Consider the following 115343-nt stretch of genomic DNA (forward strand, 5'->3'; position numbering starts at 1 on the left):
TATCTTCTTGAAGCAGTAGTCTACTTAAAGTATCTTCAATTTGTAGATTAAAAACCTTCATTATACCACAACTTGTTTTTTAGACATTCTATCGATAAGTAATACAAAAACTATTAATAATCCCATTGGAATTAGTAAAAAGTAAAACGCATTGGCACCACCAACACTTTCAAATAATTCACCCACAATTCTTGAACCTATTGTACCGCCTAAAGCCGAAAAAATAATAATTAAACCAGACATAGGCGAATGTAAACTTTTTGGCAAAGAACTTAATACCGTTGAGTTTAATAATGGATAAATGGGCGCAATAAACAACCCGATTAAGGGTAATATAAAACCAAGAGTTGGCACATCTGATAAGCTAGTAATTTCCCCAATGGCTTCAACGTCGCCTTGCAGTTGCGGTAAAATATAAATTAATATGCCACCAGAAATTACAACGCAAACTACAACTAAAACCACCCAATTTATATACTTGGTTAGAAACCCTGCTATGAATCTGCCAAGTGCCAAAGTAAGTGCTAAGATACTAGCCATTTGAACACTTAAAACAGAATTAAAATTGAATATTTTTTTATTAAATGTCGGCAACCAAGTCATGATTCCTTGTTCTATCATTACGAACAAAAACGCTGAAATAATAAATACCAAAACCAAAGGCACAATTATCAATTTTATTGATTCCATTAAGTCGTCCTTCAAACTATTACCTATTGCTTCAACTTCATATTCAACCTTAGAAAAAAGCAGAAAAACAAAAGAGATTGTAATAAGTCCACATAAAAGGTAGTAGACATTTAACCAAGAATTTTCATCTTCAGAGTAAAAAGCAGGAAATAAAAAATATGCCAATGCAATGCCAACCATAAAAAACCCTTCTATGGAACTCATTAAAGATGCGTGCTCTTTTTTTGATGATGTTAATATGCCTATAAGTGAATACACTGATAATTTTATCAATGCAAAACTTACACCTATAGTTAGAAACAGCACTTTAGTATAGAAAAATGAATTACCAAATATCATTTGCAAACAACCAAAAAACACAATAGCTAAAGCCACTAACATTGCTTTTTTATACCCTAATCGTGGTAAAAACGACGCAATTAAGAAAGATACAAAAGCAATTGGCAAATCCTTAAACGCCTCTAAAACAGATGCTTGAGATTCGGTTACCTTATAAACATCAATAGATTTCTCTATAACAATACCTACACTATTTAATAAAATAGCAAACACAAAGTAATTGAGATAGATGGAAATCTTAATACCTAAATTTTTCATAATTTATTGTATTAAAATTACTCGTTTATCTCCGACTTCGGTTCGTTTAAACGAAACGCTAATAAGGCGGCAACAATAAAGAAAACACCAGCAAACAGGATAGCATTAATAGCATTTCCACCTAAAAGATACTTATATATTGGTCCAAAAGTTAGTGTTTCAATACCCATAGGTATAACTATCATCATATTTAAAATACCCATATAAACCCCTCTTCTATCTTGAGGTACAGCTTTAGAGACCATAGTATAAGGTATTCCCATCATAGCTGCCCAACCAATTCCGAATAAAACCATTGGAGCTAAAACCAATGTCATATTTTCTATGAATGGAATTGAAAATAATGCTACTGCAGTACCTATTAAACTAAAAGCATACACTTTCTTACCTCCAAATTTTAAAGTTAGAGGTACTAAAGCAAGTGCTACCACCATTGTTACAATATTATAAGTCAAACTCATTTGAGCTGATTGTGAAGCGGCATCAGAAATGCCATAACCCATGGTTTTCATAAACAAAGGAGTGATATACTGCCAATAAACAAATAACGCGTACCATTGAAATAAGTATACAGCACTTATTTTCCACATAAATTTTGGCATTTCTTTTATGGCTATACCAATTTCATTAAATGGTTGCCAAACCCGTTCCATAAATGGTTTACTCTTGGCTGCATTAATCTCTGATAATTCCTCTTCTGAAGGCGGTATTTCAGGAGTTTTAAGAACAGACCATAATACTGTTGAAATTGATAATATGCCTCCTAAAGAAAAAGAATAATACATCCAAGTAGGAATCACACCATCATCAGAAACTGCCTCTGCACCAAATATTTTTTGAAACAATACAATTGAACCCATGGCAAGTAAAATACCTGCTCCAACAAAAAGACTTTGCATCTGATACCCTAAACTCAATTGTTTTTCAGGAAGTTTATCGCCTACAAAAGCTCTGTAAGGTTCCATTGCCATATTGTTACCTACGTCTAAAATCCATAAAAGTCCTACCGCAAACCATAAGACTGGACTTGTAGGGAAGGCAAATAAACAAATACTGCCAATAATGGCACCTATTAAAAAATATGGCTTTCTTCTTCCCCAACGAGGAGACCAAGTTTTATCGGACATAGCACCAATAATAGGTTGCACTATTAAACCCGTAACAGGTCCAGCAATATTAAGTATTGGTAACATATCTTCAGGAGCACCCAGATATAGAAAAATTGGATTTATGGCCGTTTGTTGCAATCCAAAGCTATATTGAATTCCAAGAAATCCAACATTCATATTAAAGATTTGCCAAAACGATAATCTTGGTTTAGTTAGTTTCATATCTTAATGTTATTAGTTAGTTTAGTCTTTATTATCCTTTAATCTTGAATAATACTTATTGCAAATCCTCCTCCAGAAGCCAATTTTATGTCAATTGTTGACTCTTTTGTTACTTCCATTTCTTTTATTTCATAAACTTGCGGATTATTATCCCAATGTGCATTTGGCGCGTCTCTATAAATAATAGCTTTATACGTTTTATCTGTCTCAAGAAAATCAAAAGCCACAGTTTGGGTTCTTTCATTCTCATCTGTAACACCTCCAACAAACCAATTTCCAGTAACACGTTCTTGACGAGCAATAGTAACATAATCTCCTATTTCACCATCTAAAACTTTTGATTGTTGCCAATCTACACCTACATCTGAAATAAATTTAAATGCAGGATGTACTTTCCCGTCAACCATATAATGCTCTGGCAAATCGCAAGCCATTTGTATCGGGCTATAAATTACAACATATAAGGCAAGTTGATGTGCTAACGTAGTATTTACTTGATTGCTTTTTTTATATTCATCAAACTTAATATTGAAAACACCCGGTGTAAAGTCTATGGGACCAGATAACATTCTAGTAAAAGCAACAATAGAAATGTGGTTAGGTGGATTCCCTCCATCTGTAGCCCAAGCATTAAATTCCTGACCCCTTAACCCTTCTCTAGAAATAGCATTAGGATAAGTTCTACGTTTTCCTGTAGCTTTTATAGGTTCGTGAGCATTAACAGCAATTTTCATTTTAGCTGCCTCTTCTAAAACCTTATGATAATGATTAACCATCCATTGCCCATGATGATATTCTCCTTTCGGAATAATTTCACCAACATAACCTGTTTTAACGGAATTAATACCATTGTCCTTCATGAATTTATAAGCCTCATCCATTTGTTTTTCGTAGGTAAGTGGTGCCGCCGAAGTTTCGTGATGCATAATAATCTCTACACCTTTTTCTTCGGCGTAATCCATAACCTCATCAAAATTATAATCGGCATAAGGTGTCATAAAATCAAAAAGACCTTCTCGCGCATCAGCATCCGAAAGCCATTTGTCCCAACCAGTATTCCAACCTTCCACCAATAATCCTTTGATGCCATTTTGTGAAGCAAAATCTATATATTTTTTAGCGTTCTCAGTGGTCGCTCCATGCTTAGACGTAGCCGATTTTCCTTCAGTCCAGGTATTCATATCCTGACTTCCTTCCATATCCCAAGTCGATTTTCCAATATGCATTTCCCACCAAATACCGACATATTTCATAGGTGTAAAATAGCTAACATCACCAATTTCGTTAGGGTCATTAAGATTTAAAACCATTTTGGATTCAATTAAATCTCCTGCTTTTTCTGCAATTTGAATAGTACGCCAAGGCGTATTAAACGGTAAAGTTACTTTCGCTTTTCCACCTAGTCTATCCGAACCAACCAACTCACTAACCATTTTTAAATTTTCATGGTCAACTTTTAATGTCATGCCTGCATAATTAGTTAAATCGGCTTCATGAAAACTCAAATACAACCCATCTGCAGTTTTCATTGTAACCGGGGTATTTACCGCATTTTCTGGAATGTAAGTTGCTGCTAAATTCTCATGATTTCGTTTTGATAAAGCATCAATTTCAGAAAATTTAGTTTCGTTATATAAATGTTCGTAAATATCCCAATCTCCAGGGATCCACCATACCTTATGATCATCTGTTAAGTTAAACTCTGTGTTTTCATCGGTAATTAAAATTTCCTTTAAGTGTTCTTGCTCTGGAAACTCATATCTAAAACCAACACCGTCGTTGTAGACTTTAAAGTGAATATTTACAAGCCTTTTCACTTCAGATTGTTCTTCTAAATTTACAACCAATTCATTGTAATTGTTGTTTACAGTTAGTTGCTCACCCCAAGGCATATCCCAATCTTCATTTACCGTGTTAGAACTTGTACTAACAATTTTAAAATTATCCTTTAAAGCTGGTAAATCTTTAAAATCGAAACTCATAAAAGAGGTATCAATCACTGTTTTGCTTTTATGATTAACCATGTATAATGGTTGACCATCTTTTGATAGTGTAAACTCAACTGAAATATTTGAGTCGGGTGAAGAAATATTAAAACTCGTTTCTTTTTTGTTACATGCTGCAAAAAGAAATGCAACTGCAACTATGCAGTAATAAAACTTATTTTTTTTCATTTTGATTATTTTAAATGAGTACTTTGATAAGCAATCCTTACCAATTTCCTTAATTTTTCAATACAAATTATAATTTCAAGCTCAAAAACAGCCTATGCCAACCGAAATCGTTTTCGGCTTTTAACAAACAAGCTTATCTCTCCACAAAAACCCTTAAAACTGAAAGTGTTTTAAGGTTTTAGATTAGATAAAGTTAAATTCTAAATCCTATGTGTTATACTTCTTAAAAAAGCATTTAAGAATTAAGTTCCTAAAGATTTAGTTTATCAGCTGCAAAATGTCCCAAATTCTTTCCTTGTTTTAACCCATTGTCTATAGCCGCTCTATAATGGATACCTCCATAAAGACGACTTAAAGCAGCTTCAGTTGAGGCATCATAAAACGATTTGAAACTGCGAATAGGTAATCCAAAAGGGATTTCAGTATCATCTTCAAAATAAAAATTATCACCAAAAATTTCAGTTAATACCACAGAAGCCGCACCTGAAACCACCGAATGACCACTTGAGTATTCGGGAAATGGTGGCGTTTGTAAAATAGGCAACCAATCTGGATCAATATGTTGATTTATAACCGTTTCTGGTCTTATTAAATTACTACGGTACTTTTCATCCCAACAACTAATAAAAGCATCAGCAATTGCTAAGGATGTTTTTGTGTAAGCATTAACAGTTTCTTCGACATTTGAATTTGTTTTTCTGGATGCAATTTTAGTAATCCCTATCCAATGGGCGCCTGGAGATATTTTTTTGGTTGCAAACATAAAATGACCTCTGGTAACTGACACAAATGGATTACAATCCCAAAATCTAGCTATCTGCACTGGTTCAGATTCGTCTCCTTCTTCTGTAACATTTTGACTTACATTATACACTTCCATTAATTCTTCATAAAATTTAGAATCCTTGTCTAGTGAAAATTCTGGATGCGGTTCTGGTTTAAATTGTTGAGCAGAATCTAGTAAAAAAGGTCTTATTTTATTCCAATGCGGCTCAATACCATCCATATATGATGGTGGTGTTGGTTGCCATCTAGTAGGGTCGTCGGTATCAACCGTAAACTTAGCCATGGTTCTGGTTTGATTGTAATTATCAGTACTCATATACTGCTTAATGTGATTTACCACATCAAAGGCATACGCTTTTGATGCATCAAACTCTACTTTGTTAGCCTGCTCCCAAACGTTGTATAAGCTATCCTGAAGCACTTCCATTTTCTCCTCAGAAAAAATAAGGCTCTTACTAACCTCCATATGTGCAATTAAAGCTGATAATTCCAGATTTACTTGTTGCGTTGAATCAACTTTGGGAATTGCTGTTAATTCATTTACTGTTCCAACAAGTGATTTAAATTTTGAACTTTTTTGCGCCAAAATCTCATAGGCAGCAATATTTGGATATACAAAAATCCTACTAGCTACTGGTGGTGAAAAAATATCATGAATTTGAATTTCCATGACCTTATCTACAGATTTATGGAATAATTCTGGTGATACTTGAATAGATTCAGCTGGTTTGCTACAACTGGCTAAAATAGCCATTATTAGAAATGAATAAATTCCAAATTTTAAATGTTTCATTGTATACGTATTCTAATTTTTTAATTTACTAAATATGATTTTCCGTTATTTCCAATAACTAAATACTGTCCTTCTTTTAATTTTACAATTTTTCTACCGCTAAAATCTTTAGGTAAATGTAATGATTTCACAATTTCGAAATTATCTTTCACTGATGAAGATATAACACCACCTGGATTAGAAGAACTCTGTCCTAACTCAGTAGTAAAGCCATAATAATTTCCCGTGAAAATAATTTGATTATTATCAACCAAAACATCTTCAATTGTACTTAATTGGGCTTGTTTTGGCAATGGTTGAGGCTTGAAATTTGTTCCATTATTCAAATAAATCATAGAACGCAACTCGTAAATATATTTGGTTTCTAAAATATCTGCTTCATTTTTTTGGGTTAAATCAAAAACTGTTTCAACCTTAGAAAAGGTGTTATAGTTTAAAAACTTCTTCTTTAATGATGGTATTTGTTGTACTAATTTATCCTTTGAAGCAAAGGGGACATAGGTTCCAAAAAAATCATAAAAAATAAGTTGATCTAATTGTTCATTCTTATCAAAATCGTCTAAATAAATTTTTACAGGCTTTTCAACTGAGGCTTTCCATTTAAAATTAAGTCCTGTATTACCGGCAATAATATCTAGTTTTCCGTCCTCATTAATATCGGCAACATTAATCACATTCCACATACCATACGTTTTATCCAACCCAAACTGCTGCGTTTTATTATCAAATTTACCGGTGCTTTTGTTATAAGAAAATATAAGAATAGGCATCCAGTCGCCTGCAATAATCAACTCAATATTACCGTCGTTATCAAGGTCTGCCCATTTGCTATCAGTTAACATTCCGAAACGTCTTTTTAAAACAATTTCAAAACTGTTTTGTCCTTTATTTTTCAAAATAAAGCTAAAAGGAGACAATCCGTAAGCACCTGGAATAGACCTGTTTCCTATAAACAAATCTTGCAACCCATCGTTATCAAAATCGAAATTAGACACTGTTCCTCCGTTTGTTGCCAAAAGATTCGAATTAAGCTTAGTAAAATTGCCATTACCATCATTTATGTATACTCTATCTTCAAGCATAGGATCTCCTTCCTTATGGTCATTACCGGCACTTAACGCATAAATATCTAAGTCGTTATCAGCATCAATATCAAAAGCAATGGCATCTACATCTTCATAAATATTATCTAAATGAAAAGCTGGAATGTCTTTTATTGAATAGGTTCCATTTTTATTTTGCATGTATAAAACTGGAGCTTGATTTCTGGCTCCTCCAATAAATAAATCTTGTAAACCATCTGCATTAAAATCTGCTTGAACAACCGAAGGGCCTTCAATAGATAAATTTTCTGGTATGAGCGCTTCTCTTTCATAATCTAGGAAGCTATTTTCTTTATGCTCATAATTAAAAACATTGAAAGGAATTTCCTTTTTGGATTCGTAATTATAATTTGTAGTTTCTCCCTTGTTAACATTAACAATGGTATTTAGCTTTAAATCTGTTAACAAAGATTGAGTTCTATCTTTCCAAATAACTCTCAATGAATCTACTTTTGTGATGTTACCTAAACCAAAATGAACTTGTCTTGTTGAACTGGATAAAAATCCTTTTATGGTTGACTGCTCTTTAAAAAATTGTTTGCCATCGGCATATACATATATTTTTGCGCCGGTTGTATTTAGACTTTTATTAGATTCAAAAAGATTAATAGACAGATAATTATTATCCGTTGATTGGGATGTTTTGTTTTCGAGTACCGATGCTTTTGCATTTATATTATTAACAACAATATCTAAATCTCCATCTAAATCTAAATCAGAAAAAGCGGCACCGTTTGAATAGGTGCTAGTATTATTTTCGTCTACCAGCGTTCTTTCAAAAGCTAAATCTCCTTTGTTTTTTAGCAAAGCATTTGGAAGATTCAGCATAGGCATCGTATTTATAAGTTTTAGCTCCAATGAATCTTGGGTAGTTTCGGCATATTTTGCAAAATCAAAATTGCTTAAATAATTAATATAGTCTAAATCATTCGGTCTTTTATAAATTCCGTTTGTAATGTAAAGGTCATTTAAACCATCATTATTATAATCAAAAATTAATGGCGACCAACTCCAGTCTGTTGCATAGGTATCAGTAATCAACGAAGCGTCCACAAAGTGATTTCCTTTATTTAATTGCAAATGGTTTCTAGCATATTGTTGCTGAAACCCAAACGACTTTTTTATTTGATTTACTTTATCCGAATCCTCACCACCAGATTTTAAAAATATATCTGATTTATACGGCATCATATCTAAAGTAACTATATCTAAATTGCCATCATTTGTAATATCGGCAATATCAACACCCATTGTAAATCTTGATGTGTGGTTAAAATATTTATCGCTCGATTCTGTAAATGTTTTGTTGCCATTATTTATATACAAGTAATCATTTTCATGAAAATCGTTACCTATATAAACATCCATAAATCCATCATTATTAATATCGGCAGTTGCAATTGCTAAACCGTAACCAATAGCACTATTATAAATACCCGTTTGTTTTGTAACGTCAACAAATTTGGTTTGGTTATTTTCAGAAATATTTTCGTAAAAAACATCTCCTGCAAGTGCATCGGATTTAGATCTTAACTCAGCGTTTCCATAAGAATAAGGCGAATGAACCGAATGATTCATTAAATACATATCTAGATCACCATCGTTATCATAATCAAAAAACGCCGATTGTGTTGAAAAGCCAGAAAAATCAACCCCATAGGCTTTGGCTTCTTCCTTAAAAGTATTATCGCCATTATTAATATACAACTCATTGGTAGCTTTTAAACCTTTATAATTACCTACTTTACACACGTAAATATCTAAAAATCCATCATTGTTTACATCGGCCATAGCAACTCCGGTGGACCAAGTAGCATCTTGACTAATACCACTACTAACTGAAATATCTTTGAACTTTAAATTACCTAAGTTTAAATATAATTTATCTGGTTTTTCGTTAGCAGAAAGGTAAATATCATCTAAACCATCATTATTGATATCACCCACAGCGACACCACCACCATTGTAATAATATAAATATTCAATAATATTTAGTTGGCCGTTAGATTGCAAATCGTTTGAAAAATCTATTCCTGTTAGGTCTGAACTTACATTAATAAATGTAGCATCTTCAACATTATTTTCAACGTCTACCTTATCACTTTTGTCTTTCGAACAACTTACAATAATTAAAAAAATAAAGACTATTCTTTTTATCATATTAATATTTATAAACCTCTAGTGAGTCGTTATTTTTAGCAATGAATATTTCATTATTAATTATTTTTACATCTCTTATTTGTCCATTTACTTTTAAACCTTTTCCAGTTTGGTGATATTTAAAATTTCCACCACCTATATTTTCTAAATAATTTCCAAAAGACGCATCATACCTACCAAATTCAGGCATTACACCATTTAAATTACCTCCTAAAAGTATGTCTTGGTCACCATCATTATCAAAATCTGCAGTGGTTATAGCGTAAATTGGCGAGAACTGTGTTTCGTTAGGTAATGCCTTTACTTCAAAATTAAAATCACCTTGGTTTAATAAAACAACTGAACTAAGTATATTAACTTCTAAAACTAAACTACTATCTAGTTGCTCCTTTGTAAAAATATCTTGGATTGTGGCGTCTTTAAATGATTCATAATCCGGATACTTTTTACTTAAATACTTTAGTTGGTCTACCAAATTATGTCTTAAAGCGTATGGGTACTCCTTTCCATTATTCGCTGTAAAGGCTAATATAGGATCTGAATAGCTATTCCCATCATAATCGTTTGCATATAGTTTTATTGGAGAACTCTCCGTAGCTTTAAACCTACTATTTAACCCATGATTCCCAACTATTAAATCCATATCCCCATCACCATCTAAATCACTTTGTTCAATGGTATTCCACCACCCTTTTAAGTTTGATAACTGATTATTTTTTGATTCTGTAAAACGTCCATTTTGATTTTCGAAAACTCGAATCCCCATAAACTCACCAACAACAACTAGATCTTTAAACCCGTTTTTATTAATATCTATAAACAATGCATCCGTTATCATTCCTAAATCTTTAAATCTAGGGGCAAGTTCATTCGATTTCTCTTCAAAATTACCTTTACCATCATTAACTAGTAAGAATCCTGAACCTGCCATTCCATAGGCGTTCGGTATGGTTCTTTCTCCTACAAATAAATCAATATCCCCATCATTATCAATATCAGCTGCTGTTACAGTACTACTGCTATGATAACCTATTGGTGTTGGCAATATTTGATTTGAAACGGTAAAATCTCCGTTTCCATTATTGATATATAGCTTGTCTAAATAATTAGGGCTGAATTTTGAAAACTCTACACCTCCACTACACACGTAAAGATCTAAATCCCCGTCACCATCAGCATCAAAAAACACACTCTCGGTATCTTCAGCAGTTTTATTCTTTTCAAAAACTTTAGAAGAGCTTGGTATAAAACGATTGTTCTTTTGAATAAATAACTTTGACTCATTACTTTTTGAACCTCCAATAAAAATATCTTGTTGACCATCATTATTAACATCACCTATCGACATTTTCGGCCCTTCTGCACTTCGCATAAAGGGTAATAAGCGCTCAACATTAAAATCGATATAGTTACTTTCTTTATGAACAAAGTCTAAGATATTTTCTGCTTTTGTAAAAAGATTCTCAGTTTCAGTTTTATTTAAAGAAGAATCCATAGTCAAATTAGCATCTTTTTCTTCTAAAATAATTATTTTATTAGCCTCAACATTTTGCAACATCGACACTTTCCCTGAAGGCCAAATAACCGTTAATGTTAAGCTGTCTTTATCTTTAAAGCCAAAGTTTGGTCTGTTATCCATAGAAGACTGAAAACCTCTTACTGGCTGCTGTTCTAAATAATAAGTGTTTGATTTATTGCTCAATTTTAATTTAGCACCAACTGCATTTTTATTTAGACCTTCTCCTTTTAAAACAACTTTTAAATAATGCGCTTCGGGGTCATTTAAATTATTTTGATAAACAAATAATGGCATGTTTACATTATTGACAATCAAATCCATATCACCATCATTATCTAAATCGCCATAAGCGGCGCCATTTGAAAAGCCTTTAGTATTTAATCCGTTTTCTTGACGTTCAAATTTCAAATTGCCCGAGTTTACATAGGCATGATTTTTCACTTTATTTGAAGGAATAATATCAATCAGTTTTTTGTAATCCACTTGATTGTTATTTACAACAGACTCAATCACTTCTTGATTCGAAATATATTTTAAATAATCCTGATTGGTCAAGTCTTTGTATATGCCATTGGCAATAAATAAGTCTTTTAATCCATCATTATTCATATCAAAAAATAAGGCTCCCCAACTCCAATCAGATGCTTCCACACCACTAAATCTTCCTATTTCACTGAAAGTTAAATTGTTATTATTTAGTTGTAATGTATTTCTTGTAAACTGGTGGTAGTAATCGTTCTTTAGGTTGTATTGATACTTATTCCAGTCTTCAAAAGTTGTAACAGTTTTTAATCTATCATATTCACTGGGAAGCATTTCGGTTATAAAAATATCGTTATAACCATCATTATTAATATCTGCAGCATCGGCTCCCATAGAAGCGCCACTTATTGAGTTTATCGAACTTGTTAAACACTCTTTAAACGTTCCATCTTTTTGATTGATGTATAAATAGTCGCGTTCAAAAAAATCATTTGAAACGTAAATATCTTGCCAATTATCGTTATTCATATCGCCCACGGTAACGCCTAAACCAAAACCAATAACACTTCCATAAATACCCGCTTTTTCACTAACGTCAATAAACTTTCCGTCTTTATTTTCAAAAAGTTTATCACCTCCCAAAACATCTCTTTTTGGGCGTTCATTTTTAGTAAGGTTAAAACTCCCTATGGCCTGATATGAATTATTTAGAAGGTAAACATCTAAATCCCCATCTTGGTCATAATCAAAAAAGGAAGCATGTGTAGAATACCCTTTATCATCTAACCCTAATTCTTCAGCACGTTCAGTAAAAGTTAAATCACCATTATTTATAAAAAATTCGTTTTGTTTATTGTCGCCCTTAACATCACCGGAATTACAAACATAAATATCCAAAAAACCATCAGCATTAATATCAACCATTGAAACTCCTGTAGACCAAGCTTTTGTTCCAGCAGTTCCTGATTTTTCGGTAATGTCTTCAAATTGAAAATTTCCTTTATTCAAATACAATTTGTTTTCGTTCATATTAGAAGTTAAGTAAACATCTTCTAATCCATCGTTATTAATATCGCCAATGGCAACACCGCCACCATTGTAGAAATTTCTGTATCGATATACATTAAACTCATCAGTAGATTCCAAATCATTACTAAAATTAATCCCCGTTATTTCTGGAGGCAATAATTCAAATTGAGGCTTTATTTCCTTTTGAGCTTCGTCTTTTTTATTGCAAGAAAACGCTATAAGAAGTAAACAATATATATATATATGTTTCATTTTTTAAATTTTACTTTTTCAAATGATTAAGCTTGTATTTTAAATCTTCAATCAATACAGAAACGTCTCTATCTGTTTCTGTTTTCAATTGAATTTGTCTATTTCCATCAACTTTCACCAAAGTATTCTTAACTTTCATGAATGCGTTCCCAGGGTACCATTTCATTAAAGAATCCTGTATTACAGGCAAAAGATCATCAGATTCTAAATCTTTGTTCCATGGCGCCCACGCTACATAAGAAAATGTTACGTCCATTGCTGTTATAATATCTTCAGGATTAAATTTTGCGTAAAACAGCATTTTAATTTTTTTTGTTGTTTGGGTGCTGTCTTTTGGATATAAAATAGTTTGCACATTTTCATTTTTTCCTCCATGAGTCGCAATACCTTGTTTGTTTAGATTCCAACAAATTTCATAAAACTCCTTTCTAGTTTGACCAAATTCCAAACCATGAAAAACACTATTGTATGTCTTACCACTAGCTAATTCCCTTTTAACAAGTTTTGTATATTCTGATTGGCAAGAACACACCAAAATTATTACTAAAAAAATTCCTAACTTTTTTAAACTATTTAATTTCATAAACTTTTAAACTATCGTTATTAATCGTAGTTAATAAATAATTTCTATCATTTATTTTACCAATATTAAAATCTCTAATCTGTCCTTTAATATTTAATGGAATAACATTATTAAATTGATGTTTATCATCTCCATATAATAGCCACCCACGGGAGGCATCTTGTCTTCCAAATTGAGGTTTAACCAAATATTGGTTGCCACCAAAAATAACATCTAAATTACCATCGCTATTTACATCAAAAACAACTATAGCTTCAACGTTTGAATATTGAATTTCCACTGGTAAATCTTGGGCTTTAAATGTATTATTTTTATTTATAAATAATGTCGTTTTTGTTGTATTTATATCGAGAATAATGGCTTTATCTAGTTGCTCTTTGCTAAAAATAGTTTGTATGGTTGCATTTGAAAAATCTTTATAAAATAGTAGTTTTTGTTTTAAACTAGCTATTTGCGAAATCAGCTCATCTCTGTCCAAAATAGGGTAATAATTATTGCCCCTTTTATAGCAAATAATTTGCTCAACCGTACCATTATTATCAAAATCTGAAACATACATTCTTATACCTTCATTGAAAAAAGAATTTGTTCCTTTATTGCCAGCGAGTATATCTAAACTTCCATCTTTATTAACATCAACTAATTTGAGTGTTTTCCAATAACCTGAAGTGTTTTCTAAACCAAATGATTTTGTTTCGTTGGTTAAGACACCCTTTTTATTTATGAAAATTGAAACAGGCATCCACTCGCCAACCACAATTAAATCTTTAACGCCGTCATTATTTAAATCTGCCCATTGAGAATCTGTAATTAAACCAATATTACTTAATGATTGCTGTTTTGAGAATTCAAATTTATTACCTCCTTTATTTTCTAAAATATAACCACTGGTTGGAATTCCATAGGTTTCCACTTGAAAACGTTCTCCTATAAAAATATCAACATCTCCATCTTGGTCGAAATCATAAACAGAAACTGTAGAAGAGCTTATTGGAGATTTGAATGGTAAAGCGTTTGAACTTAAGCTGAAATTACTATTACCATCGTTAATATAAAGTCTGTCATTTAAAGAAAAGTCAAATTTTGAAAAAGACTTACCTCCACTACATACGTATAAATCTAAATCTCCATCATTATCACTATCAAAAAATATGGCATCAGTATCTTCGGATTTTGAATTTAATTCAAATGGTGCTTTAATTTCTTTATAACTTTTATCGGGTTGTGATAAAAACAAACTTCCAGAATATCCTTTAGCGCCTCCTATATAAAAATCAGGATTTCCATCATTATTGATATCTTCACTTGCAATATTAGGTCCTTCATTATTAAACATCTCGGGTAGCAATTGCTCTCTGTTAAAATCTACAGCATTATTTTCGTTATGCTTAAAATTTATCAACTTATCAGTGAGTTGCAATGGATTATTTGAATTCTGATTACCAAAATTCTGTTTTATCAAAGTATCCAATGACGGCTGCGTATAATTATAAACCTGATTAGTCTTTAAATTTTGATGTTTACTTTTTGTTCCGTTAGGCCAACTAATAATTAAACTATCAACGGTTTTACTAGCACCTGTACCAAATAACAAATCGGGTGAAACCGAACTTTGAAACCCTCTAGATGGAAAATTTTCTAAAATACTATATGAATTATCAAAGTATATTTCCGCTTTAGCGCCTATGGCAAATGTGTTTTGAAAATCGCCTTTTAGCTTTAATGTAATACTACTTTGCAACGTAGTATCTGATTGGTTTTCGTAAATAAAAGCTAACATATTTACATTGTTTACTACTAAATCTAAATCGCCATCATTATCAAGATCACCATATGCACTTCCATTACTAAAACTTGGAGTGTCTAAACCCCAATTTATAGATTCATCCGTGAATTCAAAATTGCCATGATTCTTAAATGCCACATTTGGAACTGGTTGCGATGGCATAAGGTTGATTAGTTTTTTCATGACCTGCTTGTCATTTTTAATCATATCACGTATTTGATCTTCATTTGCCATATAGACTAAGTAATCCCTGTCAAGCAAGTCTTTAGCAATACCATTACTAACAAAAATATCCTTTAAACCATCATTATCGGCGTCAAACAAAAGAGATGCCCAACTCCATTCAGAAGCGGCTACATTAGAAAACCTGCTTACTTCAAAAAAAGTATCATCGCCCATATTTCTATGCAATGCATTTCGCGAAAACTGATAGTGATACCCATTTTTAACCTCCATATCATATTTATTCCATGACTCAAAAAGCGTTTTGGTGCGCTGTCTTTCTAAGGTTTTTGGCAGCATTTCTGTTACCATAATATCGATTCTGGAATCGTTATTTAAATCAGCTGCATCGGCACCCATAGAACCCATCGAAATAGATTCAAATTGATTTTCTAAATGATCTTTAAACGTGCCGTCTTGTTGATTTACATAAAAATAATCCCGCTCAAAAAAGTCGTTTGAAATAAAAATATCTGGCCAACTGTCGTTATTATAATCACTTACCGTTATGCCCAATCCAAAACCAATGGCGCTAGAATAAATATTGGCTTCTTGTGTAATATCAACAAAAAATCCATTATTGTTTCTTAAAAACTTATTACCAGTAGTTGTGGGTTTATTACGCTGGTCTTTTATCAAATCATAATTCCCAACAGCTCTTATAGAGTTGCTTAATAAATAACAGTCTAAGTCTCCATCTTTATCATAATCAAAAAAATTAGCCTGTACAGATAAACCAACTATATCTAAACCATATTTTTTTGATTGCTCTGAAAATGTTAAATCACCATTATTAATAAATAATTCGTTATGCCGATTAGATTGATTACTTGGTGGTCCCGCTTTACAAACATAAATATCTAGCAAACCATCGTGGTTTATATCAACAAATGTTACACCTGAAGACCAAACATTGTCACAGGCTACTCCAGCTTTTTCGGTTATGTTTTCAAAAAGCCAATTACCCTTATTTAAATACAATTGATTGTTGACTAAATTCCCTGTAAAATAAATATCTAATAGTCCATCGTTATTAATATCGCCTAGAGCAACTCCACCGCCGTTATAAAAATTTTTATAGGTATATGGGTTTAGCTCTTCAGTTTCTACTAAGGTGTTTTCAAAATTAATATGAGTGCTCTTAATTTTGAAAAGTGTACTAGTTTTATCCTTCGCTTTAGTACAGGAGAACGTCACTAATAAAATTAGTATGTAATAAAATAACTTCAATTTATCAGGAAATAAATTCATAAAAAAACGGGTTATCAAATATAGCTGATAACCCGTTTATATTAAAACAAAAACTCTAATTAATAACCAGGGTTTTGTGTTAAAGTTCCTCCACTTGCATCAATTTGCTCTTGTGGAATTGGGAATACATTTCTGAATGCTGCAGAAGCAGGTTTTTCCCACCATGCATCATTATATTTACCAAAGCGAATTAAGTCTTGACGACGTGTTACTTCCATAAACATTTCACGACCTCTTTCTGCTAAAAAGTCATCAGCAGTTAAAGAACCTAAAGCAGAAACACCTGCTCTTGCTCTGATTGTGTTTACATCTGTTAAAGCAACGTTCCAGTCACCTGCAACTCTCGCATCAGCTTCACCACGGATTAAATACATATCACCTAAACGAATGATTGGCATATCGTTATCCATGTTATCTCTTTGTCCTTGACGGAAACTAAATTTACCTAAACGCGCACCACCTTGTCTCGAAGCATTAGGCTCTAATTCATTAATATCAGTTGTATAAACTAATGATATATCAGCTTCTGTACTAGCATAATCTAAAATGGCAGAACCTTCGTAATCAGCTTGTGGTCCTACAATAAAGTTTGCTGTCTTACGCTTATCAGCCGCATCATAAGAATTGTAAAAATCTTCTAATGCAGAATATCCATTCCATGGTTGATTTTGTAAATTCCACGTAAACTGACTTGAATAGTGTAACGTCATTTGTGCGAAATTCATATTCGTACCAGAAACATTGTCGTAAGCAATAGCCCAAACAATTTCAGGATTCGTATTGTTATTAGGTGCAAAAACCGCTGCATACCCTTCTAAGGTATCTGGATCAGAAGCTACACTAGGTCTTTTAGCTGGATTAGGTACTGAACAACCTGTATCACATAAAGTATATCCGCCATTGTCAATTACATAACCTGCAGCAACAGACGCTTCAGCATATCTAGGAGTGCCTGTATAAACTCCAGCATTTAAATATAATTTAGCAAGTAATCCTAAAGCCGCAAAACGATTAATTCTGTAACGTGTTTGAGACGCACTTAATGGACTAGATGATAAATCCATTCCAATTACACTTGCAATTCCTAAAGACGCTAATAACTCGCTTTCTACAAAATTAAAAACTTGTGCTCTTGTAGATTGTGGAGCATCCGTACCAGGTGTTGTTACTAATTTTACTCTTCCGTAAAGGTCAAGTAATCTATAGTAGAAAAATGCACGTAATGCTCTTACTTGAGCGGTTTGATTTGCATCTAGGTTTCCGGCAGCTAAAGCTGTATTACAAGCTCCAATTGCAGAATATTGCTGACCCCATGTCCCGTTTACAGGACCGTTTGTTGGTCCGTAAGTATGTCTGTGCATATCAATCCAGATACCACCATCATACCAGTCACCACCTTTTTGGGTAATTGCTGCCTCATCAGATGATACTGTTTGAACTGACCAATATCCACCATGGTTCGCAGAACCTGATTCTCTTAATTGGTTATATGCAGACGATACTGCATCCGATGGTCCTGAACCACCGCCATCAAAAGTACCAAAGGTTGGTTCTTCACCATTAAATGGTTCGCTTACTTCACCAACAAGTACTTCGTCTAAATCTGTACATGCACCTGCAAAAATAAGTGCACTACTCATTAAAATTAATTTAAAAATGTTTTTCATAGTTTTTTTTATTAAAAGTTAACATTTACACCTAAGGTAATTGTTCTGGATGCAAAATAATTATATCTTCTATCTATACCTGGAGTTAAAGGATCAGCATTAAAGCCTAAGAATCCTCCATTATCAACCGAACCTCTATCTGTTAAAGCCGGCTCAGGGTCAGCACCTGTATATCCTGTAATGGTAAACAAGTTTTGAGCACTTAATGACACTCTTAAGTTTTTAATGTATTTGTTATCATCAGAAATATCAAAATTATAACCTACTGATATGTTATCTAACTTAACAAAATCTGCTTTCTCTACATACAAAGAACTGAATTTCGCATTTGTGATAGCTGGATCAGCATACTTTGTATTAATAAGGTTGTAAGATCCTTGACTTCCAACTCTAGGCTCATAAAATACTCTAAAGTTATTTACTAAACTGTGTCCGAAAGCACCTCTAAAAAACGCATTAACATCCCAGTTTTTATACGTTAATGTATGAGACCATCCTAATTCGAAATCTGGAATACCTTTACCTAATTTAGCTAAATCTCCATCTCTTACACCATCTTCATTCGCGTCAATAATATTACCTATCAACTGTTCTGCTTGGATTGTACCATCACCATTAACATCAACAAAGTTCTGGCTACCATTAGTAACTGTACCATCCCAAATTGGACCCCAAATTTCACCAATTGCTTCACCTGGAGCAACTAAAATCACTGCTGTATCATTTTGCCCAGGAGCACCTAAGTTTCCTCTTAATGTTGTAGCGTCAAAAGAATCTAAGGTTGTTTTGTAACTAGATAATACGATTCCCGAGTTATATGTTAAATCCTCCTTTTTAATAATATCATAATTTAATGCTAATTCAAAACCATTGGTAGATAAGTCTCCACCATTTTCAACTCTTTGTCCAGTTGGGTAAACGGCTACATCAACAGCTCTTTGTAAGATGAAATCTTTTACTTGACGCGTATATAAATCTAAAGTAGCTGATAAGCGTCCTGCATTAAACTCAATACCAAAGTTAGTCTCCGCTTTTTGCTCCCATTTTAAATCTGGGTTAGCATCTGTAACTTGATTAGTACTTAATAAATCAGCCGTAGGACTAAATCTTGCATTCGCTAAACCGTAGTCAGAAGGTAAAGAACCTGTAACACCGTATCCTAAACGTACTTTAAATAAATCTACATTATTAAAGTCTACATATTTGTTTAAGTCTACACCTAAACCAAATGCTGGAAATGTACCCCATTTATTGTTTTCACCTAATTTAGTTGAACCTTCTCTACGTAAAGATGCATTAAAATAAATAGCATCATCAAAAGTAGCATTAGCTCTTGCAAAGAATGCAATAATTCTTTGCTCCGGCGATCTGTTACTGTTAATAGATATTTGTCCTGCATTAATTTGATCTTGAGACCACTCTAAAGCATCTAAATAAGCTAAATCATCATTTGGAAAATCTCCAGCAGATAAGAAATAATCATTAAATGTTTCTTCTTGCCAAGAGTAACCTCCTGTAAACTTTAAGTTTAATTTCTCAGATGGGTCAATACTAATATCGCCATATAATTCAAATAACTTAAATCTATCGTCTCTAGTGTAAAGTCTAGCTAAACCTTTTCTAAACGGGCTACTAGCACCTCCTCTAAACAATGATGTTGTTCTATAGTACTCACCATTGGTTAATTTTTTAAATTGCTCAGAATACGTACCGTTTAAAGTAATATTTTGTGTAACCGAATATTTAAAATTAGCACCATAAGTAAATTCATTACGACTACCATTATTAGTATTCTGATTTACAATAGACACTGGGTTAAAACTGTCGAATAAACCAAGTGTTTCAAAATACCCTCCATAAGGATCCGGGTTATAAGGATATGGTGAATCTACACCTAAAACTGGCGCTGTTGGATTATAAAGCACTGCGTAACGTAACGCCTCGTTAAATCCAAATTCTGAATCTCTTTTTGTATAAGATGCATTAAAATCAATCTTTAATTTATCGTCTAAGATAACTGTAGAAGCTTGAAGTCTCGTGTTAAATTGCTTAAAACCAGAATTTTCTAAAATACCTTGAGCATCTCTAAAGTTTGTTGAAACTCTAAAGCTAGTTTGATCGTATCCTCCAGAAATCGCCACATTGTGAATATTTGACACAGCATCTCTAGTCACTAAATCCATCCAATCTGTTCTACTACCTAAATCAGTACCACCAGCTGCGGCAAATTCATCACCACTCATATTCTCTACTTGATTCGCAATAGATGCAATTGCAACAGAACCATTATAATCTACTGAAGTCGTTCCTGCCCTACCTCTTTTAGTAGTAACAATAATTACACCACTAGAACCACGTGATCCATAAATTGCAGCTGCAGAACCATCTTTAAGCACCGTCATACTGTCAATATCACTCGGGTCAATGTTGTTTAATGACGCTCCAATGATACCATCAATTACAATTAATGGCGATGAGTTTGAACCTACTGTTGAAATACCTCTTAAACGAATAACAGCATCCTCATTCGGGCTACCACCTTTGTTATAGATACTTAAACCCGCTACTTTACCTTGAAGTAACTCAGACGGGTTGTTAATTGTACCACGGTTAAATTCTTCTTCGCCTACTTTCGTTACAGCAGAAGTAATTTCCTTTTTTGTAGTACTACCATACCCAACAACTACAACCTCATCAAGTTGAGCTGCATCTTCAGCAAGCGTTACATTTACTGTAGTACCTGAAACAACTACTTCTTGAGTTAAATAACCAATGTAAGAAAACACTAAAGTATCTCCATCATTAGCATTAATTTGGAAGTTCCCATCAAAATCTGTTACAGTTCCTACCGATGTCCCTTTTACCAAAACGTTTACTCCTGGTAGAGGCCCTGATGCATCAGAAACAGTACCTGTTACTGATTGCGCATAGATAAAGCTTCCAAATAGCATGACCATAGGAAGCAAAAGCTTTTTTAGTAATTTGTTTTTCATATTGAGTTTAGTTAATAATTAATTGTTTGTTAGTTTCTAAATTAATGTGATAGGTAAAAATAAATAATCAATACCTTTTACCTGTTTATTTTTATTCACTGAAAGAATTTGAACAAAATGTTAAAGTTTCCATAAAATTTATAAAAACAAATTTTGCATTTTTAAAAGTAATAATTAAAAAAAAATTAAAAAAAGGCATTTTTTTTAACCGAAAACGTTTTCGGTCGTTGCGAATATAGTAATAATAGGGCTTCCCAATTCATTTTTATTAAATTTCTATGGTATTTTTTTATAGAGTAAATAAATTTAAAAGTCTTAATTTACAAATTTATCAATAGAACCCAAAAAAATGTATGGTTTTAACAGTAAAAAATAATGAATTGTAGGTGTTTTGAGATGAAATAAATTTGTTTCATGAAATATTTTTAAATTATCTTTAGTTTCAAGTTAAATCAATAACGTTAATAGCAAAATATGCCAAAGGTTACTTTAAAAGTACTTGCAAATAAACTTGGGCTTTCAACCTCCACAGTTTCTAAAGCTTTAAAAGATTACTCTGATATAAATGAAGAAACAAAATTAAAAGTACAAGAGTTAGCTAAAAGTTTAAATTATACACCTAATGCTTTTGCTCAAGGTTTAAGAAATCAAGAGTCTAAAATTGTAGGTGTTATAATCCCTTCTATGGTTCATTATTTTTTTTCAAATATTATTGATGGCATTTTAAAAGAAGCCGAGGAAAGAAACTATATGGTTGTGTTAATGCAATCTAATGAAGATTATGATCTTGAGAAAAAGCAAGTTGATGTACTTTTAAGCAAAGGTGTTGATGGTATTATTATTTCTTTAGCAAATAAAACCAGAGATTTTAGCCATTTAGCAAAAATTATAGATTATAATATTCCTCTCATTCTGGTTGATAAAATCGCTAAAACGATTAATTGTTCTAAAGTTTTAATAGATGATAGAAAAGCCTCGTATGATGCTGTTAACTATCTTATACAAAAAGGTTACAAACGGATTGCTCATTTTAGAGGTGATTTAAACCCTCAAAATTCTATTGACCGTTTTTTGGGTTATAAAAAGGCTTTATTAGACAATAATATTGAGTTCGATCCTTCCTTGGTTTATGTATGTGATAACAATTCTGATTTTTCAGATGGATATGAAAATGCTGAAAAGCTTATAGCAGACCATGGAAATAATGTTGATGCCCTTTTTACGGTAAACGATCTTTTAGCAATAGGTGCCATCAATTATTTTAATGAAAATAATATAAAGATTCCTGAGCGAATTGCTGTGTTTGGTTTTAGCAATTGGTTTATGTCATCAGTTATCTCGCCTTCTCTATCTTCGATTGAACAAAATGGGACTAAAATGGGTGAAAAATCAGCACAAATATTATTTCAAGAAATTGAAAGTAAACACAAACAAAAACCAATTGAATTTCAAAAAGTTATAATTGACACCGAATTAATTATTAGAAAATCCTGTTAGTTATAAAATTATTTAAACTTAAATTCTTGAATTTTCAGATTCTCAATTTTAAAGGTTTTATCATCTGAATGAATCGAAAACGTATCTAAAGGTTGGTTTGGAAAAAACAATTCGGTCATAACAGTTTCTCCGTTATTATAAAAAACCTCAATGGATGTTTTATCCAAAAGTATTTGTACTTTAAGATTTTGCAGTTTTTCGGATACTTTAACTTTTGAAACGTGAGGTGCAAATTTTTCAGAAAAATTTACTTTTCCTGACTTTGTTCTATCCAAATAAAATTCATTATTCTCATTATCCAATCCTAAGGCAAGTGTATCTCCTTCTTTGTTACTTAATATGAAGCTATAATTTGCATCTTTCAAATTTTTTAAATCAAATTGAAGATTTAGTTTTGCCATATTAATTTTGGCAGTATTAAATAGTGCTGAAAGTTCAGTTGGATTAACAGAATCCTTTTCAATCTCCTTTTCAACGTAATTATAAACCTCATTTACAGGTAAACTCTGCACATAATAAGACTGATTACTCTCTATAAGTTTAAGCTCTCTCGCAACAGTCATACTACTACGCCATTTAAATGTTGGAACATCTCTAGCATAATCCCAATTAGACATCCAACCTATAAATAATCGTCTACCGTCTGACTCAGGAATGTTTGACCAAGTTACACCTGCATAGTTATCTCTACCATAATCTAACCAAATAGCTTTATGATGTTGTAACTGATTTAAAAATTTCTCATTAGGAGTAAATGATTTACCATCAAAATCTCCAACAAAATATTGTGCAGCACTACCACCGTTTGGTCCTGCAGGATTAATACTTACTATTAACACCCATTTTGTTTCATCGCTTCCCTCAACTTTCATTGGGAACAAATCCGGACATTCCCAAACACCTCCATGCGCTCCTAATTGTTCACCAAATTCAGATTCAAATTTCCAATCTTTTAAATTTAATGAGCTATAAAACATAATTTTATTACCAGCGGCTAAAGACATAATCCATTTATTACTAGAATCGTCCCAAATAACTTTAGGGTCTCTAAAATCTTTAATTCCTGGATTTGGAATGACTGGATTCTTATCATACTTTGTCCAAGTCATCCCTTCATCTAAGGAATATGCAATGGCTTGCGTTTGAAAATCTAGTCTGCCATCCTTTTCACCTTGCATATTATGATAGGTATATATGGCGACTATTGGTGTAATACCATCTTTTCCAAAACCAGAGGTGTTATTTTTATCAACTACAGCACTACCGGAAAAAATCAATCCTATTTCATCAGGGTAAAGCGCAATAGGTTGTTCTTCCCATGTAACCATATCTTTACTAATAGCATGTCCCCAATGCATGGGACCCCAAACATTTCCATCAGGATAATACTGAAAATATAAGTGGTATTTTCCATTTAAATAAAACATCCCATTAGGGTCGTTCATCCAATTTGCTTTAGGTGTAAAATGGAAATTAGGTCTGTAAAGCTTTTCTACGATACTATCTAAATTTGAAGTCGTTAAAGCATCTTTAGTATTGCTCTTATTTTCTTTTTTACAACTTATTGTTGTAATTAATAAGGCAAAAATTAAAACTAAGAATAGTGCATTAGTATATTTTTTATTTCTCATCTCTTATAAGTTTTTTACTTAATTCTTCTAACGAAATACCTTTGGTTTCTACCATCATAAAAATCACAAACAACAACTGAAAAACCATCATAATAGCAAATATCATAAACACCACGCCGGCTCCTATAGTTGAAAAAAGTACTGGAACTAATGATGGAATTATAGCTGCCAATATCCAATGGGTTGATGTACCGAAAGATTGTCCACTTGCCCTTAAGTGATTTGGGAATATCTCAGAAATATAAACCCAGATTATCGCACCTTGCCCTATAGCATGTGAGGCTATAAACATGAATAAAAAGATAGGAACCGCCATTCCTTCCCAATCTAAAAAGAATGCCATAGAAACCAATCCTAAAGATATGATATAACCAATGGAACCAATGTACATTAACACCTTTCTACCCAAACGGTCAATTAAAAAAACACCAAATAGTGTAAATATTAAATTAGTAACGCCAATACCAATACTACTTAATAAAGCGGTGCTTTCTCCTAAACCGGCTTCTTCAAAAATTCTTGGAGCGTAATACAAAAAGGCATTTATTCCAGAAAACTGATTGAACATAGCTATTAAAAAAGCAAGCATCAAGGGAAAACGGTATTTTTTCATAAAGATATTTTCACCAGAAGTATGGCTTTCACTTTCAATTTTAATCTCTTGCATTAAGGCCTCTGCATCACCTTCAGGATTTATAATTTCTAAAACCTGTTTAGCCTCCTCATTTCTCCCTTTAGAAATTAGCCATCTCGGGCTTTTGGGCACTGTAAAAACCAAAACTGTATAAATAATAGCAGGAAATGCCTCAACACCAATCATCCATCTCCATGCATTTTCGCCCACATTTCTTAATAAATAATTTGATAAAAATGCTATTAAAATTCCAAGAACAATATTAAACTGATACAACGCTACTAAACGCCCTCTGTCCTTTGCTGGAGAAATTTCAGAAACATACGCCGGAGCTGCAATGGTAGATGCTCCTACACCTACTCCACCTAAAAATCTGAAAAAGGCAAATGTGTAAGGATCATTTACTAAGGCAGACCCTACCGCAGAAATAAAATAAAATAATCCAATCCAAATTAAAGTTGTTTTTCTACCTAATCTATTGGTTGGAATGCCTCCAAACAACGCGCCAAAAACCGTTCCCCATAAAGCCATCGCCATGACAACCGACCCATGAAAAGCATCGGACGAACCCCATAGGGCTTGCAATTTTTTGTCGGCACCAGAAATTACCACAGTATCAAACCCGAAAAGGAAACCAGCTAAAGCAGCGGTAATGGACCAGATTAAAATTTTATTATTCATAATTAGTTTAGTTAGTTTAAATTGGTCTGTTAAATTAATCAATCTTCTTAAGAAACTTCAGTTAATAGTTTATAATTGATGTTTAATAGCTCGAAATCGATTTCGATTTATATTATAAATTCAAAATTTTTTAGCAATTTCAATGATTTAAAAATTGCCTATAATCTTCAGGAGTGTCAATATCTATTAAAATTTGAGACGATTTTAATTCAAGCGATACAATGTTTTTGTCAGCATTATTTAACAAGAATTTTGCACCTTTATCTCCTTTAAGCTTTAAAAGATTCTTAAAATACATCGAAGGAAAAATAGCTGGTACGCCATTTACGTTTCCGTAATTAGAAGCAACAATTTTAGCCTCACTTTTATATAGTTTAATGAGTTTGTTTATATAATGCGAATCAACATTGGGTTGATCTGCAAGAAGAAATAAAATGGCATTGGTTGATGTGTTTAAGCTTTGAATATGTTTAACTCCTGCTTTAATGCTAGAACTTAAGCCTTCTTTCCAATTTGAGTTAATTACAAAAGCAACCTCTTCACTTTGTATTTTGTTAATAATTGTTTTAGCATTTGCCCCTAACACACAAAACACTTTATCTACATTAGAATCCAGAGCATTTTTAATGACAGCCTGTAAAAGCGTTTCGTTTTTAAAAGGTAATAATTGTTTGACACTTCCCATTCTAGAAGCACTTCCTGCTGCCAATATTATAACCGAAATATGTTTCAATTTTGAGCACGAATTTTTCCAGAGATGGTTTTTAAATGTATGGGCTTTTTATTTCTAACCATAGCCAAAATTTCTGATAAAATAGACAAAGCTATTTCCTCTGGTGTAATAGCACCTATATTTAATCCTGCGGGACTGTGAATTGTATCTAAAAATGTTTCGGCTAATTCAGACGTATATTCAAACAATTCGTTTTGTAATTGCTCGCGTCTTCTGGCTGAACCTAAAATACCTATATAAGGTAATTTGCAGTCTTTTAATTTTAAAAGATATCTTAAATCTTGCGCATAATTATGAGTCATTAATACTACCGCGCATTGATTATCCAAACTACTTGTAATGAAAGCTTCGGGTGTATTAGCGGTTACCGTTTTTGCCCCAGGAAAATCATTAAGTTGTTTTGGGTCTTTTATTGATGTTACCACATCGACTTCCCAACCTAAAAGCGCAGCCATTTTACATAACTTTACGGCGTCATGCTCGCCTCCAATTATTAAGAGTTTAAAACAAGGTGGAAATATTTGCTTAAATTCTTTTACACTACCTTTTTTATCTAGTTGAATAGAATGATTTGGATGAAAAATGAAGGATTCATTATTTTCAAATGTAATTCTTGAGAAGAAATCTCCAATACATTCGTCTTCTTTTTTGTAATTAGATGTTATGGTAAATGTACGTCTGTTTTCTAATTCGTAAAACAATATTTTTTCTAATTCCTTTGAAACTTCAAAGGGTTCCAATAAAATATACAAAACACCTTCACAACCTAAACGGTAACGACCATCATAAGTCATGATTTTTGAAACACCTGTTTTAAAAACTGACTGCGCTCTTCGTAACACTTCCTTTTCAACACAACCGCCACTCACAGCTCCAACCATATCACCATCACTTGACAATAACATACGAACTCCTGGATGTCTGTACGATGAGCCATCTAAGTCAACAACTGTGGCTAATACACTTTTTATATTGGAAGCTTGATTTAAAATCGCAGCTTCTACTATTTGTTTAAACTCATGTGTCATTCAACTAAGGTAGCAAAAATCATTATTAAAATAGTTTCTGTATAAATTAAAAAGCCCATGTAATTATAATTTACATGGGCTTTTTATATCTGATGAACAAATTTAGCTTACTTTTTGCTTTTCCTTCATTTTTTCTAAAAGCATTAACTCTCTTTGTATTTCTTCTTTTCTTTTGTTGAAAGCCATAACACGCTCGTCAACAATTTTTTGATTTTCAAGTCGTCTTTGGCGTCTTAACTCTTCTTTTTCTAATTGTTTTTTCTGCTCTCTTTTCTGAACCATTTTTTCTCGAAAAACTGATAAATAAGAATAGCCATACATGCTTAAGAATAACAATGCAATAATTCCTAATATAATATAACCGTTGTCCATACTTTTTTAAATGAAGGGTTAAAGGATTAACATAAAAAATTTTGTTTAAAGTACTTAATTTTTAATTTATTTACAATTAAAAGCTAAATATTTATGTAAAGGTATAAAAATTGACATCTTTAACTTCAATAAAAAAGGTGAAGTACTTAAAAAAAAGATGAATGTTTAACTTAAAACACAACAGCCTAGTCTTTATACCGTTCGTCTAATGGCAACGTATTTTTTAATGCTATATAAAAGTTAAAAAGCTTTTATCTTTTGTATTCAGATAAAAGCTTTTTAAAATAATTTAGGTTAAGTGAATTCTATTTATAAATAGATATTATTTACCACTCATATGAGCGTTATAAGACCAGATTTCGTCCCATGAATTAGTGAATAAATTATCTCCCATATCTAAAAAACTTTGCCATTTATCTTTTCCAATAGTTTTATTAAAAGTATCCATAAATGAAATCGAATCATCATCAAACTCGGTCCAATTTTTATAAAAACTTACCGAAGCTACATGTCTACCTAAATTTCCTTGTCTGAATTCATTATAATATAATCCCCAAGGATTATCTCCTTCCATAGCTTTAACGGTATTCCCCACCATGGTAAAAAATGGTTCGATGGCGTATCCAGCATCCTCATTTATTTCTCCATATCTAACAAAAATCAGTGGATATTTAGCATTATCACCATCCATCATATCCATATTAGATATTTTAGTATCCATTCTCCAGTATTCACTAGTATTAATCTTTTTAATATAAGGCATTACATTATCTCTCCAATCTTCATCATGACCTCCTGCCGAAGGACGAGAGTCTAAATGGGTATAAGTTACTGGCCCCATCATCCACACGATTTTCCCAGTATTTGGCCCTGTTGAAATATTATACACTGCCGCCTTGTAAGGTCCATCTTTATGGTATTTAGCATTGTGCTTTCTCATATTTTCTCCCAGAACAGCCAGTTTTGTGTAATCGGGAGTAAGCATAATAGACTCAAGCATAACATAACTTTTAGAATCATCTTGAGCATTTAAATTAGTGTTAGCGCATAAAAATACAAGCGCCAATAGTTGTGAAAAAATCAATTTTTTAAACATAATTAAAATTGTTTAGTTGGTTAGTAAACCGCATAACTTTTATACAGTTGCTATTAAAAAATGTTTAGGGGAAATTAAAATTACTTACTATCGCAAAAGGGTTCGCGATTTAGTTGAGAGATCAAAACCTGAAGCACATAAATATACAAGTTTTAATCGAAAAAAAATAGAAAAGTGAATGTTTTTATAACAAAACTCTTTAAATAAGAGTGTGTTGTTTATTTAGAGTAAAAAAATAATTACCCTACTAAGAGCATAAGCACGTTGAATTATCTTAATAACTTAAGACGTATTAAATCAAGATTAAAAAGACGTATTAAATCAAGATTAAAATATTTGAATTTCTTTATAAATCAGTTACATCACCAGTCCATTGCAACATACCGCCTTCGAGGTTATAGGCGTTTTCAAAACCTAATTCCTCCATAATTTTACATGCTTGCCCGCTTCTATTTCCAGAGCGACAATACACATAGTAGCTTTTACTTTTATCTAAAGCTTCAATTTCATTAATAAACTCCTGACCTTTATAAATATCGATATGAATGGCATTAGGGATGATCCCTTCGGCAACTTCATCATCTGTTCTTACATCTAAAATCACAGCATTATCATCATTTGCTAATTGCTCTTTCCATTCATCTTGAGATAAATCTTCCATGTTGTTTTTATAATAATTTAGAAATACAAACTTACTATTTATTACATTATAGATGAAAAAAAATCCGAAGTTTTGCACTTCGGATTTTCATATTTTTTAGTAGTAATTAATTCACGCTACTTGTTGCTTTGGCTACTTTTATTGAGCAACCTATCGCTTTAGTTTCTTTTTCTTTGATTTCCTCACCTGCAAGTAACGCATCTACAGCTTCTTCAACGTATTTTGTTGTTACAGCCGATGCATCTTTATAATTGTCATCAATAGCACCAATATACTTCACCACATTTCCTTTTTTTGTTTTTTTAAGCACAAACATATGAGGTGTTTTTGTTGCTCCGTACTTAGGGAATACTGTTTGCTCTTTGTCAATTAAATAAGGAAAAGTAAAACCTTTTTCTTTGGCTCTTTTTTTCATCGCATCTAAATCATCATCTGGCTTTATATTAGTATCGTTTGGCATAATAGCTATTACAGGGTAACCTTTAGGTGCATATTTTTTATCTAAAGCTATTATGCGGTCTTCATACATCACAGCATATGGGCATGTATTACAAGTAAATGTAACGATATAACCCTTAGCGTCTTTATAATCTGCTAAGGAAACCATGTTTCCATCGATATTTTTAAGTGAAAAATCTTCAGCTATATCACCAATTTTATAGCCTCCACTGCCACCCGTTTTACTAATGGTAAACGCGCTAATTAGCAACACCATACATGCAGCTGAAATTAATTTGATTGTTTTTTTCATAATAACTTAATTTAAAAATTGTTTTAATTCTGTTTCTAATTCATCATATGTGAATGATTGTTCGAAAAACTTTTTGTTACTGTTTTTATATATAATAGTAGCCGGAATGGATCCAGACCAGGTTTTGTCGACTTTAGGAATCCAAGAATTCATATCAACATCGTCTAAAGCAATTACTTTTGATGCTAGTTTTTTATCCTTTATAAAAGGTTTTAACTTAGTTTCATATAAATGCGGAAAATCCAAACTCACTAAAATAACCTCAACACCTTTGTTCTTATAGTTTTTATTTAGCTTTTCAAAATAGGGTAACTCTTTAACACAAGGGGCGCACCAAGTAGCCCAAAAGTTTACAATATAAATTTTATCGTCTTTTTTGTTTAAGAATTTTTCAAATCCATTAAAATCATAAATTTCTAAATCGTTGCCACTTAAAACAATATCTTTATTCATCACCTCCTTCAAATTATCTGCAACCTGATTTGATTTGTTATCCTGTTTACAACTCACCATTGCAAATAATACAATAAATAGTACTTTTAATTTCATAACGTTAAATTTAATTAATAGTTTGCTTTGTTTCTTATAGTTTAACAAACTTTTAAATAAAAAATGTTTTAAACTTTTGGGTTATATTATTTTCATTTCTATATTTGAACCAATAAAATAAAAAAATGGTAACAATTTTAAATAATACTTGGTGGTGGTGCTTTCGAAACTAACGTTCGTGAAGTAAAACCCTAGTATATTTAAAACTTAAAAATATCCAAAAGGCTTGTCATTCACGACAAGCCTTTTTCTTTGTTCTGAACTTGTTTCAGAATCTAAACGAAAATGAGAAACGAAAAATGAAAAAATTCAGCCTTTATACACATCATAAAAGAATCTTGACGGATACCATTACACCCGTTACAGTTTATTATAAAATACGCGACAAGTATCCTAATAGTATTTTGTTAGAAAGTGGTGATTATCATAGAAGTCATAAAAACTTCTCGTACATCTGTTTTAACCCTATTGCTACTATCAAAGTTGAAAACGAAGTAATTTCTCAAACGTTTCCAGATGGAAGCACTTCATCTTTAAATATTACAGAAGATGTTAATGTAGTTGATGAGATTTACAATTTCACCAAACGCTTTGATACCAAATCTGAAGAAAACTTCAAGTTTATAAATAACGGTATTTTTGGTTATACCGCTTATGATGCTGTTAGATATTTTGAAGATATTGAAATTGGCAAGAAAGACAATTCAGTTGTTATTCCAGATATGTATTATGCAGTTTATCAAAACATTATAGCTATTAATCATTTTAAAAATGAGGCCTATATTTTTGCACACTGTTTCGATGGCGCACCAAATAATATTGATGATATTGATAAGCTCATTAATGTTCAAAATTTTGCCTCTTACAATTTCAATGCTAAAGGCGATATTAAATCCAACTTAACAGATGATGAGTTTAGGGAGCACGTTGAAGTCGCAAGAAAACATTGCCAACGTGGAGATGTTTTTCAATTGGTTTTGTCAAGACGTTTTTCTCAAGAATTTACCGGCGATGATTTTAATATTTATCGCGCTTTAAGAAGCATTAACCCTTCTCCTTATTTATTTTATTTTGATTACGGCGATTTTAAAATCTTTGGAAGTTCGCCAGAAGCGCAGCTTATTGTTGATGACGGTTTAGCTGAAATTCACCCCATTGCAGGAACTTTTAAACGTACTGGAGATGAGCATAAGGACGAAATTTTAGCGGAAAAACTCAAGAAAGACGATAAAGAAAATGCAGAACATGTAATGCTTGTAGATTTAGCCCGAAACGATTTAAGTCGTCATGGAAGCGATGTAAAAGTAGTTACCTATCGCGAAGTTCAATTTTTCTCGCATGTTATTCACTTGGTTAGTAAAGTTACAGGGCAAAAACACAAAAGTACCTCAACCATGCAAGTCGTTGCAGATACGTTTCCTGCAGGAACTTTAAGTGGCGCACCAAAACATATGGCCATGCAGCTTATTGAAAAATACGAAAAAACAAGTAGAGGATATTACGGTGGTGCTATTGGGTTTATGGATTTTGATGGTAATTTTAACCACGCCATTATGATTCGAACCTTTTTGAGTAAAGATTACAAACTTAATTGGCAAGCTGGTGCAGGATTGGTTTCAAAATCGAACCAAGAAAACGAGCTGCAAGAGGTTTACAATAAATTAGGAGCATTGACGAAAGCAATTAAATTAGCAGAAGATATTTAAGATGAAAAAAGTATTAGTTATAGACAACTACGACAGTTTTACTTACAATTTAGTACACTATTTAGAAGACTTAAATTGTGATGTTACTGTAGTGAGAAACGATAAATTAGCTTTGGAAGATGTAGAGCCATTTGATAAAATTGTCTTATCTCCGGGTCCTGGAATACCAGATGAAGCTGGTTTGCTAAAAGCAATAATTAAAAAATATGCAGCTACAAAAAGCATTTTAGGTGTATGTTTAGGACAACAAGCCATTGGTGAAGTTTTTGGTGGTTCATTAATAAATCTCGATGACGTTTATCACGGTGTTGCTACTAACGTAACAATTTGTGTTGAAGACGAATATATTTTTAAAGGTTTAGATAAAAACATTGAAGTAGGTCGATATCACTCATGGGTTGTCAACCCAGAATTACCAGATAGCTTAGAAGCGACTTCATTTGATGCTAACGGACAAGTCATGTCTTTAAGACACAAAACTTATGATGTAAGAGGTGTACAATACCATCCAGAATCTGTATTAACTCCTGAAGGAAAAACGATTTTAGAAAACTGGGTAAATAACTAGAACAAGTAATGAAAGACATTTTAAATAGACTTATAAACCACGAAACCCTTACAACCGAAGAGGCAAAACAGGTTATAGTTAACATATCAAACAATATGTATAACCCTAGCCAAATTACTTGTTTCCTTTCGGTTTATATGATGCGTAGTATTACTATTGAGGAATTAAGAGGATTTAGAGATGCGCTTTTAGAATTATGTATTCCAATAAATCTTAGCGACTATAACGCCATTGATATTGTTGGTACAGGAGGCGATGGCAAAAATACCTTCAATATTTCAACTTTATCGGCTTTCATTACAGCTGGTGCTGGAGTTCATGTTTCTAAACACGGTAATTATGGCGTATCATCTACTTCAGGTTCATCAAATGTCATGGAATCTCTAGGTGTAAAATTCTCTAATGATGAAGGTTTTTTAAAGAAGTGCTTAGATCAAGCAGGCATTTGTATTTTACATGCGCCATTATTTCATCCCGCTATGAAAAACGTTGCACCTATAAGAAGGGAATTAGGCGTTAAAACGTTTTTTAATATGTTGGGGCCATTAGTTAATCCTTCATTTCCAAAAAATCATGTACTTGGTGTTTTTAATTTAGAAGTTTTAAGACTTTATAGTTTTTTGCATCAAAATTCTAGGCATAATTACAATATAGTTTACGCCTTAGATGGTTATGATGAAATTTCATTAACCGGGAAAGCTAAAATCGTTTCTAATCATTCCGAAAAATTATTTTCTCCAGAAGATTTAGGACTAAAAACAATAAAACAAGAAGCTATTTTTGGCGGAGATAGCGTTAAAGATGCAGCTAATATCTTCGTTGATATTATTAAAGGTAAAGGAACAGACGCACAAAACAATGTGGTATGTGCCAATGCAGGATTAGCAATTGCCACTAGCAAACAAATTTCTCATGAAGAGGGGTTTGAAATCGCTAAAGAATCTTTGTTTTCTGGTAAAGCAAAGCAAAGTTTAGATACTTTAATAGGTTTAAGCAAATGAACATTTTAGATAAAATAGTAATCGATAAACGTAAAGAAGTTGATCTTAGAAAAGGATTGATTCCAGTGTCTCAACTTGAAAATTCAGTATTATTCAATAGAAAAACTGTTTCATTGACTTATAAATTACGACACAGCAAATCTGGCATAATTGCAGAACACAAACGACGCTCACCCTCAAAATCGGTTATCAACAATAATTTAAATGTTCAAGATGTGGCATTTGGTTACGAAAATGCAGGTGTTTGTGGTATGTCGGTTTTAACTGATGGAAAATATTTTGGTGGCTCGTTAGATGATTTACTTACTGCAAGAGCTAGTTGCAATCTGCCTTTATTACGCAAAGAATTTATTATTGACGAATATCAAATGCTTGAAGCTAAAGCTTACGGTGCCGATGTTATTTTATTAATTGCAGCGATTTTAACTAGAAACGAAATCAAGAAATTTTCAGAGTTTGCCAAAAGCTTGAAATTGGATGTGCTTTTAGAAGTTCATAACGAAGAAGAGTTACAAAAATCCATAATGCCTTCATTAGATATGCTAGGAGTGAACAACAGGAATTTAAAAACCTTCGATGTGAGCTTAGAAACTAGTAAAAGTTTAAGCAGTAAGATTCCTGATGACTTTGTAAAAGTATCAGAAAGTGGTATAAGTAATATTGAAGCGATAAAAGAATTACTACCTTATGGATATCAAGGTTTTTTAATAGGTGAAAACTTTATGAAAACTGATAATCCAGGGGCAAGCGCCACAGAATTCATAAAAACTTTAGAAGGATGAAACTAAAAGTTTGCGGTATGAAATATCAAGATAACATTAATCAAGTTGCGGCATTGCAACCTGATTATCTTGGATTTATATTTTATGAAAAATCTGCACGTAACTTTGATTCTGAGAGTATTCCTCAATTACCGAAATCCATAAAAAAAACAGGTGTTTTTGTTGATGCCGATCTCGATTTGGTTGTTGATAAAATTAAAAAACACGATTTACAAGCTGTACAATTACACGGAAACGAATCGACAGAATATTGTAAAAAAATTAAATCTGAAGGCATTGAAGTAATAAAAGTATTTTCAATTAAAGATGAATTTGATTTTAGTATTTTAAATCCTTATGAAGGGAGTGTTGATTATTTTTTATTCGACACTAAAGGAAAATTACCAGGAGGTAATGGTTATACTTTTGATTGGAATGTATTAAATAACTATCCTTCCTCTAAGCCATTCTTTTTAAGTGGTGGCATCGGGTTAAATGAAGTTGAAGACATTAAAAAATTTGCAAAGAGTAAAGCTTCAAAATATTGCTATGCTTTAGATGTAAATAGTAAATTTGAAATAGAACCTGGATTAAAAAATATTGAAGAACTAAAAATATTTAAACAAAGTTTGTCATTCTGAACAAAGTGAATAATCTCATGAAAAGATACTTCGACTGCGCTCAGTATGACATAAAAAAAATAATATGAATTACAACGTAAACGAAAAAGGCTATTATGGAGAATTTGGAGGTGCTTTTATTCCAGAAATGCTGTACCCAAATGTTGAGGAGTTACGCCAAAAATATTTAAAGGTAATGGCTGAACCTGAATTTCAAAAGGAATTCAATCAGCTTTTAAAAGATTATGTTGGTCGTCCTTCTCCACTCTATTTTGCTAAGCGTCTTTCGGAAAAATACAACACTAAAATTTACCTAAAGCGTGAAGATTTAAACCACACAGGCGCACACAAAATAAATAATACTATTGGTCAGATTTTGATGGCTAAACGTTTAGGTAAAACTAGAATCATTGCTGAAACGGGCGCAGGACAGCACGGTGTTGCCACCGCTACCGTATGCGCATTAATGGGATTGGAATGTATTGTATACATGGGCGAAATTGATATTGCAAGACAAGCACCGAACGTTGCCAGAATGAAAATGTTGGGCGCTAAAGTTGTTCCTGCACTATCAGGAAGTCGCACGCTAAAAGATGCCACAAATGAAGCCATTCGCGATTGGATTAACAACCCCGTAAATACACATTACATTATTGGTTCTGCTATTGGTCCGCACCCGTATCCAGATATGGTAACCCGTTTTCAAGCGGTAATCTCGGAAGAAATTAAATGGCAATTAAAGGAACAAGAAGGTCGTGAAAACCCCGATTACGTTGTAGCTTGTATTGGTGGTGGAAGTAACGCAGCCGGAACATATTATCATTATTTACATAATCCTGATGTTGGTATTATTGCGGTTGAAGCTGCAGGATTAGGTGTAGATTCTGGTGAAAGTGCAGCCACATCGGTTTTAGGAAAAGAAGGTATTATTCATGGTTGCAAAACCTTATTGATGCAAACTAAAGACGGACAAATTACCGAACCTTATTCTATTTCGGCTGGATTGGATTATCCTGGTGTTGGCCCCATGCATGCACATTTAGCTAAAACGAGGCGTGCAGAGTTTATGGCCATTACTGATGAGGATGCTATGAATGCAGGTTTAGAACTTTGTAAGTTAGAAGGTATTATTCCAGCTATTGAAAGCTCGCATGCCTTGGCCATTTTTGAACAGAGAACCTTTAAACAAGACGATGTTATTGTTGTCAGTTTATCTGGTAGAGGTGATAAGGATTTACAGAATTATATTGAGTATTTTAAAATCTAAATTGTGAACAGAATAAAACAAAAACTAAACGAAGATAAAAAGCTCTTATCTATATATTTTACTGCGGGTTACCCAAAAATTAACGACACGGTTTCAATCATTCAAGATTTAGAAAAAAACGGCGTTGATATGATTGAAATTGGTTTGCCGTTTAGCGACCCATTGGCCGATGGACCTACTATTCAAGATAGTTCTACCAAGGCTTTAAAAAATGGAATGACAACGGAGGTGCTTTTTAATCAGTTGAAAGATATCCGTAAAACTGTGGAAATTCCGTTGATTATTATGGGCTATTTTAATCCCATGTTTCAGTATGGTGTTGAAGCTTTTTGCAAAAAATGTAAAGAAATAGGGATTGACGGACTGATAATTCCTGATTTACCTGTTGATGTGTATCATGAGGAATATCAAACTATTTTTGAAAAATACGGATTGATAAATGTTTTTTTAATTACACCACAAACGAGTGATGAGCGTATTAGATATATAGATTCCATCTCTACTGGATTTATATACATGGTAAGCAGTGCAAGTACCACGGGTGCACAATCTGGTTTTGGTAACGAACAAACTGCCTATTTTGAGCGCATTGCAAAAATGAATCTTAAAAATCCTCAAATTATTGGATTTGGAATTAGTAATAACGAAACCTTTACACAAGCAACTCAATATGCAAAAGGTGCCATTATAGGAAGTGCATTTGTAAAGCACCTTACAAAAAGTGGTGTAAATACAATTGAAAAATTTATTCATGCCATACTAAAAAACTAAAAAAAGGATTATGCAAAAGCATAATCCTTTTAAGGTATAATTTACCATTTTCACTATTTTACCAAGGAGATGCTAAGTATGGAAATGAGCCTAAAAACTCTTTATCATTCTTATCTACATTATCGTCAGAAAATTGTGGAAATTCAGGATTGGTCAATCCTTCTTCTCCCCCAAAAATCAAAATCAGTTCTACTGTAATTACATCGTCTGCAAGCGCTCTTCCTGTTAGCACGTTTGTACCATCAAAAAAAGTAGTTGCACCAACCATAGATACCGTTAGGACATCTGTAGCTAAAGCTGTTGTAAATTGTTCAGCTGTAAAACCTAATGCATTTGTATCTGTTGGATTATTAAATGCTGGACTCAACGCCATTAAATTAGATTGAAACATGGACTGAAATAAAGCACCTTGTTCAGAAGGGATAGTTACATTAAAGTCATCTTTACTGCCCGTAGATACTAAAACCGTATTAATGGCTGGTCTACCCATTTGATCTTCTTGCACCCATGTTGTATTAATAAACGGATTGTCTTTATTATTTTTAAACTGATATGATTTGTTTACAGTTAACAAACTGGCCTCATCATCATTATAATTTTCGTTTTCGCAACTTAGAAATAGTGTAGCCACTGCTACTATTCCTAAAATATATTTCAATGTTTTCATAATTATTCTTTTTAGTTGATTATTGTTTTCTTTTTGACTCTACCCATGCATTTATTGAGCTCGAATTACCTAATAAATGTTTAGGCACTTCTACAACAACTGATAATACATTTGTTCCTGCAAAAGTATCTACACCCTCTTCTAGAAAACCGTCAGCATTACCAGCAAGAATAGCAGAATATTGAGCAAAATCGAAAAAGAAAGGATCGTCTCTTGGTCCTGCAAAATATTTTATACCATCTGATGAAGATTCAATTCGAGGGTTTTGATTGTAATTGGTTATTTTTACAGAATTAACTTCTTGATTTGAATTTGAAGTGCTTACTAAACCTGTTTGATTAGGAGCAATTGGCCCTAAAAAATACATTCGTTTATTTTTTGGAGCTGCTTGAATCACTAAATCTTCAATAGCGTCACCATTGGTGTCAATATTAAACTCAATCATAATGTTTTCATCAAATTGAGCTTTTTTAGTCGCTGAGGGACTTAACAATCCTTGAACATTGGCAACAAACACAATATTATCTGTGTTTTCACCTTGAAAGGCATAAAAGTCTGTGATGTCACTCTCACTGCCTGCTACTGCTGGAGCATCAATATGATCTGCAGCAATAAAAAAAAGGATGGTAGCAACAAGTGCACCAACCTTTACATACGTTTTTAAATTTTTCATTGGATTAATTTTAAGTTATTAAGTAATATTACTTGTAGATGCTTACGTAATTTTTAACAGTACGGTTTTATATTTTTTAAATTCCCTATTTTTTCGTTAAAAACTTAGGTTTTATTCAATGAGAACTTGTAGTTAAAGAATTTTTTATTTACAAAACTTAGAACTTACTAATTTTAAAAGTTGAATATCCCAGTAATTTAATTATATTTAGTTAACCAAATTGGTTAACCAGATTAACAAATGCTATGAAAACAAAATACTTTTTAGTTGCTTTACTATGCTCAGTATCTCAAATTAATGCTCAAATTACGCTTGATGCTGATGGTTCTGGTGGTATGCAAACCTATGATTTAATAAATTCGGTTTTAGCTCCTGGATACGACGCTGTGGAAGAGCCTGATTGTAGTCATACGCCAATTTTTCAGCATATTGACGAACCTTTTGATGCCACTTTAGGCATAGATGTTTTTAGATTTTACATACATGTTGCGACAGATACTGATAGATGTAATGGCTCTACAGATCGTCAACGTAACGAAATAAAAACATACGACAAGTCACCAGACGAACTAAAAGGTGTTGAAGGAGAAACCGTTATTTACAAATGGAAGTTTAAGTTAGATACTGGTTTTCAAGTATCTTCAAGTTTTACTCATTTGCACCAGTTAAAATCTGTTGGTGGTCTTTACGAAAGTATGCCTATGTATACGCTTACAGCGCGGAAATCGTCACCAGATAGACTAGAATTAAGGTATGCTGAAACTAATTCACAATCTACTTTAACACAAGTTCCCTTATCCAACTTTAAAGGTGTTTGGGTTGAAGCCACCGAAACCATAAAATATGGAAATAATTCGAGTCCAGATTCAGGAACTTATTCCATAGAAATTAAAAGAGTCAGTGATTCAGCGGTATTATTAAGTTATACTAACAATGCTATTAAAAATTGGCAAACTAATGCCGACTTTGTTCGCCCTAAATGGGGTATTTACAGAAGTTTAAATAGTCCTTCCGATTTAAGAGATGAAGAAGTCTTATTTGCTAATTTTAGTATTGAAGAAACAGGCACATTATCTTCAACCGATGTAACTCTAAACGAAAAAAAGATACTCATTTCACCACATCCAGCAGGTGATATTTTGACAATTAAAAATTTAGCTCTGGGTTTAAATGAGATTGACATATTCAGTTTAGACGGAAGAAAAATATTAAATAATTCTAACGAAAGCCAAAAAACTGAAAGTTCCATAGATGTTTCATCATTATCAAATGGATCATATATACTGAGCGTTTTAAATGAAAATCGACATAGGCAATCTCAAATGCTAATTATTTCACGTTAAAAAAGGATTATTATGAAACCCATAACTAGAAGGGAGTTTACCAAAAAATCTGCATTAGCTATGGGATTAATTCCTTTAATGAACTTTTCATCTAATTTATTCCAATCGAATAATTTAAACGATACACTCTCCATAAATATTTTCTCAAAGCATTTACAGTTTTTAGATTATTACCAATTGGGTGAAAAAGTAGCTGAAATGGGTTTTCAGGGTGTAGATTTAACGGTACGACCAAAAGGACATGTATTGCCGGAGCATGTTATCAATGATTTACCAAAAGCAATAGAAAATATTAAAAAAGGTGGTTCTCAATGTAATATGATAACCACTGCAATTTCCTCGGCTGAAAATAAAACAGATGTAAATATCCTTAAAACTGCCGCTGAAAATGGCATTAAATATTACCGAACAGATTGGTTTAAGTATTCTGAAAGTCAATCGATGAACGATGATATTCTTCATTATCAACAACAAATAAAAAATTTAAGTTTACTTAACAAACAATTCGGAATTATTGGATGTTATCAAAATCATGCGGGAAGATCTATTGGAGCTTCCATTTGGGAAGTTAAAATGCTATTGGAACTCGCAGAAACCAATTATTTTGGTACTCAATATGACATTCGTCATGCCATGGTAGAAGGTGGGCTTTCTTGGGAAAACGGATTAAAACTTATAAAAGATTCAATAAAATCAATTGTTTTGAAAGATTATAAATGGGAGAAAGTTAACGGACAGTGGTTGCCTATTAATATGCCCATTGGAGAAGGTATGGTAGATTTTAAAAAATACTTTTCTCTGTTAAAAAAATATCAAATTAATGTACCAGTAAGTCTTCATTTAGAGTATGATTTAGGAGGTGCTGAAAAGGGAAATAGAACGTTGACCATCGATAAAAACATAGTTTACAATGCTATGAAAAAAGATTTAAATACCGTTCAACGTCTTTGGCTAGAAAGTTAAAATTGTATCTTCGTTAATTCACAATTTATTCAAACCGAATAAAATAATATTATACTAACAAGCATGCCATTAAATATTGTTTTGATAGAGCCCGAAATACCAAATAATACTGGTAATATAGGTCGTTTAGCATTGGCTTCTGGCTCAAACTTACATTTAGTTAAACCATTTGGTTTTGAGATAGTTGATTCAAAACTAAAACGCGCAGGTTTAGATTATTGGCAACATCTTCAAGTAACCTATTACAATAATATTGAAGACTTTTTTAAAAAAAATAAAGATGAGAAATTAGTGTTCTTATCTAGTCATGGCACAAAAACTCATTGGGATATTCCGTTTGAAGATAATATGTTTTTAATTTTTGGAAAAGAATCTGTTGGTCTACCAAAATCTATTACTGAAAACAATACTTCCGTCTATAAAATTCCTCTATACAGCGAATATGTAAGAAGTTTAAACCTTGCTAATGCTGTTAGTATTGTAGTTTACGAAGGACTGAACAAACTTAGATAACACCTTTAACGTCAAAACCTTACACATTATCTAAAACTTTATTCTTATTTACTATAAAGTTTGAATTATTTAGTTATTTAATTAAATTTGGTTAACCACTTTGGTTTACCAATTATACAGCTATTAAACTAAATTATTATGAAAAAAATTACTCAAAGTCAACATCCTAAATCAAAAAAATTACAAACAGCATTTCTCACTTTAATAGTATTTATATGTGGTTTTAGTGTGACAGCTCAAACAACTTATAATATCAATAATCCTGAAGAATTAGAGGATCAAGCTTATGTAGCAGGAGATATTATTATACTAGCAGATGGTACTTACAACTCTGATTCAACGATCGATTTTATTGGAAATGGAACTGCTAACGACCCAATTACTTTTAGAGCAGAAACCCCTGGAGGTGTTAAATTTACAGGAGGTTTACAACTTAATATTGGTGGTGATTACGTTGTTGTTGATGGTTTTTATTGGCAAGGTGGCTACGGATCTAGTAGTGTGATTGAATTTCGAAATGGCACCGATTATGCTAACCATAGTACCATTCAAAATTGTGTGATGGATGGATTAATAGTTCATCCTGATGATGTCGTAGCTGGAACCAGTGAAAAACATAACTGGATTATGTTATACGGAACTTATAACACCGTAATTAATTGTTCATTTATGAATAAATCAACATCTGGAAATATGGTTCTAGTAGAGCTAGCCTATAATTTTTCAAATGACCCATGTGCCATAGTTGGTCATACTATTAGTAATAATTATTTTTATAAGTATGATAAAATTGATGATAATTTAACTAATGCAGGAGACAGCGAGACGATACGTATTGGTACAAGTTCATATCAACAAGTAGATAGTAGCTGTACGGTTTCTAATAATTATTTTGTTGAAGCCGATGGCGAAAATGAAATTATCACTAACAAAAGTAAAAACAACATCTATACCAATAATACTTTTAGAAGAAGTAGAGGTTCTTTAGTACTTCGTCATGGTTCAAACGCTACAGTTGATGGGAATTATTTTTTAGGTGAAAATGTTGATGGTACTGGTGGTATTAGAATCGTTGATAGCGACCATACCATTACAAATAATTATATTCAAGATTGTATTACTGTTGTTGATCAAGCAAAGTGGAATAATGGGATTACTTTTTTAGGTGGTGGCGCCAATAATTCGGTTCTTTGTTCTGCAACAAATGTTTCAAGCGATTATCAAAAAGTTGAAAACATTTCTGTTTCTAATAACACCATTATAAACACGAACGCTCCTTTGTATTATAATATAGATAAAGGATCAACAGATCCAACAGGTACTGTTTCGAATAACTTAATCTATTTTGCTCCTTCCAACCCAAATATTTCAGACGTTATTTCAGGGGATACACCAACATCTTATGCTAATCTTGGTACAGCGTTAACTTACTCTGGAAACGTTTACACTGGAACTAGTTTGGGTGCAACAAACGCAGGTTTTTCTGAAGAAACTGGAATAACAGCTACTCCTGATGGTGAAATTTTCACATTCTCGGGTACTGGTTCTGCAGGTAAAGGTGCTGATATGGGAGCCTATACACCAACAACAGATGATATGGTTGGTTACGGTATTGGAGCTTGCTTTTTAGATTATTTAGGTAATTCTATTACTGATGGTGATTGTACTATAGTAGTTGGCGATTTTTTAACCGTTAGCAGTTTGCCTGCACTTCCTGCGGCGGCGTCTAGCAACAATGTAACTGTTAATTCAAACGTAAGTTGGACTGCCGTATCAAATGACGCTTGGATAAGTATTGATATTAGTTCTGGAACTGGTAATGCAACGGTTTCTGTTACAGTTACTGAAAATACAGATACAAATAGTAGAACAGGTTCTGTAACTTTTACACAAGATGCTGGAGGTGATGATATTGTAAGAACTTTAAATGTAATGCAAGATGGTGCGGATTTAACCGACTTATACGACCTAATTAATACAGGTTTACCAGGTGACCCTGTTACCATACATTCTTTTTCAAAAGAAGAAGCAAATGGCGTTGACAAGTTTAATTATGCATCAAATACTCTTGACAAAGATACTGGCACCAATTGGACGGCAGATGATGGCGCTATTCTATCAGGAGATTACAAAGGTGATGGTGAGTATGTTATTTACGATTTAGGTGAAGAATACGAACTTGATTTAATACAAATTGCTACAGATGACAAAGCTGACCCTTATGGCTTGCAAGTATTGGTATCTACTACAGGAACAGATCCTTCAGATTTTTCTTTGGTGCTACCAACAACAGGTGATTTATTAATTACGACAACTACAGGAACACGTGATGCTTTTGATCAGTATGAAATCACCACTAACGCGCGTTATGTAAAGTTAATGGGTTACGGAAGGTTTAATACTGCTGGAGATACACGAAAAAGTGTATGGACTAACATTACCGAAATTGAGTTTTTTGGTCAATCAAGTGCGCTTTCAGTGGATGAAAATGATTTGAGAAACAAAGTTATTATGTACCCCGTTCCGGTGAAAGATATTTTGACGTTCAAAAACTTACAAGGTGATGTAAAGAGTATTCAAATCTATACTTTAGAAGGTAGAAAAGTACTAGAGCAATTTATTGATAACTCAGTTACTGAAACGACGGTCAATTTAGCTGCCCTTTCAAACGGTGCTTATCTTGTTAATATTAATAATGGCAATCTTTCGCAACAATCAAAAATGATTCTTGTGTCGCACTAAATATAATTACTGATTAATACTACCCAAAAGTTGTCTAAAAACGAAACACAACTTTTGGGTATTTTTTTAACTATTTATTGTTCTTTTTAAGTATTTCCAAATACATTTTCTCAACTTTAGTTCGTGCCCAAGGAGTTCTTCTTAAAAATTTCAAACTTGATTTAACTGAAGGATTGTGTGTGAAGCAACGAATATTAATTGTGTAACCCATATATTCCCACCCGTAATGCGCCACTAAATCCATTATAATTTGTTCTAGCTTAATGCCATGTAAAGGATTATTAGGTTGAGATTCCATACAAATTAACGCCTTCTATCGTTTCTGCGTCTATCATTGTTACGCTTAGGACGTCGTGATGCATTTTCTTTATTAGAACTTCGGGCGTTGTTATTCCGACGTTGTCCACCTTGTTGCCTTTTCTCCGGCTGTGTGGAAGCATTTGGGTCTGGTTCATAGCCTTCAACAATTTCTACAGGTATTTTTATACCTACTAGCTTTTCGATATCCCGTAAATAAGTAGTTTCATCTGCACTTACAAGAGATAGTGCTTCACCACTTGCTCCTGCTCTACCCGTTCTACCAATACGATGTACATAATCTTCAGAAATGTTAGGTAATTCAAAATTAATAACGTGTGGTAATAATGGAATATCTAACCCACGAGCTGCAATATCAGTAGCCACTAAAACGCGTACACTTCCATTTTTAAAACCCGCTAAAGCCTTTGTTCTGGCACCTTGACTTTTATTACCATGTATAGCTGATGTCGAAATTCCTGCGCTTACCATTTTTTTACATAGTTTGTTTGCGCCATGTTTTGTTCTGGTAAAAACCAAAACTTGCTTCCAGTTGCCCTCAGAAATTAACTTTATTATAAGCCCTGTTTTTAACCCTTTAGCAACACGATATACTTTTTGACTTATCGCATCAACTGTGGTGTTTTCTGGTGTCGCTTCAACCTGTGAAGGGTGATTTAAAATACCATGTGCTAATTTTTTTATCTCCTTTGAAAAAGTAGCAGAAAACATTAAGTTTTGCCGCTTATCGGGCATCATATTTATAACCCGTTCAATATCTCTTAAAAAACCCATATCAAGCATTCTATCGGCTTCATCTAAAACAAATATTTCAATCCGCTTTAGTGATAACAATCCTTGATTTTGTAAATCTAACAAACGCCCTGGTGTCGCAATTAAAACATCAACACCTTGACGAATGGTGGCTACTTGAGGTTTTTGTTTAACACCACCAAAAATAACGGCGCTACGTATATTTAAAAACTCGCTATAAGCTTTAACATTGTTATGCACCTGTGCTGCTAACTCGCGAGTAGGCGTTAAAATTAAGGCGCGAATGGGTCTGAATTTTTGATTTGGATTATCTGAAAGTATCTGCAATAGAGGCAATGTAAAACCTGCTGTTTTACCGGTTCCTGTTTGTGCAGATGCTAGTATATCTTTCCCTTCTAAAATTAAAGGAATGGCTTTTTGTTGAATTGGTGAAGGGGTTGTGTAACCTTGTTTACTGACTGCTTTTAATAAAGCATCAGATAAACCTAATGAGTTAAATGACATAAAAATTATTTGGGCCTATTATGGGCATTTGAAATGACCATCTAATTTTTAGCGTCATTCTTTTATAAGTTGCAAAGTTACATCTAATTAATTGATAAGCTTTATTTAATATTTTTAAATCTAGATATAAACTGAAATCGTCATAAATAACATGGTAACTAGCGTAAGTATTATAACTAAAGGCATAATAAATTTCAACCATTTGTTAAAACCAACTTTCACAATCGCTAAAGAAGCCAAAATTAAACCTGTAGGACTTATAAAATAAAATAACCCTAAACCATATTGATAAGCATTTACAACCACTTCTCTACCTACACCTACACCATCTGCTAAAGGCGACATTATAGGCATTGTAAGTACCGCCATCCCCGAAGATGAGGGAATAAAAAACGATAACCCTGCATAAATAAATGTCATAACATTTACAAACAAGCCTTTGTTCATGCCTTCTGTTACGTTGCTTGAATAATACAATAGAGTATCACTAATTAAACCATCTTCCATTAAAATAGTTACACCTCTTGCAATTCCAATAATAATAGCAACCCCTAATAATTCTCCAGCTCCTTTAACAAAAGTATCAATCAATTTTGTTTCATTCATATTTACAATAATCCCAATAATAACAGCTCCCACAAAAAAAGTAGCTGTCATTTCTGCAAACCACCAATCTAACATAGAAACTCCATAAATCATTACGATAAAGCAAAGTGAAAACACCATTAAAACTAATTTTAAGTTGCTAGTTAATACTACCTTATTGCTTGTATTTAACATGGGAAACATGCTTTCAATCTCTTTTTTCTGGTCATAAATTATTGATTTTGAAGGGTCCTTTTTTACTTTTTGTGCATACCTAATGATATAAATAATACAGATAGTTGTACAAACACCAAACATTAAAAAACGGCCGTAAATTCCTGTTGTCCAATTAATTCCTGCTGCATCAGAAGCTATAATTACGCTAAATGGATTGATGGTTGAAGCCATACTCCCAACAGCGGACCCTACAAAAATTGCCGCTACCCCAACCAAAGCATCATATTTTGCTGCAATAAATATGGGAATAAGGATAGGGAAAAATGCAATCGTTTCTTCAGCGAGTCCAAAGGTTGTACCACCCACAGCTATCAGAAGAGTAACCATAATTATCAAAAGAAATTCTCGTCCTTCCAAGGCCACCGATAACCACGAAATACCACCTTCGAAAGCGCCAGTAGTATTTACAATTCCTATCAAACCTCCTATAAAAAGCACTAAAAAAATGATATCCGCAGCTTGAATAATTCCCTTTATTGGCGACATTATAAACGCAGCCATACCCTGTGGGTTAGCTTTGACCTCTTTGTACGTATTAGGAATATTAATAGGTTTCCAAATATCGCCATTGGTAAATTTCTCCAATGGTATTTTTATTTGAAGCTGGTTTAAAGATTCCTGAGTTGCTTTAATCACCTTACTACTTTCTTCACTTTTAATAGTAAAAGTATTAGCCTCTTTATCATACGCTAGGGTATCAAACTTACCCGAAGGTATTATCCAAGTAAGTAAAGCTACCATGGCAGCAATCAATATTAAAATAGTTTGGGCTGAAGGAAATTTTATTTTGCTCATTTTTTATTATTAAAAATTTTATCTAAAAACTCAAAAACTAGGGTGTAATTTTCTTCGGTATGAAATTCAGATCCACCATGTCCTCCTCCATCAATTACCTTAAAAGACACCTCTGAATCATGTTCTTTATAGCTATTTTCTAACTCGTATGATTGTTTAATTGGAACCTGAAAATCCTTATTTCCGTGCATTATTAAAAGCGGTGGATCGGTATTGTCAACATGAAAAACAGGACTTGCTAACTTTGATAATTCAGGTTTGTTGGCTGGTAAATCACCCAGTAATCTTACCAATATATTTTGACGAGACATAAGGCTGTTTGGTTCTGATTGATGCAAAATCGTCATAAAATTTGTTGGTCCATAAAAATCAATTATTCCTTGTACTTCTGAAGATTCGTTTAAAAAATTACCAACGGTTCCTTCCAATTCTTCATGGTTACTGGTTACTCCTACTAAGGCTGCTAAATGCCCACCAGCCGATGACCCAGCAAGCACAATTTTTTTAGCATCTATATTGTATTCTGAAGCATTTGCCCGTAAAAATCGAATAGCCGCTTTAACATCATGAACTTGGGCGGGAAACTGTGCTACTCCCGTTAATCGGTAATTAATACTGACTAGTGCATACCCTTTTTCAACAAACACCTTAGGCACATTTTTCTTATCACCACTTACCCAACCGCCACCATGAATCCAAACAACCAAATTAGGATTTTTAACACCTTCAGGTGCGAAAATATCGAGTAATAATTCGGTTTCATTTACACGAGCATATTCTACATCAATAAAAGTATTAACTCGAATTGGTGAACTACAACTCACAAATAAAATAGAAAGGGTGAAAAGAATAAAATGCCTCATTAAAAAACAATAGTTTTCTAAATTATGAATTTAAATGACATCTTTAGATTATTATTAAAGATAATCCCTATTTTTAGATACTGATAATAACACTAAAATGAAATTCAAACTCAGTTTTTTACTACTCGCTATGCTATTTATTTCTTGCCAAGAAAAACATAAATCACCTCATGTTGAAAATTCCAAAACCGCCATTGAAACTAACTTATGGTTGGATTACAGCAAAGCATCAACCACCTTTAAATTATGGTCTCCTACGGCGGAACTGGTAAAACTCAACCTATATAAAAATGGTTTTGAAGGCGAGCCTTTTGAAACGCATGAGTTAACGCCATCAATGAATGAGGTATGGACAAAAAAAATAAGTAAAGATTTAGCAGGTACGTATTACACCTACCAAATTATGCTTAACAATAAATGGCTTGAAGAAACGCCTGGTATTTATGCACAAGCCGTTGGTGTAAATGGCAAACGTGCTATGGTTATTGATTTAGAAACCACCAATCCGAGTGATTGGAATAAGGATAAACAACTAGAATTAAAATCACCAAATGATGCTATAATTTATGAGTTACATATAAGAGATATGACAATTCACCCACAATCTGGTTCTAGCATTCCTGGAACCTATTTGGGATTGGTAGAAACTGGTACAAAAGGCCCTAATGAAGTGGCAACAGGTATAGACCATTTAAGAGCATTAGGCATTACGCATGTGCATTTATTACCTACCTACGACCATTATTCAATTGATGAAACCAAACTGGATAAACCACAATTTAATTGGGGCTATGATCCGCAAAACTACAATGTTCCTGAAGGTTCTTTTTCTACAAACCCTTACGATGCGGAAATACGGATAAAAGAATTTAAAACTATGGTAAAAGCGTTTCATGATCACGGTATTGGCGTTATTTTAGATGTAGTTTACAACCATACTGGTAGAACCGAAACCTCTAATTTTAATTTAGAAGCCCCTAATTACTATTATCGTTTTTGGGAAGATGGTAAACCTTCTGATGCCTCGGCATGCGGTAATGAAACAGCCTCAGAAAAAGCTATGATGCGTAAATTTATTATCGAATCGGTTTCTTATTGGGCAAAAGAGTATCATCTGGATGGTTTTCGTTTTGATTTAATGGGAATCCACGATATCACAACCATGAACGCCGTTTCAGAAACCCTGAAAAAAATAAACCCCAATATTTTTGTTTATGGCGAAGGATGGACTGCTGGCGATTCGCCATTACCAATGGAAGAGCGTGCATTAAAAAAACATATTACTAAAATGCCTCAAATAACAGCCTTTAGTGATGATATAAGAGACGGACTAAAAGGCTCTGTTTTTGATGACAAAAGCTCGGGGTTTGTTAGTGGTGCAAAAAACACTGAAGAATCTGTAAAATTTGGTGTGGTGGGTGCCATTCAACACCCACAAATAGATTATCAAGTGGTTAACTACTCCAATGAAGCGTGGGCTAACCATCCTTGGCAATCCATATCGTATGTGTCTTGTCATGACAACCATACGCTTTTTGACAAATTAAAAGTCTCTCGAGAAGATGCTGATAACACAACCTTAATAGCTATGGATAAACTTGCCAATGCCGTGGTTATGACCTCGCAAGGTATCGCGTTTATGCATGCTGGAGCTGAAATGTTACGAACCAAAAAAGGTGAGCATAACTCTTATAATTTACCCGATAGCATCAACCAAATAGATTGGAACTGGAAAGTAAAAAACGCCCATGTAGTAGACTATTACAAAAACCTCATCGCTTTGCGAAAAGCACATCCTGCATTTAGAATGACCTCAGCAAACGAGGTTAGAAAAAACTTGGAGTTTAAAACGGTTAAAGATGGTTTAGTAAGTTACCAAATAGGAAATTATGCTAATGGCGACACTTGGAAAGATATTTTAGTGATTTATAATGCTAACACGAAAGTTTATGATTATGCATTGGATGATGCGTGGCAACTAGCTGTTATTGGAGATAATTTTACTTTAGATGATGGGAAAGCAATAAGCAACATGATTAAAGTACCGGCTATATCTATGCTCATTGCCTATCGAAAATAATTTAAAAAGAGAATGGCGGAATTAAAAAACTAATCTCAACAACGTGTATATTAATAGCTAAACTTACTAACAAACCACTAAAAAAACTCGCTATACTGCATCACTCTAAAATCGAAGGTATTGAAATTAGGGTTTTTAGCTTTTAATTGTTTGTACAATGGTATTTTGCTAATTGAAATATTAGCAGCACCAGAACCTGAGGTTAAGGATACCGTTTTTATAGTTCGACTTGATGGTTTGTATTGCTTTGTGGTACTAGCCAAAACGAATTGATGAATTCTGGGTATCTCGTTGGAAACCAACTCTAACTTTAAACCATAATCTTTAATGTGCTTTCTAAAGAAATATTCTGGTCCGTTTTTACTATTTCCACCCATAAACAACAAGGTATCAATCTTTGGATATTGTTTTAAATAGCCTACTACGTCACGAAGTTTAATGTTTTGCATTCCTAAATCGGATGCATCTATTTTATCACGTTCGGCACTTTCAACTATATCGCAAACCCCTATTTTTTGTTTTATTAAAAACTGTTTACGTTGGGCTACAGCTTCTTGAGAATTGTCGTATCTCAAATTTAGATTATGAATTTTATCAATAAATAACCACAGCGAATTGTAATAACTGCCATAGCAAAAATCGACATCTTTTTCTAAAAGATCTCCAGTTGTAAACCTTGGAGGTGGTAGCGTACCAACAATTAATTTTGTGGTGTTGTTTTGTATAAACGGTTGGTATGGATGTTGATGTTTAAACACTAAAAACTTGACTTACAATTTTAAATTTTGTAACTTATTTCCACAAAAGTAACCTAAATAATTATGGGAAAAGGCGATAAAAAAACTAAACGAGGTAAAATAAACAGAGGTACATTTGGAGCTAGACGACCCAGAATTAAAAAGAAACCTTCTGTTGAAACTAAAATAGGTATTGGTAATAAGGCTAAACCTAAATAGAAATATTGAGTTCTTTTAGCAGTTTTTCAATTTCTAAAATGGTTGCCCTATAAATGCGTTTATTGGGCTTGGTCATGTGTTGCGATTCTTTATAAACCTCTTTTAAAATCTCAACAGCTTCTTCATCTTTTTTTATGCTTAATAAAAACTTTGCCAGAATTAATCGCTCCTCATAATAGGAATATCGTATATCTATTTGCCTTAAATTAGTTTCGGCTTCTTCTATATTGCCAATGCGCTCTAAGGCTAATCCGTATAAAAACTGCGTTCGGGATTTTTTAAACTCTGGATGGTCTTTTATTTTTTCAGCATAATCAATTACCTTATCACAATCTTCTATATTAAAATAAGCTTCAATTAACTGGGTTGTAGCATAAAAGTTGTTTTGGGAGGTGTCTTTTAGAGCCTCTAGATAATGGGGAATAGCATTGTTATAATCTTTTATTTCTAAATAGGCATCTGCTAAATTCAGTCTGTTTTGATAGGTTTCGGCAAATTCTAATCGCTTTTCTAAATCTCTAACCTTTTTTGTTGGATTGATAATGCTGGTAATTTCAGAGGTTATTTTTTCAGCATCACGCTTATTATAAACCTGAGTAATTAAATATATTACACAACCAATTAGCGGTAAAAACAAAATAAGAAATACCCAATAGTATGGATTTCTATTTTTGTACATATGATATATGCAATACCCTTGAAGCGCTAGAATAAGATAATAATACATAGACTATCTTATAAAAACCAAGTCGGTCTCCGTTGACATGGGTTCGCTAAAGTTGTAACCTTCGTAATTAAATCCTTTAATATCATCAATAGAATCAGCATTCGTATCGATAATATATCGTGCCATATAGCCTCGTGCAAGTTTAGCAAAAGTCATAATGGTTTTATACTCGCCGTTTTTTAAATCTTTAAACGTAACATTCACTACGGGTACTTTTAAAGCTTTTGTATCGATAGCTTTAAAATATTCGTTACTAGCAAGGTTTAAGAACAACTCGTCATCTTCAAGTTCTTCATTCAAGGCTGTTGTAATATCTTTTTTCCAGAACTCGTAAAGGTTTTTTTTAACCCCAACTGCCATTTTAGTACCCATTTCTAAACGATAGGGCTGAATTAAATCGGTTGGTTTAAGTAAACCATACAAACCTGATAAAATACGAACCGTACTTTGTAATTTCTCAATTTTATCTTTTGGAATGGTGTAGGCATCAAAACCTCTATAAACATCGCCACTAAACGCATAAATAGCTGGTCTGGAATTATCAGTTGTAAAAGGTAATTGCCACGATTGATTACGTTCGTAATTTAATTGACCTAAAGCATCAGAAATACTCATAAGTTTCGATAAACTTCTAGCAGATTTCTTTTTAAGCAACTTATTTAAACGCTCCGATTGAGATAAAAACTGAGCTTCGGTATGTTGTTTTACTGGTAAAGGTGTTTCAAAATCTAAAGACTTTGCTGGTGATAAAACGAGTTTCATTTGTTTTCTTTTTTGCAATTCAAATTTACAATTACTAATCTACGTTAAAAACCTTTAACTACAAATATTTGTAATAGTCTTATAAACCGAATCTATATTCTTAATTCTCGCTTTATACTAATGAATAAAAAGAATTCTACTGTTTTTTAAGCTCCAATTTTTCGGCAAAATAATCGCAAAAATCTTTCATGGTAGCGCTCATTTTTTCATCTTGAGTGGCTCGGTAAAACGTATCGCTCATCGCCACTAATGTTTGGTGGAAAAAGACTTTCATCTCATCAACAGGCATTTCCTTTGTCCATAAATCTATCCGAAGTGTTTCCTGTGTTTGAGAGTCCCACACAGCAAGCATCATTGCTTTGGCTTCCTCATTGGTTATTCCGCCATCTTGTGCTGTCCAAAACAGTTTTTCTGGCACTCTATTTTCGTCCAATTCAACATTAAGCTCTATTTTCGAAGTGATTGTATTTGCCATTATTTGCGTGGTTTAAACTTTGAGTTATTGAAAATATCTTCGGTACTTTTTGTTAACATATCTCTTAATGTTATGTCGTTTTGTTGCATGTACGCGCGTACTATTTGCCAACCAATATATTGTCCTAATCGCCCTGGTGAATTAGCATCTATGTCTTCTAAATAAAACTTAGTAAAAGGCGCATCAACAATAAATCTACCTGGTAATTTTGAGTCGGTGCTAAACAGTAATTCGCGATCCACAAAATAGCGCCAAATGTAAGATTCATTCGCTATTGCCCAATCCAGTTGATCTTGGTTATAACCTATGCGTTCTGCCTCTGTTTTAAATGGTATCACAACATCTTTAAAATAAAGTAGTTTCCCAAAATAAATCATTTCATCAAGCAATGTTTTACGTGCTGGATGATAGGTATATTTTTCTGCATAAGCTTCAGCTAAATCAACCACAAGTTGTTCTTTATTAAAATGCGCTCTGATGTATTTAGGAATCCCACCATAAAACTCATGCTCACTACCTAAATAGGTATCTAAAGCAATTACAGAAATAGTGTCCGTTACAATTACCTTGTTTCTGTAATCAACATCATTTGTGGTTGTAATAATTCTTGGAGGATGAAACTCTGGAAAATAATATTTTAAATGATTGAATAAAGATTCAATCTCCATTTCAATTTCATTAAAATTAGCAAAAGCTTTATCAACTTCCTTAAATAACTGAATTTGTAAGGTATCATTCTTTTTAGCTAACCAAAATGAATCTTTATATTTTTCAGAAAACATAAACGGGTAAGCTTGCTTTAATTCTGGTAAACTTTCTGCATCAACTTTTGAAAATAGGGTATCAAAGCGTTCTACCTCAATATCCGTATTTATTTTAGCAATTTCATCATTCACTTGATTTTCTTGCTTACATGAAAAAACGAAAATCAAAATTAGAATGAAACTTAATTTAGGGCGCATATAAAACTTAAACAGCATAAATTTTTATTAATTGAGCGTATGGTTTATTTTTGTTAGCAAAGGTACTATTCTTAGATTTAAATTTATAAAAAATGCAGACAGAAAAAGTTGTAGATTATATTGTTAATTGGCTAAAAGACTATGCTACGAAAGCAGGTGTAAAAGGTTTTGTAATTGGAGTTTCAGGAGGTATAGATTCGGCAGTAACATCAACACTTTGTGCCAAAACGGGATTACCACTTTTGTGTATTGAAATGCCTATTCATCAGGCTGAAAGTCATGTAACTCGGGCTCAAACACATATAAATCAATTAATGAAACGCTTTGAAAACGTAAGTCAGACCAGAGCCGATTTAACTCCTGTTTTTGAATCCTTTAAAAAAGAAGTCTCTTCTGATAGAGACCAAGCAACGGTTGATATGGCACTAGCAAATACACGAGCGCGTTTACGAATGACAACCCTTTACTACTATGCTGGCTTATATAAATTATTAGTCGCTGGTACAGGTAATAAAGTTGAAGACTTTGGAGTTGGTTTTTATACAAAATATGGCGATGGTGGCGTAGATTTAAGCCCTATTGCCGATTTATTGAAATCGGAAGTTTATAAATTAGGTGAATTTTTAAAAGTACCAGAGTCTATTATGAAAGCAGCGCCTAGTGATGGTTTATTTGGCGATGCGCGAAGTGATGAAGATCAAATTGGGGCTTCTTACCCAGAACTTGAATGGGCTATGAAAATGGATGACGAAGGCAAAACAATGAGTGATTTTTCAGGAAGACAGCAAGAAGTTTTTAAAATCTATAAACGCTTTAACACAGCAAATAAACACAAAATGATTCCTATTCCTATTTGCGAAATCCCTAAATCCTTTATGTAACCAATAATTATTGTAATTAAGTAAAAAATTATTACTTTTACGTACAGCTTATTCTCTCAACTCAATTATTTCTTTTAATAATTGTTTAAAAAAGCTTTCAATTATGATAAAATTATTAATAGCAGACAACCACCCAATCACAAGAAAGGGACTAGAAGTCCTGTTTTCCGCTTCCTCTGATATAAAAATTGTTGGAAGTGTTGATGATGGCAATGCCATCTTAGAATTTATTAAGAAAAACCCTGTTGACATTATTTTAATGGAAACAGATTTTCCAAACCTTAACGGATTAACCGTATTGAGGTATTTAAAAAATGACTTTCCAGACATTAAAACCATTATTTTTAGCGCACAACCTGAAGAGGTTTACGCCCTTAATGCCATTAAAGCTGGAGCTTCGGGTTATTTAAACAAATCTGTAAATGTTATTACAATTAATGAAGCCATTTTAAAAGTACATGATGGTGGCATTTATTTAAGTAACGATTTAACACAACAGTTAGCTTTCGGAAATAGAGTTAGCAATAAAACTGGAACTTTTTACAAAAAGCTCTCAACTAGAGAAGCCGAAGTTTTAAAGCTTTTAACTGTTGGTAAAAAGAATAAAGAAATCTCGAAAGAGTTAGACATCAACGAAAAAACAGTTAGTACTTACAAAGCGCGTTTAATGCGAAAACTTAAAGTTACTAATTTAGTTGATTTAGTTAACCAAGCTAAACTTAGCCAACAGCTATAAAACTCTATTTAGTTTTCTAGACAACAACATTTTAAGACCCGAATAGTCTTTTACTTCTTCGAGTATATTTCTATTCGTGTCTTTTTTATTTTGAATGGTTTCTCCTTGAAATTCCTTTACTTTTTGATCTATTAAAAACACACGTAAGCTTAAAATGGTTTCGCTCACTAATTGTGCAACGCTATGTGTTTTTTCCTTTGGAAAAATATTCATCCGATTCCAATTATCTAAGGCATAACGCTCGTCTTCCATTAAAATAGTTGTAATCTCATTAGCAATTTCAGTATCTACAACATTCACAAAGTTTTTGAGTTCAAAATCTGGATTTTGATTTAGCTTATCAATTATGGTGTAATACAAGGTTTTAAACTGCGAATTTGTAAACTCCATTTCATCATCTTGTAAATCTAAAAACACTTTTTCAAAAACTTTTGCTTTATGAATTACAGGTTCTAAAATAAGCTCACCTTTATCGTTTTCTTTTAAAACTAAATCTTCAAAATCTTCGGTTCTGTTTCCATATAGTAGTAAAACCTCAATAATTTTTCGTTCTAAAACATATTGAATATCGACCTTTTTAACGGGTTGCTGGTGTTTTATAACTTCAAAAGCTTTTTGCTCTTTTTGATACTGCTTGTTTTCTTCTTGAAACTCCTTTTTATTTATTTGAGCCAAGGTACTAAACAACACCTCTTCGCTAATATCCATGATTCTAGCGCACTCTTGTACGTAGATTTCTTTTTTAATACGATCGGGAATTTTCGAAATACTATTTACAATATCTCTAACGGTTTCCGCTTTTTTTATCGGGTCGTTTTTTGATTCTTCAAATAAAACCGACGCTTTAAACTGAATAAAATCCTTAGCATTACCTTCTAAGTACAATGACAATTCTTCAAGCGTGTTTTGTTTCGCAAAACTATCAGGATCTTCGCCTTCTGGAAAAGTGCAAACTTTTACGTTCATTCCTTGTTCCAAAATCAAATCAATTCCACGTAGCGATGCTCTCATACCTGCGGCATCGCCATCAAAAAGTACAGTTATGTTTTTAGTAAGCCTATTAATAAGCCTTATTTGCTCTGAAGTTAACGCAGTACCCGATGAAGACACTACATTTTTTATACCCGTTTGATGAAACTGAATTACATCGGTATAACCTTCAACCAAATAGCAATTATCTTCTTTGGCAATACTTTGCTTTGCATGGTAAATGCCATATAGCACTTTACTTTTGTGGTATATATCACTTTCGGGCGAGTTTACATATTTAGCCGCTTTTTTATCGTTGATTAGTATGCGTCCGCCAAAACCTAAAACCCGACCACTCATGCTTTTTATGGGAAACATAACACGACCTTTAAATCTATCAAAACGTTTGTCGTCTTTTATAATAGTAAGCCCTGTTTTTTCTAAATAATCGATGTTGTACCCTTGTTTTAAGGCTTCATCGGTAAAAGCTTGCCATTCGTTTAGCGAATATCCTAAATCGAATTTTTTTATGGTTTCAATGGTAAACCCGCGCTCTTTAAAATAACTGAGTCCTATTGACTTTCCTTGGTCGGTTTTATGAAGTATATTCTGAAAATATTTATTAGCAAACTCACTCACTAAATACAGGCTTTCGCGCTCATTGGCTCTTTCCTTTTGCTCGTTAGATTGCTCGGTTTCTTCAACTTCAATATTGTACTTTTTAGCTAGATATTTAATAGCTTCAGGATAGGTAAAATGCTCATGCTCCATTAAAAAAGCCACGACATTACCACCCTTTCCACTTGAAAAATCCTTCCAGATTTGCTTCACAGGCGATACCATAAAACTAGGAGAACGCTCGTCGCTAAAAGGACTTAATCCTTTAAAATTGCTTCCAGCTTTTTTTAGCTGAACAAAATCGCCAATAACCTCCTCTACACGAGCAGTTTCAAACACTTGGTCTATGGTTGATGGTGATATCAATGCAAAATTTTTGTGGATTGTAAATGTAATATAAACTATTGATTTTTGAAATTAAAGAATATTTAATCTTGATTTTGTAAAAAAATTCAACTAACTTCGTTTAACTGCTGATATAAGTCATTAAAACGACATCATATCAAAACATTAGGCACAATTTAAAACAGATATGAAATTTATTAGGTACTTAATTTTTATTATTTTCTTTTTTGGATTAGGCGATGAATGTTTAGCCCAAGTTAAAAAAGATACCCTGAGTGTTTTATTTGTTGGAAACAGCTACACATACTATTCCAATATGCCTCATCTTGTATCACTGATTTCAGACAGTACTAAAGTCAAATTAATAACCTCTAAAAGCACTGCTGGTGGAGCTAAATTGAGCGACCATTGGAATGGCAACAAAGGACTTAAATCAAAAGAAGCAATAAGCAGTGGAAAATACGATATTGTTGTATTACAAGGACAAAGTAAGGAAGCTGTTAAGGAAAAGGAAGAATTTCTTATGTATTCTAAAAAGCTATCTGACCTAGTCAAAGCGTCTGGTGCAAAACCGTACTTATATGTCACTTGGGCTCCACAAAAAATTCCACAATATCAAGAAACAATAACAGAAACGTTTCAACAAGCATCAAAAGTAAGTGATTGCGGACTTGTTATGGTCGGAGAAGCTTGGAAATTGGCTAAAACATTAAGACCGGATATACAATTGTTTTTACCAGATGGTAGTCATCCAACAGATTTAGGAGCGTTTTTAACGGCTTGTACCTTTGTGAACACTTTTTCAAAAGAACTGCCTAAAAATCTACCTGACAGGTTTTTTATAACTGATTCCGATGGAAAGGAAGTTATGATTTTTAGGGAAGATTCTTTAGAAATTACCTTTTGTCTAAAGGTGGTTCAAAGTTTATAAAAAAACAGTGCCTAACAACGTGTATAATTAATTGCGGTCGGAATTTCAAACTGGAAATTCCTGCAATTAACTATCTTCGGTACAAGCGGACATTTTCCGTTTTTGGCCAGCGCGCCAACTCGCCCGCTGCTTACGCAGACGGCGTGCCACTAATCATATACAAACACGTTAAACGAAACTTTTAAAAAATCTTATTCTAAACTCGCTAAACTTGCTTTAAGGGTTTCAATTTTAGCTAAAGCATCGGCTTCCTTTTTCTTTTCAGCAGCTACTACTTGTTCTGGTGCGCCAGCCACAAAACGTTCGTTTGATAATTTTTTCTGAACCGATTTTAAAAAGCCCTCGGTATAATTTAATTCTTCAGTCAGTTTATTTATTTCTGCTTCAACATCAATACTTCCTGCCATAGGAATAAAATACTCGTTAGATTTAACCCTAAATGTTAAGGCACCTTCAATAGCCTCAGAAACATACGTTACTGCCTCTAAATTCCCTAATTTAGCAATGGTGCTATCAAAGGTTTTGCTGGTATTTTCGTTATTTATCACAGAAAAACCAATAGCATCTTTAAACGCTATATTTTTTTGCTTTCTGATGTTTCTAATCCCCGATATAACCTCTGATGCAAAATCAAATTCCTTTATAAGCGTTTTGTTAATAGGCTTCGATTCTGGCCATTTTGAAACGATTAACGCTTCTTGTGGTGTTCTTTCAGAAATATAATGCCAAATATCTTCCGTTAAAAACGGCATAAACGGATGTAAAATCTTTAAATTATTCTCAAACGCTTCAATTAATGCCTTATAGGTTTTAACATCTACCGGCTTTTGATACGCTGGTTTTACTATTTCTAACAACCAAGACGAAAAATCGTCCATAATCAGCTTGTAAGTTGCCATTAAACCATCACTTAAACGGTATTTACTAAAATGGTCTTCAATCTCTTTTAGTGCCTTTTGAAATTTAGACTCGTACCATTCCAAAGCAATTTTACTCGATGCTGGTTGCTCAATAGTTTCATCAATGTCCCAACCGTCAATTAAACGATACGCATTCCAAATTTTATTTCCAAACCCTTTTCCTTGTTGGCAAAGTGCTTCATCGAACATTAAATCGTTTCCTGCAGCAGAACTCAACAATAAACCAACACGAACACCATCGGCACTGTAATCGTCAATAAGTTTTAAAGCATCAGGAGAATTTCCTAACGATTTACTCATTTTACGACGTTGCTTATCACGTACCAGTCCGGTTAGATACACATTGTTGAATGGTTTTTCATTTTTATACTCATAGCCAGCAACAATCATACGCGCTACCCAAAAGAAAAGAATATCGGGTCCAGTAACTAAATCATTGGTTGGGTAATAGTAATTTATATCCTCATTTTCAGGGTTTCGAATACCGTCAAACACACTTATAGGCCATAACCATGAAGAGAACCAGGTATCAAGCACATCGTTATCTTGTTTTAAGTCTGAAATTTGAAGCTTGGTATTTGACGTTTTTTCTTGTACTAGTTTTAAGGCTTCATCAATAGTTTCAGCAACTACAAAATCCTCTTTTCCATCACCGTAATAATAGGCCGGTATTTGCTGACCCCACATAAGCTGACGTGAAATATTCCAATCGCGGATATTTTCCATCCAATGGCGATAGGTGTTTTCAAACTTTTTAGGAAATAAATTTATGTCTGGATTATCTCCTAAAACTGACTTGATGGCAGGTTTTACTAAATCGTCCATTTTTAAAAACCATTGATCACTTAATCGAGGTTCAATAACCGCTTTAGTTCTTTCAGATGTTCCTACTTTATTTAAATGGCTTTCAGTTTTAACTAAAATACCTTTGTCTTTTAATTCTTCTACAATGGCTTTACGAGCTTCAAATCGGTCTTTTCCCTGATAATGCAACCCAAAACTATTTAAAGATGCATCTTCATTAAATATATCGACAACCTCTAAATTATGTTTATCGCCAAGGTTTTTATCATTTTCATCATGTGCAGGCGTTACTTTTAAACAACCTGTACCAAACTCCATATCTACATATTCATCTTCAATTATTGGGATAACACGATCACAAATCGGTACAATAGCCTTTTTTCCTCGTAAATGTGTAAAACGTTCATCGTTTGGGTTAATACATATGGCTGTATCTCCAAAAATAGTTTCAGGGCGTGTGGTTGCAATAGTTAACGTATCTTTTGAACCTTCAATTTTATATTCTAAATAATAAAGATTCCCTTGGCGTTCTTCATAAATTACTTCTTCATCAGACAAAGTGGTTTTAGCCTCGGGGTCCCAATTCACCATGCGATACCCTCTGTAAATTTGTCCTTTTTTATATAAATCAACAAAAACTTTAATAACCGCTTCACTCATATCATCATCCATCGTGAATTTGGTTCTATTCCAATCGCAAGAACAACCTAGTTTTTTAAGTTGCTGAAGTATAACACCACCATATTCATGCGTCCAATCCCAAGCATGTTTTAAAAACTCATCGCGCGATAAGTCGTTCTTATCAATACCTTGCTCTTTTAATTTTGCAACTACTTTAGCCTCAGTAGCAATAGAAGCATGGTCTGTTCCTGGTACCCAGCATGCATTTTTACCTAATAATCGTGCACGACGAATTAACACATCCTGAATGGTGTTATTAAGCATATGACCCATGTGCAACACACCCGTAACATTTGGTGGTGGGATTACAATAGTGTAAGGCTCTCTTTCATCTGGTGTTGAATGAAAATAGTTATGTTTCATCCAGTAGTCATACCACTTACTTTCTACCTGACTTGCATCATATTTTGATGGAATTTGCATGCTTTGGAATAGTTTTTGAATAATGATTTGCAAAAGTACTTATATTTCTTTTTCTGTGAAAGCCTGTTGAAAATGATTATCCTCAAATTTATCAGACTATACATAGAATTAGAGAATGTAGTACGTACTTTTAACTAAGTTAAATATGTTAATAAACCTGTAATACGTCTATTATTTTTGTAGTTTATAGAAAAAGTAACTATGTTTGACTTGATAATAAGATTAAAACTATAAGTATTCGCCCAAATTAAATAAATATACAGAATGCTTAAAATGAAGAATAAAAAAATAAAATCATGAAACAATTAATTACTATTTTATTTATCGGACTAATCAGTTTTTCTGTAAATGCACAAGCAAAAATAGAGTTTAAAACTGATACAATTGACTATGGAACTATTGAAAAAGGTTCGAATGGTGTGAGAGTTTTTGAATTTACAAACACCGGTAATGAGCCTCTTATCATATCTAAAGTATCTTCTAGTTGCGGATGTACTATCCCAAAAAAGCCAGAAGAGCCTATTTTACCTGGTAAAACTGGTCAAATTGAAGTAAAATATGATACTAATAGAGTTATGCCTATTAGAAAAACAATTACGGTTATTTCTAATGCCGAAACTCCAACGGTTGCTTTGAAAATTAAAGGTGAAGTAATTGATCCAAGTAAAGTAAGTTTACTTGAAAAGAAGGATAAAAGTATTGTACAGCAATAAAATATATTAAACCCTAAAACAAAAACCCAAGCAAGTGCTTGGGTTTTTGTTTTAAAAAGGGTCTCTCAAGTTAAAAGTGTAACTTAAGGTCTCCCCTTTCCTATCTACTCTTAAACGTATTTTCCTCCCAGCTTCATCATAAAACATTTGAACAATTTGCTGCAACGAATAGTTATAAGAAGCCTTACTATTTATATTTAGAATAACATCGCCTACCATCAAACCTGCTTCATGAGCGGGAGAACCTTCTCTTAACTCTACAATTGCGTATGCAGGTTTAAGGGAAAACTGATACTGTGTATTGATAACAATTTTATTACTATTCACGGCTTCGCTATTCTCTATACCTCCGTTTGTGGGGCTACTATTTAAAACTCTATTTTCAATTTCTCTCACTAGCCTAACACCATCATGTGCCAATTCTATTCCACTTCTATTATAATTAAAATCATCATTAAAATGTGAATTTCGTTTTAACGTTATTAAAGCTCTTCTGTAATCAAAAATCACATTAAATCGTTTTAAAATATTACCAGCTAAACTACCGTTTCTCCCTTTAAAATTTCTAGCAAAAGAAATGGAACTTGAGTCTGGATAGGCCACATTAGCGTTGCGTAACTCAAAGCCTTTTAAATAAAACGCATCTACCTTTGTTCTTTTACCATAAACGCTTCCGCTTAATCCGTGACCTAGAAAATCATTAAAATATTTATCACTAGATTTTATTCCTAAAGAGTCATCTTCAAACAACCACAAAGCATCACTTCCTCCAGAATCTATCAACAATTTGACAGGAATTTTTTTGTCATTAATTTTTACCTCGGAGTTTACATAAGGTTTATTATTATAAAATTCTAAATTTAATCTTTCGCATTTCCTACATTCCTTATATGTATATTTCTCAGGATTTGATAATCTTATAAATCTGTTTGAATAATTTACTTCAACTATGAGATCTTTTAATAAATCATACCCAATAATACCATATATTGGTACGCCTAACCTAGGAGCAAAATTTAAATTATCATCATAAACTGCATATATATCTTGATTTAATTTTATAGCATCTCCAATTTTTATGATGTTATTTCTTGATTTTAAGGCCTTTACCGTTTCTCCTTCTCCCAATCCTCTTAAAAAAATTGTTTCTGTCTCTTTAATATTTAAAGAATCTGTGATATTTAAAAAATTGAAAATTATAGGTTTGCTTACGCCACTATCCAATAAAAATGATAAGCTAACGCCGTTAATTTCAACAGGCAGCACAATTAAATTGTTTATTAATTTGAATGAAATTTTGTCGGTTTGTCTCTTATTTTGAATGGTAAACTTACTTTGAGAAAAAACAAGGTTATTCAAAAAGAAAATAAAAACAATCAATATTAAACGCCTATCCATAAAGAGACTTTAGTTTGTTACATCAATTTACAAATCTTTAAACTAGAAAATCTATTTAAAGCTGTTTTTTAAAAAAACTTTAAGATAATTTTCTCAACTTTGCTCTTTAACTATATAAAAATGCCGTCAATATCTAAAAAAGGGCAATTAATGCCTCAATCTCCAATACGCAAACTAGCTCCTTTTGCTGAACAAGCTGCCAAAGAAGGTAAAACTATTTATTACTTAAATATTGGGCAACCAGACATAAAGACACCTCAAGTAGCTTTAGATGCTGTAAAAATTCACTCGTTAGAAATTTTAGCATATACCAGGTCTGAAGGTTCTGAAGATTATAGAAGAAAAATTGCTGATTATTACCTAAAAAACGACATTAAAGTTAATCACGACGACATTATTGTAACTACTGGTGGTAGTGAAGCCCTTCTTTTTGCATTTGGAAGTGTTATGGATGTTGATGATGAAATTATTATTCCAGAGCCTTTTTATGCCAATTATAATGGATTTTCAACAGCTTCTGGGGTAAAAGTAGTGCCCGTAATTTCAAAAATTGAAGATAATTTTGCTTTACCTCCAATTGAAGAATTTGAAAAACTAATTACCCCAAAAACCAAAGCTATTTTAATTTGTAATCCCGGAAACCCAACGGGCTATTTATATTCCAAAGAAGAGATTAAAAAGCTGGCTGCAATTGTAAAAAAACATGATTTGTTTTTAATTGCGGACGAAGTTTATAGAGAATTTGTTTATGATGGAGACACGCATTACTCTGTTATGCAAGAACTAGGTTTGGAAGACCATGCTATTATGATTGATTCGGTATCGAAACGTTATAGTATGTGTGGTGCTAGAATAGGATGTTTAGTCTCTAAGAATAAAAGCGTTATACAAACCGCATTAAAGTTTGCCCAGGCGCGTTTAAGTCCTCCTACCCTAGCTCAAATAGCAAGTGAGGCAGCTCTTGCAACACCACAACGTTATTTTGATAATGTTATTAAAGAATATGTTGATAGACGAAATACATTGATTACCGAATTGCAAAAAATAGATGGTGTTAAGGTTGCAAAACCAAAAGGAGCGTTTTATTGTATTGCTGAATTACCAGTAAAAAATTCTGATGATTTTGCACAATGGCTTCTTGAACATTTTGATGTTGATGGAGAAACTATCATGGTAGCTCCTGCAGGCGGTTTTTACTCTACACCTGGTGTTGGTTTAAACCAAGTTAGAATTGCTTACGTACTTAAAAAAGAAAGCTTAATAAAAGCGGTAAACATTCTTAAAGAAGCTCTAAAAGTTTATAAAGACTAGTGCAAATTCTTCAAAACATATCTTTAAAGCCTTATAATACATTTGGTATTGATGTTATAGCGAAACATTTTGTTTCGACAACAAACATTAACGACTTAAAGCATGTTTTGTCACTAAAAGAATACAGTAGGAGACTTATTTTAGGTGGTGGTAGCAATATATTATTAACCAAGAATTTTGATGGATTAGTTGTTCATATTGATTTAAAGGGCATTGAAATTATTAGTGAAGATGAAGATTTTGTTTATGTCAAAGCTAATGCAGGTGAAAACTGGCATCAATTTGTACTTTGGTGCATTAGCAATAATTTTGGTGGTGTTGAAAACTTATCACTAATCCCAGGTAATGTAGGCACTGCTCCTATTCAAAATATTGGAGCTTATGGAGTTGAACTTAAAGATGTTTTTGAATCTTGTGAGGTAATTTCATTAGAAAACAAAGAGCTACAAACATTTAATAAGGCTGAATGCGATTTTGACTATAGAAATTCCATTTTTAAACAACAAGCAAAAGGGAAATTTATAATTACAAGTGTTGTTTTTAAACTTACAAAACACAGCCATAAATTAAACATTAACTACGGTACTATTGCATCTGAGCTTGATGCGATGCAAATAAAAAACCCAACCATTCAAGATATTTCAAAAGCTGTAATAACTATTAGAGAAAGCAAATTACCAAACCCAAAAGATATTGGTAACAGCGGTAGTTTCTTTAAAAATCCTGTTATTTCAAAAAAGCATTATAAAAAGTTATTAGAGAATTTTGAAAACATCCCAAGTTATCCTGTAAACGATACTGAAGTTAAAGTTCCCGCGGGCTGGTTAATAGAGCATGCAGGGTTTAAAGGGAAATGTTTTGGTAATTATGGTGTGCATAAAAAACAAGCACTAGTACTCGTTAATTATGGTGGTGCCAAAGGTTCAGATATTTTAAAACTGTCAAAATTAATTCAAAAAACTATCAAACGCCTTTTTGACATTTCAATAGAAGCCGAAGTAAACATATTATAATCTAAAAAGAAATTTCTAACTTTGATATTAACAAATGGTATTAACCTATTAAACTAAACCAACTTAACTTGATTTCATCGATAGAAAAGGAAATAGTGTCGTTATTGCAGAAAGGCGATAAAAAAGCTATTAGTTTATTATATGAAAACTATGCGGATACTTTGTACGGTGTAGTGAAAAAAATAATAAAGGATGACGATACAGCACAAGATGTTCTTCAAGAAAGTTTTGTAAAAATTTGGCGCTACTCAAAAAAATACGACGCAAGTAAAGCAAAACTTTTTACATGGTTATATCGAATTGCCTACAATACAGCTATTGATAAAGTTAGATCACAAAAAAATAGAAATGGTAACGAAGTCCAAATTGAGACTTCATCCGTATATAAAATAACATCGAATGAGTTAAATCAAGACGTGTTAGATATAAAAAAACATCTAAGTAGTTTAGATGAAAAATATCAAATTGTGTTAAATGCGCTCTTTTTTGAGGGTATGACACAGCAGGAAGCTAGTGATGAACTAGATATTCCATTAGGAACAATAAAATCGAGATTAAAAATTGGATTACGTGAATTAAAGAAAATTTACGATCCTTAACTAAAAAAAGTCATGAATGCGAAAATAACTACTTTTCTAAATTCTGGCCTATTAGAAAAATATCTATTAGGTGAAACTACTTCTGCTGAAACAGAAATGGTGGAGTCTTACATTTCAAAATATCCAGAAGTACAGAATACATATAACACATTACAATACAACCTTGAAGTGGTTGCAAAAAGTAATGCTGTTGAAGCCCCTAAAAGCATCTTAAATAATATTTTAGATGAACTTGATGAAGAAACGCCGGTAATTAAGCTTAATGCTCAGAGAAAATATAAAAAATGGTATAAGTTTAGTGTAGCAGCAAGTGTTGCCGCTTTACTTTTTGCAGGAACTTCATATATTTTTTACAATCAAAACCAAAAGTTATCGGAGGAAAATCAGGTAGTTGTTGATGAAATATTTGATTTACGCGGTGATATTGCAAAAAATAATCAAATGCTTGATAATGTCATGCGTCAGCTTTTAAAGCTTAATAATCCTGAGACTGAAAAATACATTATCACAGGGAACGAAAGAGCTAAGGATTTAAAAACTGTAGCATACATCAACCCAAAAGAAAAAACATCAATGATTGATGTGGTCTCTTTACCAAAATTACCAGAAGAACAATGCTACCAAATTTGGGCAGAGTTACAAGGTAAAATGGTGAGTTTAGGTATTCTAAGTGAAGCTGATAGAAAGCTAAGAAATATTCCATACATGGAAGATGCACTTGCTTTAAGCATTACTATTGAGCCTAAAGGAGGCAATACTGTTGCTTCGGTTAAGAATTCCGTAGCGCAAATTAGTTTACAATAAGATTAATAGCACAAAATAAAAAGCCTCATTATAAATATAAAATGAGGCTTTTTTAGTTATACGTATTTTTAAAACTGCTAAAATTATTACCTTTGTAAAAAATAAACTCTCATGAAACTTCTTTTAATAACCATCATTTTACTAGGCTTAGGAATTGCAGGAATAGCTATAAAAATTTGGGCAAAAAAGGATGGTAAATTTGCAGGTACATGTGCAAGTCAGAATCCAATGCTTAATAAAGATGGTGATGCCTGTGGGTTTTGTGGCAAAACACCCGATCAATTTAGTGAATGTAACGAACCTCAACATTCATAATACTACATGGGGTTTCTTGATGCTATTTTCTACGCATTTATTGTAGTTGTTTTAATTCAGGTTATTTTTTACATTTTTTTCTTTGGAAGGTTTGCATTTGTTGAACACATAGGTCAAACTTCAAAGAGCAAAATCCCAGTATCCGTAATCATTTGCGCTAAAAACGAAGCTAAAAATTTAAAAGTATTTTTACCTTCTATTATTAATCAAGATTACCCAAATTTTGAAATAGTCTTAATAAATGATGCTTCCCATGACAAAACTCTAAAAGTTATGCAAAGTTTTCAAAAACTTCATAAAAACATCAAAATAGTGGATGTGAAAGGTATTGAAGCTTTTTGGGGTAACAAAAAATATGCTCTAACCTTGGGTATAAAAGCGTCGACCAACGATTTTTTATTGTTTACAGATGCAGACTGCAAACCTCTATCAAAACATTGGATAAGTGAGATGGTTTCATACTTTAATAGTGAAAAAACAATTGTTTTAGGCTATGGAGCTTATTCAAAAATTAAAAAGTCTTTTTTAAATAAGCTTATTCGTTTTGAAACTTTAGTAACTGCAATACATTATTTTTCATTTGCAAAATTAGGGTTAGCCTATATGGGTGTTGGTAGAAATTTAGCATATACTAAGCAAGAATTTTTTAATGCGAATGGGTTTATAAACCATATTCAGGTGCGCTCAGGAGATGACGATTTATTTGTAAATCAGGTAGCAACCAATGTAAATACGGCTATTTGTCTTTCTGAAAATAGTTTTACTGAATCTACTCCAAAAACTACCTTTAAAGATTGGTTTAAGCAAAAAAGACGCCATGTTTCGACTGCCAGCTATTATAAATTTAAGCATAAAGCCTTATTAACTTTAATTTATAGCTCTCAATTTTTGTTTTGGATTTTTGCTTTAATTCTTCTTATATCTTCTTTTAAATGGCTTATAGTTTGCAGTTTAATGTTGCTATTACTTACCGTAAAATATATTGTATTTTGGTTTTCATCAAAAAAATTGAGAGAGTTCGACTTGTTATTGTTTGTGCCTTTTTTAGAAATCTTTTTAATTTTTACACAATTAACTATCTTTATAAACAATCTTATTTCAAAACCTAACCATTGGAAATAGAGGAAGCTATTAAGCGCGCTAAAAAGAACGACCAAAAAGCATTTAATTTTTTATTGGATACATTTTGGGATGATGTTTATGGGTTTCAATTAAAGCGAACCGAAAACGAAAATGACGCCGAGGATATTACCATACAAACCTTTTCAAAAGCATTTGACAGAATTGAAACTTTTGATGAATCATTCAAGTTTAAAACTTGGTTAATTACCATTTCAAAGAATATTCATATTGATTTACTTCGAAAGAAAAAAAATTCCATTTCTCAAGTAATTTCTAAAAATGATAGAGAAGCATTTCAAATTTTAGACGAATCGCCTTCACCTGAAGATAATCTTATAACCGAGCAACATTTAGCTAAATTACTTCGTGATATAAAAAAGCTTAAACCTCATTACCAAGAAGTGATTAATCTCCGCTACTTTCAAGAACTTAGCTATAAGGAAATATCTATAGAACTTAACGAGCCTATTAATAACGTGAAAGTTAAGTTGCTTCGTGCTAAAAAGTTACTAGCCGAAATTATTAGAGAAAAATAAATGGTAAAAAAGCTAAAAAACTTAGGTCCAGGATTATTGTTTGCTGGTGCAGCAATAGGTGTCTCTCATTTAGTACAATCCACTAGAGCAGGTGCCGATTTTGGTTTAGGTTTAATTTGGGCATTGCTTTTGGTTCATTTATTCAAATATCCCTTTTTTCAATTTGGTCCACGATATGCCACAGCAACTGGCGAAAGCTTATTAGATGGCTACAAAAAACTCGGTAAAGGTGTTTTAATTGCTTACTTCATACTAAGTTTAGCAACGATGTTTACCATCCAAACAGCTGTAACCATTGTAACGGCGGGTTTAGCTTCTAGCCTTTTTGGAGGTCTTATAAGCATTAAATTATGGACGGTTATTATTCTTTTAATATGTTTATCATTATTAATTTTTGGTAAGTATAAACTGCTAGACAAATTGATGAAAATTATCATCATAACCTTATCAATAAGCACTATAGCCGCCGTTGTTTTCGCTTTTTATAATAATACTAATCCTGTTTCATTAAAACAGGTTTTCCCAGAAAACAGTTTAGAAATCGCATTCTTAATTGCTTTTATGGGATGGATGCCTGCTCCTTTAGATATTTCGGTTTGGCAATCGTTATGGGCTATTGAAAAAAACAAAGAACCTGAAAAATATTCTACAAAATCTGCTATTTTCGATTTCAACGTAGGATATGTAAGTACCATAGCTTTAGGCGTTGGGTTTGTTCTTTTAGGCACTTTGGTTATGTTTAATAGTGGAGAAGCATTTAGCACCTCGGCCAGTGTTTTCTCAGGTCAGTTAATTAATATGTATACCATGAGTCTAGGGAAATGGGCTTACGTAATTATTGGAATTGCGGCGTTTACAACTATGTTTAGCACTACTCTTACTACCTTGGATGCTTCACCAAGAGCCATGGCAAAAACTACTCAGTTGCTTTTTAATAAAAACTCCAAATTGAACTATATGTTTTGGATAATTTTGTTATCCGTTGGTACTGTGGCTATTTTTATATTTTTAGCCTCAGAAATGGGATTATTGGTGGAAATTGCTACTATTTTATCTTTTATAACAGCTCCTTTTTATGCTATAATTAATTACAAATTAATTTCAAGCAAACACACTCCAAAAGCTTGGAGACCCTCTAAATATCTACATATTTTAAGTTGGTTAGGCATTACTTTTTTGATTGGTTTTAGCATTTGGTATCTCACTACTTTATAGGATTATTTAAAAGAATACTTCGTATCTTTGTGGCTTTATGTTATTGATATGAATACCGAAACAGCTTCAAATATATTACCAGAACGAACACCTAAACCAAAATGGCTTCGCGTTAAGCTCCCTACAGGAAAAAAATATACCGAATTAAGAGGTCTAGTTGATAAGTATAAATTAAATACTATTTGTACTTCTGGAAGCTGTCCGAATATGGGTGAATGTTGGGGAGAAGGTACTGCAACCTTTATGATATTAGGTAATATTTGCACTCGTTCTTGTGGATTTTGCGGGGTAAAAACTGGACGTCCTGAAACTGTAGATTGGGATGAACCTGAAAAAGTAGCACGTTCCATAAAAATCATGAAAATTAAGCACGCGGTTTTAACCAGTGTAGATAGAGATGATTTAAAGGATATGGGCAGCATTATGTGGGCCGAAACAGTAAAAGCTGTTAGAAGGATGAACCCTGAAACCACACTTGAAACTCTAATTCCTGATTTTCAAGGTATTGAGCAACATATTGATAGAATAATTGATGTAGCTCCTGAAGTGGTATCTCACAATATAGAAACTGTGCGTCGCTTAACTCGTGAAGTAAGAATTCAAGCACAATATGACAGAAGTTTAGGCGTTTTAAAATACTTAAAACAACAAGGGCAAAGAAGAACAAAATCTGGAATTATGCTTGGTTTGGGTGAAACTCGTGAAGAAGTTATTCAAACCCTTAACGATTTAAAAGCTAACGATGTTGATGTTGTTACTATTGGGCAATATCTACAACCTAGCAAAAAACACTTACCAGTAAAACAATTTATAAATCCAGACCAATTTAAAGAGTATGAAGAAATTGGTTTAGAATTAGGGTTTCGTCATGTAGAGAGTAGTGCTTTGGTAAGATCTTCTTACAGAGCTCAAAAACATATTCATTAATTTATGATTCGAGTTGCTATCAATGGTTTTGGTAGAATTGGTAGACGTGTTTTTAGGTTATTACAAGACTCTAAAAACATACAGGTAGTTGCTATAAATGATTTGGCAGATGCAAAAACCTTAAGTCATTTATTAAAATATGATAGCGTCCACGGAATTTTTAAAGGTCAGGTTTCGCATACTGAAAATCAACTAATAATAAATAATAAGGAGATTCCTCTATTAAATCATAAACATCCAAAAGAGATAAATTGGAAACCATATAATGTCGATTTTGTTATTGAATCAACTGGAAAATTCAAAACGACGACAGAGCTAAATTATCATATAAAAAATGGTGCAAAACAAGTTGTTTTAAGCGTACCTCCTATTGAAGACGATATAAAAACTATTGTTTTAGGCGTTAATGATGATTGTATTGATGGGACAGAAACTATTATTTCCAACGCATCTTGTACCACCAATAATGCTGCCCCAATGATTGATATCATTAATAAACTTTGTGGTATTAACCAAGCATATATTACTACGGTGCACTCTTACACGACTGACCAAAGCTTACACGATCAACCTCATAGAGATCTTAGACGATCACGAGCAGCGAGTCAATCGATTGTACCAACAACAACCGGAGCTGCAAAAGCACTCACAAAAATTTTCCCAAATCTTTCCGATGTTATTGGAGGTTGTGGTATTAGAGTACCTGTTATTAACGGATCGCTCACTGATATTACATTCAATGTAAAAAAAACAGTCACTATTGATGATATTAATATGGCTTTTAAGAAAGCCTCAAACAATTATTTTAAAGGTATATTAGAATATACAGAAGACCCTATAGTTTCGATTGATATTGTTGGAAACACACATTCTTGCGTGTTTGACGCTCAAATGACTTCAGTTATTGGTAACATGGTAAAAATTATTGGTTGGTATGATAACGAAACAGGATATTCGCAACGAATTATTGACTTAATATGTAATTTATCGGAAAAAAAATGCGTTTTATCGATAAAATAATTATATTTGTCGATATTAATTAATAATATGTCCCATTTAAAAAATCACATATTCGTTATATTAATGCTGCTCAGCATTAGTATTTTTGCGCAAAAAACTATTGATGATGACCCTGAAATAGCGCAAAATAATATTAATTACCGCATAGCACAATCCATCACCGAATTAGAAAACTATAATTATTTTAATTCACAAAAGAATTTAGATGATGCTTTAGAACTTGCTGAAAAAGTAGATAATAAAAAGAGTTTAGGTATTATTTATGCCTTAAAAGGTAGGCTACAACTTATTTTTGAAGAATATGATTTAGCTATAAAATCTTTAAATAAAGCCGTTGAAGTACAGCGTATTATAAACGACAACGAAAATTTAGGAAAATCATATAAAATATTTGGTGATGTTTATTTAGCCAAAAAAGACTATTACCAAGCGCTAGATTCTTACACAGCTGCCAAATCTAAATTTCAGGAAGAAAACTTAAATGCAGACTTAGCCGAAACCCTACTAAATGAAGGTAAAACATATAAATTTCTAAAAAATTACAGAAAATCTCGAGATATTATAGAACAGGCATTAGCTATCGCAAAAAAAGATAATTTATTAAAAATACAAAGTGAAGCATTAATTAATCAAGCATTAATTAATAGTAAATTAGATAATGATGAAAAAGCGTTGTCTTTAGCAAACGAAGGTATTCAAATAGCAAAAAATAATGGTTTTATTGGTATCCTTAATGAAGGTTACTTTATCATTAGTGGTATATATGAAAAAACCGAAAACTTTAAGTTATCTAGGGATTATTTAAGTCAACACTTAGTTATTTCAGACTCCATAAAAACATTAACAAGAATCAATTCGCCTAAAGAACAAGAAACACAATATTTGTTAAATGACGCCATTGAAAAAAATAAAGAGGTTGTTCAAAAACTTGAAAAAGCTGAAGATGATAAAAACTTAGGTACCTTAATCTCTATTTTAAGTGTTGCCTTAATTACTATTTTATCGCTTTTAACGTTATCATTATACAAAAATAATAACATAAGATTAAAAACTAATAATATGCTTCACAAAAAAAATGCGGAGCTTATTGTAGCAAAAGAAAAAGCAGAATTAGCGTCAAAAACAAAAGCAAATTTCCTTTCAACGGTAACCCATGAGCTAAGAACCCCTTTGTATGCTGTGACGGGGTTAAGTAATATGTTGCTGGAAGAAAACCCAAAACCTGAGCAAATTCAGCATTTAAAATCTTTAAAATTCTCTGGAGATTATCTACTTACTTTTATTAATGACATCCTTCAAATAAATAAAATTGAAGCCAATAAAGTTGATATTGAACCAGAACCTTTCAACTTAAAAAAGAAAATCAACAATATCATTTTAGCATTAAATAATTCGGCTAACGAAAACAATGTTAAAATTCATTTTGAGTATGACAAAGATTTACCTGAAAATTACGTAGCCGACCAACTCAAAATATCGCAAATACTTATAAACCTTATTGGTAACTCCATTAAGTTTACAAAAGACGGTGATATTTGGATAAGGGTTTATAAAATTGAAGAAAAAGATAAAATGTACACCTTGCGTTTTGAGGTTGAAGATAATGGTATTGGTATTAGCCAAGAAAAACAAGACCATATGTTTGAAAGCTTCTCACAAGGCTCTATACAAATTAACCGAAAATACGGAGGTACTGGTTTAGGTTTATCCATCGTTAAAGGTTTAATTGATATTTTAAAAGGTAAAATTTATGTAAAAAGCGAACTTGATGTTGGAACTACTTTTTATTTTGAAATTCCTTTAGAATATACTAGTTCTAAAAAATCGTTAAAGAATAAAGTTTCTTATTTTGATGGTAATAAAGACGATATAGACATTAAGAACGTTAAAATTTTGGTAGTTGAAGACAACAAAATAAACCAAATGATTACCAAGAAAATTTTAACAAAAATGGAGCTTTATTGCGAAATTGTTGATAATGGTGAAGATGCCGTAGAAAAAGTAAAGGCTAATAAATACGATATTATTTTAATGGATATTCATATGCCTGGAATTAGTGGTATAGAAGCTACCAAAATTATTAGATCGTTTGACAAAGCGCTTACTATATTTGCTCTTACTGCTGTAACCATTGAAGACAAAATGCATGAATTTGAAGAAGCTGGTTTTACGGATATTATTCCAAAACCATTCAAGCAAGAAGAATTCGAAAAGAAACTTTACAATGCTTTAGCCAGTAAAAAAGACCAGTCGGCTAGTGCTTAACAAAATTTTCAATTAGCTTATCAAACTTTTCAGCTTCGTTTATTACTACTGTAATAGGTAAGTAAAATAACTTGGTTTTTAAAAACTCATAATGCTGAAGTCGCATAAAATCTTTTTCAGTAGTAACAATTATTTCTTTAGACTTTAATACTTCCAAATCACTCTGTGTGAAGTTATGATGATCTTTAAAGTTTAAGTGTTCAAACTTTAAACCCTTATCCTTTAAAAAGTCTACCAATGGTGTCGCATTTGCTAAACCTGTAACTAAGGTAAACCTTTGTAAAGCATCAATATTTTTGATTGAGTTTTGAGAAATTACTTTATCAGCATATCTAATAGAACTAAAAAAAATATACTGATTACTTCTAGGTTTTATTTTTTCTAAAAAAGCTGATTTCTCGCCTTCAGTTAGAGTGTTTGGGCATTTCGTAACCACAATTATATCAGCACGCTTGCTTCCACTTCTAGGTTCCCTTAAATTTCCAGTTGGTAAAACAATATCATTAAAATACGGGGTGTTATAAGTTGTCAATAAAATATTAAAACCTGCCTTTACTTTTCTGTGTTGAAACGCATCATCTAACAAGATAATACTTGGAGAATTCTCTAGGCTACTTAATTGTTTAATTCCATTTCGTCTGTCAGTATCAACAGCTACAAGAATATCATTTTTAAATTTGCTATAAAATTGAAATGGTTCATCACCAATCGAATCAGCATTTGAAGCTTTATTAGCCAACTGAAATCCCGTTGTCTTTCTTTTATAACCTCTACTTAATGTTGCTACCTTATAATCATTTTTTAAAAGTTCAACTAAGTACTCAATCATAGGGGTTTTACCAGTGCCACCAACGCTTAAATTTCCAACACAAATAACTGGAAAATTATATGAAACACTTTTCTTAATATCCCAATCATATAATTTGTTTCGCATCCAAGTCACGAAATAATAAATAGGTACAAAAGGAAATAATATATATCGCAAAATTTTCATTACAACGAAATCAATTTGATTGAATAGTTATCAAACGTGAAATATAATAATTATCAAATCAATGAAGATTACACAAGTCCATTAAAATAATTTATTCCTTGTGAAAATATAATATTTATATTTGTTTCAAACCCATACCCGAAAATAATAATGATTGTTCAAGACGTTATAAACCACTTAGAAGAACTAGCACCTTTAGCTTATGCTGAAGATTTTGATAATGTTGGACTTTTGGTAGGAAACAAAAACACCAAAGTTATGGGTGTGTTAGTAACTCTAGATACGCTTGAGGCAGTTGTAGATGAAGCAATAGCCGAAAACTGCAATCTTATAGTAAGTTTTCATCCTATTATATTTAAAGGTTTAAAAAAACTTACTGGCAATAGTTATGTAGAACGTGTGGTTATGAAAGCTATTAAGCATGAAATTGCTATTTATGCTATTCATACGGCTTTAGACAATGCTTTGCAAGGTGTAAACGATATGATTTGCAATCAACTTGAATTAACAAACAAACAAATTTTAATCCCGCAAACGGAAACCATAAAGAAGTTAACTACTTATGTACCTAAAAACGAAGCGGAGCAATTAAGGACTGCTTTATTTAATATTGGTGCTGGTAGTATTGGTAATTATAACAACTGTAGTTTTAATGTAGAAGGCTACGGAACGTTTCAAGGGAATGAAAAATCTAACCCAACTAAGGGAGAAAAAGGGATTACACACAAAGAAGAAGAAACTAAAATTACTATTACATATTCAAAACATTTAGAGTCTCAAGTCCTTAAAACACTTTTTAAAACCCATTCGTATGAAGAGGTAGCATATGAGGTAACCACTTTGGAAAACAAAAATCAGCACATTGGCATGGGAATGATTGGTGAATTAAAAGAAGGTATGGAGCAATCAGACTTTCTAACTTATTTAAAATCTAAAATGAACACTCCATGTATAAGGCATTCTTCATTCTTGAATAAAAAAATTAAAAAAGTAGCTGTTTTAGGAGGCTCAGGCAGTTTTGCCATACAAGCTGCTAAAGCCTCTGGAGCTGATGCATTTATAACTGCCGATTTAAAGTATCATGACTTTTTTTCAGCAGAAAATAACATTCTATTAGCTGATATTGGACATTATGAAAGCGAACAATTCACAAAAAATCTTTTAGTAGGGTATCTTACAAAAAAAATTACTAATTTTGCAATCATTTTATCAAAAACAAATACCAATCCTGTTAAGTATTTTTAAAGTATGGCTAATAAGAAAGAAGCAACTGTAGAAGAGCGTTTAAGAGCGCTTTACGATTTACAACTCATCGATTCTCGTATAGATGAAATAAGAAATGTACGTGGAGAACTTCCTTTAGAAGTGCGCGATTTAGAAGATGAGGTAGCTGGATTAAATATAAGATTAGAAAAATTGGTTTCTAATTTAGAGGTTATCGACAATGATATCGCAAGTAAAAAGAATTTAATTGAAGAGTCTAAAGCTTTAATTAAAAAATATAGCGAGCAACAAAAAAATGTTAGAAACAATAGAGAATATAATTCTTTAACTAAAGAAATTGAATTTCAAGAGTTAGAAATTGAATTGGCTGAAAAGCATATCAAAGAATTTAAAGCTCAAATTGAGCAGAAAAAAGAAGTTATTGCTGAAACTAAAGAGCGTTTAAAAGAACGTGAAACACATTTAAAACACAAAAAAGGTGAATTAGATGCCATTTTAGCAGAAACCGAAAAAGAAGAGCAAGCTTTAATTGCTAAATCTGCTGAATATAAAGAACAAATTGAAGAGCGTTTAGTTGCTGCCTATAGTAGAATTAGAAGAAACGTAAAAAATGGCTTAGCGGTTGTACCAATTGAAAGAGGCGCTTCTGGTGGATCTTTCTTTACTATCCCGCCACAAGTGCAAGTAGAAATTGCATCTCGTAAAAAAGTAATTACTGACGAGCATAGTGGTAGAATTTTAGTTGATGCTGCACTAGCTGAAGAACAAAAAACAAAAATGCAAAAGTTGTTTGCAAAACTTTAATGCATCCTAAAACATAATTTCAAAAGCCTTCACTAATTCTGAAGGCTTTTTTATTTAAAGCAAATTTTAATAAAACTTTTACACACTTGCGGTTAAGGTTTCTTATTTTACTACGTCTTATAAAAGAAACTAAAAACACATGAAAAAATTAATTCTGCTTTTGCTTATCACCTCAACTTTTAGTTGTAAAAATCAAGCTCAAAATAAAGAAGAACAACTCTCAATTATTAATGCTGAACCTATTGAAGTACCTATAAAAAATGGTAAAGCGCGTGCATATTTTGCAAGCGGATGCTTTTGGTGTGTAGAAGCTATTTATGAAAGTGTAAAAGGCGTTGAAGAATCTATTTCTGGATATTCTGGCGGACATACTAAAAGCCCAACCTATGAAGCTAGCAATACAGGCAGAACAGGTCATGCCGAAGCCGTAGAGATTATTTATGACCCAACAATTGTTAGTTTTGAAACCCTCGTAGATGTTTACTTTGCGTCGCAAAATATAACCCAAGTTAACGGACAAGGTAATGACAGAGGATCTCAATACCGTTCCATTATATTTTATCAAAATGACAAGCAAAAGCAAATTATATTAAATAAAATAGAATCCATAGAAACTGAACAAAATATAAAAGTTGCTGCGGAAGTATATCCGTTTCAAAAGTTTTGGGTAGCTGAAGATTATCATCAAGATTATGAAAAACGAAACCCCAATAACAGTTATATCATCAATGTTTCTATTCCAAGACTAAATCGATTTAAGGCAAAAATGCCAGAGGTTTTAAAGGAGAATCACTAGAAAAACCCACCTGAATAGTAAACTTGACTCTGAAGAAAATTTCAGTTATCATCGATTACTTGTCCTTAACCGAATTTACTATTATAAGGACTTTATATCGTCATATCAACCACAACCATGGAGGAAATATATTTTCAAAAAGACGCTTCTCCAAAGATATCTGGAATAATCAAAAGCTTTTGGCAAATTGATAATAAAGAAAACACATCAATTGTTAGAGAAAAAATAATTCCCGATGGTTATCCCGAACTAATTTTTCACTTTGGTGATTGCTACAGAACCAATATTAATGGAGTATGGCAAACTCAAGGGCGAAACCTAATTGCTGGCCAAATAAAGAATCATTTTTTTCTTGAGAATACTGGAAAAAGTAAAATTTTTGGAATAAAATTTCAACCGTGGGGATTAAACGAATTGTTTAAGATTGAAATGTCTGGATTGACGGATAAAGTAATTGAAGTCCCTGATAAGGTATTAGAGACAATTATGCCAGTCAAAGAGATAAGTGTAGGTTCATTGTCCTTTGATGAAAAAGTGATAAAAATTGAACATTGGTTTATTGAATATCTTTTAGGCCTAGATTTAATAAATTTTGAAGGACAAAAAGCCGTTGAGTTGATTATTGAGAAAAAAGGAAAAACGGAGCTAAAAACTATTCAAAGAGAAGTTGGAATTAGTGAAAGAAGTTTGGAGCGTTATTTTAGAACAAAAATCGGGTTATCTCCTAAATACTACAGTAGAATTATTCGATTTTCTCATATTTTCAAGTTGGCACAACTAGATGAAATTGATTGGTCCGATATAGTTTTTCTTACTGGTTATTATGACCAATCGCACTTTATCAAAAACTTTAAGGAGTTTACTGGAGAAGATCCTTCTAAGTATAGTTTTTTTGAAAAGAATTTAGCTAACTTTTTCTTGAAGAAATGATTTGTCGGGTTCTTACAATGCTTACTAAAGATTTGATTCTACATTTACACCGCTAAACTCTAAAATTAAAAGTGATGAAAACAATCAATTTATTTATCTGTTTATTAATCTTGGCTACAAATAGTGGATGCAGCCAAAACGCTTCTCTTCATGAGGTTGAATTTCTAATTGGAACATGGAAAATAGAGAATAAAGAAAGTTATGAATCTTGGGAGAAAAAGGACGATAAACTTGTTGGACATTCATACAAATTAAAAAATGGAGAAAAAGTTATATCGGAAGATATCGATATAAAAATAATAGAAAATCAAATAATTTATACCCCAACTGTATTTAATCAAAACCAAGGAAAAGGCATTCCTTTTAAATTAAAGACATTTGAAAATAATTTGTTTTCATTTGAAAACCCTGAACATGATTTTCCCAAAAAAGTCCAATATAAAGTATTAAGTGATAGTGAACTTTACGTTTCTGTTTTGGGTGAAAATGATAAAGGATTTTCATATAAATTAATAAAGCAGATAAACTAATTGATTCTAAAGGAATAGGTTATATCGGAAGAAATTACATCAACGATAAAAATCTCTAGTTTAAAAATATTGATTTAATTCAGGGCTGTTTTGGCAAAATTACACTCGTACACGTCAATCAAACCAGTCTTTCTTAAAGCTTTGTAGCTTTCAAAGTAAAAATCAACGGATATAATTTATCTTTTGTCACAAACATTCCTGAATCTGTTTTTATCAAACCGGGCAACACATCATATGGGCTTTCATCATATTCCCTTAAATACTCAATATGCAAACCAGCTTCAGTTAAAGCATTAACAACTTCACCCAATCCATGATTCCATCCATACTCTTTACTCACCATTTTAGAATTTTGGTTGGCATAAGTACCTTCATACTCCTCATAAATTACCTCATCTTGCATATATCCATATGTCATAATTGGTTTACCTTCCAGATAATCAAACATCCAAACTATGGGGTGAAATTCAGCTATAAAAAAAGTACCGCCTTTGTTTAGTTTTTCTGAAATCATTTTACCCCAAGGCTTTAAATCGGGTAGCCAACCAATCACACCGTAACTAGTAAAAACAATATCAAACGTTTCCTTTATGTGTCTTGAGGTATCCAAAACGTTGCAACAAACAAACTCAGCATCCAAACCCAATTCATCATTCAAACTTTTGGCAAGTTTTATACCTTCATTACTCAAATCTACTCCTGTACATATCGCTCCTAACCTACTCCAACTTAAAGTGTCTTGCCCAAAATGGCACTGCAAATGCAATATTCTTTTATCTTTTACATTACCCAAAGCATCCAGCTCATAAGGCATTAACGAAGATTTGCCTTTCTTAAATAATTCTACATCATACATCTCGCTTTTGGCGTGTACTTTTACTTTATTATTCCAAGTTTCCCTATTAGTTTTAAAATAATTTTCGTTAGCATTCATCTTCAAATCATATCTTTACAAAAAACTAAATTATGAAAAAATTACTCCTTCTTGTATTTTTAACTTGTATTTCACTTTCATGCAAACAAAATTCAGAATCGAAAACAGATGAACTTGAAATAGTTAAAAAAGAACTAACCGTTGCTGAAAAAATTGCTCAAGCGCATGGTTTTGAAAATTGGAAAAACGTTTCGGAAATTAATTTTAATTTCAGAGGTAACAGACATTGGAAATGGCAACCTAAAACTAATAACATTACTTTAATGACTAAAACGGACACTATTAATTATAACAGAAAACAGATTGATAGTTTATCTATAAAAGTTGATCAAGCTTTTATAAATGATAAATTTTGGTTATTAATTCCTTTTCAATTGGTTTGGGACAAAAGTGCGTTCATTTCTGAACCTGTAACAGAAGTGGCTCCAATAAGTAAATCTGAATTAAATAAAATAACGATAACTTACACCAATGAAGGCGGTTACACTCCTGGTGATGCCTATGATATTTTTTATGATACTAATTATATAATTAAAGAATGGGTTTTTAGACGTGGAAACCAAGAAGAACCCTCGCTAACAAATACGTTTGAAAATTATCAAGATTTTAATGGTATAAAAATAGCATTAGATCATAAGAACAACGAAGGAACTTGGAATCTAGAATTTACAGATGTGAGTGTAACTTTAGAATAAATTTTTGAGATTTTTGTAATTAAAACATCCGAATTTCGACTATAATACGTATATAAGATATAAATAGTATTTTCCGCTTTATGCGCCTATATATACTAAAGCGCATCAATAATTAAAGTTTATTGATGCGCTTTTCAATTTTATAACATGTTATCCTGCGAAATTATTTTTTACGTGCGTTCCATCACAATAAGGTTTATTGTTTGAAGCACCACATCTACAAAAAGCGGTTGTTTTATTTTTAATTTCGGTTGAACCATCTTTATGCATTACGGATAATGTACCGTAAACTAACAATGGCCCATTTTCTAAAACTTCAACTTTAGCATCCAAAGATTCAGCTGTTTTATCTTCTTCAGCATTCATATAAAAACTTAATGCTCCAGAAGGACAACGTTTTACCTGATTGACCAAATCTTCAGTTGATGCCTTATCAATTCTAATCCAAGGTCTTACTTTTGGTCTAAAAACTTTTGGTAACCCTTTAACACAAATTCCAGAATGGATACATTTTTTGGCATCCCAAACAATAGTAACGTCGCCATTTGAATATTCTTTTGTTTTACTCATAGCTAAAAGTTTTATTAAATATACGAAAAAATGGAGTAATTAAATCTTCAATTTTTGGTATTCATTACTAACTTTATAATTCTTATTTTTGTTAGAAATCGAAAAACAAAACACCTTGTCTGACTTTAAATCTGGTCTTGAATACGCTTTGCAACAAGACCAAAATGATGAATTAAAATCATATCGAAACATTTTTCATATTCCTAAAGATACTGATGGAAATGAATTGATATACATGACAGGGAACTCGCTTGGTTTGCAACCAAAACAAACAAAGGATTATGTAAATCAAGAGCTTGAAGATTGGGCAAATTTAGGTGTTGAAGGACATACTGAAGCTAAAAATCCTTGGCTACCTTATCATGAATTTTTAACGCAAAGTATGGCAAATGTGGTAGGAGCAAAACCTATTGAGGTTATTGTTATGAACACACTTACCGCTAATCTTCATTTTATGATGGTGTCGTTTTATCAACCAACAGAGAAACGTTTTAAAATACTTATTGAAAGTGATGCATTCCCTTCTGATAAATATGCCGTAGAATCGCAATTAAGGCATCATGGGTTTGATGATAAAGAAGGATTGATTTTATGGAAACCCCGAAAAAATGAAGAGCTACTTCGATATGAAGATTTGGAAACAATTTTAAAAGAGCAAGGAGGTGAAATTGCCCTAATCATGATAGGTGGTGTAAATTATTATACGGGACAATATTTTGATTTAAAACGTATCACCGAACTTGGTCATAAGTTTGGTTGTAAAGTTGGCTTTGATTGTGCACATGGTGCTGGAAATGTTGAACTAAATTTACATGATTCTGGAGCCGATTTTGCAGTTTGGTGCACATACAAATACTTAAATTCTGGACCAGGGAGTTTAGCAGGTTGTTTTGTTCATGAAAGACATGCACATAATAAAACCCTAAATAGGTTTACAGGTTGGTGGAGCCATAACAAACAAACCCGTTTTAATATGCGCGATGAGTTTGATCAATTATCTGGTGCAGAAGGTTGGCAATTAAGTAATCCACCTATATTATCTATGGCAGCAATAAGAGCTTCACTAGATTTGTTTAATGAAGTTGGTATTAAAAAATTAACTCAAAAATCTAAAAAACTAACAAGCTACTTTGAGTTTTTAATAAATCAATTAGGTGAAGATGTGATTAGAATCATTACTCCAAAAAACCCAGCAGAACGTGGGTGTCAACTTTCCATTCAAGTTATAAATGCCGATAAATCTTTGCATGACAAATTAACAAAAGCCGGAGTGATAAGTGATTGGAGAGAACCCGATGTTATTCGTTGTGCACCTGTTCCTTTATATAATTCTTTCGAAGATGTCTACCATTTGGTTGAAAAATTAAAAAGTATTTTGAATGAGTAAACAACAAAACATACTTATTATTGGCGCGGGTCTCTGTGGGTCGTTATTAGCTCTACGCTTAGGTCAAAGAGGTTTTAATGTGTCTGTTTATGAAATGCGCCCCGATTTACGAAAAGTTGATATTAGCGCTGGACGTTCTATAAACCTAGCTTTTTCTAATCGTGGTAACAAAGCCATGAAACTTGTGGGTTTAGAGGATAAAGTAAAATCGTTATGCATTCCAATGCACGGGCGGATGATTCATGATGAACATGGCAACACGTTTCAATCAAACTATAGCGGTCGAGATCACGAATATATTAACTCTATTTCGCGAGGTGATTTAAACGCACTTCTTTTAAATGAAGCCGAAACACATAAAAACGTAAACATTTATTTCAACAAAAAATGCAAATCGGTCAATTTTGAAAAAACTACTGCACTATTTCAAGATTACGAAACCAAAGACGAATTTGTTGAAGATGCAGATATAATTATTGCAACCGATGGCGCAGGGTCAACATTACGGAAAAGTTACTATCTAGGTAAAAAGTTTTTGTTTAGCTTTTCGCAAGAGTATTTAACTCACGGTTACAAAGAACTAAGCATTTTACCAAAAGAGAATGGTGGCTTTAAAGTACACAAAAACGTCTTACATATTTGGCCTCGAGGTAGTTTTATGTTAATTGCCTTACCAAATCTGGATGGTAGTTTTACTGTAACCTTGTTTTTAAGTTATGATGAAGGTGAATACAATTTTAATAATTTAACTACTGAAGAACGTGTATTAGAGTTTTTTAGAAAAGAATTTCCTGATGCTTTAGCGCTCATGCCTAATTTGGTAGAAGACTTTTTTGAGAATCCAACAGCGCCTTTAGGAACCGTAAAGTGTTCGCCTTGGCACTATAAAGGCAATACGCTATTAATGGGGGATGCGGCTCATGCTATTGTACCGTTTTATGGTCAAGGCATGAATGCGTCTTTTGAAGATGTTGTGGTGTTCGATAATGTTTTAGATCAACATGAAGGTAATTGGGAAACTGTTTTCCGCGAATACGAAAAGACTCGTAAAATAGATACAGATGCCATTGCAGATTTAGCTATCGATAATTTTCATGAAATGAAAGATCATGTGGCGAACCCTATCTTTCAAGAAAAACGTAAATTAGAAATGGCTCTAGAAAAAGAATTTCCAGATGAATATTCGTCAAAATATTCACTCGTTACGTTCAACGAAAATATAGGTTATAGAGAAGCCATGTTAAAAGGTAGAGCACAAGACAAAGCTATTTTAAACATGCTCACTGATAAGGACATTGAGGTTAAAGGTGATTTAAAAAGAATTTTAGACAAAGTAAAACAAGAAACCGAAGCCATTCTTGAAGATGATAGAATTGCTGGATTAAAACACTAATTATGAGTGATAAAGTTACACCAAGAGGCGCATATCCACACACCAAACGTGTAGGCGATTTTATTTTTGTATCGGGCACAAGTTCCAGAAAAGCCGATAACACTATTGCAGGCGTTGATATTATTGATGAAATGGGTACAAAGCGATTAAATATTGAAGTTCAAACACGGGAAGTTTTAAAGAATATTGAAAAGAATTTAGCCAACGAAGGTGCAACTTTAAAGGATGTTGTTGATGTAACCTCATTTTTAGTCAATATGAATGATTTTGCTGATTATAACAAGGCTTATGCTGAGTTTTTTGATAAGGAAACAGGCCCAACAAGAACAACCGTTGCAGTGCATCAACTTCCGCACCCTGATTTGGTTGTGGAGATTAAGGTGATGGCCTTCAAGAAATTATAATGGAAATTAAAAACTACATAAACGGCAAATACGAAAATCCAATCTCAAATGAATGGATAGACAATTATTGTCCGGCTAATGGTGAAGTTTATGGGCAAATTCCGAACTCATCAAAAGCCGATGTAGAAAAGGCTTACTGTGCTGCTAAATCGGCTTTTCCAAGTTGGTCAAGTACCACACTAGAAGAACGCAGCAGGATTTTAATTAAGATATCAGAATTACTAGAAGCTAATTTGCAACAATTTGCAGAAGCTGAAAGTAAAGACAATGGTAAACCAATAAGTTTGTCTACCCAAGTAGATATACCTAGATCAGCCAGTAATTTTAGATTTTTTGGTAATGCTATTACACAGTTCGCAAGTGAAAGCCATGAAAGTATAGGACAAGACGCTATAAATTACACTTTAAGACAACCCATAGGAGTTGTAGGTTGTATTTCGCCTTGGAACCTTCCACTCTATTTATTTACCTGGAAAATTGCACCTGCTATTGCAGCAGGCAATTGTGTGGTAGCAAAACCCAGTGAGGTAACACCAATGACAGCGTATTTGCTGGGAAATATTTGTACAGAAGCTGGTTTACCCAGAGGTGTTTTAAACATTGTTCATGGGTTAGGTAATACAACGGGGCAAGCCATTATTGAACACCCAGATATTAAAGCAATTAGTTTTACTGGCGGTACCCAAACTGGAGCTCATATTGCTAAAGTAGCAGCTCCCATGTTTAAAAAACTATCATTAGAGTTAGGTGGAAAAAACCCTAATATTATTTTCGCAGATTGCGATTATGAAGATATGCTTGAAACTACGGTACGATCATCGTTTTCCAATCAAGGACAAATTTGTTTGTGTGGAAGTCGCATCTTCGTTGAAACCTCTATTTACGATAAGTTTAAAAAAGACTTTGTGGAAAAAGTAAAAACACTTAAAGTCGGACATCCGTCAGAAGCTGAAACTAATATAGGAGCTTTAGTATCTAAAGAGCATCTAAAAAAAGTGCTTAATTTTATAGATATTGCTAAACAAGAACAAGGTAAAATTCTTTGTGGAGGGAATAAAGTAACTGTTGAAGGTTATGAAAATGGATATTATTTACAACCTACGGTTGTTGAAGTTTCTTCCGATGATTGTAGAATAAACCAAGAAGAAGTTTTTGGTCCAGTGGTTACCATTATGCCTTTTAACTCTGAAGATGAAGTGCTTGAAATGGCAAATAAAGTCAAGTATGGCTTATCTGCAACGCTTTGGACAAACAACTTAAAACGAACCATGAGAATGAGCAATCAGTTACAAGTTGGAATTGTTTGGGTAAACACATGGATGCTACGTGATTTACGAACACCCTTTGGTGGTATAAAAGCTAGTGGAGTTGGACGAGAAGGTGGTTTTGAAGCTCTACGCTTTTTTACTGAGGCGAAAAATGTTTGTATAAAATATTGAAAAGACTATGGATTTAAAACTAAATAATAAAAATGCACTTGTTTGCGGAAGCACACAGGGTATTGGAAAAGCAACGGCCATTGCATTGGCAAATGAAGGTGCAAACGTTACGCTAGTTGCGAGGAACAGAGAAAAACTTAAAGCCGTTTTAGTGGAACTTTCTAATAAAGGAAACCACAGTTACATTGTTGCCGACTTTTCTAACCCAAGAGAATTACAAGAACAAGTTATTAAGTTTATTGAAAAAAATCATGGTTTTCATATTGTCGTAAATAATACTGGTGGCCCGAGAAGTGGTGCTATTTTAACTGCTAGTTTAGAAGAGTTTGAAAATGCATTTACACAACATTTAAAATGCAATCATGTATTGGCGCAAGCTACTACTCCGTTTATGAAAACTCAATGTTTTGGTAGAATAATTAATGTTATTTCTACCTCTGTTAAAGAACCTATACCTGGACTAGGAGTAAGTAATACTATTAGAGGTGCTGTTGGTAATTGGAGTAAAACCATGGCTACTGAACTTGGTGAGCATGGTATAACCGTAAATAATGTTTTACCAGGTTTTACCGAAACGGAACGTTTAGACGAAATTATAAAAATTAAAGCCAAAAATGAAAACAGAAGCGTTGAAGACATGGCTGAAATTATGAAAAACTACACACCTGCTAAACGTTTTGCTCAACCTGAAGAAACTGCCAATGTTATAACTTTTTTGGCTAGTGAAGCGGCTAGTTATGTAAACGGAATTAACATTCCTGTTGATGGTGGACGCACAAAAAGTTTGTAACTTTATAGTTGAAAAATAATTGCGTGAGGGATTGAAGCAAGCTACCATGTAGCGCGAAAAGCCCGACCTGTTCATACTGAACTTGTTTCAGGAACAGGGCACGCCCAAAATATAAAACCATGAGTAAATTAGTTTCGCCCATAAATTTTAAGGCTTGGATTGAAGAAAACCGACACCTTTTAAAGCCACCAGTTGGAAATAAAGTGGTGTGGAAAGATGGAGATTTTATTGTAATGGTAGTTGGTGGGCCCAATAGCAGAAAAGATTATCATTACAATGAAACACCGGAATTTTTCTATCAGATTGAAGGTGATATTGTTTTAAAAATAATTGACAAAGGCACTCCAAAAGACGTACATATAAAAGAAGGCGACATTTATTTGTTACCGCCTAAAGTGCCTCATTCTCCGCAGCGTGGAGCTAATACAGTTGGTTTGGTTATTGAGTACAAAAGACCTGAAGGGATGCGTGACGCTTTATTGTGGTTTTGCGAAAATTGTGTAACTAAGTTGTATGAAGAAGATTTTATGGTAGAAAATATTGAAACCGATATGCCTAAAATTTTTGATAATTATTATAAGGACACCGATAAACGTAGTTGCCCAAATTGCGGCGAGGTAATGCAACCACCTAAAAAGGTTAAAATTGATTAAAATATTTTTCTGCACGAGCTGATACAATAAAATGGAAAAACGTAAACTTAGAATTAACGGTCATTCACACCTACTTCCTTACCCCGAAGAAATTCCTGATTATATGCGTGAAAAAGGAATTTTTTGGGTAGATAAAGACCGAAAATTTATGCTCCAAAAAGATTGGAATCGACCTATTACGGACTCCAGTTTCTTTTTGCATGAAAAGTTAGAGTGGATGGAACGTAATAAAATTGACCATGCGGTAGTTTTAAACCTGTCCCAACTCTATGGTAATGGTTTGCGTGTTGAGGAGATGAAGACTGCTTTACGTTTTCAGAACGATTTTAATGCTAAAATTCAGCACGAAAACCCAACCAAGTTTACTTGTGGTTTTGTGGTTCACCCAGGATTTATAAGAAGCGCATGTTGGGAAATTGAGCGCTGTGTTGAAACTCATGGTATGCAGTTGCTTTGTTTACCAACCCACTACATGGATACCATTGGCACTTGGCGTTGTATTTTTGATGAAGAAAACGAGCCCATTTTTGAATTGGCTAATAAATACAACTTAGCGGTTGAAATTCATCCGTATGATGGAGAAAAGTTTATAAAATTAGAAAACACCTCATGGCGATTTCATTTGATTTGGATGTTAGCTCAATGTGCTGATGCTTATCATTTTTTAACGCTAAACGGATATCAAGAAAAGTATCCAAATATGCGCACTTGTTTTGCGCATGGCGGACAATTAGCACAGATAAATCTGGGACGTCGAATTCAAGGTTTTGATGGTAGACCAGATTTATTTGAAGGCAAACATCACCCAAGAAAAGCTGTAGGACATAAAAATATTTTCTTTGACACTTTAGTTCACGATACGGGTGGATTAGAATTATTAATAAAAAATCACGGTGCGAAGCAAGTTTTAATGGGGCTTGATGATCCTTACCCATTAGGTGAAATGGAAAGTGCAAAACAATCCTCGTACCCTGGTAAAATTTTAGACTTAGCCATTGAAAGAAAAATTATTACTCAAGACGAATACCATGCTATTTGGGAGGACAATGTTATAAAATGGTTATGCGGCGAAGACGAGACTGCTAAAGAAAAATTGATAAATAGAATATTGAGTTAATGCATTTTATTCCAGATAACATTGATAAATATGTTGTAAATCATTCTGAGAATGAACCCGAGTTACTGCAGCAATTAACAAGAGAAACTTACCAGAAAATATTGCAACCACGTATGTTAAGTGGGCATTACCAAGGACGAGTTTTAAGCATGATTTCGAAACTTGTTAACCCAAAAAATATTCTAGAAATTGGAACTTACACAGGATATTCTGCATTGTGTTTAGCTGAAGGCATGCAAGCTAATGGTGAATTGCACACAATAGATATAAATGAAGAATTAGTTGATTTTCAACGTAAGTATTTTGATAAATCTGAATATGGAAAACAAATTTTTCAGCATTTGGGAGATGCTATTGATATTATTCCAAAATTGAATAAAACGTTTGATTTAGTTTTTATAGACGCAGACAAAGAAAATTATTCTAATTATTTTAATATCATTATCGACAAGTTAAATCCTGGTGGTCTCATTTTGTCAGATAATGTACTTTGGAGTGGAAAAGTTTTAGATACAACCTTTAAAAAAGAAGATACTTCTACACCTGCTTTAATTGCATACAATAAGCTTTTAAAAAATGACAAGCGTGTAGAAACCGTGGTTTTACCAATTCGTGATGGGTTAACTATTAGCAGAAAGCTTTAATCGCAATTTATGAAGCTTTAATAAATCGAATGTTATGCTCTTTTTTAGCGTTTTCAATATTTTGATTTATAACTTGAAAAAACTCATAATTATCAAAAGGTTTTAGAATTATATCGTTATACCCAACATTGATACAGTTTTGCTTTACTTCATCAATATCTGCGGCTGTTAAGGCTATTATAGGTAACGACTTATTAAATCTTCTTATAGCCTCGGTAGCTTCATTACCATTCATTATTGGCATATTAATATCCATTAAGATAAGGTCGTAGTGATTATTTTTAATTTCGTTAAGTACTTCTTTTCCGTTTTCAACAATTGTACACAAATACCCTTGTTTCTTTAGTAGGTTTTTAGTAACCACTTGGTTTATCTTATTGTCCTCGGCTACTAAAATTCTATACGTTTCTTTAGAGTCTTCAACCTTGTTTTCTAAAGCTTTAAAATTCGAAACTATTTTAGTTTTGTTTTGGTCAAGTTCAAAATCTACCTCAAAACTAATTTGAGTGCCCTTACCTACTTGACTTTCGAGTTTTATTTCGCTTTTAAATAACTCAATTAAATTTTTAGTAATTGAAAGTCCTAATCCAGTACCTTGATAATTTAAATTGCTGTCTTCTAACTGCGAAAAATTATCGAATATAGTGTCAAATTTTTCTTTAGGAATACCAATTCCATTGTCTATAACTTCAAAACGCAAACCAACATTATTTTCATCTAAACTTAACAATCTTACATTTAAGTTAATGGCGCCATTTGTGGTAAACTTAATACTATTGCCTATCAAATTAATCAAAATTTGAGATAACCTAACCTTATCACATTTTACATATTCCGGCACATAATTATCAATAGATATTATCATTTGGTTATTGGTTTCTTGCAGTCGATAACTAAATGAATTGGTAATATCATTTAATAACTCCTTTAAATTTACCGAAATACTTTTAAGTTCAATTTTATTAGCTTCCATTTTACTTACTTGTAGAATGTCGTTAATTAAATTTAAAAGGTAATCTCCAGAATATTTTAATGATTTTAAATGCTTTCTATCTGTCTTATTCAAATTACTATTATCGAGTAATAGTGATGTTATACCAACAACTCCATAAAGAGGTGTTCTTAATTCATGCGATACGTTGGATATAAATTTACTTTTTAATTCGGAAGTTTTTAATGCTGCATTCTTAGCAGTTTCTAATTCGTTGTTCTTTATTTCTAAAGATTTACTCAACTTTCTTTTAGCTATGTAACTTCTATAAATAACCAACATAGAAATAACTAATAACAATAGGGTTATAAAAATTGCAACATTAATTTTTTTGATTCTGTTCGAAATAGCTAATTGCTGTAATCTTTCTGCATTAGCCATTTCTGCATCGTTTTTATAATCTTCTATTAAAAACTTGGCTTTTGTAATTAAATCTTGTCTGGTTTTTTCTTCATTTAAAAGCTTGTCTTTATAACTATTATGATCTAAAAGGGTTAGATAAGCCTCAGTGCTTTTACCAGATTTGGCTAATGAAATTGATAATTGCAAATAGACTTTAGTTAAAAGGTCTAAATCAATTGCCTCACTTTTATTTTCTAATAATATAGTGGCTTCTCTAAATTTAGAATTAGCATGGTTATGTAATTCTTGGCGAGCATAATAAATTCCATAAATATATTTGAAATAGCCCTCTGAATTTGAATTAACTTTTTGCGCTTTAAAAGCGTCATTAATCTTTAAAAGACTCAGTAATGCTTTTTCTAAATCATTATTTTCAATGTATAACTCACATAAACTTGTTCTTGAATCAAAGAAAACTTGTTCAAGTTGTTTTTTTTCACTGGAATCTGTATCATATTTTCTAGAAGAAAACTTAAGTGCCTTTTCATAATAATCTATAGCCTTGTTGTAATTTACCTTATCTCTGTAGATGTCTGCTAGCTTAAAGTAAGAACTCGCTGTTAAGTAATCATCATCCAGTCCTTTTAAAACTTTTAATGTTAATAAATAATGCTCTTCAGCAGATTTATAATCTTCCATTAAATTATAAATATTGCCCAAATTGTAATTGGCAATCGCACTACCATAGTTATCTTGAATAGAATCTGACAATGCCTTAGCATTAATAAATTCCTTGAAAGATTTTACAATATCATTATTCTTATATGACTTTAAGGCTGAAGTATTTAATTCATCAATTTGTTTGATGATATCTCTATCTTCTTTTCCAAAAGTTAGGATAGAAAAGCATAGAAAACAGATTAGTAGGCTCTTTTTCACGATCTTAAAATATTAGATTTGGTAACCCGAAGGTATTTTTAAAACCTATCCAAAAATTAAAAAATCGCTAAAATGCTTGTAATATTTGACTAATAGATGAACTACCTATCGATGAAAAGATAAAGTGCTAAAATTTTCGTTTAACTGAACCCGTAAAATCTTCTAAGTCGTCTTTTACCTTGTCAAGTTCCTTTTTCACATCCGAAGTAACGCTCGTATCGATACCATTTTTTTCGGCAGTCTTGGTGATTTCATGCTTAATATCATTGGTAGCATCTTTAAGTGTGCGCATACCTTTTCCCAAACCACGAGCAATTTCGGGTAATTTATCAGCACCAAAAACCATAATAGCTATAAATAGAATAAAAGCTATTTCAGCGCCACTAATAAATAAAAATGTAGGTTGTTGTATCACGATACAAATATAGGTGTTGTTTTGGTAGAATAAAAAAGCCGATTGTTAAAAATCGGCTTTCATTGAATTATTTATTTTAAATAGATTAACCTTTTACTTTTTCTTTAAACTCATCAAAATTACTTTTTGTTTCTCTTGGCCAAGAATTATTAGATGTATCAACATCTGCTGTTTCTAAATCTGGGTCTACGACCATACTAGTAATAGCTTTATCTGTTCTGAAAACCTTTTTAACCTCATGTTCGTTATATCTCCATATTTGAGCAGGATATGTTTTTCTTTCTTTAGTGCCATCTTCATATGTCAATTCCAAAATAATAGGCATTACTAACCCTCCTGGTTTTTCAAAAGTAACTTCATAAAAATAGTTTGGAGCTTCTTTAACTTGAGATTTTAAGCTTTCTGGAAGGCTTTCTAAGAAGTCTGTCAAAAATTTAAACTCAGAAGCTTTTTTAGCATCTGCTGGCACAACACCATTTTCTGCCTCAGCATAATAAACCAACTTATCTTTATATTCATCTAGATTCATATTATATCTTTTGGCTTGCTCTAAAGCTTGTTCAGTTGGCTTATCAGTTAAATAATATTGTTTAACTTCTTTTACACCAATATCTGTATAGTCTGTTGTATAAAACCATCCTCTCCAAAACCAATCTAAATCCATAGCCGAGGCATCTTCCATAGTTCTAAAGAAGTCTGCTGGAGTTGGGTGCTTAAACATCCAACGTTGCGAGTAGGTTCTGAAAGCATAATCAAATAATTCAGGCCCCATAATAGTTTGCCTTAACATATAAAGTCCTGCAGCAGGTTTAGTATAGGCATTTGGTCCAAATTGATACACATAATCACCCTGAGACATTATTGGAGATAAGTAACTTTGATCTCCACCCATATAAGGCACAATATCTTTTGGGAGATTTCCTGTAATGAAGTCAGGGTCATAATCTAACTCAGCTAAAGTTTCAACAAAAGAGTTTAAACCTTCATCCATCCATGTCCATTGGCGCTCATCACTATTTACAATCATTGGAAAAAAGTTGTGACCAATTTCATGCGTTATTACTCCAATCATTCCTCTTTTGACACGTTCTGAATACGTTCCATCTGGGTTAGGACGCCCGTAATTAAAGCAAATCATTGGGTATTCCATTCCTTGTCTTTCAGAATGTACTGATACGGCTTTACTGTATGGATAATCAAATGTTAATTTTGAATATTCTTCTAATGTATTAGCCACCACTCTAGTAGAATGCTCTTCCCATAACGGGTTTCCTTCTTTAGGATAAAGCGATATAGCCATAACAGAACGACCATTAATATCAACAGCCATCGCATCCCATATATATTTTCTCGACGAAGCAAACGCAAAGTCTCTTACTCTATCAGCTTTAAAGTGCCATGTTTTTGTTTTAGTGCTTTTTCCTTTTTCAGCAACTTCAGCCTCTTCTTGTGTAACGATGAGCACAGGGTCTTTGAATGATTTTTTAGCAATTTCAAATCGTTTTAATTGCTCTTTTGTTAAAACATCTTTAGGATTTAACAAATCACCAGTAGCTTCTAAAACATGATCAGCAGGCACTGTAATTTTTGCTTCAAAATCGCCAAATTCTAAAGCAAATTCGCTACGTCCCCAAAATTGCATATTCTGCCAACCTTCAACATTATCATACACACAAAGTCTAGGATAAAACTGTGCTATAGTATAGTTATTATTTCCATCAGGAAACGTTTCTAATCCAGATCTTCCACCATCAACATTAATATCATTTATATTATACCACCATTTTATTTGGAACTTAAAAATCTCACCTGGTGCCAGAGGCTTAGGCAAGTTTATACGCATCATCGTTTGATTTATGGTATGAGATAAATCTGATCCGTCATCATTTTTAACATATTCTATATTAAAACCTCCATCAAATGGTTTTTTAAGATTTGATTTTGCAAAAGATTGAGGACCATTAAACGTAGCGTTAAAGCTTTCAGAATTAATATCTGGTGTCTTAGAGTCTTTAGCTCTCATATTTTGATCTAACTGAACCCATAAATATTCTAAATAATCTTTAGAATTATTGTGATAGGTAATTTTTTCATCACCATATATTTGATTCTTATCTTCATCTAAACGAATATTCATTATGTAATCCACTTGTTGTTGTGTATAGGCGTGACCAGGAGCTCCAGAAGCTGTTCTAGACTCATTGGGTGTTGCCAATAAGTCTTTCATTTGCCTAAATTTGTTTTGGTCGGTATGACCTTGTGGTTTCGTTTGCTCTTGGGCGAATATTCCCGAAGAAATAAACACAGCAGATAAAATGAGATAAGTGAGTTTTTTCATTGTCTATTTTTTATTTTATTTAAAATATTGTTGATTTTAATAACAAAGCATTAATTTTTAGGGACTAAAATCGCCCGAAATTAATAATTTTTTAACGCTTGAAGGATTAATTTAATTAAACTTTAACACCATATTTTTACTTTTGGAGTTTAGAATAATGCTTTTTTGTTTAGAATTGATTTTAGTTTTTATAATATTTTGTTGATCTTCAAACATATCAAACAAAACCTGATTACTTATTTCAAAAGAATTGATGTTTTTTACACCCTCAACCTCTAAGTAACAACGCATAATATCGCCATCATATTCTTTTCCTATAAACTTAACATTTGCATTATGGTTGTTAATTTTAATAGTGATTTTCTCCTTTAAATAGGTTTCAATGTACGTGTTAGCTATATCGGGTTCATCATTCCCGGTTAATATTATATTGGCATCGTATTGTTCCTGTAACAAGTTTTCAAAATCATCAATAAAAATTCTAGAAATTATTTGTAAAGATTCTTTTTCTTGTACATAATTTATTTGTGTCACACTTACATAGTATTTGTGTATGCTGGTAAATGCAAAAAGCGGAATAATAAATAAGAAAACAAATAACTTAGACAGATTCATTTAATAAATTTTTGCTAAAGTAATTATTTTGATTGTTCAAAAAGCATTCCAAAACGTTTAGTTTTTTGTAGAATTTACATTCTCCATATATTGGCTGTACTTCATTTTTAAAAAATTTAGAACTTCAACATCGAGTTTGTTTTTACACGCTTTAAGAAAATTTTCATCATCGGCACAGAAATAGAAAAAATCCATTTTTAAATCCTCATGAAGCGGATACATATAAAAAAAATCTTTTGACAATCTAATTCTAATACGTTGCATTAAAGCTTCTCTTTCTTCAACATCAACTCTATTTTTTAGCATTTTTGTTCTTCCAGAAATACCATTTAAAATAGGGTTTAGAGGTATTCCTCCTCCTAAAAGTCCTAAAAGCATTTGAGGTTTAAATATACCCGCTTCTGCTAATCGCCTTTCACTTTGTGTTGCAGGTTTCCCTTTATAACCGGGAATACCAACGTCATAAAAATTAATAGGTGGGTCACCTTCAGTATTATTAATATCGGATAATAAATCTCCTGTTAATATTTTGCCCACCAATACTTCATCTAACTCATTAATTAGTTCCTCTAAATACACATAAATAACCTTGGTTGAAATGATTTGTTTTGAAATTATTACCTCTTTAGGTTTGTGCTGAATAGATGAGAAAACGATGGTATCGTTTAATTTTGCAGTGATATTAAAATCTCCCGATTTATTTGTTACCGTAAAAAATTTAGCAGTTGTATTAATGACATGAATATTTTCAACATCCGTTTTACTCTCAACTTTTCCAGATATTTCAATAGTTTGAGAATTAATATTCCAAAAGCTAATCAACCCTATTAATGTTATTAAGTACTTACTCTTTAACATCATTAAGTTTTAAAAACAAATCGCTTTGCTTGTACAAGAAAGCTATAAATTGCATCTCGTTTTCTGGTTTTAAAAGCTCTGGGTTAATTCCTTTATTTTGCATAAATGCTATAAAAGGTTCAACCTGTTCTGTTGGAATTTTAAAAATTTCGCTAATATATTTATGGGTGTAGACACTTGATACATCTTTAGGTTGTTCGCTATCTTTTAGCAAATTACTGCTTTGAGGTCTTTTAGGTTTGTTTTTTGATTTTAACAAATCAAATATTTTTACCAAATCTGGCAAATAATTTCGTGCTTCTGGGTTAAACGTAGCTTCTAAATGATTTTGAATAACCGCATTATCAAACGCTCTATCATCATCCATATTTAAAGCATTCATATTTCCCAAATCAATTGGCGTAAGTTTCACTACTTTTACATTGGTAATATCAGTTTCTAAATTGCCTGATAGTCCTGATGATAAAGTAACTGCATCTAGCTGATTAACCTGTTCTATTAATTGAATTTTTAACTGCCTAGATTCTACAATCTCTTTATCTACCTTAATTGTAACACTTTGAAATTGCAAAGCAGAAATTTCGATGTTATCATTTTCAGCCACCTCAATCATAAAAGCTCCATTTTCATCCGTAATAGTTCCCTTATTGGAGGATTTATTAAACACCGTTATAGCTTCAACATCATTGGTTTTGGATAGAATAACACCTTTAACTTCCACCCTTTCAATAGTTTGACAATGCATTGCTATTGGTGATAAAATAAGAATTAATATGAGTAAATTTAGTTTCAATGTGTTTAGTTTAAAGTATAAAATAAGCATTTAAAATCTTAAAGAAAAGGTAAATTGCTTTTAATGTTTTGTTAAATACTTAATTTAAGTAAGTTTACATTAAAATATTTAAGAATGCAAAACATAATTATTGCTAGTACTTCGACTATTCATGGCAGTGGCTATTTAGATTATATTTTAGATGAATTAACCGTTTTTTTTAAAAATGTTGACACTATTTTATTTATCCCTTACGCAAGACCAAGTGGCATTTCGCATGATGACTATACCGAAAAAGTAAGTAACGCTTTTAAAAAAATTAATAAATCTGTTTTAGGGATTCATTCTTTTGAAAATCCGGTGGAAGCCATAAATAATGCCGAAGCCATATTTGTTGGTGGTGGCAACACGTTTGTACTAACTTACCAACTGTATAAAAATAATATAACGGAGGTTTTAAAAAATGTTGTTAAAGGAGGAACCCCTTATTTAGGCACTAGTGCTGGTAGCAATATTTGTGGATTAACGATTAAAACCACTAATGATATGCCTATTGTATATCCACCAAACTTTAATGCACTGGCTTTAGTGCCTTTTAATATTAATCCACATTATCTAGACCCTAATATAAACAGTGAACACATGGGTGAAACGAGAGAAACCCGAATAAAAGAGTTTCATAATTTTAATACACCACCTGTTATAGGGTTAAGAGAAGGAAGTTGGTTAAAAGTTGAAGGCAACTCTATAATATTAAAAGGTCATTTAGCCGCTCGTATTTTCGAATATAATAAGATGCCCTACGAAGTAAATCCTGAAACAGAACTGAATCATTTAAAATAAAAAAACTTCATATTTTATGAAGTTTTTTGAGCGGGAGACCGGGTTCGAACCGGCGACATTCAGCTTGGAAGGCTGACGCTCTACCAACTGAGCTACTCCCGCAATAATACTGCACAAATATATATAATCTGTTTCTATTCTACTACAAAAATTCTAGAGCTTTTTTAAAAAATGAAACCCTAAAATTTTAAAGCCTTCATTATAATAAAATTTGTGTGATGGGTGATTACTAACATAGGTATTTAGTTCCACAGCTTCGTAACCTTTACTCAAAACATAATCATATATCCATTTAAAGAACTTTTTGCCTAAACCCTTACCTCGGTAAGCTTCGTCAATATACACATGGTCTGGTTCTACGCTTCTACCTGAATAATGTCTTGTACAATACCATAAGCCACTAACACCAACTACTTTATCGTCATCAAAAATTACGGCACATTCATAATTTTGCTTAATCATTTCAGAAAACCTTTGTTCTAAAACTTCAAAAGAAATTTTATATTCATTTAGTTTTTCAACCAAAGGAATCACTAAATTTATGTTGTTACTTTCTATAATTTTAAAAACAAAAGCCATAAATAAATAAGTTTTATGTGAAGGTAATAATTCTTTAAAATATTTTTAAGTTTGAAATATTAAATTCTAAATACGTAGCTATAAAAAATTCAGATTATAATATTAAAGTTATAAGCTCAAGGGAAACTTATAAGGTTAGACATCCTGTTTTAAGAATTGGAAAACCAATTGATACTTGTTGTTTTGATGGTGACGACCTTGAAACAACTATACATATAGGCATTTTTTTAGGTAAAGAGTTGGTTGGTATTTGCTCGTTTTTTAAAAATAATTCTGCACAAATTCCTTATGAAAATCAATATCAACTTCGTGGTATGGCAGTTCTGCAAAAATTTCAAGGGAAAGGTATAGGCAACATTATTTTAAATTACGGTGAAAAGCTTTTAAAAAATATGAGTATTGATATTGTTTGGTGTAACGCCAGAGAAGCTGCTGTAAATTTTTATAAAAAAAATGGCTACCAGATTATTGGGGATGCTTTTAATATAAAGGATATAGGTATACATCATGCCATGTTTAAAAAATTGGATAGTTAACATCATAAATAAAACATATGTATAGTATTACTCAAAATTTTGTAGCTTTAATACCATAATAAAATTCAAAATGAGAGGTAGAAATTTAAAAATCCGACTGTTAATTGGTGCTGCTATTGCTTTGTTTTTTGTTTTCAAGAGGTGTAGTCAACAAGAGGTAAACCCATATACTGGTAGAACTCAAACAATATCTATGTCGGCAAACGAAGAAATAGCCATTGGTTTACAAAGTGCACCACAAATGGCACAGCAACATGGTGGTTTACATGAAAACAACCAATACCAAGCTTTAGTTGATAACGTTGGGAATAAACTTGTAAACAATAGTGTTGCAAGAGAAACACCCTATAAATATGAGTTTCATTTACTTGCAGATGCAAATACCATAAATGCTTTTGCCCTTCCTGGTGGTCAAGTATTTATTACCTACGCACTTTTTTCGAAACTTGAAAACGAAGACCAATTGGCAGGTGTGTTGGGACATGAAATTGGACATGTTTTAGGAAGGCATAGCGCAGAACGCATTGCTGAAAGCGAATATTGGCAAGGACTTGTTACGGCAGGATCCGTTGGAGCAGATATGGGTGGAGTTATAAGTGGCATTGGTCAAAACACCTTACTAACAAATGGTAGAGATGACGAACTTGAAAGTGATGAATTAGGCGTTCTATTTATGCTCAAAGCTGGTTATAATCCTGAAGAAATGATTGGAGTTATGGAAGTTTTAAAGGATGCTGCTGGCCCAAACCGAGTACCTGAATTTCAAAGTACGCATCCAGATCCTGATAATCGTATAGAAAAAATTCGCGAAGCCATCAGAAAATATAAAAATCAGTAATAAAAAAAAGCCCTTTAAAAAGGCTTTTTTTGCGAGTGACTAGCTCAAATAATTATTGTTTTATAATTATTTATTATTTTTTTGATAACTCTTCTTTAATAATTGCTGCAGTATCTTTTGCTCCGTGCAATTCAGCATAATCTAAAGCAGTTTTTTTCTTATCGCATTTAGCCTTTAAATCAGCTCCATGAGTAATTAACAGTTTTAAGATTTCTGTTCTATTAAATTTGGCAGCATACATTACAGGTGTCATTCCATTAGATTTTTCGTTTACATCTGCTCCTCTGGCAATAAGCTTTTGTACAGTTTCTAAATCGCCTTTAGCAATAGACACACAAAATGAGTTTACTTTAAAAAAGTACTCATAATCGCTAGTTTTAACATTGTCAGAAATTGGGGTAGCGTTAACGCTTACAATAGAAAAGCATAACGCAATTGCGGAAATAATGATTGTTTTTTTCATGATGAAAGATTTTAATTTGATTTAATGATTCGTTTTTTGATATATTAAATAGACGCATAAAAATTTGATTTGTTACACAAAAAATCATTTATAACACATTTTTAACTTTTAATTCACATTTAATTAACGAAATAGAAAAAAATTAAAAGAAATGCAAAAAGGCTTGAAAACTCTGGCATTTACAAGATATTTTACCTTTTTTATATGAAACTTAATTATCTTTGTGAAGCATTAAATTTTACCAAAATGAATAAAAAAGTTATCTTAATGATACTAGATGGCTGGGGAAATTCTCCCGATCCTAAAGTTTCTGCCATAGACCATGCAAACACACCTTTTATAGATTCTCTTTACACAAAATATCCTCATGCAACACTCAGGACAGATGGATTACACGTTGGTTTACCTGAAGGGCAAATGGGTAACAGTGAAGTTGGACATATGAACTTAGGTGCTGGTAGAATTGTTTATCAAGATTTAGTAAAGGTTAATTTAGCTGTTCAAAATAAAACACTTAATACAGAAAAAGTTTTGGTTGACGCCTTTAATTATGCCAAAACAAACAATAAAGATGTTCATTTTTTAGGATTACTGAGCGATGGTGGTGTACACTCACACATTAATCACCTACTTGGATTGCTCGATGCAGCCAATGATTTTGGATTAACAAATACTTACGTTCATGCATTTACTGACGGGCGTGATGTAGATCCTAAATCGGGTTATGGCTTTCTTACAGAATTGCTAGGTCATTTAGAAAAAACAAACGGAAAACTAGCTACAGTAACTGGCAGATATTATGCCATGGACAGAGATAAACGATGGGAACGTGTTAAATTAGCTTATGATGCCATGGTAAATGGGATTGGTGAAAAATCAACAAATGTTACTGAAACTATTCAGAAAAGTTATAACAATGATATTACGGATGAGTTTATAAAACCCATTATAATGGTTGACAATTCTAACGAACCCGTAACAAAAATTAAAGATGGTGATGTGGTTATCTTTTTTAATTTTAGAACTGACCGTGGACGCGAACTAACCGAAGCTTTATCACAAACCGATTTTCATGAGCAAAACATGCATAAATTAGATTTGCATTATGTAACCCTCACCAATTACGACGAAACTTATAAAAATGTAAACGTTATTTTCAATAAAGATAACTTAACTGAAACTCTTGGTGAAGTTTTAGAAAGGCATAATAAAAAGCAAATAAGAATTGCAGAAACAGAAAAATATCCGCACGTAACGTTCTTCTTTTCAGGTGGTAGAGAGACGCCTTTTAATGGCGAAACTCGTATTTTAAGAAACTCTCCAAAAGTAGCTACCTATGATTTAAAACCCGAAATGAGTGCTTTCGAATTACGAGATGCTTTAGTACCAGAATTAAAAAAAGGTGATGTTGATTTTGTTTGCTTGAATTTTGCAAATGGCGATATGGTTGGGCATACAGGTGTTATGGAAGCTGCAATTAAGGCTTGTGAGTCTGTTGATGAATGTGTGAAAGATGTGGTAACAACAGCATTAGAAAATGGTTATACCACTATATTAATTGCAGACCACGGCAATTGTGAAACCATGATAAACCCAGATGGTTCACCAAACACAGCACATACAACAAACCCTGTACCTGTTATTTTAATTGACAATAAATTAACTCAAATAAAGAGTGGCATATTAGGAGATATAGCGCCTACAATATTAAAACTAATGGGTGTACCACAGCCAGAAGCGATGACCCGACACAGTTTGATTTAATAAATAAAAATTGTTGTATTTTTGAATAAACTCAAGTCTTAAATCTAAATGAATTTTAGCCGTCGTAAAATTATTGCTGTCGATTTTGATGGTACCATTGTAGAAGATGCCTACCCTAACATAGGAAAACCAATGCTTTTTGCATTTGAAACTTTAAAAAAGTTACAATCTAAAGGACATATGCTTATTTTATGGACTTACAGAAATGGAGATCGGTTAGACGAAGCTGTAAAATTCTGCGAGGAAAACGGCATTGTTTTCTACGCGGTGAACAATAGTTTTCCAGAGGAAAAATTCAAAAATGATGTAAGTAGAAAAATACATGCTGACTTATTTATTGATGATAGAAATATAGGTGGATTCCCTGGTTGGGGCGAAATTTACCAAATGCTAACCAATGAAACCCCGCAAATTCCTGAAAAGAAAAAAGGCTTTTTTAGTTTTCTAAAATAAATCTTCCAAAAACTTTATTTCTGTTTAAGATTTAATGGCTTACTCATTATCTAGTGAGCTATAATATCATTTTTAAGTATCTTTGCCATTATTTTTTAGTATGATTATAGTTAAAACCAGAGAAGAAATTGAATTAATGCGTGAAAGTGCATTGATTGTGTCTAAAACTTTAGGGGAAGTTGCAAAAGCCATCAAACCTGGTGTTACTACGCTTCAATTAGATAAAATTGCTGAAGAGTTTATAAGAGACCACGATGCGATTCCAGGATTTTTAGGACTTTATGATTTTCCTAATACTCTTTGTATGAGTCCTAATTCTCAGGTAGTTCATGGCATTCCAAACGGAACCCCATTGGTTGAGGGTGATATCATTTCTATTGATTGCGGAGCTTTAAAAAATGGTTTTTATGGCGATCATGCTTATACATTTGCAGTTGGTGAAATTGACCCTGAAACAGAAAAACTTCTTCAAGTAACTAAAGAATCTTTATACGTAGGTATAAGAGAATTTAAAGCGAACAATCGCGTTGGCGATGTTGGTTATGCCATTCAAAAATATTGCGAAGATTATGGATATGGTGTTGTTAGAGAATTGGTTGGTCATGGTTTGGGTAAAAAAATGCATGAAGATCCAGAAATGCCTAATTATGGTAAACGTGGTAGAGGCAAAAAGTTTATTGAAGGTATGGTGGTAGCTATTGAACCTATGATTAATATGGGTACGCATCGCATTAAGCAACATAGAGATGGCTGGACTATAACAACACTTGACAATAAACCAAGTGCACATTTTGAACATGACGTTGCCTTGATTGATGGCAAACCAGAATTGCTTTCAACGTTCGCTTACATTTATGAAGCCTTAGGAATTGAAAGTGATGAGGAAAATGTATTTAGACAACAAGCCTTAGTTTTATAACCATGACTCTAAAATTTTCAGAAATAGCGGACAGAATACTAATAGATGGTATTAAAGGCAAATATATTCATACTGACAACAATACTGTTGGATTAGTTAGCATAGAAAAAGGCGCCGTATTGCCTGCACACTCTCATTTTCATGAGCAAATTACTCAAATAATATCGGGTAAATTACAGATGACTATTGGCGGCGTAACCCAAGTACTAGAATCGGATTCCATTACTATTATCCCTTCTAACACTACACACAGTGCTTTTGCTTTAACAGATTGTGTTGTAATTGATACTTTTTATCCTGTGCGTGAAGATTATAAATAATCGCCTTTGAAAAAAATTTTCAAAATTATACTCAACACCATTCCCAGACCTTTACTAATCAGGTTAAGTTATCTTATTAGGCCAGTTTTAGCGTTTTTTTTAAAAGGAAAAACATATACTGACCCTATTGACGGAAAAAGTTTCAAAACCTTTTTACCTTATGGGTATGGAAATCAACGAAATAATGTACTATCACCGTCAACGCTAAGTTTAGAACGTCATAGATTGCTTTGGTTGTACCTTAAGAATGAAACTGATTTTTTTACTTCTGAAAAAAAAGTGCTTCATTTTGCACCAGAACAAGCTTTTTATAAACGCTTCAAAAAAATGAAACATCTAGATTATGTAACAACAGATTTAAACTCACCTTTAGCAGATGTAAAAGCAGATATATGTAACCTTCCTTTTAATGATAATGAATTTGATGTGATATTATGTAATCATGTTTTGGAACACATTCCTGATGATACTAAAGCCATGAAAGAATTGTATCGTGTTTTAAAAGTTGGTGGTATGGGAATATTTCAAATTCCGCAGGACTTAAATAGAGCTATTACTTTTGAGGATAATACAATCACAGATAAAAAAGAACGTGCAAAAATATTTGGACAATATGACCATGTTCGCGTTTATGGTCGTGATTATTTCGATAAACTTCGTGCTGTTGGATTTAAAGTTAATGAAGTGGATTATACTTCAAAATTTTCAGATGAAGAGATTCATAAATATGCGTTAGCAAAAGGAGAAATTATTCCTGTCGTGCAAAAATCTTAATCCTCCGGAAAGCCATTTATCGAAAGTGTTTCTAATTCATTTTTTTCATTTTCAAAAATCAAAAAAACTTTTAATTCCGGGTGCTCATTTAAAAACCTCTTTACCTTTTCGATACCCATAGCCTTAAAAGCTGTGGCATAAGCATCCGCAATCATACAGTTTTCAGCAATTACCGATATACTCAACAAGTTAGTTTTACTCGGATATCCAGTTTTGGTGTCAATTATATGTGCATAGCGATTACCATTTTCATCCACTTTAAACTTTCTGTAAGTACCCGATGTTGCCATCGATTCATCTTTTAAATGAATAGCCCTTAAAATAGATTGTTCACCATCAAAATTAGGGTTTTCAACGCCTACTTTCCACAGACTTTGCTTTTCTTCATTTATCCCTTTTGCTCTTATCTCACCACCAATTTCAACTAAATAATTTTTAATATTTTGAGATTCAAGAAACTCTCCAATTACATCAACACCATATCCTTTTGCAATGGCATTAAAATCAATAAACAACTCTTTAGGTTTTATAATTTTATTATTTACTCGAGATACTTTGTTAAAACCAACAAACTGCATTAAACTATCAATTTTAAGGCTATCTAGGTTAACTATTTTTCCTTCGGGACCAAAATCCCATGCATTCACTAAAACACCAATGGAAGGATCAAAAACACCATCGGTTTCCTTATAAATATAATTTGAAGCTTGAAAAACTTCAATAAAATGTTCATCAACTTCATTACTTTCATTTCTATTTAATTTTGAAATAATAGAATTAGTTTGATAGGTTGATAATGATTTATTGATAACATAAAATAAGCTATCGAATTGCTTTTCAAAATTGGTTTCAGAACCATAAATAATAGAATAACTAGTTCCAAAAACTTGCCCTGAAACCTTAGTGTTTTTGAATTCCTTTTTGCACGAAACCAGTAACAAAAAAAGAAAAACCAAGTAATATCTTTTCATCTAGTTTAAATTAGTTTCAAGCACTTGAATACCGTTGTACTCAATTAAATACTCTTCGTTAAGATATATGGGTAATTCTTCACCATTAGGATTGCCAAGTCCTACACCTGCATATAATACTTTGGCATCTTTTTCCCGCGCATGTTTTTTAAAACTTTCCATCCAAATTACATCATAATTATTAGGGTTTTCTGGTAATATTACGGCTCTTACAATCACAAAAAAATATTGGTTTGTTTTATCAATACATACAAACTGCGGGTGTTTTTTAAGTTTACTATTAATGGCTATAAACTCAAATCCACGCTTTTCTAAATCATTACCCACATGATTCATGGCTAGGTTATGTAGTTCTTGTTCTGTAAGTGGTTTGCTCATGCTACAAAAATAATATAAAAGTTGAAGACGTGATGACATTTTTAATCTCTTACGATGTAAAATAAAAGTCTAACTTAAAAAACTGAATATTATGAAAACACATTTCTCATTGCTAGTTATTTTCTTGCTTATACTAACATCCTGCACTTCCGATGATTCAGGTTCACAAGAAACTCAAGAACCTATCACATTTACAATTGATAATTTTACTTACCGAAGTTATCCTATACCACAAACCGTAGAGGGTTGGGAAGGTTCGGCATCGTATGCACTAGCGGTTTTTGATGTTGAACCAAAAGCTAAAAAGTATACTGCCAAATTTTATGGTACTGATTTCTCAAACTTACATTATACAATAAGTTGGCTACCTGGAGATCCTATTCCCGACCCAGCTTTTATGCACGAAACTACTGATGGGTATAACAATGGGGTAATTGATGGAAAATACAATATTGCCGCACTTAAAAATGGTTGTCAAGGTATAATAATGCCTCCTTTTGACGTTGGACCTTGCAACTTTATTTCTGGAACGACGAGACAAGCTAATATAGACGGATTAATATCTATCGGAGGTAAAATGGATATCACTATTGAATTTGAATAATAAGTCTTTCTAAAACTAGATCATTTAGTTTTTTGTAAAAAAATAAAAAGCTTTACGGTCAATTGAAGACTCGAAAGATAATTTACTAATAAGTTCATTCCTAATGTTCATTTCACTCCAAATATTGCCCAAGGAAATTTGAAAGAGAGAATCAACGAGAATTAAAATGTTTTTAATGACTTCGAATGTATAAAAAACAATAAAAATCAAAATTATGAAAGCAATAAAATTATACTTTCTTTTGGCTATAATAATATTACTTGCAGCATGTAGCCCTGATAATTCGGTTGCTAATAATAATAATCTTGAAAATGCCATATCAAAACAAGGTTGCCAGAATGTATCCGGTCCAACAGCTATTTATTGGGATTATGCTAATGGTATTCCTGCTCCTTTATCACAAATACCAGTTCTAGCAAATCCAGGGCCCCAATTTATTCATAGCCAACATCCATATTTAGGATTAATATTGCCACAAGGGTATACAGCTTTTGAAGACCAAGATTTACAAACCGCATCTTTAGGTGTAAACATTATACGTAATGATAATGCAGTTATTTGGAGGTACGTCCCATTATCTACGTTTGCCGAAAACACATCAGTAACTAGTATTATTAGTAGAGAGATAAATACCATGTTAAATTTTTATGGTATTCAAAACATTGATGATGTATTGTGCTCAGTTACAAAACCTCTAGACAGTCCACTAAATATGACATATAGTGGTCGATTACTAAGATTTGGCAATTTCACAGCGTTAGTGTATGTAATTGTAACGCAAGTACAAGGGTTACCTGCATCAGCTGTATTATCTATTTCAGCAGGTCCATCAACTGAATATAACAACTTAGTCATGGACATATTCTTACCACTTAGTTTTCAATTATTGGTAAGTGACAGAGATAGCCTCTCAGATAGAGATGGGGATGGGACTCCAGATATATTTGATAGTGAACCTGACAATCCAAATGTTCAATAAAAAGCAATATCAAACTGATAGTTTCGAAAGGGCTTATTTTGCATTTATTAACGTTCTGCTTCTAATCCACTTGTTGTAAAAAATAATGGTATTTAAATTGAATAAAAAACACAAATTCAGTTTATACAATATAGGAGCAGAAAGTTATAAACAAAAAAATAGCTTATGAAAAAAAAGAAAGAATCAATTTAACGTAGATAACCGAAATATTAAATCATTTAATAGTCAGGTGTTTGAGATAAATTGAAATAATTGTATATTTCTCCTAGCTATTAATTCATGGGGAAATCATTAAAATTATTAAATCAATCAGAACTCGTTTATGCCATCAAATCGAACGATTCTAATATTTTAAAACATTTTTACACAACTAATTACAAAAAAATTGAAACACTCATATTAAAAAACAGTGGTTCAATTGATTATGCTAAAGATATTTATCAAGATGCTTTTATTGCCGTTTGGACTCATGTAAAGAACGATAAATTTGTGCCAAAAAATGATACCGCTTTACAAGCCTATTTATATACCATTGCAAAAAACAAATGGATGGATTATTTACGCTCTAATGATTTTAAGAAAATATCAAGTGCCTCTAAACTTAGGCACTTTGAGCCAGCTGATGATTTTTCGGAAAAAACTAATGATGACAAATTGAAAACCGAGCGATTACATAAAATCATGCATACTTTCAAAAATCTTGGTGAACCTTGTAAATCACTTCTAACTAAGTTTTATTTCGAAAAAAAATCTATGAAGGATATTGCAGACGAGTTTCTGTTAGATGCTGCATCTACGAGAAATAAAAAATATAGATGCATGCAAAAATTAAGAGAGTTAGCCCTAAAAATCGAATAATAGCATGAACCCAAATAATAATATATCACAAGAATTATTAGAAACTATTGAACGTTACTACAACGATTCAATGAGTACGGATGAACGACATCTTTTTGTAGAAAAACTAGAAAGTAATCCAGAATTCAAAACCCAAGTTGAAGACATTAAAATACTGTTTCTTGGCATTGAAACTCAATCATTAAAAGAACAATTGGATGAGTTTCATAAAGATATCCCTAAAGCAACATCGAAAATTAGATTTTTACAATTTACAAAATATGCTGTAGCAGCTGTAGTTGTTATTAGTTTGGGCAGTTATTGGTTTTTCGGAAAACCATCCAATCAAAAACTATATGCAAAATATTTTACACCAGATCCTGGATTACCAACCACTATGAGTTCTAGTCTTAATTTTGAGTTTTATGATGCTATGGTAAACTACAAACATGGTGATTATGAATTGGCCATTTCTAAATGGGAAAAACTACAAATAAACAAACCTAATAACGATACAATAAATTACTTTTTGGGTGTTGCCCAATTAGCCAATAAAAATGAACTTAAAGCGATTCCATACCTTAAAAGCACCATTCAAAAACCAGAAAGTGTTTTTTTGAACGATGCTCATTATTATTTGGGCTTAGCCTATTTGAAGGAAGGTAATATAGAACGTGCCAGAAAACATCTTGATTTAAGCAATACGGATGTTGGACAAGAACTTATTTCAAAACTGACCGATTAAATTCTCTGATCAAAATGACTCGGATAAAATACTATAAAGTATGTTTTGTAATTCTGCTTCTAGGAATTATTTCGCTAAAATCACAAGCGCAAAACAATACAACTGATGGTATTTCATACATTGAAGAATTGATAAAAAATGACTCATTACAGCTTGCTGAAAAAGAATTAAAAGCACAAATCGAGTATCTTAGATTACAAAAAAATTATGATTCCTTAACCTATTACATCCCTTTAGTTGGGAGCTATAATTTAGCTCAAGGAAATTACCAAGAAGCTATAAAAAAGGCTACATTATTTGTAAATGAATTAAAGAGTTTAAATGATAATAACATCACAACCGACGCACTAATTCAATTATCAAATATCTATTTTAACGCAAGACAACACGATAAAGTGTATGAGGTTAATAACGAGGCTTTAGAATATGCAAAATTTATAAAAAAAGATAAAAGCTCTAAAATATCCCAATTACACTATAATTTGGGAACCGCTTCTCTTAATTTGGGAAGAGTTATGGAAGGTAAAAATCATCTTTATGAATCAAAACGAATATTAGAAGATTCCCCTAATCAAAATCTAATAAATTTATACAACACTTATAATTCTATTGGTCGATTACAATCGAGCTTAACCCAAATAGACAGCTCAATTCATTATTATCAAAAAGCTCTAAAAACATTAACCGCAATGGATAGTACTGAGGTTAATAGAGATTATTGGAAAGCAATAGTTAATAATAATATCTCGCTTAATTATCAAAATATAGGTAAAACAGATAAAGCTATAGAATTTATTACAGATGCAATTTATGATTTTCAAAAATTTATAAATGTTTCAAATGATGAGTCGAAAAAATTAAGAGCTAAAAGGTACCGTCTTGCAACAATTGACAATTTAAGTACCTTTTATGAGGGTATAGGTGAATATAACCGAGCTCTTGAATTGGTCTTATATTCATACGAAGAGAAATTAAAATTTTTAAAAACTGATGATCCTAATGTTGTGTTTTCATTAGTAATTCTTGCCCACATGCATTTAAAAGTAAAAGATTTTAAAAAAGCTGCGGTATATGCTGATAAAGCGCTCGATGTTATTAATAAATCACCAAGCAATTTTAGTCTCGTACATAGTTTTACTCTTTCCATACGCGCTTCAATTTATAGAGCTTTAAACAATTTTAATGAAGCAAAAAAAATGTATGAAGAAAGTGAGCTACTGTACAATAAAACTTTTGACGGAAGTTATTCAATAGATCGCTTAGATGCAATTATCGAAATGTCTAAATTTTATGCCAAAATTAATGATTCTAAAAAAGCCTTACAGCTAGCTACTTCTGCTTATAATTACACTAAACAAAATGAATTTGAAAACACTTTAATGCAGTTTCATCATACTGTAAATATGGCTGAAGTTTATTTTGAATTGAAAAAATACAATGATGCCTTGAGTTACAGTAATAAGGCACTTGAATTTTTTTCTGAAAATAAACTACAGTCTCAGACACTTTCAGATTCAATTCAACAAGAATTTAAAAAACCAAAAGCTATTTTAGTTAATGTGAAGTCTAAATACTATTTAGCTACCGAGCATTCAGAAAGCTTTTTAATTGATTTATTAAAGCAAATAAACAATAGTATTAAAATTCTTGAACAACGCAAATCTATTACTAAATCCTATGACGATCTAAGCTTGCTAATTGTTGAAAACAACGAACTTTTTAATTTTTCAAAACAGTTACTATTAGATTTATTTCATCTTACAAATAAAGAAGATTATCTAATTAAGCTCTTAACTATTCATGAGTCAAGTATTTATAATAGAATAAGAACACGATTAAACTTAAAAAATAATATAACTTTTGCAAATATTCCAAAAGCTATATTGGACCGTGAAAACCTATTAAAACATGAGCTTAGTACATCTATTAAAAATGATGACGGCAGTTTTAAATCTTTTTTCGAAAAAAATAATAATTGGAAAATATTTTTAGATTCACTAAAACAAACGTATCCTAAATATTATAAAATGCGTTATGCAACAATTGAAGAACCGTTAAATGATATTCACAAAAAAATTCAGCAAAACACTACAGTAATACGATATTTATTTGCAAACGAAAATTTATACGTAGTCGTCCTTTCTGCTAATAGTAATGACATCTTTAAAGTAGATACTGAAAATATAAGTAATTATATTTCAGAATTATCTGAAAATCAATCAAGTATTAAATCTATAAGTATAATACTGCACGAGCTATACCAAAAATTATGGAAGCCAATTGAACATAAAATAAAAACCGAAAATATTATCATTATTCCAGATGGTGCTTTATTCAACTTAAGTTTTGAAACCTTAACTCCAAAAAAAATAAGCTCATTTAAAGAATTAGGAACTATGAGTTTATTATCTAAACATAGCATTTCTTATAATTACAGTTTGTTGTTATTAGACAAGAATAAAAAAACGATAAATTATCAAAATGATTTTATCGCCTTTGCTCCAGAGTTCACTGATAAAATGAAAAAAGATTATAGGGTTGCCATTACCGATTCTGTTTCTGTTGATAAGACTTACTTAAGTTTATTACCCCAACCATTTAGTGTTGATTTGGCCAAAAAATATTCTCGCTTATTTAACGGATCTTTCTTTATAAATGAAAATGCTTCGAAAAAAATATTTAAAAATGAAGCTAATGAGCATAAAATAATTCATATAGGAACACATGCAGAATCTAACAATATAACTCCAGAATTGTCACGTTTAATTTTTGCAAAAAACAATCCCAACGATAATAATTCTCTTTACACATATGAAATTTATAACGAAAGTTTAAATTCTAATTTAGCCATTTTAACTGCTTGCGAAACAGGAAAACCATCATACCAAGCTGGAGAAGGTATGATTTCATTAGCACACGCTTTTAATTATGCTGGTAGCGAAAGTATATTAACTAGTTTGTGGAAAATTGATGAACAGTCCAGTGCTAAGATAATTGAATTATTTTACGACAATATTAAAAACGGATTACCAAAAGATCAAGCTTTACAAAAAGCAAAAATTGATTATATCGTCAATGCTGAAGGCAGAACCGTTGCTCCTCAATATTGGGCTGGTTTAGTTTTAATAGGGGATACTGCTCCAATAGATTTACAAATAACTTCATATTTAATATGGTACATACTTGTTACAGTATTTATAATTCTTGCTTTAGTATTTTTTCTTAAAAGAAGAAAATAAGAAGTTTTAAGGTTTATCTTAATAGCTAAATCAATTAATAATTATACATATAGGAAATTGATCTTTTTTAGGGAATTGATTTTTTTGGTACATTAGTAATAAAAAAACATGAAAACCTCATCGCGTTTAGAGAAAGCTATAAAAAAACTATATGTTGCCTTTCATGCTAACGAATTAAACCCCGAATGTTGTAAACACTGTGCTGTTGGAAATATTTTAAATAATACGGACAGTTGGAAACATCTTTCAAACGATCACGGTTCTCTTGAACTAAATTATGTTGGAAAAGTACATCAAACACTCGGTAGAAAATTTAATGGCTACTCTCCCCTAGAATTATTACAAATTGAAGCAACTTTTTTAAAAGCTTGTGGTTACCAGCTGCCACTTCACCACAAAAACAAAAAACCAAAAAGTTCAGCTGATAAAGAAGCTTTGTTTAATGGTCTTACAGCAGTGATGGAGTATTTATGCAAACTGGATAATATTAATAATATCATGGACTACTCGAAACTTTTTGAGTTTGAAAATGAAAAACCTAAATATCAGCTACCTTATTAAAACTTTCCATAAACTAAAAAACCCAACATATCTGTTGGGTTTTTTTATAATGAGATACTGAAACAAGTTCAGTATGACGCTTCACACCTATCCTCCAAAGTCATCAAATCTGATATGCTCATCTGGAATACCAAAATCTTCTCCCATTTTCTGAACTGCTTTGTTCATTAACGGTGGTCCACAGAAATATAATTCTATGTCTTCTGGTGATTCGTGGTGATTTAAGTAATTATCAATTACACAGTTGTGAATAAATCCAACAAATCCATCTCCTGGAGCATCAATATTTTCTTTTACCTTCCAGTTATCCTCCGGCAATGGTTCAGACAATGCCATATAGAATTTAAAGTTAGGAAAATCCTTCTCTAAAGATTTAAAGTGATCGATATAGAATAATTCACGTTTAGAACGTCCTCCATACCAATAGGTAACTTTACGTCCTGTTTTTAAAGTTTTAAATAAGTGATATAAATGAGAACGCATTGGTGCCATTCCTGCTCCACCACCTACATAAAGCATTTCTGAATTTGATTCATTAATAAAGAATTCACCATAAGGACCAGAAATAGTAACTTTATCACCTGGCTTTTGGGCAAAAATATATGATGATGCAACACCAGGATTTACATCCATCCAACCATTTTTAGCACGATCCCATGGCGGCGTAGCAATACGAACGTTTAACATAATTTCACGCCCTTCTGCCGGATAAGAAGCCATAGAGTAAGCTCTTTCTACTGTTTCATCATTTTTCATTACCAATGGCCATAAACCAAATTTATCCCACTCTGCTTGAAACTTATCTGGTGTTTCATGCTCCTCTGGGTGAGCAGTAATGTCTATATCCGCATATTTAATTGAGCATGGTGGTATTTCAATTTGAATGTAGCCACCAGCTTTATAACCCATATCTTCAGGAATTTCAACAACAAACTCCTTAATAAATGAGGCAACATTATAATTACGAACTACAGTTGCTTCCCACTTTTTTATACCAAATACCTCTTCAGGAATGGTAATATTCATGTCTTGTTTTACTTTTACCTGACATGCTAAACGAGCTCCATGTTGCAATTCTTTACGTGTAAAATGTGGTGTTTCAGTAGGCAAAGCTTCTCCTCCACCTTCTAATACATGACATTCACATTGTATACAAGTTCCACCACCACCACAGGCAGATGGTAAAAATATTTTTTGATTCCCTAAAGTAGATAATAATGTTCCTCCAGAGGCTACCTCAATTTCCTTTTCCCCATTGATAGTGATTTTTACTGGACCCGATGGAGATAACTTTTGTTTTACAAACAATAGTAAAGCTACTAACAACAATGTAATGATTAAAAAAGCTGTTACTGTTGCTATAATTGTTCCTAATGTACCTGCTGCTAAAATCATACTATTCATTTTCTTTTATGTTGTTAGCTATTTCTTTATCCTCAGAAGCTTCAGATGAATTCAATGCAATATTTTCATTTGTTTCTTCTTGTACTGAAGCTGTTTTTTCTTCCTTTGGCGCCTCATCACCTCCTGTTAGCATACCTCCAAAACTCATAAATCCTATAGCCATTAAACCAGTAATGATAAATGTTATTCCTAAACCTCTTAGCGCAGGCGGTACACTTGAATATCTGATTTTTTCACGAATAGCGGCAATAGCTAAAATGGCTAAAAACCATCCAATTCCTGAAGCTACTCCATAATTAAATGCCAACCCTAAAGTTGGTATTTCTCTAGACTGCATAAATAATGAGCCTCC

At 32.4% G+C, this 115343-nt stretch carries 106 protein-coding genes and 1 tRNA gene (2 of these 107 only partly in view); 57 read left to right on the plus strand and 50 right to left on the minus strand.

The features are described from left to right. The 11 genes from L3X39_RS07425 to L3X39_RS07475 all read right to left on the minus strand — a co-directional run. On the minus strand, positions 1–61 hold the beginning of the coding sequence (locus L3X39_RS07425) for a trehalase family glycosidase (RefSeq protein ID WP_237231140.1). Its footprint begins 1808 nt before the window's first position; 61 of the gene's 1869 nt are visible here — the first part of the coding sequence; it begins with the start codon at positions 59–61; the stop codon falls past the left edge of the window. Then, on the minus strand, positions 61–1287 hold the full coding sequence (locus tag L3X39_RS07430) for an MFS transporter (protein ID WP_237231141.1): 1227 nt from the start codon (positions 1285–1287) through the stop codon (positions 61–63). The genes L3X39_RS07425 and L3X39_RS07430 overlap by 1 nt, the downstream gene beginning before the upstream one ends. 17 nt (positions 1288–1304) lie before the next feature. Continuing rightward, complete coding sequence (locus L3X39_RS07435) at positions 1305–2618, minus strand: MFS transporter (RefSeq protein WP_237231142.1); 1314 nt, start codon at positions 2616–2618, stop codon at positions 1305–1307. 38 nt (positions 2619–2656) lie between these two features. Next, on the minus strand, positions 2657–4792 hold the full coding sequence (locus tag L3X39_RS07440) for a glycoside hydrolase family 97 protein (protein ID WP_237231143.1): 2136 nt from the start codon (positions 4790–4792) through the stop codon (positions 2657–2659). Positions 4793–5042: 250 nt separating this feature from the next. Beyond that, positions 5043–6371: a vanadium-dependent haloperoxidase gene (locus L3X39_RS07445; protein WP_237231144.1), complete on the minus strand. Its 1329-nt coding sequence runs from the start codon at positions 6369–6371 to the stop codon at positions 5043–5045. 20 nt (positions 6372–6391) lie between these two features. Beyond that, a complete protein-coding gene (locus L3X39_RS07450; protein ID WP_237231145.1) occupies positions 6392–9634 on the minus strand; it encodes a VCBS repeat-containing protein in 3243 nt (1080 codons plus the stop codon). Between the two features lies 1 nt (position 9635). After that, positions 9636–12917 (minus strand): VCBS repeat-containing protein, encoded by a 3282-nt coding sequence (locus tag L3X39_RS07455; protein WP_237231146.1) that lies wholly within the window; start codon positions 12915–12917, stop codon positions 9636–9638. A 10-nt stretch (positions 12918–12927) separates the two neighbouring features. Next, the gene (locus tag L3X39_RS07460; protein ID WP_237231147.1) at positions 12928–13500 is read right to left on the minus strand and encodes a hypothetical protein; all 573 of its coding nucleotides are present in this window, start codon (positions 13498–13500) and stop codon (positions 12928–12930) included. Beyond that, positions 13487–16759 carry a VCBS repeat-containing protein gene (locus tag L3X39_RS07465; protein WP_237231148.1) on the minus strand — a complete coding sequence of 1091 codons (3273 nt, stop codon included), beginning with the start codon at positions 16757–16759 and terminating at the stop codon, positions 13487–13489. The genes L3X39_RS07460 and L3X39_RS07465 overlap by 14 nt, the downstream gene beginning before the upstream one ends. Positions 16760–16818: 59 nt before the next feature. Next, a complete protein-coding gene (locus L3X39_RS07470; RefSeq protein ID WP_237231149.1) occupies positions 16819–18426 on the minus strand; it encodes a RagB/SusD family nutrient uptake outer membrane protein in 1608 nt (535 codons plus the stop codon). A gap of 11 nt (positions 18427–18437) precedes the next feature. Next, positions 18438–21419, minus strand: a complete 2982-nt coding sequence (locus L3X39_RS07475; protein ID WP_237231150.1) for a SusC/RagA family TonB-linked outer membrane protein — start codon at positions 21417–21419, stop codon at positions 18438–18440. A 474-nt stretch (positions 21420–21893) separates the two neighbouring features. Between L3X39_RS07475 and L3X39_RS07480 the strand changes: the two genes are divergently transcribed. Beyond that, complete coding sequence (locus L3X39_RS07480; RefSeq protein WP_237231151.1) at positions 21894–22916, plus strand: LacI family DNA-binding transcriptional regulator; 1023 nt, start codon at positions 21894–21896, stop codon at positions 22914–22916. An 8-nt stretch (positions 22917–22924) separates the two neighbouring features. Here L3X39_RS07480 and L3X39_RS07485 read toward each other — a convergent pair whose 3' ends face one another. From L3X39_RS07485 to L3X39_RS07525, 9 genes are all read right to left on the minus strand, one after another. After that, positions 22925–24547 (minus strand): glycoside hydrolase family 32 protein, encoded by a 1623-nt coding sequence (locus L3X39_RS07485; protein ID WP_237231152.1) that lies wholly within the window; start codon positions 24545–24547, stop codon positions 22925–22927. Further along, the gene (locus L3X39_RS07490; RefSeq protein ID WP_237231153.1) at positions 24537–25862 is read right to left on the minus strand and encodes a sugar porter family MFS transporter; all 1326 of its coding nucleotides are present in this window, start codon (positions 25860–25862) and stop codon (positions 24537–24539) included. The genes L3X39_RS07485 and L3X39_RS07490 overlap by 11 nt, the downstream gene beginning before the upstream one ends. Positions 25863–26001: 139 nt before the next feature. Further along, positions 26002–26595: a nucleotidyltransferase family protein gene (locus tag L3X39_RS07495; RefSeq protein ID WP_237231154.1), complete on the minus strand. Its 594-nt coding sequence runs from the start codon at positions 26593–26595 to the stop codon at positions 26002–26004. Continuing rightward, positions 26592–27623, minus strand: coding sequence for an XdhC family protein (locus tag L3X39_RS07500; RefSeq protein ID WP_237231155.1), 1032 nt, complete (start codon positions 27621–27623; stop codon positions 26592–26594). Before L3X39_RS07500 ends, L3X39_RS07495 begins: the two co-directional genes overlap by 4 nt. 102 nt (positions 27624–27725) lie before the next feature. Further along, positions 27726–27995, minus strand: coding sequence for a hypothetical protein (locus L3X39_RS07505; protein WP_237231156.1), 270 nt, complete (start codon positions 27993–27995; stop codon positions 27726–27728). Between the two features lie 322 nt (positions 27996–28317). Beyond that, positions 28318–29091 carry a hypothetical protein gene (locus L3X39_RS07510; protein ID WP_237231157.1) on the minus strand — a complete coding sequence of 258 codons (774 nt, stop codon included), beginning with the start codon at positions 29089–29091 and terminating at the stop codon, positions 28318–28320. A 346-nt stretch (positions 29092–29437) separates the two neighbouring features. After that, positions 29438–29752 carry a rhodanese-like domain-containing protein gene (locus L3X39_RS07515; RefSeq protein WP_237231158.1) on the minus strand — a complete coding sequence of 105 codons (315 nt, stop codon included), beginning with the start codon at positions 29750–29752 and terminating at the stop codon, positions 29438–29440. 106 nt (positions 29753–29858) lie between these two features. After that, complete coding sequence (locus L3X39_RS07520; protein WP_237231159.1) at positions 29859–30503, minus strand: thioredoxin family protein; 645 nt, start codon at positions 30501–30503, stop codon at positions 29859–29861. A gap of 6 nt (positions 30504–30509) precedes the next feature. Continuing rightward, a complete protein-coding gene (locus tag L3X39_RS07525) occupies positions 30510–31052 on the minus strand; it encodes a TlpA family protein disulfide reductase (RefSeq protein ID WP_237231160.1) in 543 nt (180 codons plus the stop codon). 299 nt (positions 31053–31351) lie between these two features. Between L3X39_RS07525 and L3X39_RS07530 the strand changes: the two genes are divergently transcribed. From L3X39_RS07530 to trpA, 7 genes are all read left to right on the plus strand, one after another. Beyond that, positions 31352–32758, plus strand: coding sequence for an anthranilate synthase component I family protein (locus L3X39_RS07530; RefSeq protein ID WP_237231161.1), 1407 nt, complete (start codon positions 31352–31354; stop codon positions 32756–32758). 1 nt (position 32759) lies between these two features. Continuing rightward, positions 32760–33326: an anthranilate synthase component II gene (locus tag L3X39_RS07535; RefSeq protein ID WP_237231162.1), complete on the plus strand. Its 567-nt coding sequence runs from the start codon at positions 32760–32762 to the stop codon at positions 33324–33326. An 8-nt stretch (positions 33327–33334) separates the two neighbouring features. Then, on the plus strand, positions 33335–34327 hold the full coding sequence (gene trpD, locus L3X39_RS07540) for an anthranilate phosphoribosyltransferase (RefSeq protein WP_237231163.1): 993 nt from the start codon (positions 33335–33337) through the stop codon (positions 34325–34327). Then, positions 34324–35109 (plus strand): indole-3-glycerol phosphate synthase TrpC, encoded by a 786-nt coding sequence (gene trpC / locus L3X39_RS07545; RefSeq protein WP_237231164.1) that lies wholly within the window; start codon positions 34324–34326, stop codon positions 35107–35109. The genes trpD and trpC overlap by 4 nt, the downstream gene beginning before the upstream one ends. Then, entirely contained in the window at positions 35106–35729 is a 624-nt protein-coding gene (locus L3X39_RS07550; RefSeq protein WP_452124569.1) for a phosphoribosylanthranilate isomerase, read from the plus strand. The genes trpC and L3X39_RS07550 overlap by 4 nt, the downstream gene beginning before the upstream one ends. Positions 35730–35793: 64 nt before the next feature. Further along, positions 35794–36975, plus strand: coding sequence for a tryptophan synthase subunit beta (gene trpB / locus L3X39_RS07555; RefSeq protein WP_237231166.1), 1182 nt, complete (start codon positions 35794–35796; stop codon positions 36973–36975). A gap of 3 nt (positions 36976–36978) precedes the next feature. Continuing rightward, positions 36979–37746, plus strand: coding sequence for a tryptophan synthase subunit alpha (trpA, locus tag L3X39_RS07560; RefSeq protein WP_237231167.1), 768 nt, complete (start codon positions 36979–36981; stop codon positions 37744–37746). Positions 37747–37804: 58 nt separating this feature from the next. Here the strand turns inward: trpA and L3X39_RS07565 are convergent, their stop codons facing one another. Then, entirely contained in the window at positions 37805–38413 is a 609-nt protein-coding gene (locus tag L3X39_RS07565; RefSeq protein WP_237231168.1) for a DUF4331 family protein, read from the minus strand. Between the two features lie 19 nt (positions 38414–38432). Continuing rightward, positions 38433–39086 carry a DUF4331 family protein gene (locus tag L3X39_RS07570; RefSeq protein ID WP_237231169.1) on the minus strand — a complete coding sequence of 218 codons (654 nt, stop codon included), beginning with the start codon at positions 39084–39086 and terminating at the stop codon, positions 38433–38435. Between the two features lie 245 nt (positions 39087–39331). Here L3X39_RS07570 and L3X39_RS07575 point away from each other — a divergent pair, with 245 nt between their 5' ends. The 4 genes from L3X39_RS07575 to L3X39_RS07590 all read left to right on the plus strand — a co-directional run bounded on the left by L3X39_RS07575 (position 39332) and on the right by L3X39_RS07590 (position 44647). Continuing rightward, entirely contained in the window at positions 39332–40429 is a 1098-nt protein-coding gene (locus tag L3X39_RS07575; RefSeq protein ID WP_237231170.1) for a T9SS type A sorting domain-containing protein, read from the plus strand. A gap of 12 nt (positions 40430–40441) precedes the next feature. Continuing rightward, complete coding sequence (locus L3X39_RS07580) at positions 40442–41392, plus strand: sugar phosphate isomerase/epimerase family protein (protein ID WP_237231171.1); 951 nt, start codon at positions 40442–40444, stop codon at positions 41390–41392. 63 nt (positions 41393–41455) lie between these two features. Beyond that, positions 41456–41905 (plus strand): tRNA (cytidine(34)-2'-O)-methyltransferase, encoded by a 450-nt coding sequence (locus tag L3X39_RS07585; protein ID WP_237231172.1) that lies wholly within the window; start codon positions 41456–41458, stop codon positions 41903–41905. A gap of 138 nt (positions 41906–42043) precedes the next feature. After that, complete coding sequence (locus L3X39_RS07590; protein ID WP_237231173.1) at positions 42044–44647, plus strand: chondroitinase-B domain-containing protein; 2604 nt, start codon at positions 42044–42046, stop codon at positions 44645–44647. A gap of 70 nt (positions 44648–44717) precedes the next feature. On the opposite strand, the gene L3X39_RS07595 is transcribed toward L3X39_RS07590, so the two are convergent. The 4 genes from L3X39_RS07595 to L3X39_RS07610 form a co-directional block, all read right to left on the minus strand. Continuing rightward, a complete protein-coding gene (locus tag L3X39_RS07595; RefSeq protein ID WP_237231174.1) occupies positions 44718–44945 on the minus strand; it encodes a VF530 family protein in 228 nt (75 codons plus the stop codon). A 5-nt stretch (positions 44946–44950) separates the two neighbouring features. Beyond that, entirely contained in the window at positions 44951–46222 is a 1272-nt protein-coding gene (locus L3X39_RS07600; protein ID WP_237231175.1) for a DEAD/DEAH box helicase, read from the minus strand. A gap of 120 nt (positions 46223–46342) precedes the next feature. Continuing rightward, positions 46343–47839 carry a YfcC family protein gene (locus L3X39_RS07605; protein WP_237231176.1) on the minus strand — a complete coding sequence of 499 codons (1497 nt, stop codon included), beginning with the start codon at positions 47837–47839 and terminating at the stop codon, positions 46343–46345. Then, positions 47836–48702 (minus strand): alpha/beta hydrolase, encoded by an 867-nt coding sequence (locus L3X39_RS07610; RefSeq protein ID WP_237231177.1) that lies wholly within the window; start codon positions 48700–48702, stop codon positions 47836–47838. The genes L3X39_RS07605 and L3X39_RS07610 overlap by 4 nt, the downstream gene beginning before the upstream one ends. Before the next feature lie 97 nt (positions 48703–48799). Between L3X39_RS07610 and pulA the strand changes: the two genes are divergently transcribed. Then, complete coding sequence (pulA, locus tag L3X39_RS07615; RefSeq protein ID WP_237231178.1) at positions 48800–50782, plus strand: type I pullulanase; 1983 nt, start codon at positions 48800–48802, stop codon at positions 50780–50782. A gap of 77 nt (positions 50783–50859) precedes the next feature. Here pulA and L3X39_RS07620 read toward each other — a convergent pair whose 3' ends face one another. Continuing rightward, complete coding sequence (locus L3X39_RS07620; protein WP_237231179.1) at positions 50860–51540, minus strand: uracil-DNA glycosylase family protein; 681 nt, start codon at positions 51538–51540, stop codon at positions 50860–50862. Between the two features lie 63 nt (positions 51541–51603). Here L3X39_RS07620 and L3X39_RS07625 point away from each other — a divergent pair, with 63 nt between their 5' ends. Continuing rightward, positions 51604–51738, plus strand: a complete 135-nt coding sequence (locus L3X39_RS07625) for a 30S ribosomal protein THX (RefSeq protein WP_237231180.1) — start codon at positions 51604–51606, stop codon at positions 51736–51738. Here L3X39_RS07625 and L3X39_RS07630 read toward each other — a convergent pair. The 4 genes from L3X39_RS07630 to gldB all read right to left on the minus strand — a co-directional run bounded on the left by L3X39_RS07630 (position 51731) and on the right by gldB (position 54664). Then, positions 51731–52465 carry a hypothetical protein gene (locus L3X39_RS07630; RefSeq protein WP_237231181.1) on the minus strand — a complete coding sequence of 245 codons (735 nt, stop codon included), beginning with the start codon at positions 52463–52465 and terminating at the stop codon, positions 51731–51733. The genes L3X39_RS07625 and L3X39_RS07630 overlap by 8 nt on opposite strands. Positions 52466–52468: 3 nt before the next feature. Then, a complete protein-coding gene (gene yaaA / locus L3X39_RS07635) occupies positions 52469–53227 on the minus strand; it encodes a peroxide stress protein YaaA (RefSeq protein WP_237231182.1) in 759 nt (252 codons plus the stop codon). A 136-nt stretch (positions 53228–53363) separates the two neighbouring features. Next, complete coding sequence (gene gldC, locus L3X39_RS07640) at positions 53364–53702, minus strand: gliding motility protein GldC (RefSeq protein WP_237231183.1); 339 nt, start codon at positions 53700–53702, stop codon at positions 53364–53366. Continuing rightward, positions 53702–54664 carry a gliding motility lipoprotein GldB gene (gldB, locus tag L3X39_RS07645; protein ID WP_237231316.1) on the minus strand — a complete coding sequence of 321 codons (963 nt, stop codon included), beginning with the start codon at positions 54662–54664 and terminating at the stop codon, positions 53702–53704. The genes gldC and gldB overlap by 1 nt, the downstream gene beginning before the upstream one ends. A gap of 92 nt (positions 54665–54756) precedes the next feature. Between gldB and nadE the strand changes: the two genes are divergently transcribed. Together nadE and L3X39_RS07655 are read left to right on the plus strand one after the other, a co-directional pair. Then, positions 54757–55545, plus strand: a complete 789-nt coding sequence (nadE, locus tag L3X39_RS07650; protein ID WP_237231184.1) for an NAD(+) synthase — start codon at positions 54757–54759, stop codon at positions 55543–55545. A 103-nt stretch (positions 55546–55648) separates the two neighbouring features. Continuing rightward, positions 55649–56281 (plus strand): response regulator, encoded by a 633-nt coding sequence (locus L3X39_RS07655; protein ID WP_237231185.1) that lies wholly within the window; start codon positions 55649–55651, stop codon positions 56279–56281. On the opposite strand, the gene dnaG is transcribed toward L3X39_RS07655, so the two are convergent. Beyond that, entirely contained in the window at positions 56276–58234 is a 1959-nt protein-coding gene (gene dnaG / locus L3X39_RS07660) for a DNA primase (protein ID WP_237231186.1), read from the minus strand. The two genes, L3X39_RS07655 and dnaG, sit on opposite strands and share 6 nt — an antisense overlap. 166 nt (positions 58235–58400) lie before the next feature. Here dnaG and L3X39_RS07665 point away from each other — a divergent pair, with 166 nt between their 5' ends. Then, on the plus strand, positions 58401–59144 hold the full coding sequence (locus L3X39_RS07665; RefSeq protein WP_237231187.1) for an SGNH/GDSL hydrolase family protein: 744 nt from the start codon (positions 58401–58403) through the stop codon (positions 59142–59144). A 191-nt stretch (positions 59145–59335) separates the two neighbouring features. Here L3X39_RS07665 and L3X39_RS07670 read toward each other — a convergent pair whose 3' ends face one another. Then, positions 59336–61972 (minus strand): valine--tRNA ligase, encoded by a 2637-nt coding sequence (locus L3X39_RS07670; protein ID WP_237231188.1) that lies wholly within the window; start codon positions 61970–61972, stop codon positions 59336–59338. Between the two features lie 296 nt (positions 61973–62268). Between L3X39_RS07670 and L3X39_RS07675 the strand changes: the two genes are divergently transcribed. Continuing rightward, positions 62269–62685 carry a DUF1573 domain-containing protein gene (locus tag L3X39_RS07675; RefSeq protein ID WP_237231189.1) on the plus strand — a complete coding sequence of 139 codons (417 nt, stop codon included), beginning with the start codon at positions 62269–62271 and terminating at the stop codon, positions 62683–62685. Positions 62686–62736: 51 nt separating this feature from the next. On the opposite strand, the gene L3X39_RS07680 is transcribed toward L3X39_RS07675, so the two are convergent. Then, entirely contained in the window at positions 62737–64083 is a 1347-nt protein-coding gene (locus L3X39_RS07680) for a retropepsin-like aspartic protease (protein WP_237231190.1), read from the minus strand. 120 nt (positions 64084–64203) lie between these two features. Here L3X39_RS07680 and L3X39_RS07685 point away from each other — a divergent pair, with 120 nt between their 5' ends. The 11 genes from L3X39_RS07685 (at position 64204) to L3X39_RS07735 (ending at position 75210) form a co-directional block, all read left to right on the plus strand. Beyond that, positions 64204–65394: a pyridoxal phosphate-dependent aminotransferase gene (locus L3X39_RS07685; protein ID WP_237231191.1), complete on the plus strand. Its 1191-nt coding sequence runs from the start codon at positions 64204–64206 to the stop codon at positions 65392–65394. Further along, on the plus strand, positions 65394–66407 hold the full coding sequence (murB, locus tag L3X39_RS07690; protein ID WP_237231192.1) for a UDP-N-acetylmuramate dehydrogenase: 1014 nt from the start codon (positions 65394–65396) through the stop codon (positions 66405–66407). The genes L3X39_RS07685 and murB overlap by 1 nt, the downstream gene beginning before the upstream one ends. Before the next feature lie 68 nt (positions 66408–66475). Next, positions 66476–67006: an RNA polymerase sigma factor gene (locus tag L3X39_RS07695; RefSeq protein ID WP_237231193.1), complete on the plus strand. Its 531-nt coding sequence runs from the start codon at positions 66476–66478 to the stop codon at positions 67004–67006. 12 nt (positions 67007–67018) lie between these two features. Next, positions 67019–67810 carry an anti-sigma factor gene (locus tag L3X39_RS07700; protein ID WP_237231194.1) on the plus strand — a complete coding sequence of 264 codons (792 nt, stop codon included), beginning with the start codon at positions 67019–67021 and terminating at the stop codon, positions 67808–67810. Between the two features lie 111 nt (positions 67811–67921). After that, entirely contained in the window at positions 67922–68125 is a 204-nt protein-coding gene (locus L3X39_RS07705; protein WP_237231195.1) for a membrane or secreted protein, read from the plus strand. A 6-nt stretch (positions 68126–68131) separates the two neighbouring features. Next, on the plus strand, positions 68132–69247 hold the full coding sequence (locus tag L3X39_RS07710) for a glycosyltransferase (RefSeq protein ID WP_237231196.1): 1116 nt from the start codon (positions 68132–68134) through the stop codon (positions 69245–69247). Beyond that, complete coding sequence (locus L3X39_RS07715; RefSeq protein ID WP_237231197.1) at positions 69238–69783, plus strand: RNA polymerase sigma factor; 546 nt, start codon at positions 69238–69240, stop codon at positions 69781–69783. The genes L3X39_RS07710 and L3X39_RS07715 overlap by 10 nt, the downstream gene beginning before the upstream one ends. Beyond that, positions 69784–70998: an NRAMP family divalent metal transporter gene (locus L3X39_RS07720; protein WP_237231198.1), complete on the plus strand. Its 1215-nt coding sequence runs from the start codon at positions 69784–69786 to the stop codon at positions 70996–70998. It begins immediately after the preceding gene. A 48-nt stretch (positions 70999–71046) separates the two neighbouring features. Then, a complete protein-coding gene (lipA, locus tag L3X39_RS07725; RefSeq protein ID WP_237231199.1) occupies positions 71047–71925 on the plus strand; it encodes a lipoyl synthase in 879 nt (292 codons plus the stop codon). A gap of 3 nt (positions 71926–71928) precedes the next feature. Further along, on the plus strand, positions 71929–72945 hold the full coding sequence (gene gap / locus L3X39_RS07730) for a type I glyceraldehyde-3-phosphate dehydrogenase (RefSeq protein ID WP_237231200.1): 1017 nt from the start codon (positions 71929–71931) through the stop codon (positions 72943–72945). A 63-nt stretch (positions 72946–73008) separates the two neighbouring features. After that, entirely contained in the window at positions 73009–75210 is a 2202-nt protein-coding gene (locus tag L3X39_RS07735) for an ATP-binding response regulator (protein ID WP_237231201.1), read from the plus strand. Here L3X39_RS07735 and lpxK read toward each other — a convergent pair. Next, positions 75200–76204 carry a tetraacyldisaccharide 4'-kinase gene (lpxK, locus tag L3X39_RS07740; RefSeq protein ID WP_237231202.1) on the minus strand — a complete coding sequence of 335 codons (1005 nt, stop codon included), beginning with the start codon at positions 76202–76204 and terminating at the stop codon, positions 75200–75202. The genes L3X39_RS07735 and lpxK overlap by 11 nt on opposite strands. Before the next feature lie 150 nt (positions 76205–76354). Here lpxK and L3X39_RS07745 point away from each other — a divergent pair, with 150 nt between their 5' ends. The 5 genes from L3X39_RS07745 to L3X39_RS07765 all read left to right on the plus strand — a co-directional run bounded on the left by L3X39_RS07745 (position 76355) and on the right by L3X39_RS07765 (position 80488). Beyond that, positions 76355–77449 carry a Nif3-like dinuclear metal center hexameric protein gene (locus tag L3X39_RS07745; RefSeq protein ID WP_237231203.1) on the plus strand — a complete coding sequence of 365 codons (1095 nt, stop codon included), beginning with the start codon at positions 76355–76357 and terminating at the stop codon, positions 77447–77449. 3 nt (positions 77450–77452) lie between these two features. Continuing rightward, positions 77453–78232, plus strand: a complete 780-nt coding sequence (locus L3X39_RS07750) for a zinc ribbon domain-containing protein (protein WP_237231204.1) — start codon at positions 77453–77455, stop codon at positions 78230–78232. 139 nt (positions 78233–78371) lie between these two features. After that, positions 78372–79028 (plus strand): peptide-methionine (S)-S-oxide reductase MsrA, encoded by a 657-nt coding sequence (gene msrA, locus L3X39_RS07755; protein WP_237231205.1) that lies wholly within the window; start codon positions 78372–78374, stop codon positions 79026–79028. Positions 79029–79145: 117 nt separating this feature from the next. Continuing rightward, positions 79146–79958 (plus strand): helix-turn-helix domain-containing protein, encoded by an 813-nt coding sequence (locus L3X39_RS07760; RefSeq protein ID WP_237231206.1) that lies wholly within the window; start codon positions 79146–79148, stop codon positions 79956–79958. 74 nt (positions 79959–80032) lie between these two features. Beyond that, positions 80033–80488, plus strand: coding sequence for a DUF6265 family protein (locus tag L3X39_RS07765; RefSeq protein WP_237231207.1), 456 nt, complete (start codon positions 80033–80035; stop codon positions 80486–80488). 133 nt (positions 80489–80621) lie between these two features. Here L3X39_RS07765 and L3X39_RS07770 read toward each other — a convergent pair whose 3' ends face one another. Further along, positions 80622–81422: a class I SAM-dependent methyltransferase gene (locus L3X39_RS07770; protein WP_237231208.1), complete on the minus strand. Its 801-nt coding sequence runs from the start codon at positions 81420–81422 to the stop codon at positions 80622–80624. A gap of 32 nt (positions 81423–81454) precedes the next feature. On the opposite strand from L3X39_RS07770, the gene L3X39_RS07775 reads away from it, so the two are divergent. Then, positions 81455–82117 carry a hypothetical protein gene (locus L3X39_RS07775; RefSeq protein WP_237231209.1) on the plus strand — a complete coding sequence of 221 codons (663 nt, stop codon included), beginning with the start codon at positions 81455–81457 and terminating at the stop codon, positions 82115–82117. Between the two features lie 150 nt (positions 82118–82267). Here the strand turns inward: L3X39_RS07775 and L3X39_RS07780 are convergent, their stop codons facing one another. Beyond that, positions 82268–82687, minus strand: a complete 420-nt coding sequence (locus L3X39_RS07780; protein ID WP_237231210.1) for a (4Fe-4S)-binding protein — start codon at positions 82685–82687, stop codon at positions 82268–82270. 115 nt (positions 82688–82802) lie between these two features. On the opposite strand from L3X39_RS07780, the gene kynU reads away from it, so the two are divergent. From kynU to L3X39_RS07820, 8 genes are all read left to right on the plus strand, one after another. Continuing rightward, the gene (gene kynU, locus L3X39_RS07785; RefSeq protein WP_237231211.1) at positions 82803–84074 is read left to right on the plus strand and encodes a kynureninase; all 1272 of its coding nucleotides are present in this window, start codon (positions 82803–82805) and stop codon (positions 84072–84074) included. Further along, on the plus strand, positions 84067–85467 hold the full coding sequence (locus tag L3X39_RS07790; RefSeq protein WP_237231212.1) for an FAD-dependent oxidoreductase: 1401 nt from the start codon (positions 84067–84069) through the stop codon (positions 85465–85467). The genes kynU and L3X39_RS07790 overlap by 8 nt, the downstream gene beginning before the upstream one ends. 2 nt (positions 85468–85469) lie before the next feature. Then, a complete protein-coding gene (locus tag L3X39_RS07795; protein WP_237231213.1) occupies positions 85470–85871 on the plus strand; it encodes a RidA family protein in 402 nt (133 codons plus the stop codon). Further along, on the plus strand, positions 85871–87310 hold the full coding sequence (locus L3X39_RS07800; protein WP_237231214.1) for an aldehyde dehydrogenase: 1440 nt from the start codon (positions 85871–85873) through the stop codon (positions 87308–87310). Before L3X39_RS07795 ends, L3X39_RS07800 begins: the two co-directional genes overlap by 1 nt. 7 nt (positions 87311–87317) lie before the next feature. Beyond that, entirely contained in the window at positions 87318–88100 is a 783-nt protein-coding gene (locus L3X39_RS07805; RefSeq protein WP_237231215.1) for an SDR family oxidoreductase, read from the plus strand. Between the two features lie 119 nt (positions 88101–88219). Continuing rightward, a complete protein-coding gene (locus L3X39_RS07810; RefSeq protein ID WP_237231216.1) occupies positions 88220–88753 on the plus strand; it encodes a 3-hydroxyanthranilate 3,4-dioxygenase in 534 nt (177 codons plus the stop codon). A 31-nt stretch (positions 88754–88784) separates the two neighbouring features. Beyond that, positions 88785–89870, plus strand: a complete 1086-nt coding sequence (locus L3X39_RS07815; protein WP_237231217.1) for an amidohydrolase family protein — start codon at positions 88785–88787, stop codon at positions 89868–89870. Further along, entirely contained in the window at positions 89870–90514 is a 645-nt protein-coding gene (locus L3X39_RS07820) for an O-methyltransferase (RefSeq protein WP_237231218.1), read from the plus strand. The genes L3X39_RS07815 and L3X39_RS07820 overlap by 1 nt, the downstream gene beginning before the upstream one ends. A 7-nt stretch (positions 90515–90521) precedes the next feature. On the opposite strand, the gene L3X39_RS07825 is transcribed toward L3X39_RS07820, so the two are convergent. The 6 genes from L3X39_RS07825 to L3X39_RS07850 form a co-directional block, all read right to left on the minus strand. Then, the gene (locus L3X39_RS07825; protein WP_237231219.1) at positions 90522–92786 is read right to left on the minus strand and encodes a response regulator; all 2265 of its coding nucleotides are present in this window, start codon (positions 92784–92786) and stop codon (positions 90522–90524) included. A gap of 127 nt (positions 92787–92913) precedes the next feature. Continuing rightward, positions 92914–93201, minus strand: coding sequence for a Sec-independent protein translocase subunit TatA/TatB (locus L3X39_RS07830; RefSeq protein WP_237231220.1), 288 nt, complete (start codon positions 93199–93201; stop codon positions 92914–92916). An 85-nt stretch (positions 93202–93286) separates the two neighbouring features. After that, positions 93287–95539: a M1 family metallopeptidase gene (locus tag L3X39_RS07835; RefSeq protein WP_237231221.1), complete on the minus strand. Its 2253-nt coding sequence runs from the start codon at positions 95537–95539 to the stop codon at positions 93287–93289. Between the two features lie 111 nt (positions 95540–95650). Beyond that, complete coding sequence (locus L3X39_RS07840; protein WP_237231222.1) at positions 95651–96154, minus strand: DUF6702 family protein; 504 nt, start codon at positions 96152–96154, stop codon at positions 95651–95653. Between the two features lie 57 nt (positions 96155–96211). Further along, positions 96212–97015, minus strand: coding sequence for a peptidase associated/transthyretin-like domain-containing protein (locus tag L3X39_RS07845; protein WP_237231223.1), 804 nt, complete (start codon positions 97013–97015; stop codon positions 96212–96214). After that, entirely contained in the window at positions 96999–97805 is an 807-nt protein-coding gene (locus tag L3X39_RS07850; protein WP_237231224.1) for a carboxypeptidase-like regulatory domain-containing protein, read from the minus strand. The genes L3X39_RS07845 and L3X39_RS07850 overlap by 17 nt, the downstream gene beginning before the upstream one ends. A 114-nt stretch (positions 97806–97919) precedes the next feature. On the opposite strand from L3X39_RS07850, the gene pepE reads away from it, so the two are divergent. Next, positions 97920–98627, plus strand: a complete 708-nt coding sequence (pepE, locus tag L3X39_RS07855; RefSeq protein ID WP_237231225.1) for a dipeptidase PepE — start codon at positions 97920–97922, stop codon at positions 98625–98627. Between the two features lie 29 nt (positions 98628–98656). Here the strand turns inward: pepE and L3X39_RS07860 are convergent. Both L3X39_RS07860 and L3X39_RS07865 read right to left on the minus strand, forming a co-directional pair. Beyond that, positions 98657–98729, minus strand: a tRNA-Gly gene (locus L3X39_RS07860). Between the two features lie 51 nt (positions 98730–98780). Continuing rightward, positions 98781–99206: a GNAT family N-acetyltransferase gene (locus tag L3X39_RS07865; protein ID WP_237231226.1), complete on the minus strand. Its 426-nt coding sequence runs from the start codon at positions 99204–99206 to the stop codon at positions 98781–98783. 215 nt (positions 99207–99421) lie between these two features. Between L3X39_RS07865 and L3X39_RS07870 the strand changes: the two genes are divergently transcribed. Both L3X39_RS07870 and L3X39_RS07875 read left to right on the plus strand, forming a co-directional pair. Then, entirely contained in the window at positions 99422–99742 is a 321-nt protein-coding gene (locus L3X39_RS07870; protein WP_369411629.1) for a GNAT family N-acetyltransferase, read from the plus strand. 70 nt (positions 99743–99812) lie between these two features. Beyond that, on the plus strand, positions 99813–100580 hold the full coding sequence (locus L3X39_RS07875) for a M48 family metalloprotease (protein WP_237231228.1): 768 nt from the start codon (positions 99813–99815) through the stop codon (positions 100578–100580). A 73-nt stretch (positions 100581–100653) separates the two neighbouring features. Here the strand turns inward: L3X39_RS07875 and L3X39_RS07880 are convergent, their stop codons facing one another. Next, entirely contained in the window at positions 100654–101043 is a 390-nt protein-coding gene (locus L3X39_RS07880) for an ankyrin repeat domain-containing protein (protein WP_237231229.1), read from the minus strand. A gap of 246 nt (positions 101044–101289) precedes the next feature. Between L3X39_RS07880 and gpmI the strand changes: the two genes are divergently transcribed. The 5 genes from gpmI to L3X39_RS07905 all read left to right on the plus strand — a co-directional run bounded on the left by gpmI (position 101290) and on the right by L3X39_RS07905 (position 105273). Further along, a complete protein-coding gene (gene gpmI, locus L3X39_RS07885; protein WP_237231230.1) occupies positions 101290–102807 on the plus strand; it encodes a 2,3-bisphosphoglycerate-independent phosphoglycerate mutase in 1518 nt (505 codons plus the stop codon). A 48-nt stretch (positions 102808–102855) separates the two neighbouring features. Next, positions 102856–103260, plus strand: a complete 405-nt coding sequence (locus L3X39_RS07890; RefSeq protein WP_237231231.1) for a BT0820 family HAD-type phosphatase — start codon at positions 102856–102858, stop codon at positions 103258–103260. A gap of 100 nt (positions 103261–103360) precedes the next feature. Beyond that, entirely contained in the window at positions 103361–104179 is an 819-nt protein-coding gene (map, locus tag L3X39_RS07895) for a type I methionyl aminopeptidase (RefSeq protein ID WP_237231232.1), read from the plus strand. 2 nt (positions 104180–104181) lie between these two features. Then, on the plus strand, positions 104182–104499 hold the full coding sequence (locus L3X39_RS07900) for a cupin domain-containing protein (protein WP_237231233.1): 318 nt from the start codon (positions 104182–104184) through the stop codon (positions 104497–104499). Between the two features lie 6 nt (positions 104500–104505). Then, positions 104506–105273, plus strand: coding sequence for a class I SAM-dependent methyltransferase (locus L3X39_RS07905; protein ID WP_237231234.1), 768 nt, complete (start codon positions 104506–104508; stop codon positions 105271–105273). Here L3X39_RS07905 and L3X39_RS07910 read toward each other — a convergent pair. Next, positions 105270–106244: an FAD:protein FMN transferase gene (locus L3X39_RS07910; protein ID WP_237231235.1), complete on the minus strand. Its 975-nt coding sequence runs from the start codon at positions 106242–106244 to the stop codon at positions 105270–105272. The genes L3X39_RS07905 and L3X39_RS07910 overlap by 4 nt on opposite strands. Beyond that, positions 106245–106622 (minus strand): DUF8840 domain-containing protein, encoded by a 378-nt coding sequence (locus L3X39_RS07915; protein WP_237231236.1) that lies wholly within the window; start codon positions 106620–106622, stop codon positions 106245–106247. It lies immediately after the preceding gene. 91 nt (positions 106623–106713) lie between these two features. Between L3X39_RS07915 and L3X39_RS07920 the strand changes: the two genes are divergently transcribed. The 6 genes from L3X39_RS07920 (at position 106714) to L3X39_RS07945 (ending at position 113587) form a co-directional block, all read left to right on the plus strand. Continuing rightward, on the plus strand, positions 106714–107226 hold the full coding sequence (locus tag L3X39_RS07920; RefSeq protein ID WP_237231237.1) for a hypothetical protein: 513 nt from the start codon (positions 106714–106716) through the stop codon (positions 107224–107226). A 214-nt stretch (positions 107227–107440) separates the two neighbouring features. Next, positions 107441–108205, plus strand: a complete 765-nt coding sequence (locus L3X39_RS07925) for a hypothetical protein (protein ID WP_237231238.1) — start codon at positions 107441–107443, stop codon at positions 108203–108205. Between the two features lie 279 nt (positions 108206–108484). Beyond that, positions 108485–109063, plus strand: a complete 579-nt coding sequence (locus L3X39_RS07930) for an RNA polymerase sigma factor (protein WP_237231239.1) — start codon at positions 108485–108487, stop codon at positions 109061–109063. A 4-nt stretch (positions 109064–109067) separates the two neighbouring features. After that, positions 109068–109787, plus strand: coding sequence for a tetratricopeptide repeat protein (locus tag L3X39_RS07935; protein ID WP_237231240.1), 720 nt, complete (start codon positions 109068–109070; stop codon positions 109785–109787). A gap of 14 nt (positions 109788–109801) precedes the next feature. Continuing rightward, on the plus strand, positions 109802–113026 hold the full coding sequence (locus L3X39_RS07940) for a CHAT domain-containing protein (RefSeq protein WP_237231241.1): 3225 nt from the start codon (positions 109802–109804) through the stop codon (positions 113024–113026). A gap of 108 nt (positions 113027–113134) precedes the next feature. Further along, positions 113135–113587, plus strand: a complete 453-nt coding sequence (locus L3X39_RS07945) for a Na(+)-translocating NADH-quinone reductase subunit F (RefSeq protein WP_237231242.1) — start codon at positions 113135–113137, stop codon at positions 113585–113587. A gap of 87 nt (positions 113588–113674) precedes the next feature. Here the strand turns inward: L3X39_RS07945 and nqrF are convergent, their stop codons facing one another. Together nqrF and nqrE are read right to left on the minus strand one after the other, a co-directional pair. Continuing rightward, the gene (gene nqrF / locus L3X39_RS07950) at positions 113675–114982 is read right to left on the minus strand and encodes an NADH:ubiquinone reductase (Na(+)-transporting) subunit F (protein WP_237231243.1); all 1308 of its coding nucleotides are present in this window, start codon (positions 114980–114982) and stop codon (positions 113675–113677) included. A gap of 1 nt (position 114983) precedes the next feature. Next, positions 114984–115343 carry the 3' end of an NADH:ubiquinone reductase (Na(+)-transporting) subunit E gene (nqrE, locus tag L3X39_RS07955; RefSeq protein WP_237231244.1) on the minus strand. 384 nt of this gene lie beyond the right edge of the window, so the window shows 360 of its 744 coding nt (coding positions 385–744); the start codon falls outside the window, past its right edge; it ends in the stop codon at positions 114984–114986.

This window comes from Flaviramulus multivorans (genome assembly GCF_021728415.1).
GTDB lineage: Bacteria > Bacteroidota > Bacteroidia > Flavobacteriales > Flavobacteriaceae > Sabulilitoribacter > Sabulilitoribacter multivorans.

Bases quoted from the DNA above. Each gene is read 5' to 3' on its own strand.
- L3X39_RS07430 (WP_237231141.1), bottom strand. From the start codon at position 1,287: ATGAAAAATTTAGGTATTAAGATTTCCATCTATCTCAATTACTTTGTG.
- L3X39_RS07435 (WP_237231142.1), bottom strand. From the start codon at position 2,618: ATGAAACTAACTAAACCAAGATTATCGTTTTGGCAAATCTTTAATATG.
- L3X39_RS07440 (WP_237231143.1), bottom strand. From the start codon at position 4,792: ATGAAAAAAAATAAGTTTTATTACTGCATAGTTGCAGTTGCATTTCTT.
- L3X39_RS07445 (WP_237231144.1), bottom strand. From the start codon at position 6,371: ATGAAACATTTAAAATTTGGAATTTATTCATTTCTAATAATGGCTATT.
- L3X39_RS07450 (WP_237231145.1), bottom strand. From the start codon at position 9,634: ATGATAAAAAGAATAGTCTTTATTTTTTTAATTATTGTAAGTTGTTCG.
- L3X39_RS07455 (WP_237231146.1), bottom strand. From the start codon at position 12,917: ATGAAACATATATATATATATTGTTTACTTCTTATAGCGTTTTCTTGC.
- L3X39_RS07460 (WP_237231147.1), bottom strand. From the start codon at position 13,500: ATGAAATTAAATAGTTTAAAAAAGTTAGGAATTTTTTTAGTAATAATT.
- L3X39_RS07465 (WP_237231148.1), bottom strand. From the start codon at position 16,759: ATGAATTTATTTCCTGATAAATTGAAGTTATTTTATTACATACTAATT.
- L3X39_RS07470 (WP_237231149.1), bottom strand. From the start codon at position 18,426: ATGAAAAACATTTTTAAATTAATTTTAATGAGTAGTGCACTTATTTTT.
- L3X39_RS07475 (WP_237231150.1), bottom strand. From the start codon at position 21,419: ATGAAAAACAAATTACTAAAAAAGCTTTTGCTTCCTATGGTCATGCTA.
- L3X39_RS07480 (WP_237231151.1), top strand. From the start codon at position 21,894: ATGCCAAAGGTTACTTTAAAAGTACTTGCAAATAAACTTGGGCTTTCA.
- L3X39_RS07485 (WP_237231152.1), bottom strand. From the start codon at position 24,547: ATGAGAAATAAAAAATATACTAATGCACTATTCTTAGTTTTAATTTTT.
- L3X39_RS07490 (WP_237231153.1), bottom strand. From the start codon at position 25,862: ATGAATAATAAAATTTTAATCTGGTCCATTACCGCTGCTTTAGCTGGT.
- L3X39_RS07500 (WP_237231155.1), bottom strand. From the start codon at position 27,623: ATGACACATGAGTTTAAACAAATAGTAGAAGCTGCGATTTTAAATCAA.
- L3X39_RS07505 (WP_237231156.1), bottom strand. From the start codon at position 27,995: ATGGACAACGGTTATATTATATTAGGAATTATTGCATTGTTATTCTTA.
- L3X39_RS07510 (WP_237231157.1), bottom strand. From the start codon at position 29,091: ATGTTTAAAAAATTGATTTTTTCACAACTATTGGCGCTTGTATTTTTA.
- L3X39_RS07515 (WP_237231158.1), bottom strand. From the start codon at position 29,752: ATGGAAGATTTATCTCAAGATGAATGGAAAGAGCAATTAGCAAATGAT.
- L3X39_RS07520 (WP_237231159.1), bottom strand. From the start codon at position 30,503: ATGAAAAAAACAATCAAATTAATTTCAGCTGCATGTATGGTGTTGCTA.
- L3X39_RS07525 (WP_237231160.1), bottom strand. From the start codon at position 31,052: ATGAAATTAAAAGTACTATTTATTGTATTATTTGCAATGGTGAGTTGT.
- L3X39_RS07530 (WP_237231161.1), top strand. From the start codon at position 31,352: ATGAAAAAATTCAGCCTTTATACACATCATAAAAGAATCTTGACGGAT.
- L3X39_RS07535 (WP_237231162.1), top strand. From the start codon at position 32,760: ATGAAAAAAGTATTAGTTATAGACAACTACGACAGTTTTACTTACAAT.
- trpD (WP_237231163.1), top strand. From the start codon at position 33,335: ATGAAAGACATTTTAAATAGACTTATAAACCACGAAACCCTTACAACC.
- trpC (WP_237231164.1), top strand. From the start codon at position 34,324: ATGAACATTTTAGATAAAATAGTAATCGATAAACGTAAAGAAGTTGAT.
- L3X39_RS07550 (WP_452124569.1), top strand. From the start codon at position 35,106: ATGAAACTAAAAGTTTGCGGTATGAAATATCAAGATAACATTAATCAA.
- trpB (WP_237231166.1), top strand. From the start codon at position 35,794: ATGAATTACAACGTAAACGAAAAAGGCTATTATGGAGAATTTGGAGGT.
- L3X39_RS07565 (WP_237231168.1), bottom strand. From the start codon at position 38,413: ATGAAAACATTGAAATATATTTTAGGAATAGTAGCAGTGGCTACACTA.
- L3X39_RS07570 (WP_237231169.1), bottom strand. From the start codon at position 39,086: ATGAAAAATTTAAAAACGTATGTAAAGGTTGGTGCACTTGTTGCTACC.
- L3X39_RS07575 (WP_237231170.1), top strand. From the start codon at position 39,332: ATGAAAACAAAATACTTTTTAGTTGCTTTACTATGCTCAGTATCTCAA.
- L3X39_RS07580 (WP_237231171.1), top strand. From the start codon at position 40,442: ATGAAACCCATAACTAGAAGGGAGTTTACCAAAAAATCTGCATTAGCT.
- L3X39_RS07585 (WP_237231172.1), top strand. From the start codon at position 41,456: ATGCCATTAAATATTGTTTTGATAGAGCCCGAAATACCAAATAATACT.
- L3X39_RS07590 (WP_237231173.1), top strand. From the start codon at position 42,044: ATGAAAAAAATTACTCAAAGTCAACATCCTAAATCAAAAAAATTACAA.
- L3X39_RS07595 (WP_237231174.1), bottom strand. From the start codon at position 44,945: ATGGAATCTCAACCTAATAATCCTTTACATGGCATTAAGCTAGAACAA.
- L3X39_RS07600 (WP_237231175.1), bottom strand. From the start codon at position 46,222: ATGTCATTTAACTCATTAGGTTTATCTGATGCTTTATTAAAAGCAGTC.
- L3X39_RS07605 (WP_237231176.1), bottom strand. From the start codon at position 47,839: ATGAGCAAAATAAAATTTCCTTCAGCCCAAACTATTTTAATATTGATT.
- L3X39_RS07610 (WP_237231177.1), bottom strand. From the start codon at position 48,702: ATGAGGCATTTTATTCTTTTCACCCTTTCTATTTTATTTGTGAGTTGT.
- pulA (WP_237231178.1), top strand. From the start codon at position 48,800: ATGAAATTCAAACTCAGTTTTTTACTACTCGCTATGCTATTTATTTCT.
- L3X39_RS07625 (WP_237231180.1), top strand. From the start codon at position 51,604: ATGGGAAAAGGCGATAAAAAAACTAAACGAGGTAAAATAAACAGAGGT.
- L3X39_RS07630 (WP_237231181.1), bottom strand. From the start codon at position 52,465: ATGTATTATTATCTTATTCTAGCGCTTCAAGGGTATTGCATATATCAT.
- yaaA (WP_237231182.1), bottom strand. From the start codon at position 53,227: ATGAAACTCGTTTTATCACCAGCAAAGTCTTTAGATTTTGAAACACCT.
- gldC (WP_237231183.1), bottom strand. From the start codon at position 53,702: ATGGCAAATACAATCACTTCGAAAATAGAGCTTAATGTTGAATTGGAC.
- gldB (WP_237231316.1), bottom strand. From the start codon at position 54,664: ATGCGCCCTAAATTAAGTTTCATTCTAATTTTGATTTTCGTTTTTTCA.
- nadE (WP_237231184.1), top strand. From the start codon at position 54,757: ATGCAGACAGAAAAAGTTGTAGATTATATTGTTAATTGGCTAAAAGAC.
- L3X39_RS07655 (WP_237231185.1), top strand. From the start codon at position 55,649: ATGATAAAATTATTAATAGCAGACAACCACCCAATCACAAGAAAGGGA.
- L3X39_RS07665 (WP_237231187.1), top strand. From the start codon at position 58,401: ATGAAATTTATTAGGTACTTAATTTTTATTATTTTCTTTTTTGGATTA.
- L3X39_RS07670 (WP_237231188.1), bottom strand. From the start codon at position 61,972: ATGCAAATTCCATCAAAATATGATGCAAGTCAGGTAGAAAGTAAGTGG.
- L3X39_RS07675 (WP_237231189.1), top strand. From the start codon at position 62,269: ATGAAACAATTAATTACTATTTTATTTATCGGACTAATCAGTTTTTCT.
- L3X39_RS07680 (WP_237231190.1), bottom strand. From the start codon at position 64,083: ATGGATAGGCGTTTAATATTGATTGTTTTTATTTTCTTTTTGAATAAC.
- L3X39_RS07685 (WP_237231191.1), top strand. From the start codon at position 64,204: ATGCCGTCAATATCTAAAAAAGGGCAATTAATGCCTCAATCTCCAATA.
- L3X39_RS07700 (WP_237231194.1), top strand. From the start codon at position 67,019: ATGAATGCGAAAATAACTACTTTTCTAAATTCTGGCCTATTAGAAAAA.
- L3X39_RS07705 (WP_237231195.1), top strand. From the start codon at position 67,922: ATGAAACTTCTTTTAATAACCATCATTTTACTAGGCTTAGGAATTGCA.
- L3X39_RS07710 (WP_237231196.1), top strand. From the start codon at position 68,132: ATGGGGTTTCTTGATGCTATTTTCTACGCATTTATTGTAGTTGTTTTA.
- L3X39_RS07720 (WP_237231198.1), top strand. From the start codon at position 69,784: ATGGTAAAAAAGCTAAAAAACTTAGGTCCAGGATTATTGTTTGCTGGT.
- lipA (WP_237231199.1), top strand. From the start codon at position 71,047: ATGAATACCGAAACAGCTTCAAATATATTACCAGAACGAACACCTAAA.
- gap (WP_237231200.1), top strand. From the start codon at position 71,929: ATGATTCGAGTTGCTATCAATGGTTTTGGTAGAATTGGTAGACGTGTT.
- L3X39_RS07735 (WP_237231201.1), top strand. From the start codon at position 73,009: ATGCTGCTCAGCATTAGTATTTTTGCGCAAAAAACTATTGATGATGAC.
- lpxK (WP_237231202.1), bottom strand. From the start codon at position 76,204: ATGAAAATTTTGCGATATATATTATTTCCTTTTGTACCTATTTATTAT.
- L3X39_RS07745 (WP_237231203.1), top strand. From the start codon at position 76,355: ATGATTGTTCAAGACGTTATAAACCACTTAGAAGAACTAGCACCTTTA.
- L3X39_RS07750 (WP_237231204.1), top strand. From the start codon at position 77,453: ATGGCTAATAAGAAAGAAGCAACTGTAGAAGAGCGTTTAAGAGCGCTT.
- msrA (WP_237231205.1), top strand. From the start codon at position 78,372: ATGAAAAAATTAATTCTGCTTTTGCTTATCACCTCAACTTTTAGTTGT.
- L3X39_RS07760 (WP_237231206.1), top strand. From the start codon at position 79,146: ATGGAGGAAATATATTTTCAAAAAGACGCTTCTCCAAAGATATCTGGA.
- L3X39_RS07765 (WP_237231207.1), top strand. From the start codon at position 80,033: ATGAAAACAATCAATTTATTTATCTGTTTATTAATCTTGGCTACAAAT.
- L3X39_RS07770 (WP_237231208.1), bottom strand. From the start codon at position 81,422: ATGAATGCTAACGAAAATTATTTTAAAACTAATAGGGAAACTTGGAAT.
- L3X39_RS07775 (WP_237231209.1), top strand. From the start codon at position 81,455: ATGAAAAAATTACTCCTTCTTGTATTTTTAACTTGTATTTCACTTTCA.
- L3X39_RS07780 (WP_237231210.1), bottom strand. From the start codon at position 82,687: ATGAGTAAAACAAAAGAATATTCAAATGGCGACGTTACTATTGTTTGG.
- L3X39_RS07790 (WP_237231212.1), top strand. From the start codon at position 84,067: ATGAGTAAACAACAAAACATACTTATTATTGGCGCGGGTCTCTGTGGG.
- L3X39_RS07795 (WP_237231213.1), top strand. From the start codon at position 85,470: ATGAGTGATAAAGTTACACCAAGAGGCGCATATCCACACACCAAACGT.
- L3X39_RS07800 (WP_237231214.1), top strand. From the start codon at position 85,871: ATGGAAATTAAAAACTACATAAACGGCAAATACGAAAATCCAATCTCA.
- L3X39_RS07805 (WP_237231215.1), top strand. From the start codon at position 87,318: ATGGATTTAAAACTAAATAATAAAAATGCACTTGTTTGCGGAAGCACA.
- L3X39_RS07810 (WP_237231216.1), top strand. From the start codon at position 88,220: ATGAGTAAATTAGTTTCGCCCATAAATTTTAAGGCTTGGATTGAAGAA.
- L3X39_RS07815 (WP_237231217.1), top strand. From the start codon at position 88,785: ATGGAAAAACGTAAACTTAGAATTAACGGTCATTCACACCTACTTCCT.
- L3X39_RS07820 (WP_237231218.1), top strand. From the start codon at position 89,870: ATGCATTTTATTCCAGATAACATTGATAAATATGTTGTAAATCATTCT.
- L3X39_RS07835 (WP_237231221.1), bottom strand. From the start codon at position 95,539: ATGAAAAAACTCACTTATCTCATTTTATCTGCTGTGTTTATTTCTTCG.
- L3X39_RS07840 (WP_237231222.1), bottom strand. From the start codon at position 96,154: ATGAATCTGTCTAAGTTATTTGTTTTCTTATTTATTATTCCGCTTTTT.
- L3X39_RS07845 (WP_237231223.1), bottom strand. From the start codon at position 97,015: ATGATGTTAAAGAGTAAGTACTTAATAACATTAATAGGGTTGATTAGC.
- pepE (WP_237231225.1), top strand. From the start codon at position 97,920: ATGCAAAACATAATTATTGCTAGTACTTCGACTATTCATGGCAGTGGC.
- L3X39_RS07865 (WP_237231226.1), bottom strand. From the start codon at position 99,206: ATGGCTTTTGTTTTTAAAATTATAGAAAGTAACAACATAAATTTAGTG.
- L3X39_RS07875 (WP_237231228.1), top strand. From the start codon at position 99,813: ATGAGAGGTAGAAATTTAAAAATCCGACTGTTAATTGGTGCTGCTATT.
- L3X39_RS07880 (WP_237231229.1), bottom strand. From the start codon at position 101,043: ATGAAAAAAACAATCATTATTTCCGCAATTGCGTTATGCTTTTCTATT.
- gpmI (WP_237231230.1), top strand. From the start codon at position 101,290: ATGAATAAAAAAGTTATCTTAATGATACTAGATGGCTGGGGAAATTCT.
- L3X39_RS07890 (WP_237231231.1), top strand. From the start codon at position 102,856: ATGAATTTTAGCCGTCGTAAAATTATTGCTGTCGATTTTGATGGTACC.
- map (WP_237231232.1), top strand. From the start codon at position 103,361: ATGATTATAGTTAAAACCAGAGAAGAAATTGAATTAATGCGTGAAAGT.
- L3X39_RS07900 (WP_237231233.1), top strand. From the start codon at position 104,182: ATGACTCTAAAATTTTCAGAAATAGCGGACAGAATACTAATAGATGGT.
- L3X39_RS07910 (WP_237231235.1), bottom strand. From the start codon at position 106,244: ATGAAAAGATATTACTTGGTTTTTCTTTTTTTGTTACTGGTTTCGTGC.
- L3X39_RS07915 (WP_237231236.1), bottom strand. From the start codon at position 106,622: ATGAGCAAACCACTTACAGAACAAGAACTACATAACCTAGCCATGAAT.
- L3X39_RS07920 (WP_237231237.1), top strand. From the start codon at position 106,714: ATGAAAACACATTTCTCATTGCTAGTTATTTTCTTGCTTATACTAACA.
- L3X39_RS07925 (WP_237231238.1), top strand. From the start codon at position 107,441: ATGAAAGCAATAAAATTATACTTTCTTTTGGCTATAATAATATTACTT.
- L3X39_RS07930 (WP_237231239.1), top strand. From the start codon at position 108,485: ATGGGGAAATCATTAAAATTATTAAATCAATCAGAACTCGTTTATGCC.
- L3X39_RS07935 (WP_237231240.1), top strand. From the start codon at position 109,068: ATGAACCCAAATAATAATATATCACAAGAATTATTAGAAACTATTGAA.
- L3X39_RS07940 (WP_237231241.1), top strand. From the start codon at position 109,802: ATGACTCGGATAAAATACTATAAAGTATGTTTTGTAATTCTGCTTCTA.
- L3X39_RS07945 (WP_237231242.1), top strand. From the start codon at position 113,135: ATGAAAACCTCATCGCGTTTAGAGAAAGCTATAAAAAAACTATATGTT.
- nqrF (WP_237231243.1), bottom strand. From the start codon at position 114,982: ATGATTTTAGCAGCAGGTACATTAGGAACAATTATAGCAACAGTAACA.